The organism is Xanthomonas sp. DAR 35659, from assembly GCF_041242975.1.
Lineage (GTDB): Bacteria > Pseudomonadota > Gammaproteobacteria > Xanthomonadales > Xanthomonadaceae > Xanthomonas_A > Xanthomonas_A medicagonis.
In genome coordinates, this window is sequence record NZ_CP162488.1 from 667,304 (window position 1) to 782,646 (window position 115,343).

The 115,343-nt window shown below is 69.5% G+C and carries 84 protein-coding genes, 1 pseudogene and 2 CRISPR repeat arrays (2 of these 87 running past the window's edge); of the genes and pseudogenes, 51 read left to right on the plus strand and 34 right to left on the minus strand.

Annotation, left to right across the window (positions count from 1 at the left end; genetic code table 11):
- The 16 genes from AB3X07_RS02960 to AB3X07_RS03035 form a co-directional block, all read left to right on the plus strand.
- Nucleotides 1-847, plus strand: the final stretch of a protein-coding gene (locus AB3X07_RS02960) for a TonB-dependent receptor plug domain-containing protein (protein WP_369942600.1). 1,946 nt of this gene lie to the left of the window's left edge; the window shows 847 of its 2,793 coding nt (coding positions 1,947-2,793); its start codon lies beyond the left edge, outside the window; its stop codon occupies nucleotides 845-847.
- Nucleotides 848-873: 26 nt separating this feature from the next.
- Nucleotides 874-2,532 (plus strand): serine hydrolase, encoded by a 1,659-nt coding sequence (locus tag AB3X07_RS02965; protein ID WP_420018522.1) that lies wholly within the window; start codon nucleotides 874-876, stop codon nucleotides 2,530-2,532.
- Nucleotides 2,533-2,652: 120 nt separating this feature from the next.
- Nucleotides 2,653-3,456, plus strand: coding sequence for an N-acetylmuramoyl-L-alanine amidase (locus AB3X07_RS02970; RefSeq protein ID WP_369942601.1), 804 nt, complete (start codon nucleotides 2,653-2,655; stop codon nucleotides 3,454-3,456).
- Nucleotides 3,457-3,587: 131 nt separating this feature from the next.
- Nucleotides 3,588-4,499: a hypothetical protein gene (locus AB3X07_RS02975; protein WP_369942603.1), complete on the plus strand. Its 912-nt coding sequence runs from the start codon at nucleotides 3,588-3,590 to the stop codon at nucleotides 4,497-4,499.
- 402 nt (nucleotides 4,500-4,901) lie between these two features.
- Nucleotides 4,902-5,687: a hypothetical protein gene (locus tag AB3X07_RS02980; protein ID WP_369942605.1), complete on the plus strand. Its 786-nt coding sequence runs from the start codon at nucleotides 4,902-4,904 to the stop codon at nucleotides 5,685-5,687.
- A gap of 166 nt (nucleotides 5,688-5,853) precedes the next feature.
- Nucleotides 5,854-7,809 (plus strand): XVIPCD domain-containing protein, encoded by a 1,956-nt coding sequence (locus AB3X07_RS02985; protein ID WP_369942607.1) that lies wholly within the window; start codon nucleotides 5,854-5,856, stop codon nucleotides 7,807-7,809.
- Between the two features lie 228 nt (nucleotides 7,810-8,037).
- Nucleotides 8,038-8,559: a lysozyme inhibitor LprI family protein gene (locus tag AB3X07_RS02990; protein WP_369942609.1), complete on the plus strand. Its 522-nt coding sequence runs from the start codon at nucleotides 8,038-8,040 to the stop codon at nucleotides 8,557-8,559.
- A gap of 45 nt (nucleotides 8,560-8,604) precedes the next feature.
- Complete coding sequence (locus tag AB3X07_RS02995; protein WP_369942610.1) at nucleotides 8,605-9,990, plus strand: XVIPCD domain-containing protein; 1,386 nt, start codon at nucleotides 8,605-8,607, stop codon at nucleotides 9,988-9,990.
- Nucleotides 9,991-10,557: 567 nt separating this feature from the next.
- A complete protein-coding gene (locus AB3X07_RS03000) occupies nucleotides 10,558-11,331 on the plus strand; it encodes a M15 family metallopeptidase (protein WP_369942612.1) in 774 nt (257 codons plus the stop codon).
- A 30-nt stretch (nucleotides 11,332-11,361) separates the two neighbouring features.
- The gene (locus tag AB3X07_RS03005) at nucleotides 11,362-11,562 is read left to right on the plus strand and encodes a CPXCG motif-containing cysteine-rich protein (protein ID WP_369942614.1); all 201 of its coding nucleotides are present in this window, start codon (nucleotides 11,362-11,364) and stop codon (nucleotides 11,560-11,562) included.
- 157 nt (nucleotides 11,563-11,719) lie between these two features.
- A complete protein-coding gene (locus AB3X07_RS03010) occupies nucleotides 11,720-12,109 on the plus strand; it encodes a hypothetical protein (protein ID WP_369942616.1) in 390 nt (129 codons plus the stop codon).
- Nucleotides 12,110-12,334: 225 nt separating this feature from the next.
- Complete coding sequence (locus AB3X07_RS03015; protein ID WP_369942618.1) at nucleotides 12,335-12,700, plus strand: EF-hand domain-containing protein; 366 nt, start codon at nucleotides 12,335-12,337, stop codon at nucleotides 12,698-12,700.
- A gap of 256 nt (nucleotides 12,701-12,956) precedes the next feature.
- Nucleotides 12,957-13,370, plus strand: a complete 414-nt coding sequence (locus tag AB3X07_RS03020; protein WP_369942620.1) for an EF-hand domain-containing protein — start codon at nucleotides 12,957-12,959, stop codon at nucleotides 13,368-13,370.
- 22 nt (nucleotides 13,371-13,392) lie between these two features.
- Nucleotides 13,393-14,145, plus strand: a complete 753-nt coding sequence (locus AB3X07_RS03025) for an HAD family hydrolase (RefSeq protein WP_369942621.1) — start codon at nucleotides 13,393-13,395, stop codon at nucleotides 14,143-14,145.
- A gap of 300 nt (nucleotides 14,146-14,445) precedes the next feature.
- Nucleotides 14,446-14,985: a hypothetical protein gene (locus AB3X07_RS03030; RefSeq protein WP_369942622.1), complete on the plus strand. Its 540-nt coding sequence runs from the start codon at nucleotides 14,446-14,448 to the stop codon at nucleotides 14,983-14,985.
- A gap of 544 nt (nucleotides 14,986-15,529) precedes the next feature.
- Entirely contained in the window at nucleotides 15,530-16,891 is a 1,362-nt protein-coding gene (locus AB3X07_RS03035; RefSeq protein ID WP_369942624.1) for a VOC family protein, read from the plus strand.
- 458 nt (nucleotides 16,892-17,349) lie between these two features.
- Here the strand turns inward: AB3X07_RS03035 and AB3X07_RS03040 are convergent, their stop codons facing one another.
- The 3 genes from AB3X07_RS03040 to AB3X07_RS03050 all read right to left on the minus strand — a co-directional run bounded on the left by AB3X07_RS03040 (nucleotide 17,350) and on the right by AB3X07_RS03050 (nucleotide 25,245).
- Complete coding sequence (locus tag AB3X07_RS03040; protein WP_369942626.1) at nucleotides 17,350-20,487, minus strand: efflux RND transporter permease subunit; 3,138 nt, start codon at nucleotides 20,485-20,487, stop codon at nucleotides 17,350-17,352.
- Nucleotides 20,488-20,635: 148 nt separating this feature from the next.
- On the minus strand, nucleotides 20,636-23,869 hold the full coding sequence (locus tag AB3X07_RS03045; protein ID WP_369942628.1) for an efflux RND transporter permease subunit: 3,234 nt from the start codon (nucleotides 23,867-23,869) through the stop codon (nucleotides 20,636-20,638).
- Nucleotides 23,870-24,000: 131 nt separating this feature from the next.
- The gene (locus AB3X07_RS03050) at nucleotides 24,001-25,245 is read right to left on the minus strand and encodes an efflux RND transporter periplasmic adaptor subunit (RefSeq protein WP_369942630.1); all 1,245 of its coding nucleotides are present in this window, start codon (nucleotides 25,243-25,245) and stop codon (nucleotides 24,001-24,003) included.
- A gap of 288 nt (nucleotides 25,246-25,533) precedes the next feature.
- Here AB3X07_RS03050 and AB3X07_RS03055 point away from each other — a divergent pair, with 288 nt between their 5' ends.
- The 5 genes from AB3X07_RS03055 (at nucleotide 25,534) to AB3X07_RS03075 (ending at nucleotide 32,560) form a co-directional block, all read left to right on the plus strand.
- Nucleotides 25,534-26,844 carry a M20 family metallopeptidase gene (locus tag AB3X07_RS03055; RefSeq protein WP_369942632.1) on the plus strand — a complete coding sequence of 437 codons (1,311 nt, stop codon included), beginning with the start codon at nucleotides 25,534-25,536 and terminating at the stop codon, nucleotides 26,842-26,844.
- 198 nt (nucleotides 26,845-27,042) lie between these two features.
- Nucleotides 27,043-27,861, plus strand: coding sequence for an NADPH-dependent 7-cyano-7-deazaguanine reductase QueF (gene queF, locus AB3X07_RS03060; RefSeq protein WP_369942634.1), 819 nt, complete (start codon nucleotides 27,043-27,045; stop codon nucleotides 27,859-27,861).
- A 101-nt stretch (nucleotides 27,862-27,962) separates the two neighbouring features.
- Nucleotides 27,963-28,256 carry a LysM peptidoglycan-binding domain-containing protein gene (locus AB3X07_RS03065; protein ID WP_369942636.1) on the plus strand — a complete coding sequence of 98 codons (294 nt, stop codon included), beginning with the start codon at nucleotides 27,963-27,965 and terminating at the stop codon, nucleotides 28,254-28,256.
- A 58-nt stretch (nucleotides 28,257-28,314) separates the two neighbouring features.
- Nucleotides 28,315-28,833: a hypothetical protein gene (locus tag AB3X07_RS03070; RefSeq protein WP_369942638.1), complete on the plus strand. Its 519-nt coding sequence runs from the start codon at nucleotides 28,315-28,317 to the stop codon at nucleotides 28,831-28,833.
- 190 nt (nucleotides 28,834-29,023) lie between these two features.
- A CRISPR array of direct repeats spans nucleotides 29,024-31,682; the repeat unit is 31 nt; unit sequence GTTTCAATCCACGCGCCCGTGAGGGCGCGAC.
- A gap of 81 nt (nucleotides 31,683-31,763) precedes the next feature.
- A protein-coding gene (locus tag AB3X07_RS03075; protein ID WP_369942639.1) for an IS5 family transposase occupies nucleotides 31,764-32,560 on the plus strand; the annotation gives its coding sequence in 2 pieces (ribosomal slippage) (nucleotides 31,764-32,094 and nucleotides 32,094-32,560; 798 coding nt in all).
- A 25-nt stretch (nucleotides 32,561-32,585) separates the two neighbouring features.
- Nucleotides 32,586-34,706: a CRISPR direct-repeat array (repeat unit 31 nt; unit sequence GTTTCAATCCACGCGCCCGTGAGGGCGCGAC).
- A 189-nt stretch (nucleotides 34,707-34,895) separates the two neighbouring features.
- On the opposite strand, the gene cas2 is transcribed toward AB3X07_RS03075, so the two are convergent.
- From cas2 to AB3X07_RS03115, 8 genes are all read right to left on the minus strand, one after another.
- Nucleotides 34,896-35,186, minus strand: coding sequence for a CRISPR-associated endonuclease Cas2 (gene cas2, locus AB3X07_RS03080; RefSeq protein WP_369942641.1), 291 nt, complete (start codon nucleotides 35,184-35,186; stop codon nucleotides 34,896-34,898).
- A gap of 15 nt (nucleotides 35,187-35,201) precedes the next feature.
- Nucleotides 35,202-36,236 (minus strand): type I-C CRISPR-associated endonuclease Cas1c, encoded by a 1,035-nt coding sequence (gene cas1c, locus AB3X07_RS03085; RefSeq protein WP_369942643.1) that lies wholly within the window; start codon nucleotides 36,234-36,236, stop codon nucleotides 35,202-35,204.
- Nucleotides 36,237-36,238: 2 nt separating this feature from the next.
- Nucleotides 36,239-36,871 (minus strand): CRISPR-associated protein Cas4, encoded by a 633-nt coding sequence (cas4, locus tag AB3X07_RS03090; protein WP_369942645.1) that lies wholly within the window; start codon nucleotides 36,869-36,871, stop codon nucleotides 36,239-36,241.
- Between the two features lie 19 nt (nucleotides 36,872-36,890).
- Nucleotides 36,891-37,757 carry a type I-C CRISPR-associated protein Cas7/Csd2 gene (gene cas7c, locus AB3X07_RS03095; protein ID WP_369942647.1) on the minus strand — a complete coding sequence of 289 codons (867 nt, stop codon included), beginning with the start codon at nucleotides 37,755-37,757 and terminating at the stop codon, nucleotides 36,891-36,893.
- A complete protein-coding gene (cas8c, locus tag AB3X07_RS03100) occupies nucleotides 37,754-39,595 on the minus strand; it encodes a type I-C CRISPR-associated protein Cas8c/Csd1 (protein WP_369942649.1) in 1,842 nt (613 codons plus the stop codon). The genes cas7c and cas8c overlap by 4 nt, the downstream gene beginning before the upstream one ends.
- Nucleotides 39,592-40,266 (minus strand): type I-C CRISPR-associated protein Cas5c, encoded by a 675-nt coding sequence (gene cas5c, locus AB3X07_RS03105; RefSeq protein WP_369942651.1) that lies wholly within the window; start codon nucleotides 40,264-40,266, stop codon nucleotides 39,592-39,594. Before cas5c ends, cas8c begins: the two co-directional genes overlap by 4 nt.
- Before the next feature lie 481 nt (nucleotides 40,267-40,747).
- The gene (locus AB3X07_RS03110) at nucleotides 40,748-43,039 is read right to left on the minus strand and encodes a CRISPR-associated endonuclease Cas3'' (protein ID WP_369942652.1); all 2,292 of its coding nucleotides are present in this window, start codon (nucleotides 43,037-43,039) and stop codon (nucleotides 40,748-40,750) included.
- Between the two features lie 178 nt (nucleotides 43,040-43,217).
- Entirely contained in the window at nucleotides 43,218-44,918 is a 1,701-nt protein-coding gene (locus AB3X07_RS03115; protein WP_369942654.1) for an SWIM zinc finger family protein, read from the minus strand.
- 185 nt (nucleotides 44,919-45,103) lie between these two features.
- Here AB3X07_RS03115 and AB3X07_RS03120 point away from each other — a divergent pair, with 185 nt between their 5' ends.
- The 3 genes from AB3X07_RS03120 to AB3X07_RS03130 all read left to right on the plus strand — a co-directional run bounded on the left by AB3X07_RS03120 (nucleotide 45,104) and on the right by AB3X07_RS03130 (nucleotide 50,115).
- Nucleotides 45,104-47,335: an NADP-dependent isocitrate dehydrogenase gene (locus tag AB3X07_RS03120; protein WP_369942656.1), complete on the plus strand. Its 2,232-nt coding sequence runs from the start codon at nucleotides 45,104-45,106 to the stop codon at nucleotides 47,333-47,335.
- Between the two features lie 87 nt (nucleotides 47,336-47,422).
- A complete protein-coding gene (gene aceK / locus AB3X07_RS03125) occupies nucleotides 47,423-49,165 on the plus strand; it encodes a bifunctional isocitrate dehydrogenase kinase/phosphatase (protein ID WP_369942658.1) in 1,743 nt (580 codons plus the stop codon).
- Between the two features lie 59 nt (nucleotides 49,166-49,224).
- Nucleotides 49,225-50,115: an energy transducer TonB gene (locus tag AB3X07_RS03130; RefSeq protein ID WP_369942660.1), complete on the plus strand. Its 891-nt coding sequence runs from the start codon at nucleotides 49,225-49,227 to the stop codon at nucleotides 50,113-50,115.
- Between the two features lie 79 nt (nucleotides 50,116-50,194).
- Here AB3X07_RS03130 and AB3X07_RS03135 read toward each other — a convergent pair whose 3' ends face one another.
- The 3 genes and pseudogenes from AB3X07_RS03135 to trxA form a co-directional block, all read right to left on the minus strand.
- On the minus strand, nucleotides 50,195-50,992 hold the full coding sequence (locus AB3X07_RS03135; RefSeq protein WP_369942662.1) for a hypothetical protein: 798 nt from the start codon (nucleotides 50,990-50,992) through the stop codon (nucleotides 50,195-50,197).
- 128 nt (nucleotides 50,993-51,120) lie between these two features.
- A pseudogene (rho, locus tag AB3X07_RS03140) lies at nucleotides 51,121-52,605 on the minus strand (transcription termination factor Rho); the annotation flags it as partial.
- 591 nt (nucleotides 52,606-53,196) lie between these two features.
- Entirely contained in the window at nucleotides 53,197-53,538 is a 342-nt protein-coding gene (gene trxA, locus AB3X07_RS03145; RefSeq protein WP_263112168.1) for a thioredoxin TrxA, read from the minus strand.
- Between the two features lie 199 nt (nucleotides 53,539-53,737).
- Between trxA and rhlB the strand changes: the two genes are divergently transcribed.
- The 6 genes from rhlB to rpoH all read left to right on the plus strand — a co-directional run bounded on the left by rhlB (nucleotide 53,738) and on the right by rpoH (nucleotide 59,929).
- On the plus strand, nucleotides 53,738-55,531 hold the full coding sequence (rhlB, locus tag AB3X07_RS03150) for an ATP-dependent RNA helicase RhlB (RefSeq protein ID WP_369942664.1): 1,794 nt from the start codon (nucleotides 53,738-53,740) through the stop codon (nucleotides 55,529-55,531).
- A 73-nt stretch (nucleotides 55,532-55,604) separates the two neighbouring features.
- The gene (ftsE, locus tag AB3X07_RS03155; protein ID WP_369942666.1) at nucleotides 55,605-56,291 is read left to right on the plus strand and encodes a cell division ATP-binding protein FtsE; all 687 of its coding nucleotides are present in this window, start codon (nucleotides 55,605-55,607) and stop codon (nucleotides 56,289-56,291) included.
- Nucleotides 56,288-57,229, plus strand: coding sequence for a permease-like cell division protein FtsX (ftsX, locus tag AB3X07_RS03160; RefSeq protein WP_369942668.1), 942 nt, complete (start codon nucleotides 56,288-56,290; stop codon nucleotides 57,227-57,229). The genes ftsE and ftsX overlap by 4 nt, the downstream gene beginning before the upstream one ends.
- A 7-nt stretch (nucleotides 57,230-57,236) precedes the next feature.
- Complete coding sequence (locus tag AB3X07_RS03165) at nucleotides 57,237-58,079, plus strand: response regulator (RefSeq protein ID WP_369942670.1); 843 nt, start codon at nucleotides 57,237-57,239, stop codon at nucleotides 58,077-58,079.
- Between the two features lie 22 nt (nucleotides 58,080-58,101).
- Complete coding sequence (gene ung, locus AB3X07_RS03170) at nucleotides 58,102-58,830, plus strand: uracil-DNA glycosylase (protein WP_369942672.1); 729 nt, start codon at nucleotides 58,102-58,104, stop codon at nucleotides 58,828-58,830.
- Nucleotides 58,831-59,050: 220 nt separating this feature from the next.
- Entirely contained in the window at nucleotides 59,051-59,929 is an 879-nt protein-coding gene (gene rpoH, locus AB3X07_RS03175; protein ID WP_369942674.1) for an RNA polymerase sigma factor RpoH, read from the plus strand.
- A gap of 120 nt (nucleotides 59,930-60,049) precedes the next feature.
- Here rpoH and AB3X07_RS03180 read toward each other — a convergent pair whose 3' ends face one another.
- Nucleotides 60,050-60,667 (minus strand): trimeric intracellular cation channel family protein, encoded by a 618-nt coding sequence (locus AB3X07_RS03180; RefSeq protein WP_369942676.1) that lies wholly within the window; start codon nucleotides 60,665-60,667, stop codon nucleotides 60,050-60,052.
- Nucleotides 60,668-60,724: 57 nt separating this feature from the next.
- Complete coding sequence (locus AB3X07_RS03185) at nucleotides 60,725-62,029, minus strand: NAD(P)/FAD-dependent oxidoreductase (protein ID WP_369942678.1); 1,305 nt, start codon at nucleotides 62,027-62,029, stop codon at nucleotides 60,725-60,727.
- A 214-nt stretch (nucleotides 62,030-62,243) separates the two neighbouring features.
- On the opposite strand from AB3X07_RS03185, the gene AB3X07_RS03190 reads away from it, so the two are divergent.
- Together AB3X07_RS03190 and AB3X07_RS03195 are read left to right on the plus strand one after the other, a co-directional pair.
- On the plus strand, nucleotides 62,244-63,950 hold the full coding sequence (locus AB3X07_RS03190; RefSeq protein ID WP_369942680.1) for a VanW family protein: 1,707 nt from the start codon (nucleotides 62,244-62,246) through the stop codon (nucleotides 63,948-63,950).
- Nucleotides 63,951-64,297: 347 nt separating this feature from the next.
- Nucleotides 64,298-65,221: an IS110 family transposase gene (locus AB3X07_RS03195; protein WP_369941182.1), complete on the plus strand. Its 924-nt coding sequence runs from the start codon at nucleotides 64,298-64,300 to the stop codon at nucleotides 65,219-65,221.
- A gap of 308 nt (nucleotides 65,222-65,529) precedes the next feature.
- Here AB3X07_RS03195 and AB3X07_RS03200 read toward each other — a convergent pair whose 3' ends face one another.
- Nucleotides 65,530-67,719, minus strand: a complete 2,190-nt coding sequence (locus tag AB3X07_RS03200; RefSeq protein ID WP_369942682.1) for a primosomal protein N' — start codon at nucleotides 67,717-67,719, stop codon at nucleotides 65,530-65,532.
- Between the two features lie 463 nt (nucleotides 67,720-68,182).
- On the opposite strand from AB3X07_RS03200, the gene AB3X07_RS03205 reads away from it, so the two are divergent.
- The 3 genes from AB3X07_RS03205 to sppA all read left to right on the plus strand — a co-directional run bounded on the left by AB3X07_RS03205 (nucleotide 68,183) and on the right by sppA (nucleotide 73,203).
- Nucleotides 68,183-69,634: a hypothetical protein gene (locus tag AB3X07_RS03205; RefSeq protein ID WP_420018523.1), complete on the plus strand. Its 1,452-nt coding sequence runs from the start codon at nucleotides 68,183-68,185 to the stop codon at nucleotides 69,632-69,634.
- A 227-nt stretch (nucleotides 69,635-69,861) separates the two neighbouring features.
- A complete protein-coding gene (locus AB3X07_RS03210; protein ID WP_369942684.1) occupies nucleotides 69,862-71,229 on the plus strand; it encodes an MATE family efflux transporter in 1,368 nt (455 codons plus the stop codon).
- A 75-nt stretch (nucleotides 71,230-71,304) separates the two neighbouring features.
- Entirely contained in the window at nucleotides 71,305-73,203 is a 1,899-nt protein-coding gene (sppA, locus tag AB3X07_RS03215) for a signal peptide peptidase SppA (protein ID WP_369942686.1), read from the plus strand.
- Between the two features lie 85 nt (nucleotides 73,204-73,288).
- Here the strand turns inward: sppA and AB3X07_RS03220 are convergent, their stop codons facing one another.
- A complete protein-coding gene (locus AB3X07_RS03220) occupies nucleotides 73,289-73,516 on the minus strand; it encodes a hypothetical protein (protein WP_369942688.1) in 228 nt (75 codons plus the stop codon).
- A gap of 63 nt (nucleotides 73,517-73,579) precedes the next feature.
- Between AB3X07_RS03220 and AB3X07_RS03225 the strand changes: the two genes are divergently transcribed.
- Nucleotides 73,580-74,353, plus strand: a complete 774-nt coding sequence (locus tag AB3X07_RS03225; protein ID WP_369942690.1) for an SDR family oxidoreductase — start codon at nucleotides 73,580-73,582, stop codon at nucleotides 74,351-74,353.
- 127 nt (nucleotides 74,354-74,480) lie between these two features.
- Here AB3X07_RS03225 and AB3X07_RS03230 read toward each other — a convergent pair whose 3' ends face one another.
- The 9 genes from AB3X07_RS03230 to AB3X07_RS03270 all read right to left on the minus strand — a co-directional run bounded on the left by AB3X07_RS03230 (nucleotide 74,481) and on the right by AB3X07_RS03270 (nucleotide 84,240).
- On the minus strand, nucleotides 74,481-75,206 hold the full coding sequence (locus tag AB3X07_RS03230) for a DUF4124 domain-containing protein (protein ID WP_369942692.1): 726 nt from the start codon (nucleotides 75,204-75,206) through the stop codon (nucleotides 74,481-74,483).
- Between the two features lie 17 nt (nucleotides 75,207-75,223).
- Complete coding sequence (locus AB3X07_RS03235) at nucleotides 75,224-75,934, minus strand: DUF4124 domain-containing protein (protein ID WP_369942693.1); 711 nt, start codon at nucleotides 75,932-75,934, stop codon at nucleotides 75,224-75,226.
- 65 nt (nucleotides 75,935-75,999) lie between these two features.
- Complete coding sequence (locus AB3X07_RS03240) at nucleotides 76,000-76,560, minus strand: Sua5/YciO/YrdC/YwlC family protein (RefSeq protein WP_369942695.1); 561 nt, start codon at nucleotides 76,558-76,560, stop codon at nucleotides 76,000-76,002.
- 286 nt (nucleotides 76,561-76,846) lie between these two features.
- A complete protein-coding gene (locus AB3X07_RS03245) occupies nucleotides 76,847-79,333 on the minus strand; it encodes a DNA topoisomerase I (protein WP_369942697.1) in 2,487 nt (828 codons plus the stop codon).
- Between the two features lie 256 nt (nucleotides 79,334-79,589).
- The gene (locus tag AB3X07_RS03250) at nucleotides 79,590-80,531 is read right to left on the minus strand and encodes an RDD family protein (protein WP_369942699.1); all 942 of its coding nucleotides are present in this window, start codon (nucleotides 80,529-80,531) and stop codon (nucleotides 79,590-79,592) included.
- Nucleotides 80,532-80,568: 37 nt separating this feature from the next.
- A complete protein-coding gene (locus AB3X07_RS03255) occupies nucleotides 80,569-81,279 on the minus strand; it encodes a GYF domain-containing protein (protein WP_369942701.1) in 711 nt (236 codons plus the stop codon).
- A 53-nt stretch (nucleotides 81,280-81,332) separates the two neighbouring features.
- Nucleotides 81,333-81,806, minus strand: coding sequence for a DUF494 family protein (locus tag AB3X07_RS03260; protein WP_010340686.1), 474 nt, complete (start codon nucleotides 81,804-81,806; stop codon nucleotides 81,333-81,335).
- Between the two features lie 43 nt (nucleotides 81,807-81,849).
- The gene (gene dprA, locus AB3X07_RS03265; protein ID WP_369942703.1) at nucleotides 81,850-83,004 is read right to left on the minus strand and encodes a DNA-processing protein DprA; all 1,155 of its coding nucleotides are present in this window, start codon (nucleotides 83,002-83,004) and stop codon (nucleotides 81,850-81,852) included.
- Between the two features lie 102 nt (nucleotides 83,005-83,106).
- Complete coding sequence (locus AB3X07_RS03270) at nucleotides 83,107-84,240, minus strand: LysM peptidoglycan-binding domain-containing protein (RefSeq protein WP_369942705.1); 1,134 nt, start codon at nucleotides 84,238-84,240, stop codon at nucleotides 83,107-83,109.
- A 136-nt stretch (nucleotides 84,241-84,376) separates the two neighbouring features.
- Here AB3X07_RS03270 and def point away from each other — a divergent pair, with 136 nt between their 5' ends.
- The 8 genes from def (at nucleotide 84,377) to AB3X07_RS03310 (ending at nucleotide 93,400) form a co-directional block, all read left to right on the plus strand.
- On the plus strand, nucleotides 84,377-84,889 hold the full coding sequence (def, locus tag AB3X07_RS03275; RefSeq protein WP_369942707.1) for a peptide deformylase: 513 nt from the start codon (nucleotides 84,377-84,379) through the stop codon (nucleotides 84,887-84,889).
- A 112-nt stretch (nucleotides 84,890-85,001) separates the two neighbouring features.
- Nucleotides 85,002-85,925, plus strand: a complete 924-nt coding sequence (gene fmt, locus AB3X07_RS03280) for a methionyl-tRNA formyltransferase (protein ID WP_369942709.1) — start codon at nucleotides 85,002-85,004, stop codon at nucleotides 85,923-85,925.
- A 16-nt stretch (nucleotides 85,926-85,941) separates the two neighbouring features.
- Entirely contained in the window at nucleotides 85,942-87,261 is a 1,320-nt protein-coding gene (gene rsmB / locus AB3X07_RS03285) for a 16S rRNA (cytosine(967)-C(5))-methyltransferase RsmB (protein ID WP_369942711.1), read from the plus strand.
- 25 nt (nucleotides 87,262-87,286) lie between these two features.
- On the plus strand, nucleotides 87,287-89,002 hold the full coding sequence (locus tag AB3X07_RS03290) for an ArnT family glycosyltransferase (protein ID WP_369942713.1): 1,716 nt from the start codon (nucleotides 87,287-87,289) through the stop codon (nucleotides 89,000-89,002).
- A gap of 55 nt (nucleotides 89,003-89,057) precedes the next feature.
- Nucleotides 89,058-90,095, plus strand: coding sequence for a glycosyltransferase (locus tag AB3X07_RS03295; protein ID WP_369942714.1), 1,038 nt, complete (start codon nucleotides 89,058-89,060; stop codon nucleotides 90,093-90,095).
- Between the two features lie 53 nt (nucleotides 90,096-90,148).
- Entirely contained in the window at nucleotides 90,149-91,447 is a 1,299-nt protein-coding gene (locus AB3X07_RS03300) for an O-antigen ligase family protein (protein WP_369942716.1), read from the plus strand.
- Nucleotides 91,448-91,529: 82 nt separating this feature from the next.
- Nucleotides 91,530-92,363 carry a glycosyltransferase family 2 protein gene (locus AB3X07_RS03305; RefSeq protein ID WP_369942718.1) on the plus strand — a complete coding sequence of 278 codons (834 nt, stop codon included), beginning with the start codon at nucleotides 91,530-91,532 and terminating at the stop codon, nucleotides 92,361-92,363.
- On the plus strand, nucleotides 92,363-93,400 hold the full coding sequence (locus AB3X07_RS03310; RefSeq protein ID WP_369942720.1) for a CDP-glycerol glycerophosphotransferase family protein: 1,038 nt from the start codon (nucleotides 92,363-92,365) through the stop codon (nucleotides 93,398-93,400). The genes AB3X07_RS03305 and AB3X07_RS03310 overlap by 1 nt, the downstream gene beginning before the upstream one ends.
- 22 nt (nucleotides 93,401-93,422) lie before the next feature.
- Here AB3X07_RS03310 and AB3X07_RS03315 read toward each other — a convergent pair whose 3' ends face one another.
- From AB3X07_RS03315 to ribA, 3 genes are all read right to left on the minus strand, one after another.
- Complete coding sequence (locus AB3X07_RS03315; RefSeq protein WP_369942722.1) at nucleotides 93,423-94,943, minus strand: PH domain-containing protein; 1,521 nt, start codon at nucleotides 94,941-94,943, stop codon at nucleotides 93,423-93,425.
- Nucleotides 94,944-94,948: 5 nt separating this feature from the next.
- Nucleotides 94,949-95,485, minus strand: a complete 537-nt coding sequence (locus tag AB3X07_RS03320; RefSeq protein ID WP_369942724.1) for a PH domain-containing protein — start codon at nucleotides 95,483-95,485, stop codon at nucleotides 94,949-94,951.
- 148 nt (nucleotides 95,486-95,633) lie between these two features.
- Complete coding sequence (gene ribA, locus AB3X07_RS03325; RefSeq protein WP_369942726.1) at nucleotides 95,634-96,758, minus strand: GTP cyclohydrolase II RibA; 1,125 nt, start codon at nucleotides 96,756-96,758, stop codon at nucleotides 95,634-95,636.
- Nucleotides 96,759-97,034: 276 nt separating this feature from the next.
- Here ribA and AB3X07_RS03330 point away from each other — a divergent pair, with 276 nt between their 5' ends.
- On the plus strand, nucleotides 97,035-97,556 hold the full coding sequence (locus AB3X07_RS03330) for a GNAT family N-acetyltransferase (protein ID WP_369942728.1): 522 nt from the start codon (nucleotides 97,035-97,037) through the stop codon (nucleotides 97,554-97,556).
- A 19-nt stretch (nucleotides 97,557-97,575) separates the two neighbouring features.
- Here the strand turns inward: AB3X07_RS03330 and AB3X07_RS03335 are convergent, their stop codons facing one another.
- Nucleotides 97,576-98,490: a lauroyl acyltransferase gene (locus AB3X07_RS03335; protein ID WP_369942730.1), complete on the minus strand. Its 915-nt coding sequence runs from the start codon at nucleotides 98,488-98,490 to the stop codon at nucleotides 97,576-97,578.
- Between the two features lie 213 nt (nucleotides 98,491-98,703).
- Here AB3X07_RS03335 and dtd point away from each other — a divergent pair, with 213 nt between their 5' ends.
- Both dtd and rpoD read left to right on the plus strand, forming a co-directional pair.
- Entirely contained in the window at nucleotides 98,704-99,144 is a 441-nt protein-coding gene (gene dtd / locus AB3X07_RS03340; protein WP_369942732.1) for a D-aminoacyl-tRNA deacylase, read from the plus strand.
- Nucleotides 99,145-99,259: 115 nt separating this feature from the next.
- Nucleotides 99,260-101,119 (plus strand): RNA polymerase sigma factor RpoD, encoded by a 1,860-nt coding sequence (rpoD, locus tag AB3X07_RS03345; RefSeq protein WP_369942734.1) that lies wholly within the window; start codon nucleotides 99,260-99,262, stop codon nucleotides 101,117-101,119.
- A gap of 329 nt (nucleotides 101,120-101,448) precedes the next feature.
- Here rpoD and AB3X07_RS03350 read toward each other — a convergent pair whose 3' ends face one another.
- The 3 genes from AB3X07_RS03350 to AB3X07_RS03360 form a co-directional block, all read right to left on the minus strand.
- Nucleotides 101,449-102,735 (minus strand): AGE family epimerase/isomerase, encoded by a 1,287-nt coding sequence (locus AB3X07_RS03350; protein ID WP_369942736.1) that lies wholly within the window; start codon nucleotides 102,733-102,735, stop codon nucleotides 101,449-101,451.
- Nucleotides 102,736-102,818: 83 nt separating this feature from the next.
- A complete protein-coding gene (locus tag AB3X07_RS03355; RefSeq protein WP_369942738.1) occupies nucleotides 102,819-104,144 on the minus strand; it encodes a sugar MFS transporter in 1,326 nt (441 codons plus the stop codon).
- Nucleotides 104,141-105,190 carry a LacI family DNA-binding transcriptional regulator gene (locus tag AB3X07_RS03360; protein ID WP_369942740.1) on the minus strand — a complete coding sequence of 350 codons (1,050 nt, stop codon included), beginning with the start codon at nucleotides 105,188-105,190 and terminating at the stop codon, nucleotides 104,141-104,143. The genes AB3X07_RS03355 and AB3X07_RS03360 overlap by 4 nt, the downstream gene beginning before the upstream one ends.
- 130 nt (nucleotides 105,191-105,320) lie before the next feature.
- On the opposite strand from AB3X07_RS03360, the gene AB3X07_RS03365 reads away from it, so the two are divergent.
- From AB3X07_RS03365 to glgB, 4 genes are all read left to right on the plus strand, one after another.
- A complete protein-coding gene (locus tag AB3X07_RS03365; protein ID WP_369942742.1) occupies nucleotides 105,321-107,702 on the plus strand; it encodes a GH92 family glycosyl hydrolase in 2,382 nt (793 codons plus the stop codon).
- A gap of 702 nt (nucleotides 107,703-108,404) precedes the next feature.
- Nucleotides 108,405-111,533 (plus strand): maltotransferase domain-containing protein, encoded by a 3,129-nt coding sequence (locus tag AB3X07_RS03370; RefSeq protein ID WP_369942744.1) that lies wholly within the window; start codon nucleotides 108,405-108,407, stop codon nucleotides 111,531-111,533.
- Nucleotides 111,530-114,889: a maltose alpha-D-glucosyltransferase gene (gene treS / locus AB3X07_RS03375; RefSeq protein WP_369942746.1), complete on the plus strand. Its 3,360-nt coding sequence runs from the start codon at nucleotides 111,530-111,532 to the stop codon at nucleotides 114,887-114,889. Before AB3X07_RS03370 ends, treS begins: the two co-directional genes overlap by 4 nt.
- Nucleotides 114,886-115,343: the 5' end (the start) of a 1,4-alpha-glucan branching protein GlgB gene (gene glgB, locus AB3X07_RS03380; protein ID WP_369942748.1), read on the plus strand. It continues 1,729 nt past the right edge of the window; the window shows 458 of its 2,187 coding nt (coding positions 1-458); the start codon lies at nucleotides 114,886-114,888; its stop codon lies off the right edge, out of view. Before treS ends, glgB begins: the two co-directional genes overlap by 4 nt.

Consider the following 115,343-nt stretch of genomic DNA (forward strand, 5'->3'; position numbering starts at 1 on the left):
GGATCCGCTGTCGGTGGCCTGTTCCAGCGCGCACGAGTACCAGACCTTCTCCACCCAGTCGTCCAATCCGCTATTGGAGGAGGAGAAGGGCAAGTCGACCACGCTGGGCTTCGTCTGGGACGTGCTGCCGGCGCTGTCGCTGAGCGCGGACTACTACCGGATCGAGCTGAAAGGCCGGGTCGAATCGATCTCCAGCGAGACGCTGCTGGAGAACAACGCCAACTGCCTGCTCGGCCGCGATCGCGCCGGCAATGCGGTCGATACCGCTTCGGCGGCCTGCCAGTTCTACATCCAGTCGGTGACCCGCAGCCCCGGCACCGACCTCACCGCCGAAGGCCAGATCACCGCGTTCGAGACCTTCCCGATCAACCAGTCGTTGATGCGCACCGACGGCGTGGACGCGAACCTGCGCTACAGCTTCGACCTCGGCGACTGGGGCGCGTTCGGGCTGCAGGCCGGCTATACCCGCGTCCTGAAGATGGAAGTGGCGCAGTTCGCCGGGGCCAAGCCGGTGGACGTGATGAACGACGTCGACTACCTGGCGTTTCGAACCCGCACCAACTGGCGTGCGAACTGGAGTGTCGGCGACTGGTCGACCAGCCTGTACGGCTATCGCTACGGCTCGCGTCCCAACTACGCCGAGAGCGGACGCGTGGCGCCATACGTGATCTGGAACGTGGACATCGCCAAGCGGATCACCGACAAGGCCACGCTCGGCATCAGCGTGCTCAACGTGTTCGACAAGATCCATCCGCGCGACGATACCTACACCGCCTGGCCGTACTTCCCGCGCGTGTACAGCGCGATCGGGCGGCAGCTGTACGCCAACTTCACCTACACCTTCTGAGCGTACCGGTGCGCGACGAGGCGATCATGCGAGGCGCGCGGCCAGGGCACGCGGCGTGGCGCGCCCGGGCTGCCGGGCGCGTGCGCACCTGCGTGCTCGCGCTCTGCCTGGCGTGGCCCGCGCTCGCCGCCGCCGAGCCGGATGTGGCCACGCCCCCGCCGCGCGCCGATCTCGATCGCCTGTTCGAGCAGGCCATGGCGCGCTACCGGCTGCCCGGGCTGGCGGTGGGCGTGATCGAGAACGGCGAGGTGGTGTATGCGCGCACTGCCGGCGAGTTGCGCGCCGGCAGCGGCGCGCGCGTCGACGGGCGGACGCTGTTCAAGATCGCCTCCAACAGCAAGGCGATGACCACCGCGCTGCTGGCGCGGCTGGTCGATGCCGGCAAGCTGCGCTGGGACGATCCGGTGACCCGCTACCTGCCCGAGTTCCGCATGTACGACCCCTGGGTCACGCGCAACATCCAGGTGCGCGATCTGCTGATCCACAACAGCGGGCTGGGCCTGGGCGCCGGCGACCTGATGCTGTGGCCGGAGCCCAATGCGTTCACCCGCGCCGACATCGTCGCCGGGCTGGCCTATCTCAAGCCCACCCACAGCTTCCGCGCGCACTACGCCTACGACAACCTGTTGTACGTGGTCGCCGGCGAGGTGGCCGCGCGCGCCGGCGGCAAGCCGTACGCGCAGTTGTTGCGCGACGAGGTGTTCGCGCCGCTGGGCATGCGCCGCTGCCAGGTCGGTGCGTGGGAGCGCGATGCGGTCGGCAATGTCGCCCAGCCGCATATGCGCCAGGGCGAGGCCAACGTGGTTGTGCGTGCCGACGCGGCGCGGATCCCGGATACGCCGTCGATGGCGGCCGGCGGCGTGCGCTGCAGCCTCGACGACATGCTGGCGTGGATGCGCGCATGGCTGGCGCCCGATGCCGCCACCGCGGCCTGGCTGTCGCCGGCGCAGCGGCAGGCGCTGTGGACGCTGCATACGCCGATGCCGATCCCGGCGCAGATGCGCGACCGGGACGGCACGCGCCTGTACGGCTATGGCTACGGCTGGCGCCTGGCCGACGTGGACGGGCAGTGGCAGGTCGCGCATACCGGCACGCTGATGGGCATGTACTCGGCGCTGGTGCTGTTGCCGGACCGGCGCAGCGGCTTCGTCATCCTCAGCAATGGCGACGGCGGCGAGATGCGCACGGTGCTGGGCGAGGCGTTGCTCAAGCGCTTCACCCGTCCGGACGCGCCTGCGTTGGATGTCCTGCACTACGCTGGTCTGCTGGAGCAGGCGCGCGTGCAGGCCGGCCCCGCCGCGCGCACGGTCGACGCCACCGCTACGCGCGTGCCGGTGGACGCCGCCGCGTCGCACCCGCAGCAAGGCATTTGGCGCGATCCTTGGTTCGGCGAGGTGGCGCTGTGCCCGCAACAGGGCGCGCTGCGTTTCCAGGCGCGCAAGTCGCCGCTGCTGCGCGGCCGGGTCATGCAGGTGGGCACGCGCTGGCTGGTGGACTGGGACGAGGCCAGCGTCGATGCCGAGCCATGGTTGACGTTCGCCACCGCCGCCGATGGCACGCAACGCATGCATCTGGCGCATGTCGATCCGAATGCGGATTTCAGCTACGACTATGCCGATCTCGATTTCGTGCGGGTGGCACCTTGCCCAGATCTTGTGGAGGAGACTTCAGTCCCGACGCGCTGAGGGTAGATCCCGTCGGGACGGAAGCCCCTCCCACGACATCCATCTCCTTCACCATGTTTCTAGATACTGCTGTTGCGGGTGCTCGTCGCTCGCTGTCAGATCCCCCCGGAATCCTTGCCCATGACCCGACCATTCCCCACACCCGTATCGCCCCGCATGCGCTGGCTGGCGCCGCTGGCGCTGGTCGCGCTGCTCGGCGCGTGCGCGCATGCGCCGCAGCGCAATCCGCTGGCCGAATGGGTGCCGTCGCCCAACCACGACCAGCGCCGGCCGATCCTGATCGTGATCCACTACACCGACCAGGACTCGGTGCAGCGCAGCCTGGACACGCTGCGCTCGCACAACAGCAAGGGCAAGGTCAGCGCGCATTACCTGATCGGCCGCGACGGCAAGCGCTACCAGCTGGTCAGCGACGACCGCCGCGCCTGGCATGCCGGCGCTGGACGCTGGGGCACGATCACCGACGTCAATTCCGCGTCGATCGGCATCGAACTGGACAACGACGGCAAGACCCCGTTCGCGCCGGCGCAGATCGACAGCCTGCTGCTGTTGCTGGAGGACCTGTGCACGCGGTTGCGCATCCCGCGCACGCAGGTGGTCGGGCACCAGGACTTCGCGCCCACCCGCAAGGTCGACCCCGGCCCGCTGTTCCCGTGGAAGCGCCTGGCCGAGGCCGGCTTCGGCCGCTGGCCCGCCGCGGACACGCCGCCAGCACCGCCCGGCTTCGATCCGTGGCAGGCGCTGGCGCTGATCGGCTACCCGATCGACGATCGCGCGGCCACGTTGCGCGCCTTTCACCACCATTACCGCGGCAACGATGCCACCGCGCTCGATGCCGAGGACCTACGCATCCTCTACGCGCTGGCCCAGCCGGCGCTGGCGCGCCCGCAACCCGCCGCGGCGGCGGAGCCGGACGTGCCATGAGTGCGTGCCGCAGTCCGGTCGGCGTCCGCCCCAATGGCGTGCCGGCCGCCCCGGCCGCGCGCGGCCGGCACTGGGATCGCCTGCATTCTTGGTAGCATGCGCGTGCCAAGGACTCCGAAGGACGCAGTGTTATGAGGCTCGCAAAGACAGCCCTGTGGGCGGCTACCTTGCTGTTGGTCGGCGGGTGCACGGACAAGGCCGCCAGCCCCGCGCCGGATGGCGCGCAGGCCACGCCCGCCGCGACCGCCGCCGCCGCGCCCGCGCAGGCGGCCGCGCAACCCGAGCCGGTCGCGGTGCCGGTGCCGGCGCCGGGCCAGGTGCTCGCCGATATCTATGGCATGAAGGGCGACGGCTCGGCCTCCTACGTCATCGACAACAACGCACTGGCCAGCTTCTGGTACGGCTACCGCTTCGACCTCGGCGGCAAGCACTACTACACCGGCTTCGCCAACGCCGGTCCGGGGAAGTACGGCAACCCGGAGGAAGAGACGCCGGATCCGTCGGTGGGCGTGAGCATCAGCCAGGCCACCTATGTGCTCGACGACGCCGACGGCAAGCCGGTATGGGCCCTGTTCCACGCCCAGCAATGGGCGGGCGATTTCGGCAGCGACGAGAAGCCCGACACGCTCGATCAGAAGCGCAAGCCGCAGAGCACCGAAACCAAGAACGGCCACTTGCTGCTGGCGCTGCCGACCACTCGTTTCGCCGACGGCATCACCAGCTCGGGCTTCGCCGTGTTCACCTTCGACCCGAACAAGAACGATCTGGGCGACTACAAGGGCTGGGTCTACCTGGGCACCGTGGCGACCGGCGAAGACAACGGCGCGGCCTGCGACGACCAGGGCACCATGAAGTGCGCGTCCAGCACCGGCACGCTGAGCTTCGAGGCGCCCAAGAGCGGCCCGGTGCCGTCCCTGCGCGTGACCAGGAGCGGTACCGTCGTCGCCGGCCCCGGCAAGGTCCGGACCCTGGGCGCCGCGGACGCGGTCACCTATACCTTCGATCCGGCCACCGGCAAGTACGTCCCGCCGCTGGATCGCTGAACCGTCGCCGACCGGCCCGCCGCAGGGCCGGTCCGACCCAGGGCGGGAGCGGGGCCGCAGGCTAGTCGCGGCCGATCGAACTGGTTAAGATGCGCCCACGGGGCCTGATGATCAGGCGAGTCATTCGCGAGCGGCAATGGATGCTGCACTCGCCCGAAATGCCGGAGTGGATCGCCGGCGTGCGGTTCGCCATGCGCGACCGTCATCACCGCCCCTGCTTGGGGCCGGATTGCAATCCACCGTTCTCTGTCCGAAGCCATGCCTGCGAGGAGCTGTCGTCCACGCGGGGCGTGCCGTGTCCGCGATGCGCGAAATGGCGACATTCTGGACACCGCGGCGTGGCGTGTCGGGATTGGCGGGTGTGTTTTCCGGCTTCTTCAACGAATACAGGATGTTCTGCACATGTCCAATGACAACAAGCTTGCCGTCGCCAACGAAGCGCCGCCCTATCCGGGCAGCGTGCTGTACCTGATCTACGGGATCGACGGGGACGGCGCGCGCTCCTACGAGATCGACAACGGGGCCGTGGCCAGTTTCTGGTGCGGCCAGCATTTCGATCTCGGCGGCAAGCACTACTACACCGGCTTCGCCTATGCCACGCCGAACAAGTACGGCAGCGACGACAACGAAACCATCCCGAATCCGGGCGAGGGCGTGTCGATCAGCCAGGCCACCTTCCGGCTGATCGCGCCGGGTACCGAGCGGCCTTGGATGCTGCTGCACGCGCAACAGTTCGTTGGCTCGTTCGGTGCCTATGAGCGCGCCGACGCGGTGGACGAAACGCGCAAGCCGCAACAGCACGTCCTGGACAACGGCCATCTGCTGCTGGCGGTGCCGACCTCCAGCTTCGACAACGGCGTCACCAGCCTGGGTTTCGCGCTGTTCACCTTCGACCCGGACAAGCACGACCTGGGCGGCTACCAGGGCTGGGTGTATCGCGGCACGGTCGCCGCTGGCGAGGACAACGAGGCCAGCAGCGACGCCGACGGCGTCGTGCCGCATGTGTCCAGCGTGGGCACGCTGCAGTTCTCCCGGGTGCCGGGCGCGGCCTTGCCGGACGTGCGCGTCGCGCTGCGCGGCACCGCAATCGCCGGCCCCAGCCGCGCGCGCCTGCTCGATGCATCCGACACGGTGGTCTACGCGTACGACCAAGCGAGCGAACAGTACCTGCCCAAGCCCACCGCATGACCCGCTGGTGCGCACCGCTGTACGTGGTACGCGCCGGCAATCGCAACACCGCAGTCCCCGCAGTCCCGAACCGTTTTGTTGACCGCGCACTAACAAGCTCACGGACGAGCTCGGTTGACCTTGTCGGCGCTCGGCGCCGTATATCAACCTCAAGGAGTAACACGAGATGGCACGCGATTACACGAAAGCCGAAAACCTCGACATCATCGAGCGAGAGGCCAGGGAACGCCATATTCCGGTCGACGACTTCATGCGTTTCGCCTACATCGAAACCGGCGGCAGGTTCGACGAGCAGGCCAGCCGCGGCCCGAACAGCGCCAAGGGCCTGTTCCAGTTCACGCCCGGCACCGCGCAGGCCTACGGCATCCGCGGCCGCGAGCTGGATGCGGTCGCCAACACCGACGCGGCGGCGCGCCTGTACCTGGACAACCAGCGCTCGCTGACCCGGCAGCACGACCGCGACGACCGCCCGTACCTGTCCGGCAAGCCGCAGCCCGACGGGCTGGACATGTACATGGCGCACCAGCAGGGCGCCGGCGGCTACCGCTCGATCCAGGCCGCGCTCGCCACCGGCAACTTCGCCCGCGACGATACGCGCGCGAACATCCTCAACAACGTGCCGCGCGAACGCGATCCGGCCGGCGCCAAGCAGTTCGAGGCCTATACCGGGACGTCGCTGGCCGACTTCAAGAAGATGTCCGACCAGGACATGGCCAAGACCTTCCTGAAGTACTGGGACACCAAGTTCGACCATATCGCGATCCCGGAAAAGGGCATCAAGCCGGTGGTCGATGGCCAGGCTCAGCAGGCGGCCGCGCCCGCGCCCGCGCGTGCGCAGCCGCAGCCGACAGCGCCCTCCACCGCGGCCAAGCAGGAAGGGCATGGCGGCATCCAGCTCACCGCCGCGCATGCGATGGGCATCAAGTACGACGACGTGCAGTACGCGATCAACATCAAGGGCCACAAGCTCTATCACCCGGGCGCGGACGGCAAGCACCTGGAGCAGGGCTACATCGATTGCTCCGGCTGGGTGTCCGAGTTGCAGAACGCCACGATGCGCGAGATCAACGATAAGGCCGGGCGCACCGTGTTCGGTCGCCAGGACATGCTCGGGCAAGGCATGAACGGCTCGGGCGAAATCGTCAGGAAGGCGTTCCAGAGCTCGGGCGTGCTGCTGCAGGGCCAGGACGTGTTCAAGCCCGGCGCGCTGAAGGAAGGCATGGTGATCGGCGTGGATGCCGGCAACACCAAGCATGAGCACTGGAAGGGCATCGACCACATCCTGATGGTGGTGCGTGATCCCAAGAGCGGCGAGTTGCTGGTCAGCCAGTCCAGCGGCAGCAAGGGCGTCAACACCATGCCGCTGGACGACTACCTGGCCAGCCACAAGAACGCCAAGTTGTTCGTGTCCGATCCGCTGGCCAAGGCGCGCGACCTGCTGCAGGACAAGCAGCAGACGCAGTCGCAGGAGCAGGGCAAGAGCCACGACGCGCGCGCCGGGCTGAAGCCGGGCGAGCAGGGGGCGGAGGTCAAGGCGATGCAGCAGCGTCTGATCGAACTGGGCATCAAGGACGGCAGCGGCAAGCTGCTGACCGGCACCGGCTACTACGGCGACAAGACCAAGGACGCGGTGGCCAACCTGCAGCGCGAGAAGGGCATCGAACCGACCGGCATCGCCGACAAGGCCACGCTCGATGCGTTGAGCAAGGCGCAGGCCAAGGCGGCGCCGGCCGCGGCGCAGCGTGCCGACGATCCGCTGTTCGTGCAGGCCATGGAGAAACTGCAGAAACACGGGCCGAATGGCGGTTTCGCCAGCCGCGAGGAAATGCAGCGCGCGGCCGGGCAGGTGGCGTTCGAAGCCAGGGTGGGCGGCATGTCGCGCATCGACGACGTGTTGCCCAGCACCGACGGCAAGGGCCTGATCGCGGTGGAGCGCAATCCGAACAACCCGCACGACGTGAACCGCGCCTACGTGGACAAGCAGCATGCCGCGACCGTGCCGCTGGAGCAGAGCCAGCAGCAGTTGGCGGCCGAGAACCAGCGCCAGGCGCAGGAGCGGCAGACGCAGGATCAGCGCACCCAGGCGCAAGCGGCGCAGTCCACGCCACCCGCGGCGCGTTGATGCGCTGTTCGCTTCGGCCGCCGCCGGCAGCAAGGCCGGCGGAGGCCGAGTGCGGCGCATCGTGCGCCCATGTCCAGCGCCGTGGCCGCGCGTGTCGCGCCGCATGCGTGTGCATGCGCGCGCCGGCAGTGCGTCGCCAACGCGGCATCGACAACGCGTGGACAGCGCCCGTGCAATCCTTTAGAACTGCGCTCCCGCGTTCGCCCCACCACAAGGCAACTTCAGACAATGGCCATCGCCAAGGTTCTTCCTGTGTCCTGCCTGCTGGCGCTGTGCGCAGTGACGGCGGCGTGCAACGGCGGCGCATCCACGCCGGCATCGACCGCCGCCACCACTGCGCCCGCACCGTCCGCCGCTGCGACGGCATCCACCCCGCCTGCACCGCCGCAAGCCACCCCGGCGCCGGCCACCACCGCGCCATCTCCCACGCCAAGAGCCACTCCCGCCATGCGACCGTCCTATGACGCCTGCATCAGCGCCGCCGCAGGCGCGACACCCGCCATGCAGGATTGCATGGACAGCGAATACCAATACCAGGACGGCCGCCTGAACGACGCCTACAAGGCCGCCATGGCGAAGCTGGGCGAGGCGCAGAAGAACGCGCTGCGCGACCAGCAGCGCAAATGGGTCGCCGATCGCGACGAGAAATGTTTCTACGATCCGGACAGCGGACAGGCCGGGCGCCTGGATGCGGCCGAGTGCCGCCTGGAGATGACCGCCAAGCGCGCGGACGAACTGGCAGGGCACTGAGTCACGCCTTTTTTGCGATACGACATTTAGACAAGGAGATGCACGATGAGCGACAAGGATTGGGAACTGGGGCAGACCTCCAAGCATTACGAGACCGGCGGACGCGGCGCCAGCACGGTGTCCTCCGGCATCGACGATCCGGGTGGCGTGTCCTACGGCTCCTACCAGATGACCTCGCAGGTCAAGACCAAGGAAGGCACGATCATCGTCGGCGGCACCGTCGCCGCGTTCGTCAAGGACAGCAAGTACAGCGACGACTTCGCCGGCCTGAAGCCGGGCTCGCCCGAGTTCAGCGCGAAGTGGAAGGAACTGGCCAGGACCGACGATACCTTCGCGCAGGAACAGCACGACTACATCAAGCGCACGCATTACGACAAGCTGGTGGACCGGCTCAAGGACAAGGGCATGGACCTGTCCGACCGCGGCCCGGCTGTGCAGGATGCGCTGTGGAGCACCGCGGTGCAGTACGGCCCTGGCAGCGACAAGAAGCCGGGCGGCTCGGGCGTGTTCCTGAAGGGCATCGAGGCCAAGTTCGGCAAGGACTACGACCTGTCCAAGCTTTCCGACAAGGACATCGTCGGCGCGGTGCAGGACTACAAGGCCGAGCACGTCAAGGAACTGTTTCCGCGGGTGGAGAAGCAGAAGACTCTCGATTCGCTGAAGAACCGCGCCGAGAACGAGAAGGCGGACCTGCTGAAGCTGACGGACCGGGACAAGACTGTCAGCCACGACGGCGAGCAACCGGCCAAGCATGAGCGCAAGCCGCACGCCGACGCGCCCCATCGCGGTGCTGGCGCGCACGCCGAGAACGGCGACGGCGTGCTCAAGCGCAACGAGCAGGGTGCGGCGGTGAAGGGCATGCAGGAGAAGCTGGCCCAGCTCGGCTACCTGGACGCGAAGGATGCCATCGGCGTTTACGGTCCCAAGACCGAAGCGGCGGTGGAGAAGTTCCAGCGCGAACAGCAGCTCAAGGGCGTGGACGGCAAGGCCGGCCCGGAGACGCTGGCGGCGATCGACAAGCACCTGCAACAGCAGCAGGGCGTGGAGCGCTTGCGTCGCGACAACCCGATGTTCGACCAGGCCGTCGCGAAACTGGAAAAGCAGGGCCCGAACGGCGGGTTCGGCAGCCGCGAGGAGATGCATCGCGCGGCCGGGCAGGCGGCGTTCGAGGCCAAGCTCAGCGGCATGTCGCGGATCGACGATCTGGTGCCCAGCACCGACGGCAAGGGCATGATCGCGGTGGAGCGCAACCCGAACAATCCGCTCGACGTGAACCGCGCCTACGTGGACCGGCAGCAGGCCGCGGCCGTGCCGCTGGAGCAGAGCCAGCAGCAGTTCGCGGCCGAAAGCCAGCGGCAGGTACAGGCGCAGGCGCAGGCGCAGGACCAGCAGCGCGCGCAGACCCAGGCGCAGCCCTCGCACGCGCGCTGACCGCAGCGGCGCCGCCGGCCGGCGCCATGTGGCCCGGCAGGCGCCGGTCCGGTCCGCCGGGCTGGTGCCTTGTCCTCGCGCATGTAAGAGGTGGTTGCCACGGGCTGCATTCGCCCTTGGCGCATGCGTCTTTCGATTCCCGCGTGTCTGTCGCGCCGCGCCGGGTGCCGTATCCCGGATGCGAGGCCATTGCCGCCGCGTCGTGCGGCCAACTGACGAAGGCAGGATGCGTGCAACGCGCCGGCCTTGGAATGCGCCTCGCGCACCGCGGTATCTGCGACCACCGCCGTGCCGCCGGCCGAGTACCGCGAGGCGCAGCGGCGGATGCGCGGACACGGCGTTCCGCTTTGCGTTGGGCAGCAAGCCCATCGTCGCGATGGCGGTGCTGGTGCGGGTTGCGCACAACCGCGTAGGTCTGGATGCGCTGATCGCCAAAGCCAGAACTCAGTCGCATCGCGTACCCGGCGCTTGGCCTAGCGAAGGTGCAGTGCAGGCTACGCGCCGCGATGGGCGGGCCTGTGGCGCATGCGCGGCCGTCCTGCCGCTGCGATGGCCTATGCTGCACCCATGTCACAGGATGCCACCGCCGCTTCGCTCCCCTCCCCGTGCGGACGTGGGGCATCGCGCACGCGCTGGATCGTGCTCGCGCTGAGTGCCGCCATTGGCGGCCCCGGGAGCGCGCCGTGTGCGGCTGCGGCCACCCCGCTCCTGTCGTCGGCTACCACGCCTGCGCAAGCCGGGCTGGTCGACGTGCGCACGGTGGCACCGGATATCGCACTGGATATCCGCTATGCCGGCCACGACAACTTCACCGGCCGGCCGGTACCCGGCTACGACGCGCCGACGTGCTACCTGCTGGCCCCGGTCGCGCAGGCCTTGGCGCGGGTGCAGCAGGCGCTGCATGCCGATGGCTACCGCCTGCAGGTGTTCGATTGCTACCGCCCGCAGCGCGCGGTCCGCGCCTTCGTGGCCTGGGCCGGCGATCTCGACGACCAGGTCGCCAAGGCACGCTACTACCCGCATCTGGACAAGCGCGTGCTGCTCGGCGACTACATCGCCGAAACCTCCGGCCACAGCCGCGGCGCCACCGTCGACCTGGGTCTGCTCGACTGCCGCGGCGGCCAGTGCACGCCGCTGGACATGGGTACCGGCTTCGATTTCTTCGACCCGGCGGCGCATACCGATGCGAAGGACGTCGGCGCCGCGCAGCGCGCGAACCGCCAGCGCCTGCTACAGGCGATGGCGGCGCAGGGTTTCGTCAACTACCCGCTGGAATGGTGGCACTACACGTTGCACCCCGAGCCTGACCCCGGCACCGCCTATGACGTGCCGATCCGCTAGGCTTCACACTTGCATCGACAGGCGCAGACCATGAGCGATATCCACAGCTTTGCTTCCGTGCAGTGTCCTTACTGCGGCGAGTGGAACGAACTGGCGGTGGATCCGTCGGTGGAGACCCAGCAATACGTGGAGGATTGCCATATCTGCTGCCGCCCCATGCTGTTGACGGTGGGGTGGGACGAGGACGATGGGGAGCCGGTCGTGAGCGCCCGCAGCGAGAACGACGGCTGAGCCGTTCCCGCGCCGCGCCGGCGGGTCGCGGCCAGCGCCGGCCGGCAAGCGCGCGCGGGTCCGCACGCCCACACGCCCCACGCGACAGCCCGACACGGCATGCGCGCACAGCGCCCGCACCCCCTAGACTGCACGCCTCGCCACCAGGACGTACCGAATGAATCTGTCGCTGCACTTCGGCCTGCTGGGCTCGCTCGAAGCCGGGCTGATCGCGCTCGCGGTCGGGTTCCTGATCTACGCGGTGTGGCACCGGCTGTGTCGCGGATTGCAATGGTCCGACGGCCACGCGCTGGGCTGGGCTTGTCTGATCGCGGTCGCCGTCTCGGCCGGCATCGACTGCTGGAACCTGTTCTACACCAGCATCGTGCGTCTGGAGTCGCCGCTGTACGCGCGCCTGGCGCTGGCCAGCATCCACGATCCGAACGAACTGGGGACGCGCGTGGTGCTGGAAGTGGCCGGCGCGCTGGCCGGCGTGGCGATAGGTTGGGTGGTGTTCAGTTCGCGTTCAAGTGAAAAATCCGGCGAAGGCGACAGCGGAATCGGCTGAAACACACGCTTTTTTTCCGAGCTGCGAACATCTCGAACGACTGGCTTACCGCATGCTCACCAAGCGCTAACCAAGCGGGTAGCGCGTCCTTTCCTCGCCGTGGTTAACGAAGCGTTTTGCGCGATTTTTCGCGGGGGAATGGATTCAGTCTGGAATTGGCACGGTGTAGCCATGCACCGGATCGGACCGGGCATGCCACAACCGAGAGAGCAAAGGAGACCACCCATGAACATTCGCAACCGCACGCCGCTGATCGGGACCGCCGCCATTCTCGCCGCCGCACTGGCCATGCCGGCCTTCGCCCAGGACGCGCAGAGCGACGCGGCCACCCCGGCGCAGTCGCCCACCAGCGCGACCGGCGCGACCGCTTCCCAGCCGGCCAAATCCGGTGGTGGCCAGACCTGGGCCGATGTCGACACCGATAGCGACGGCGCCATCAGCCAGCAGGAAGCGCAGGTCAACGCCGGCCTGAGCCAGATCTTTTCCCAGGCCGACGCGGACCACAACGGCAAGCTGACGCCGGACGAGTACAAGGCCTATGTCGCCAAGCAGCAGGGCGGCGCGGCAGGGAGCAGCAGCAACGGGCAGTAATGCGATCGCGCCGCATCTCCCCGGCACGCGCGACGTGCGCGTGCCGACACGGCGCCGTCTTTGCTGACGGCCTCCTGCAGGCTTCGCGATGCTCACTTGCTGTAGCAGTGTGACTCCCAGTAGGGCATGACGCGGAAAAAAGACACGGAAGGGCGGCCTTGTGCCGCCCTTTCTGCGCTCCGAGTTCTACAGGTGTATGACGCAGTCCCACCGCGCTACGGTGTAGGGTGGCGATCCGTCGTTCGCAGAGGCTGACATGGCCCGATCCCAGCGCTTGCATTGTCTGTGGCGCGCGTTGCCGCTTTGGGTGGGAGTTGCGGTCGCCGGCGTGGCCGCGGCGCAACAGGAGCCGGTCGCACCGGTCCTGCCGCCGCCGGTGACGCCCGCACCGACGCCGTCCCCCGCGCCGTTGCCGCCGCTGCCCTCACCGCCCGCACCCTCCGCGCCGGTGCCTGCCGCCCCGGCCACCGATGCCGGCGCCAGCGTGGGCGCCCGCAGTTTCGCGGCGCTGGACCTGGATCGCGATGGGCGCATCGACCGCACCGAGGCCGCCGCCGATCCGGTGTTGCGCGAGGTCTTCGGTACCCTCGATGCCGACGCCGACGGCGCCTTGTCGCGCGAGGAGTACGCGCGCTACCAACCCGGCCCGGGCGACCCTGCGCCGCAGTGAAGCGCGCTGCTATGCTTGGGCGATGCCTACGCCTACTGCCCTGCGTTCCTCCGCCATCGCCCTGGTCGGTTTCGACGGCGACGACACCCTCTGGAAAAGCGAGGACTACTACCGCGACGCCGAGGCCGCGTTCGAGGCGATCCTCGGCCACTATCTGGATCTGCGCGACGCCGGCACCCTGCAGCATCTGCTGGCGGTGGAACGGCGCAATCTGAAAGTGTTCGGCTACGGCGCCAAGGGCATGACCCTGTCGATGATCGAGGCGGCGATCGAACTGACCGAGGCGCGCATCGCCGCGCGCGACCTGCAACGCATCGTCGAGATCGGCCGCGCGACGCTGCAGCACCCGGTGGAGGTCATCGCCGGCGTGCGCGAGGCTGTGGCCGCCATCGCCGCCGAGTTCGAAGTGGTGCTGATCACCAAGGGCGACCTGTTCCACCAGGAGGCCAAGATCGCGCAGTCCGGGCTCGACGCGCTGTTCCCGCGCATCGAGATCGTCTCGGAGAAGGATCCGAAGACCTATGCCAAGGTCCTGAACGAATTCGGCATCGGCGCCGAGCGCTTCGTGATGATCGGCAATTCGCTGCGCTCGGACGTGGAGCCGGTGATCGCGCTCGGCGGCTGGGGCATCCATACGCCGTACACCACCACCTGGGCGCACGAGGCCGAGCATGGACTGTCCGCCGACGAGCCGCGCCTGCGCGAGGTGGCCGCGGCCGCGGACTGGCCGCAGGCGGTGGCCGACCTGAACCGCTATGCGGCGGCGCAGACGTGAGTGCCTTCCGCGACTGCGTTTCCGGGTGATGGGGCGTCGCGTCGGCGGCGGTGTCCGGCATGCCCGGGCGACGCGCTCGCGGTATGAGGATTGGTCGCGATGGCGCCGCATACGCTCGCTGCGGCTTTCGCGCCGCGGAAATGGTGCGAGTCGCGATCGGCTTCGCCGTCGCAGCGACTGCGCGCGCGTCCGCGCCGGTCGCTTCCCTCGACGCAAAGCCGCGTGGCTCCGGCAACGTCTGGGGCGCCGTGGCGGAGCCGGCAACCTGACAGTGCCGCCGGCATCCGGCAGAATCGGCGCATGCCGCCCTGCCTGCGCTCCGTCTGCCTGATCCTGCCGCTGGCGCTGTGCGTGGCGGGCGAAGCTGTAGCGCAGGACGCCCCATCGCCAGCCGCCGCCGCGCCTTTGGAAACTCCCGGCAGCGGCGATGCCTGGATCGATCGGCAATTGCTGGACATCGACCGCTATGCGGCGCGCTATCCGGACAGTTTCCTCGACGAAGTGGCGCGCTATGCGCAAGTACCGCGCGGCTACGCCGAAGCGCTGCTGCGCGAACGCCGCTGGCCGCCGCGCGACATCTATTTCGCCTGTTTCCTGGCCAAGGCCGCGGGCGTGTCGTACCGCGAGGTGGTGCGCGCGCGCGTGGCGGCCGGCGCGACGGCGAGTTGGGCCGACGTGGCGACCGCCTTGAACGCCGAGCCAGGCTCGCTGACCTATCGCGCGCTGCGCCACGCCATCGTCGCCAGCTACGACCACTGGGACCGACCGATCACGCTGGACGCCCTGTTGCGCCGCCAACTCGGCGATCGCGCGCAGCGCGACCAGGCCGCGGCGCAATAGACCTGGTCGGTGCACGCTGGTGATGAAGACCAGCCTCGAACCGGACGCCAAGCTAGCCGGTCCCCGCGATGCTCATGTAGGAGCGCCTTCAGTCGCGACGAACGCAGCAGCGATGCCTGCGGGTCTGCGATATCGATGTTCCCTCGGCGCATCCGCGGCGAGACCCGCGCGTCTCGATTGATGCGCACCTCCCAAACCCCCGATTTCAAGAGTTGCGCATCAGGCAGAGCAGCTATATGCCAAAGGCTTGAGTCGATTCCGGGGGGCTGTTAGCGATGTCCTGCAGTCGATCCCAAAGGGGCTGCGGCTAGACCACCGCAGCTCGGCTGGCGCCATGGCCCCGATACCGCTTCCGTCCCGACTTGCAGCTCGGCCCATCCATCCGCAGCCATGATGGCCGCGGCCATTGCATCCCCATCGCGGCCATCCAGGACGCCTGCCATGGCGACGATCCTCCCACCGACTGGCCGCGCCGCCGCCGCGGCGCGAGAATAGGCGTTCTGCCGGGCCTGTCGCCCGGCGCCACCGTCGCTCCGGACCACCGATGACCACTGCCTTCGTTTCGCCCGATGCCATCCGCAGCCTGTTTGCGCAGGCCATGTCCGACATGTACCGCAACGAGGTGCCGCTGTACGGCACGCTGATGGAACTGGTGGCGCAGGTCAACGCGGCGACCCTGGCCGCCGATCCGGCGCTGGAGGCGCAGTTGCAGCGCAACGACGAACGCGCGCGGCTGGACCAGGAGCGCCATGGCGCGATCCGGGTCGGCAGCGCCGAAGAACTGGCCACGCTGCGCCGGCTGTTCGCGGTGATGGGCATGCATCCGGTCGGCTACTACGACCTGTCGGTGGCCGGCGTGCCGGTGCATTCCACCGCGTTCCGTCCGCTCGACGCGGCGGCGCTGGCGCGCAATCCGTTCCGCGTGTTCACCTCGCTGCTGCGGCTGGAACTGATCGAGGATCCGGCGCTGCGCGCGCAGGCGGCGCAGATCCTGGCGCAGCGGCGCATCTTCACCGACGCGGCGCTGCAACTGATCGAGCGCTGCGAGCGCGACGGCGGCCTGGGCGAGGACGACGCGCAGCGCTTCGTCGCCGAGGCGCTGGAGACCTTCCGCTGGCACAGCGACGCGACCGTGCCGCTGCCGACCTATCGCGCGTTGAGCGATGCGCACAAGCTGATCGCCGACGTGGTCAGTTTCCATGGCCCGCACATCAACCACCTGACCCCGCGCACGCTGGACATCGATGCGGCGCAGGCGGAAATGCTGCGCCGGGGCATCGACGCCAAGGCGGTGATCGAAGGCCCGCCGCGCCGGCGCTGCCCGATCCTGCTGCGCCAGACCAGCTTCAAGGCGCTGGAGGAAACCGTGCGCTTCCCGGCCGGCGACGGCGCCGCCGAGGCCGGCACCCACACCGCGCGCTTCGGCGAGATCGAGCAGCGCGGGCTGGCCCTGACGCCGAAGGGCCGCGCGCTGTACGACGCCTTGCTGGAGCGCGCCCGCGCCGCCGACGGCAGCGCCGGCGGCGATTACGGTGCACGGCTGCAGGCCGCGTTCGCCGATTTCCCCGACGACTACGCGACGCTGCGTCGCGAAGGCCTGGGGTACTTCCGCTACGCGCCGACCGAGGCTGGTCGCGCCGCCGGCGCCGCGGCATTGGCGGACAAGCCCGCAGAAGCGCTGATCGCCGATGGCCTGGCCAGCGCCGATCCGATCGTCTACGAGGACTTCCTGCCGGTCAGCGCGGCCGGCATCTTCCAGTCGAACCTGGGCGGCGGCGAACAGCGCGCCTATGCCGCGCATGCCAACCGCGCGGCCTTCGAGCAGGCGCTGGGCGCGACGGTGTACGACGAGTTCGCGATCTACGCCGACATCGAGCGCACCTCGCTGGACGCGCTGAAGGGCTGACTGAAAGCCCCTCTCCCATCGGGAGAGGGGTGAGGGTCCGGCGCGAAAGCGACTCGCGGAGTTCGGGTGCGCGAGGCTCCGCCCGTACCCTCATCCGCCCCTGCGGGGCACGTTCTCCCGAGGGGAGAAGGAACCGCGTTAGCCCCTCTCCCATCGGGAGAGGGGTTGGGGTGAGGGTCCGGCGCGAAGCGACTCGCGGAGTTTGGGTGCACGAGGCTCCGCCCGTACCCTCATCCGCCCCTGCGGGGCACCTTCTCCCGAGGGGAGAAGGAAGAGCCTAGCCCCTCTCCCATCGGGAGAGGGGTTGGGGTGAGGGTCCGGCGCGAAGCGACTCACGGAGTTGAGTGCACGAGGTTTCGCCCGTCCCCTCATCTGCACTTCGGGGCCACCTTCTCCCTAAACGGAGTCATGGCCCCGATAAGAGAAAGGCGTCGACTTCGGTGAAGCGACTTGGGCGGCTACCGCGGCAACGCCGCCGGCCGCTGCGGCGCTCGGCGCGCCTGCCGTCGCTCGCGCGCCCGTGCCCGGCGCGCGCGCCAGCGCTCGCGCAGGCACGAGAAGATCACATACAGCGCCGGCGTGCTGAGCAGGGTCAGGCTCTGCGAGATCAACAGGCCGCCGATCATCGCGATGCCCAGCGGTCGCCGCAGTTCCGAGCCTTCGCCCAAGCCCACCGCCAGCGGCACCGCGGCCAGGATCGCCACCATGGTGGTCATCATGATCGGTCTGAAGCGCACCACGCAGGCTTCGCGTACCGCCTCCAGCGGCGACTTGCCGTGTTCGCGCTCGGCGACCACGGCGAAGTCGATCATCATGATCGCGTTCTTCTTGACGATGCCGATCAGCAACACCAGCGCGATCATCGAGATCACCGACAACTCGGTGTTGGTCACCCACAGCGCCAGCAGCGCGCCCATGCCGGCGGCCGGCAGCGTGGACAGGATCGTCACCGGATGCACCAGGCTCTCGTAGAGCATGCCCAGCACGATGTACACCACCACGATCGCCGCCAGCACCAGCACCAGCATCGAGTTCGGCTGCAAGGCCACGCCGAAGCCGCCGCCGTCGGCGATGCGGATGTCGCCGGGCATGCGCAGGCCGTCGACGGTGGCCTGGATGATCGCGTCGCCTTCGCCGGTGCTGACTCCCGGCGCCAGGTTGTAGCTCAGATCCATCGTCGTGTACTGGTTCTGGTGGGTGATCTGCGGCGGCGCCAGGCCCGGGACCTGGCGCGCCACCGCGGTCAGCGGCACCATCGTGCCGCCGCGCGCGGGCACGTAGATGCGGTCCAGCGCCGCCGGCGTGGCGGTCTGCTCGGGCAGCGCATTGACCACCACGCTGTACTGGTTGAGGTCGGAATAGATCGTGGAGATCTGGCGCTGGCCGAACGCGCCGTACAGCGCGCCGTCGATGGCGCCGATCGACACGCCCAGGCGCGCGGCCAGGGCGCGGTCGATGACGATGTTCTGGCGCAGGCCGGCGGTGTCCACGTCGGTGCCGACGTCGCGCAGCTTCGGGTTCTTCTTCAGCGCCGCCTGCAGCTTGGGTAGCCATTCCTGCAGTTGCGCGGTGTCGTTGCCCTGCAGCGAGACGCGGTACTGCGCGCCCTGGCTGCTGCCGCCGCCGCCGTCGCTGGGCAGGTCCTGGATCGCGCGCAGGCGCAATTGCAGGTCCGGATAGCGGTCGGCCTTGGCGCTGAGCCGCGACAGCACTTCCGCGGTGGTCTCGGTGCGGCCTTCGTCGCGGCGCTTGAGTTCGATGTTGAAGCTGGCGCTGGAGCCCTGGCGGCTGCTGCCCAGGCGCGCGCCGACGATCTTCACCGCGGGATCGGACATCAGCATGTCGGTGATGCGGCGCTGGCGGTTGACCATGTCGGCGAAGGACACGGTGGCGCTGGAACTGGCGCGGCCCCAGATCAGGCCGGTGTCCTGCGCGGGGAACGAGCCCTTCTTGACCGCGCCGGCCAGGAATACGGTGGCGACAATCAGCAGCAGCGGGGTCAGCGCCAGCAGCAGCGCGTGGCGCAGCGAGAAGTCCAGCGCCACGGTGTACACGCGCAACATGCGCCCGTGCATGCGCTCCAGCCACGCGCCGAAGCGGCCCGGCTTCTCCGGTTCGGCGTGCGCGGACAGGAAGCGGCTGCACAGCGCCGGGGTCAGGGTCAGCGAGACCACCGCCGAGACGCAGATCGCCGCGACCAGGGTGACCGTGAATTCGCGAAAGAACGCGCCGATCATGCCGCTGGCGAACAGGATCGGAATGAACACCGCGACCAGCGAGGCGGTGATCGAGACGATGGTGAAGCCGATCTCGCGCGCGCCGGCCAGTGCCGCGTCCAGCCGCGACATGCCTTCGTCGAGGTGGCGCATGATGTTCTCGATGACCACGATCGCATCGTCGACGACGAAGCCGATCGCGATCACCAGGGCCAGCAGGCTCAGGTTGTTCAGGGTGAAACCCATCACGTACATCGCCAGCGCGGCGCCGGCCAGCGACAGCGGCACGGTGGCCGCGGCGATCAGCGTCGGCGCCAGGCGGCGCAGGAACAGCGCCATGGTCAGCACCACCATCGCCAGGCTGATCAACAGCGTGGCCTGCACTTCGTTGAGCGAGGCGCGAATGGTCGGCGTGCGGTCGAAATACGCCGACATGGTGGTGCCCGGCTGCAGGTAGCCGCGCAGCATCGGGATCTGCGCCTTGACCCGGTCCACGGTCTCCACGATGTTGGCGCCGGCACGGGTGAACACGTACATCACCACTGCCGGCTTGCCGCCGAACCAGGCCGCCTGGTAGGCGTCCTGCTGGCCGTCGTAGACGTTGGCCACGTCGCGCAGGCGCACGGTGCGGCCCTGCTGCTGGGCGATCACCAACTGGCCGAAATCGGCGGCCTTGGCCACCGAGTCGTTGGCGACGATGGCGGTGGTGGAGGTGCCGTCGCTGAGGAAGCCGGTGGGCGAAGTGACGTTGGCCGCGCGCACCGCGTTGCGCAGGTCGTCCGGGGTCAGCCCCATCGCGTTGAGCGCGCGCAGGTTCACGTCCACGCGCACCGCCGGCGTCGAGGCGCCGCCGATGTCGACCGAGGCCACGCCGCTGATCTGGCGCAGGCGCTGCGCCAGCAGCGAGTCGGCGACGTTGTACAGCTCGTCGGCCGATTGCGTGTCCGAGGTCAGCGCGATGGCGATGACCGGATCGTCGTTGGGATTGGCCTTCTGGTAGCGCGGCGTGGACAGGCCCGAGGGCAGATCCGCCTGCGCGGCGTTGATCGCGGTCTGCACGTCCTGCGCGGCCGAATCGATGTTGCGATCGCTCTGGAAGATCATGAACACCTGGCTGTTGCCCTCCGAACTGGAGGACCGCATGGTGTCGATGCCCGGCAACTGGCCCAGGTGCCGCTCCAGCGGCGCGGTGACCGTGGCGGCCATGGTCGAGGCGTCGGCGCCGGCCTGGCTGGCCTGCACGAAGATCACCGGAATCGAGATGTTCGGCAGCGCCGCCACGCCCAGGCGCAGATAGCACATCATGCCGATCACGAACAGGCCGATGGCCAGCAGCGCGGTGCCGATGGGGCGGCGGATGAAGGGCGCGGAGATGTTCATGGGGCCGGGAATCGGGAATGGGGAATGGGGAATGGGAAAGCGGCCTGTCCGCGCGCCGCCGGTTCATTCACTCCATATGGGATGCCCTGAAACCTGATGCCGCACGCGCACCACGATTCCCCATTCCCCATTCCCCGTTCCCGGCCTTTCATGCCCGCCCCTCCGCCACCGCCGCGTGCCGCGCGGCGCGACGCGCGCGCCATGCGCGCACGCGCTCGGAGGCGCGTTCCATGTACAGGTAGATCACCGGCGTCGTGTACAGGGTGACCAGCTGCGACAGCAGCAGGCCGCCGACGATGGCGATGCCCAGCGGCCGGCGCAGTTCCGAGCCGATGCCGTCGCCCAGCGCCAGCGGCAGCGCGCCCAGCATCGCCGCGGCGGTGGTCATCATGATCGGGCGGAAGCGCAGCAGGCAGGCGCGGCGGATCGCATCGTGGGCGTTGGCGCCCTCGCGTCGCGCGTCGATCGCGAAGTCGATCATCATGATCGCGTTCTTCTTGACGATGCCGATCAGCAGCACGATGCCGACGATGCCGTCCACCGACAGGCTCAGTCCGCACAGCATCAGCGCCAGCAGCGCGCCGACGCCGGCCGGCGGCAGCGTGGAGATGATCGTCAGCGGGTGGATGTAGCTCTCGTAGAGCACGCCCAGCACGATGTAGATCAGCACAACCGAGGCCAGCAGCAGCCACACCACGTCGGTCTGGCTGCCGGTGAACTCGGCGGCCTTGCCGATGAACTCGGCATGCACCTGCGGCGGCAGTTGCAGCTGTTCGCGGGTCTGTTCGATCGCCGCCACCGCCTGCGACAGCGAATAGCCCGGCGCCAGGTTGAACGACACCGTGATCGCCGGCAGCTGCTGCTGGTGGCTGACCACCAGCGGCGTGGTCGACAGCTTGGCCTCGGCCACCGCCGCCAGCGGTACCGTGCCGCCGCTGCCGACGGTGATGCCGGTGTTCTGCGCGCCGATGCCGGTGGCGGTGGAGGAGTTGCTGGACGTGGTCTGGCCGAAGCTGGTGGCGTTGCTGGCGGTCAGCGCGCCGCTGCCGTTGCTCGCCACCGCCAGCTGGTTCAGCAGCGCGGTGCTGGTGCGGAACTGCGGCGCCACTTCCAGCACCACGCGGTACTGGTTGAGCTGGGTGAAGATGGTGGAGATCTGGCGCTGGCCGAACGCGTCGTACAGCGTGTCGTCGATGGTCTGCATCGGCACGCCGAGCGCGCTGGCCTTGTCGCGGTCCACGCTCAGCTCCAGCGCGCGGCCCTGGTTGGCCAGGTTGTTGTCCACGTCGGCCAGTTCCGGGCGTTTTCTCAAGGCCTCGGTCAGGCGCGCGGCCTGGGTCGCCAACTCGGCGCTGTCCACGTCCGACAGCGAGTACTGGTATTCGGTCGCGGCCACGCGCGTGTCCAGGGTCACGTCCTGCACCGGCTTCAGGTACAGCGCCACGCCCGGTAGCCCTGCCACCACCTTCTGCAGCCGCGGCAGCACCTCATCCAGGCCCTCGCGGTCGCCGCGCGGCTTCAGCACGATGCTGAGCTGGCCCTGGTTGAGGGTGGGGTTCATCGAGCCGGCGCCGATGAAGGCGGCCACGCCGGTCACCGCCGGGTCGCGGCGCAGCGCCTCGGCCACCGCCTGGGTGCGCTGCTCCATCTGCGGGAACGCCACGTTCTGGTCGGCCTGGACCACGCCGGTGATCAGCCCGGTGTCCTGCTCGGGCAGCAGGCCCTTGGGAATCACCACGTACAGCAGCACGGTCAGCACCATGGTCGCCAGCGCCACCAGCAAGGTCAGCTTCTGGTGGCCCAGCACCCAGTCCAGGCTGCGCTCGTACAGCGCCACGGTGCGCGACCACAGCGTGGTCTTGCCGGCCGCCGCCGCGCGCTCGTGCGCGTCCTCGCCCTCGGGCAGGGCGTCGGGCTTGAGCAGGTAGGCGCACATCATCGGCGTCAGCGTCAGCGACACCAGCATCGAGATCACCACCGCGATGCTCAGCACCCAGGCGAACTCGTGGAACAGGCGGCCGGTGACGCCGGGCATCAGGATCAGCGGCAGGAACACCGCCACCAGCGACACGGTCAGCGACAGCACGGTGAAGCCGATCTGGCGCGCGCCGATCTCCGCCGCCTCGCGCCCGCTCTTGCCCTGCTCGATGTAGCGCACGATGTTCTCGATCATCACGATCGCATCGTCGACCACGAAGCCGGTGGCCACCACCAGCGCCATCAGCGACAGGTTGTCCAGCGACATGCCGGCGAAGGCCATCACCGCGAAGGTGCCGGCCAGCGACAGCGGCACCGCCACCGACGGGATCACCGTGGCCCACAGCCGGCGCAGGAACACGAAGATCACCGCCACCACCAGGACGATGGTCAGGATCAGGGTGAACTTCACTTCGTGCACGGAGGCGCGGATGGTCTCGGTGCGGTCGGAGAACACGTCCAGGTGCACGCCGGTCGGCAGCACGCCCTGCAGTTGCGGCAGGATCGCGCGGATCTGCTCCACCGTCTGCACGATGTTGGCGCCGGGCTGGCGGCGGATTTCCAGCAGCACCGCCGGCTTGCCGTCGGCCCAGGCGGCGAGCTGGTCGTTCTCCACCCCGTCCACCACCTGCGCCACGTCCGACAGCCGCACCGGCGCGCCGTTCTTGTAGCTGATGATGGTGTCGCGGTACTCGGCGGCGCTGGTCAGCTGGTCGTTGGTGCCAATGCTGTAGGACTGGGTCTTGCCGTTGAGCGAGCCCTTCGGCGCATTGACGTTGGTCTGGGTCAGCGCACTACGCAGCGACTCCATGGTCAGGCTCATGTTCGACAGCTGCGCCGGGTTGACCTGGATACGCACCGCCGGGCGCACATTGCCGGCGATCGACACCAGGCCCACGCCCGGCACCTGCGACAGGCGCTGCGCCAGGATCGAGTCGGCGTAGTTGTTGACCTCGCGCAGCGGCAGCGTGTCGGAGCTGAGCTTGAGGGTGAGGATCGCCGCGTCGGCCGGGTTCACCCGGTTGTAGACCGGCTGGTAGGGCAGCGACGAGGGCAGGGTGGACTGGCGGATCGCCGCCTGCACGTCCTGCGCGGCGATGTCGATGTCGCGGTCCATCGCGAACTGCAGGATGATCGTGGACAGGCCCGCCGACGAGTCGGATGTCATCATCTGCAGGCCGGAGATCTGCCCCAGTTGCCGCTCCAGCGGCGTGGTGACCAGCGAGGCCATGGTGCTGGCGTTGGCGCCGGGGTACTGGGTGGTCACCACCAGGCTGGGCGCGTCGATCTCCGGCAGCGCCGACACCGGCAGTTGCCGGTAGCCGAGGATGCCGAGCAGCAGCACGCCGGCCATCAGCAAGGTGGTCGCGATCGGGCGGCGGATGAAGATCGTCGAAAAGCCCACGGGGGTGTCCTTGCTCGGAAGTCGGGAGGAAGCGGGTCGATCGGTGGCCGCGGTGCGCGCGGCCTGTCGCGCGTTGCCGGTCGCGGCGTGCCCGCGCAACGGCGGCGGGGCACCAGGCCCCGCGTCGTCGCTCAGCGCGGTCCGCCGCCGCGACGGCCGCCGCCGCCGTCCTTGCGCTGCTGCTTGTGTTCGGCCGCCTTCAACTCGGCCTCGGTCGGCTGCGGCGGCGCTTCGCCCGGTTTCAGCGGGGTGACCTTGCTGCCCGGCTTGAGCCGGAACTGGCCTTCGGTGACCACCCGTTCGCCGGCCTTCAGGCCCTGCACCAGCTGCACCTGGCTGTCGCCCACTTCCACGCCCTGCTGCACCGTCTGCATCTTGACCGTGTTGTCGCCCTGCACCACGTACACGTAGTCGCCGTCGGGGCCGCGCTGCACGGCCTGGGTCGGCACCACCACGCCGTTGGGCAGGGTGCGCAGGGTCAGCCGCACGTTGACGAACTGGCCCGGCCACAGCGTGCCGTCGGGATTGGGGAACACGGCGCGGACCTTGAAGGTGCCGCTGTCGGCGCTGATCTGGTTGTCGACCACATCGACCTTGCCGTCGCCGGCGATCACGTGCGCGTCGGTCCGGTCCAGCGCCGCCACCGTCAGCGGGCCGGCCGCCTGCGCCTCGCGCAGGCCCTGCAGCTCGCGCTCGGCCAGGGGGAAGGTCACGTAGATCGGGTGGATCTGGGTGATGGTGACGATGTTGCTGCTGGTGCTGACGATATTGCCCACGTCCACGCCGCGGATGCCGGTGATGCCGTCGATCGGGGCGAGGATGCGGGTGTACTGTAACTGCACCTGCGCCGCGCGCATCTGCGCGTCGTTGGCGGCCACCGCCGCCTCGTATTGCGCCACCTGGTTGCGCTGGGTGTCCAGGTCGGTCTTGGCCACGTACTGGCGGTAGGCCGGCGAATCGGAGCGCTGGAAGGTGGAGCGCGCGGTGGCCAGCAGCGCCTGGTTCTGGCGCTTGCTGGCCGCGGCCTGGTCGTAGCTGGCCTGCAGCGAACGCGGATCGATCTGCGCCAGCAGCTCGCCCTTCTTCACTTCCTGCCCTTCGCGGAAGTTCAGGCTCATCAACTGGCCGCCCACCTGCGGATTGACGGTGACCGTGTTGAGCGCGGTCACCGTGCCATTGGCGGTGGCGTAGATCGGCACCGCCTGGCTGCTGGCGGCGACCACGGTGACCGGGACCGGCGTGGTGTCGTCGGCATCGCCCGCCATGCCGGGGCCGCCGCGGTCATGGCCCTTGCCGCCGCGCAGGAAGTGCGCCCCCACGACCAGCACCAGCACCGCTGCGAGGATCAGCAGCGCAATCTTCCAGAAACGCGACATCCGGGGGAACTCCTGTGGCGAAGCGGGGTGGGCGACCCTCCCGCGGTGGCTGGTGCGACACGCGATGAAGCATATCGCCAGCGCCCTGCGATTGGACCATGACTGACGGGACAGGGCGTGCCTGTCGGTGGCAGCGCGTGGCGGCAACGGCAACGCACCGGTGGCGCATCGGTTGACACGGATTCGCAAGGGTTTTTCCGCCGCGGCCGGGGCACGGCCCGGTGCCGGGCTGGCGCGAATGCACTACATTGACTGAACGCCCTGCGAGCCACCCACCGGAGATCGTCCATGCCGCGCCTGTCCCGCCTGCTGTCCGCGATGCTGTTCGCCGTCCCCGCCCTGGCTTGGGCGCAATCCGCCGAACGCCCCGAGGTGACGGCCGCGGCGGCCAAGCTGCAGCCCAAGGTGGTGGAGTGGCGGCGCGACTTCCACCAGCACCCGGAACTGTCCAACCGCGAGGCGCGCACCGCCGCCAAGGTCGCCGAGCGGCTGCGCGCGCTGGGCCTGAAGCCGCAGACCGGCATCGCCCACCATGGCGTGGTGGCGATCGTCAAAGGCGCGCTGCCGGGGCCGAAGATCGCCCTGCGCGCGGACATGGACGCGCTGCCGGTGACCGAGCAGACCGGCCTGCCGTTCGCATCCAAGGCCACCGCCGAGTACCGCGGCGAGACTGTGGGGGTGATGCACGCCTGCGGCCACGATGCGCACACCGCGATCCTGCTCGGCGTGGCCGAGGCGCTGGTGGCGATGCGCGCGCAATTGCCGGGCGAGGTGATGCTGGTGTTCCAGCCGTCGGAGGAGGGCGCGCCGGGCAACGAGGAAGGCGGCGCGTCGCTGATGCTCAAGGAAGGCCTGTTCCGCGACTTCAAGCCCGAGGCGATGTTCGGCCTGCACGTGTTCTCCAGCGTGCAGGCGGGCAAGATCGCGGTGCGTGGCGGCCCGCTGATGGCCGCCTCCGACCGCTTCAGCATCAAGGTGATCGGCCGCCAGACCCACGGCTCGGCGCCGTGGAACGGCATCGACCCGATCGTCGCCAGCGCCGACCTGATCGGTGCGGCGCAGACCGTGGTCAGCCGTCGCGCCAACATCTCCCGGCAGCCGGCGGTGCTCAGCTTCGGCGCGATCAAGGGCGGCATCCGCTACAACATCATTCCCGACGACGTGGAGATGGTCGGCACCATCCGCACCTTCGACGAGGGCATGCGCCAGCAGATCTTCGCCGACCTCAAGACCGTGGCCGAGCACACCGCCGCCGCGCACGGCGCCAAGGCGGAGGCGCACGTGCCCGACCAGGACGGCAACCCGGCCACGATCAACGACCCGGCGCTGACCGCGAAGATGCTGCCCAGCCTGCAGGCGGTGGTCGGCGCCGGCAACGTCTACGAACCGCCGCTGCAGATGGGCGCGGAGGACTTCTCGTTCTATGCGCAGCAGGTGCCGTCGCTGTTCTTCTTCGTCGGCGCCACCGGCCCCGGCATCGACCCGGCGACCGCGCCGAGCAACCACTCGCCGCAGTTCCTGCTCGACGAATCGGCGCTGGACGTCGGCCTGCGCGCGATGCTGCAGGTGTCCCTGGACTATCTGTCCATGAAGCGGTGATTGGGGATTCGGGATTGGGGATTCGTCAAAGCGGTTGGCGGGGGCGGAGATAGCGCCGCACCGCCTGGCGTTTCTGGATCCGGAGGGGTGGGGCAAACCGTCGCGCGCGCGGTATGCCTTTGCCAATCCCGAATCCCAACTCCCCAATCCAGGCCCCATACACCTGCCAGCCAGACCGCCCCCGCTAAACTGGCCGCCATGAACACCCCCCAGGATTCCAGTCTCGGCCGCGAGGTCGCCTATCCGTCGCAGTACGACCCCGCGCTGCTGTTCCCGATTGCCCGCGCCGGCGGCCGCGCCGAGATCGGGCTGGACGCCGCGTCGCTGCCGTTCTTCGGCCTGGACCGCTGGCATGCCTACGAACTGGGCTGGCTGGACGCGCACGGCAAGCCCTGCGTCGCCACCGCCACCTTGCAGGTGCCGTGCACCTCGCCGCACCTGATCGAATCCAAGTCGCTCAAGCTCTACCTCAACTCGCTCAACGCGATGCGCTTCAACAGCGCAGAAGCGCTGCGCGCCTGCATCGTCACCGACCTGTCGGCGCGCGCCGGCGCCGACGTGAGCATGGAGTTCGGCCTGCCGCCGGTGGACCCGCTCGGCGACGGCGAGTCGCTGGACGCGCTGGACATCGCCATCGACTGCTACGGCCCGCCGCGCCCGCAGTTCCTGATCGCCGCGGCCGACGACCTCGTCGAGGAAACCCTGAGCAGCGACCTGCTCAAGTCCAACTGCCCGGTCACCGGCCAGCCGGACTGGGCGACGTTGAGCGTGCGCTATCGCGGCGGCCGCATCGACCGCGAGGGCCTGCTGCGCTACATCGTCAGCTATCGCGAGCACGCCGGCTTCCACGAACAGTGCGTGGAGCAGATCTTCCACGACCTGATGACGCGTTGCCGCCCGCACTCCCTGCAGGTCGAGGCGCGTTACACCCGCCGCGGCGGCCTGGACATCAATCCCTGGCGCGCCACGCCCGACGTGGCCACCCCGATCGCCTTCCACCGCGATCCGCGCCAGTAGCGCCGGCTGAATCGCGGCGGCGTCATTCACGCTTGCGCGATCCCCTTTTAACAAATCGTGTGCAACCGTGGCAGCGTCATCCACGCATGGAGTCACACGCGATGAACAGCGACAAGCGCGCCGATTTTTCGGCGGTCACCGCCAAGGTGGACACCACCGCGGAGGTCGTGCCCAAGGCGGATTTTTCCGCCGTGCAGGCGAGCGTGGACACCACCGCCGAGCAGGTGCAGCAGGTCTACGTGGTCAAGTCGGGCGATTCGTTGTCCAAGATCGCCAAGCTGCACTACGGCGACGGCAACGCCTGGACCCGCATCTTCGAAGCCAACCGCGACGTGCTCGACGACCCGGACAAGATCTATCCGGGGCAGACGCTCAAGCTGCCCGCACGCGCATAGTCAATCCCGCGGCTGGACCTTCTCGCTTTCGATATTCCCTTCAAGGAGCGCTACCTGCATGAAGACCTATTCCAAGACGTTGACCTCGCCGCTGCTGTTGGCCCTGGTCGGCACGCTGGCATTGGCCGGTTGCAAGAAGCAGGAACAGAGCCAGACCACCACGCCCGATCCCACCTCGTCCGCACCGACCGAAACGATGCCGGGCCCGGCCGACACCGGCCAGGCCGCGCCCGCCGCGGCCAATGCGGGTGAGGTGACGGTCGCGTCCGTCGCGGTGGGCAACACCGCCGGCGCGGACAAGACGGTGGCACCACTAACCACGCTGGCCAGCAAGGACACCATCATCGTCTCGGTGAAGACCGAGGGCTCCTCCACCAATACCAGCGTGGGCGCCAAGCTGCTGTTCCAGGACGGCCAGACCGCCGGCGAGCAGAGCGCGACGCTGACCACCGCCGGCGCGGAAACCACCAATATCTCCTTCACCAACCCCAAGGGCTGGCCGGCCGGCAAGTACAAGGCCGAAGTTACCGTGAACGGCAAGCCGGCCGGGACGGTGCAGGAATTCGAGGTCAAGTGACGCCTCCGCATCGCCTAGGGCGATGCAACAGTCACGCACCGCGCCTGCCGTCTCTCTCCCGGCCGGCGCGGTACGCTGGGCGCAGCCGTGAGGCTGCGCCTTTTTTTACGCTGTGGAGGTTGTAGGTCAAGAACGCCACGATTGTGTGGATGCGGCCTCCCCCGCATAGCGGGATGCCGTAAATCTCCAGATTTCAATCCTCACGCCCTTGAGGGCGCGACCTTGTGCTTTAAACATCCGATATCGTGGGATTCGGTGGTTTCAACCCACGCGCCCGTTAGGGCGCGACAGCATCGCCCTAACGGAGCGCCTGACGCAACTGGAGTTGCAATCCACGCGCCCGTGAGAGCGCGACCATCCCCGGGATGTCGGCGCCATACAGCTCATCGAGGTTTCAATCCACGCGCCCGTGAGGGCGCGACCGTACAGGTCGGCCAGCTTCTCCCCGGCCTTGGTCATGTTTCAATCCACGCGCCCGTGAGGGCGCGACAACAGGACGAGTTCACCGCCCCCGACCTGGCGTGGTTTCAATCCACGCGCCCGTGAGGGCGCGACATCGGCGGTTCAGTCATCCGCGAGCGAATCCACGTTTCAATCCACGCGCCCGTGAGGGCGCGACGCCCCCGGCACCACCAGGTTCGGCGCCTGCCTTTCCGGTTTCAATCCACGCGCCCGTGAGGGCGCGACCCCCTTGGGGTTGATGTTGATCGTCGCCAACTCGATGTTTCAATCCACGCGCCCGTGAGGGCGCGACTCGACGAGCTGGAAGGCAAGATCGGCATGGCGCTGTTTCAATCCAAGCGCACGTGAGGGCGCGACGGCCTTCTACCAGGAGGAGCTGGACCGCCAGGAGTGGTTTCAATCCACGCGCCCGTGAGGGCGCGACCGCGCGCACTGGCATCCAGGACTATCTGGGTAGCGTTTCAATCCACGCGCCCGTGAGGGCGCGACCCCCAGCCGTTAGGTTACGCCTTGCGGCCGATGCAGTTTCAATCCACGCGCCCGTGAGGGCGCGACACGAACGCATCCACAGCAGCGCCAAGTCGCAGAAGTTTCAATCCACGCGCCCGTGAGGGCGCGACGTAGGCGGGCAGGTCGGCTGCCTTGCAGGCACGCTTGTTTCAATCCACGCGCCCGTGAGGGCGCGACTCGCCGTTCTTCTTGCCGACGCCCTCGCGCTGATTGTTTCAATCCACGCGCCCGTGAGGGCGCGACTCAACCAAGCACTGATCGGCACCGGCTGGATCACGTTTCAATCCACGCGCCCGTGAGGGCGCGACCCGTGTCGATCGCCAACTGGCCGGCCGTCAAGAAGTTTCAATCCACGCGCCCGTGAGGGCGCGACGACATCCGGGTCGTTTCCGAGGTTGCCGATAAGCTGTTTCAATCCACGCGCCCGTGAGGGCGCGACATGAGGCTGTTGCACTGAGAGTAGTCCTGCGCATGTTTCAATCCACGCGCCCGTGAGGGCGCGACGCGGCGCTGCATCGCCATGGCGCCGTCGTGATCGTGTTTCAATCCACGCGCCCGTGAGGGCGCGACCATGCGGCGTACATCAAGGCGCCGTATCCGGCGCTGTTTCAATCCACGCGCCCGTGAGGGCGCGACCACATGCAAATCACCATCGCCCATTCGGAATTGAGTTTCAATCCACGCGCCCGTGAGGGCGCGACGTAGGACTTCCCCGAGCGCGGCACGCCCTCATTGTTTCAATCCACGCGCCCGTGAGTGCGCGACGTGACTGGCGAGAGCTGCTGGGCCGCATGCGCTTGAGTTTCAATCCACGCGCCCGTGAGGGCGCGACCTTCCAGGGTCACCTCGGCCTCCGCTGCCGCGGTGTTTCAATCCACGCGCCCGTGAGGGCGCGACCGAGGGCGTCAGGTCGTCGGCGCGCTGATTGCCGGTTTCAATCCACGCGCCCGTGAGGGCGCGACGTGGACAGCGGCCAACGTTGGCGCTGCAGGGTGGTTTCAATCCACGCGCCCGTGAGGGCGCGACCGGGTAGCGCGATGGCATGCGCGTCCCGTTCCTGTTTCAATCCACGCGCCCGTGAGGGCGCGACCAGTCGTACCTGGATAAACTGGCGGTGGATAGCTGGTTTCAATCCACGCGCCCGTGAGGGCGCGACCGCAAGGCAATTGCTTGCGCCAAGACTTCGCCTGGTTTCAATCCACGCGCCCGTGAGGGCGCGACAAGCGCATGGCGACGCCGCTGCCCGAGCAGAATGAGTTTCAATCCACGCGCCCGTGAGGGCGCGACCGCTGTGGAGCGACGTGCAAGCGGAGTGGATGCAGTTTCAATCCACGCGCCCGTGAGGGCGCGACAGGGCGTTCCGGGTTGGGGCCGCGCAATCGTCGAGTTTCAATCCACGCGCCCGTGAGGGCGCGACCGGCGCTTGGGCAGCGACAGCGGCGCCGGCAGCGTGTTTCAATCCACGCGCCCGTGAGGGCGCGACAAGGCGTAACCGGTGCCGATGGGCCGCCGGGACCGGTTTCAATCCACGCGCCCGTGAGGGCGCGACAAAGCCGCAACAACAGCTTCTAACCACCACTTAGGTTTCAATCCACGCGCCCGTGAGGGCGCGACTCGCCAACCCATACGTAACGAAACACTTGACCTTGGTTTCAATCCACGCGCCCGTGAGGGCGCGACATGCCACGGATTTACGTGACGCGGCACGAAATCGGTTTCAATCCACGCGCCCGTGAGGGCGCGACAGCGGTAATCTTCGTGGATCTGACCCGCTGCAACGTTTCAATCCACGCGCCCGTGAGGGCGCGACTGACCTGTTCCGCCAGTTTTTCGGGGGCGGCGCGTGTTTCAATCCACGCGCCCGTGAGGGCGCGACTGAAAAGACAGATGCGGCTATGCCTAAGAGTCGCTAACAAAACGTAGTTGAACGCAGATTCGCATGTGGCAAAATTAGCGACATGGCCCGTCGCAAAGAAATCCCCGCCGCGCTGTGGAAGCGCATCGAACCGCTGATCCCATCAGTAAAGCCCTCCCCCAAAGGAGGGCGGCCTCGCGTCAGCGATCAGCAAGCCCTCAACGGCATCGTCTATGTCCTGCGGACCGGCATTCCATGGGAAGAACTGCCCCTGGAATTGGGCTACGGCAGCGGCATGACCTGTTGGCGCCGGTTGCGCGACTGGCAGGCCGCCGGCGTCTGGCATCGCCTGCATCAGGTTCTGCTGGCCGAATTGCGGCGAGCCGACAAGCTGGACCTGAGCCGAGCCAGCCTGGACGCGGCCAGTGTGGCCTCCCCCCGGGGGGCGCGTACACCGGACCGAACCCGACCGATCGCGGCAAACTCGGCAGCAAGCGGCATCTGATCGTCGACCGCAATGGCGTTCCCTTGGCGTTCTGCGTGACCGGAGCCAACCGGCACGACTCGGCGATCTTCGAGGAACTGGTCGATGCCTTGCCGCCGATCACCGGCAAGCCAGGGCGCCCACGACGTTGGCCAGGCAAACTGCACGCTGACAAGGCCTACGACATCGATCGTTGCCGCCATCACCTCAAGAAGCGGGGCATCACGCCACGCATCGCTCGCAAGGGGATCGAGCGCAACGACCGGCTGGGGCGCCATCGCTGGGTCGTGGAACGCACTCACGCGTGGTTCGCAGGCATGGGCAAGCTACGCATCCGATTCGAACGTCGCATCGATATCCATCTGGCGTGGCTCTCGATTGCCAGTTCGATCATCTGCCTACGGATCCTTCCTTAGTTTTGTTAGCGACTCTAAGGGCCAAGTTTCAATCCACGCGCCCGTGAGGGCGCGACATCGTGCCCAAGTCCGTCGCGGATCAGCTTGCGGGTTTCAATCCACGCGCCCGTGAGGGCGCGACCTACACCGCCGTCAGGGTGCGTGTCGTGCGCGAGTTTCAATCCACGCGCCCGTGAGGGCGCGACCCGCGCCATCCGGCAAGAAATTAGGCCAGTCTCGGTTTCAATCCACGCGCCCGTGAGGGCGCGACTTGCCTACGACGTGGAGTGGCGAAGGGACGATCTGGTTTCAATCCACGCGCCCGTGAGGGCGCGACCATGCGCGATCTGGATAGTTCAGTTCGTTGGGCGCGTTTCAATCCACGCGCCCGTGAGGGCGCGACAGCAGCATCAACCGCGAAATCTACGGTCCCAAATGGTTTCAATCCACGCGCCCGTGAGGGCGCGACGGTCCAGGCGGTAATAAATACCCGCTTGCTGAAATGTTTCAATCCACGCGCCCGTGAGGGCGCGACCCGCCGCCCATTCCGTGCTGCATGCGGTATGCGCGTTTCAATCCACGCGCCCGTGAGGGCGCGACTCGATGCGTCTGATTCGTCTCGCTTCATCGCCGCGTTTCAATCCACGCGCCCGTGAGGGCGCGACCAGGTCATTCATGACCCGCGGTTTGATGGCACCGGTTTCAATCCACGCGCCCGTGAGGGCGCGACCATTGCGGCGGGACCGGCGATATGGATGTGCAGATGTTTCAATCCACGCGCCCGTGAGGGCGCGACGTGTACCAGGATGCGCACACCGCCCCGGCGAACCTGTTTCAATCCACGCGCCCGTGAGGGCGCGACTCCACTTTCTTGCCGGTCTCGGTCGGACTCCAGCAGTTTCAATCCACGCGCCCGTGAGGGCGCGACGCCACCTGCTGCGCGGGAACGCGGCAAATCTGGTTTCAATCCACGCGCCCGTGAGGGCGCGACGCGTGCAGATGCCACAGACTTACGTGACGCAGCACGTTTCAATCCACGCGCCCGTGAGGGCGCGACTTCCGCTTGCGGAGGAACAGACGCTCAGTGCCCTTGTTTCAATCCACGCGCCCGTGAGGGCGCGACTGCCAACCCTGCGAATCACGCGACCCTCGGAACATGTTTCAATCCACGCGCCCGTGAGGGCGCGACGCCGCGTAAGACCTTCGTTGAAGTCCTCGTCGTGGTTTCAATCCACGCGCCCGTGAGGGCGCGACGTGTGGCGCACCTTTCGCGCAGAGCCCGAATACGTGTTTCAATCCACGCGCCCGTGAGGGCGCGACATGTACACCTTCCTGCGGGTGCGATAGAAGCAGGTTTCAATCCACGCGCCCGTGAGGGCGCGACGGTATCACCAATCATGCGTCCCGAGCCTCATTCGTTTCAATCCACGCGCCCGTGAGGGCGCGACCACGCGACCGCGAAGATCGGGGATGCGGAATTGCGTTTCAATCCACGCGCCCGTGAGGGCGCGACTGGAAGGCGAACACCACCATCGGCTCGCTGGTGAAGTTTCAATCCACGCGCCCGTGAGGGCGCGACATACGGGTCATCGAATATGCAGCGAACGGGCTGGGTTTCAATCCACGCGCCCGTGAGGGCGCGACCGGTCGTCGATTGCTTCCGGCACATCGCTACGCTGTTTCAATCCACGCGCCCGTGAGGGCGCGACCCATCTGCGCCATACCCTGCGCAATCGAGAGAAAGTTTCAATCCACGCGCCCGTGAGGGCGCGACCTGCCGATCACAGCAGGGCGTACAGGCAGCGCCGTGTTTCAATCCACGCGCCCGTGAGGGCGCGACCAGGGCACGCCGTTTAGTTCCGAGACGGGCGGCGTGTTTCAATCCACGCGCCCGTGAGGGCGCGACGTCCTCAGGGTGCAGCTCGTGTCCCTCTGGGGTGTTTCAATCCACGCGCCCGTGAGGGCGCGACTGCGCATGGCTGAGGCCATCAGCAAGCTGGTAGAGTTTCAATCCACGCGCCCGTGAGGGCGCGACTGGTACGCCGTCTACCGCGACACCATGTTCGCGACGTTTCAATCCACGCGCCCGTGAGGGCGCGACCCGAACGCACCGACCATGCCGACGGCGCGGTTGCGGTTTCAATCCACGCGCCCGTGAGGGCGCGACCTCGTAAGCATAAGTCTTGACGGTCAGTAGAGAAAAAGCCGGATTTGCGCGAAGCCGCCGCGGCTGGTGTCGAGTGGCGTGGGCGACGTTGGGCTGATCGCCGTTGCGGCGCGAAGATTTATATGGATATCAATAGCTTGCATCGCCCCGGGAACCTCCCGGGATTTACCAGGTCGCTTGTGGTTCGCATCAGAAGATCAACGGCCCCTTGAGGTCCAGGCTGGGCTTGGCGCCGACATGTTCGACACGGGCTTCCCACTTGGCACCAAGGTGGTAGAAGCGCAGGCTGTCCATGCTGGGGTCGATCAAGTCGCACAGGCGCTGCCGCAGCTCGGCCCACTGCGCTGGGTCCACTTCGATCTCGAATACCGAGAACTGGACGCGCTGTCCGCGGTCCCTGCAGGCTTTGGCGATCTTGCGCAGGCGCTTTTCGCCGCCTGGGGAACTGGTACTGACATCGTAGCTGACCAGGATCATCATGCGGCGCAGGTCCTGCTATTTCCAAAAGAACGCGGGATAGCCGTCCAGGTCGCCGCGCAGGTGCCGCGCCAGTAGTTGGGCCTGGACGAACGGCAGCAAGCCGATGTCGACCTTCTCGCCGAGGAAGGCGTGCTGCAGTTGCTCGCGCTTGCGCTCCTGGTAGGCGACCAGCACGGTCTTGCGGGCATCGTCCTTGAGCAGGACGGCGCCGTTGTCGAAGACCTGGAAGTCGCGTTCATTCAATTGCCGGCGGTTGATCAGCGACAGCGCCAGGCGTTCGCCGAGCAGGGGGCGGAATTCTTCGGCCAGATCCAGGGCAAGGCTCGGACGTCCGGGCCGGTCGCGATGAAGAAAACCCACGGCCGGATCCAATCCGACGGACTCCAAGGCGGAGCGGCAGTCGTGGGTGAGCAGGGTATAGAGGAAGGAAAGTAGGGCGTTGAAGGCGTCGCGGGGCGGACGGCGATTGCGTCCGCCGAAGCGCAGCAGTGGCGCGTCGGCACGCACCAGTTGGCCGAACACCCCGAAGTAGGATTGCGCCGCCTCGCCTTCGAGGCCGCGCAGGATGTCCACATCGGTCTCGATCAGGATGCGCTGCGGGATGCGCTTAAGCCGCTTCAATGCGTGCTGGAACGCGGCTACGTCGGTGAGGCGGTCGCCGTGGTCGCGCCAGCCGCGCGCCAGGACCGCGCGTTGGTTGTGGATCTTGCCGGCCAGCAGGTGGCGGACGATGGAGGCACAACCCAATGGATCGTCGCTGCGCCGGTATTGCGCGCGCCGTAGCAGTACGTTGCCTGACACGGGGCCTTCGACCCGTGCCAGGAAGCGACCCTGTGGCGTCAGATAGCAGATGCTGATGCCTTGTTCGCTGCAGAAACCGAGCAGCTGCGGCGATACCGCGACGCGACCGATGCAGACCAGGCTTTCGAGCATGTGCACCGGCAGGCGGGCGCGTTCCTGGCGCTCCACCTCCATGACGATGTTCGCGCCGTCCTTGCGCAGCCAGGCGCCGTCGGTGGTGGCATACAGTGTGTTGAGTTGGCGGCGCATCCTCAGTCCTCGTCGGCGTCGAGTTGGCGGCGCACCCACTGGTCGACGCTGCCGCGATCGAGCAGGCGCGGCTGGCACAAGTCGATCAGGGAGCAGGCATCGCAGCGCTTGGCCTCGTAGCGCGCGGCGGGTGTGGCGCCGTCGTGCAGCATGGCGCGCGTGTCGGCGATGGTGTTCAGGGTGAGCGCACGCAATGCCGCATCGAAGGCAACCTCCTTGCGACGGCGGGTCTGTCCGTAGAACAGCGCGCCGGTGGGTACGGCACGTCTCATCATATGTTCCAGGCATAGCGCCTGCGCGCACAACTGGACCTCGTCGGCACGGTGCGCTTTTGGGCGCCCGCGCTTGTACTCCACCGGGAAGGCCACCTCGCCGTCGCCATCGCGATGGAACTCCACCACGTCGGCCTTGCCGGTGATGCCCAACTCCAGCGCCAGCAGTGGCATCGCGGTAACGGTACGCACGCCGCGCCGGCGCTCGGCCTGCGGCGCATCGGCGCGCTGATGCAGCAAGCGCCCTTCGGCGGTCTGTCGGTTCTCCGCCCACTGCTGCTCCACATGGATCAGCGCGCACTGGCGCGGGCAATACAGGTAGTGCTGCAGGGCGGAGAGCGGGATCAGGTCGGCGTCGTCCATGTCCCGCTCTCCGCATCCTTCAGAACAGTTCTTCGACGCTGACGCCCGCCGGCAGGGCGCGATCGATCGCGACCCGGTAGTCGGCGAAGCTGCGTGCCGGCCCGGCGTCCGCCTCGGCGACGCGCTCGACCGTCACCTTGTCGAACAACACGTGCGCCGGGGCATTGCCCATCGGGTGCTCGTGCTTGAACACGATCAGCTTGCGCGCCGACATCTCGCCGCGTGCGGCGGAACGGTCGTGCTCGAAGAGGTTGGTCAAGGCGCGCCACAGCAGTTGCAGGTCGTCCTCGGAGAAGCCCGTGCGTTCGGCCAGCTTGGCGGAGATGAAGCCGTGTGCGCGATACAGGCCGTAGGGCAGGATGTGCTTGCGGCCCATGGTGCGCTCTTTCTCAAGGTCCTTCTCGTTGGTGACCGCCACGCGGGTGATCGACACTTCCAGCGGCAGTACCGGCTCCACCGAACTGGCGAAGGCCAGTTGCACGGGGCCACGGACCTGGCCGGAGTTGACTTCGGTGGTCATCACCGCGCCGAAGGTGCGCACGTCGAAGAAGTTCTTGCACATCCACGACGTCAATTCGCGTGCCTTGGCTTCGTCCTTGGGCAGCTTCTTGGCCTCGTGTTCGATGCCCAGCGCGGCATAGGCCTGCTTGTGCTGGTTGTTCAACACCGACTTCTCCTGCATGTAGATCGCGTAGCCAGGTTGGCCCTCCTGCTCCAGTGCCACGTAGTTGCGGATCTTGCGCTTGAGCGCCACGTCGGTGACCAGGCCGCGGTTGGTTTCCGGATCCAGGCGCGGCAGGTTGCCGGCGTCGGGGTCGCCGTTGGGATTGCCGTTGGTGACGTCGAACAGGTAGACGAACTCGTAGCGGTTGGCGATGGCGCTCATGCGGTCTCTCCTTCGGAAACGGTGTCGGGGGCGTCCTGGCCGTCGTTGCGGGCGAAGCGCGCCTGGGTCTGGTGGTAGTAGCCGATCGCGAAGCGGCCTTGCTCCTGGATCGGCAGGCTGCGTGGGAAGCTGGGCGGTAAGGCATCGACGATCTGGCCGATCTCCTTTTCCAGGTTCACCGCCAGGCCGACCTTCTCTTTACGCAGCTTGCCGAAATGGTTTTGCGCGCTGCGTAGCAGCACAGGGAAGATGCTGGCCGGCGTCGCCGAGGCGGCGCCGTAGTAGCGGTCGCGGATGGTGGCGTTGATGCGGTCGCCGAGCGCGGCGCGTTGCAGATTCTCCAGCGACGCGAACAGCCGTCCCAGCAGATAGCCGGGATCGGTATTGCCTGTATCGAGACTCATGGGTGGTTCCTTTGGGTCGGTGGACAGTCCTTGTTGCCTGCGCAAGCGCGCGTCGCGTGCCAGGACCGCCCGGCACAGCGCGATGCGTAATGGGGTGAGTTGCCCGTCGGCGCGGAAGCGTATGACGATGCTGCCGAGCAGGCTTTGTGGATAGCGGATGCCGGTGAGGATCGCCCTTGTCATTTCACCGGCGAGCAAGGGCGAAACGTCTTCGGCCTTGGGCTTGCCATGCTCGCCGTAGACGTGAGCGGTCTGCAGCGCAAGGTAGGCGGGCGTCGGTGGGCGCTTCCACGCCGGCGGTTCCAACGCGAGGTCGTCGTAGTGATCGGCCAGGCGTTTGGCGAAGCCAGCCAGCGACTGTGTCTCCCAGAAGCGGATGGACAGGCGCGAGGCGTTCGGCGCTAATCCGAGCACGAAGATGCGGGCGTCGTCGTCCAGCGAGTCATCCAGATCGCGCAACGGCCGCGCCTGGCGGACCTGCTTCATGACCAGTTCCAGCCGCCGGGTGGCTTGACCGTCGGCGATTGCGGGGTCGTCGGCGTCGCTGCCGCGCATGAAATCAGCGAAGATGTCCTCGGCATTCTGCGCCTGCATTGCCGTCCCGGCCTGTGCCCAGAACACCACGGTGGTATCGCCGATCTGCACGCGCTGGCGGTTGTGAGGGTCGCGCCGCAGCAGATGGTTGAGGGCGGTGCTGTAGGCGAATGCCGCTTGTTCGGAAACGGGAGCGTTCTCGCCTTGCTGCTTGCCGTAGGAGGTGAAGGCATCGAGATTGAAGGAGACGATGGAGGCGCCGGAACTCTGCGCACCGTTCACGCCCTTGATCGCCGGATGCAGCCGCGCCAGCGGTGCTATCGTGCCGCTGACCAGACACAGGCCGCTGACGCCATCGGCACCCTGGCCTTGTTGCCGGTCCCAGGCCGCGCGTGCAGCGGGACGCTCGTGTAGAGGTCCCGGGTCGCTCTCCAGCTTGAAGGCCAGGTTGGTATCCAGTAGCGCCTCACCGTGCGGGGCGAACGCAGGATGAGCGGCGTATTGCTCAGGCGACCATGTCGCCAGGAACGCCAGCAGCGCCAGCAGCCCGGGATCGCCGCTGCCGGCCAGGGCCTGCTGGTGCATCGCCTTGAACGCGGCATGTTCCTGCTCGCTGCGCTTGCTGCTGGCGCTGACGCCCAGGACGTAGCTGGTCTTGTCCCACAGGAAGTTGGACTTGATACCAGCGGTGCGCTTTTCCGGCTGCGGGACGCGCATGGCCTTGGCGAGGCGCTTCTTGCCCTCGACGCGATGCTCGTCGTGGACGGAAACGATGCTGCCGTCGGCGGCCAGTACCACGGTGTAGCCGATGTTCTGCTGGCTGTAGCCTGGTGCGGCGATGCCGGACTCTGGATCGTCCAGCAGCCGTTGGTAATAGTCGGCGAGGGCGGACAGGATCATGCGCGCACCCCGCCGTCCTGCGGCGGCGGCACCTCGACCAGCCCATCGACCATGTGCGCGCGAAAGAAGCGCGGGGTCATGCCGTCGACGAAGTCGATGTCGTGCATCATCCAGCCCAGGTCGCGTTCGCCGGACAAGGCCGGGTCGCTGGCTGGTGGCGTGTCGTCGTCGCCGAGCAGGGCGAAGCTGGCGGGAAACTCCCGGGTGCCAAGGCATGGTGCCTGGAAGCACTGCCCGCGCCGTGCGCGGCGGTTGAAGATGTCCAGGTGCTTGCCGACGTTGTCGTCGGGGCCAGCTTTGTCGGTCAACTCGAAATGCGCGGCGATGACGTAACCGACCTCGCGCAGCACGGTGGCGGCACGCTGTTGCCGATCCTCATCGACATAATTGACCAGTTCGTCGGTACGTCCGGCCTTGATCGCCTTGCCGATACTGGCGGCAGACAGCTTGCTGCCGACTTCGTTGCGGCGGATCGACTCGAAGCGGATCGGCTTGAGCACCTGGATGCTGTCCACCACCCAGCGGATCGCCGGCTTCCAGTGGATCGCTTCGAGGATGCCGCGCGCGGCCGATGGCGTGATGATGTCGTAGGACACCCGCTCCACCTTCATTTCCGGACGCGTGAACAGCGCCCGCTCGCCCCAGATATGGAGCCTGACTCCGTAACTCATCCTTGTTCCTCTGTCAGACGCGATTGACTGAATCTCTGCTCTCAACGTGTCAATCGATGACACCTGGTTGTAATGCTCCCTTGCCGAATAGACCGGCAAGGGAGCGGCTGCAGAGCCCTGCGGGTTGGTTTGTCAGTATTTCAATCCACACTTCTTTAATCAGAGAAGCGACTTTGAGTTGCCGAAACCTGCAACTGTCGTTAGCGTGTTCCGGCACTCGGGGGCGCAAACCACCCCGCGAGTGCCAGAACAATCAAGCTCTTCTGATCAAATGGTGGCTAACCATCATTGCCTCCTGCCGATTCCGGCATTGGGCCTATCCCGCGAAGGAGAGGTTCTGGTTGCTGACAACGGCCGCCGCTGCTACGGCGGCCGTTGTTTTTTTTTACGCTCCTCTCAGATGGATTGCAAGACATCAGAATACCCTTCGGGTTGGTTTTTCAGTAAAGTTAAAATTTCCTGGCATAATTTATGAATGAATTCATGTTACTAGTTCATTGGATGCTATGAACTGCGGATCCTCCCAATGCAATCCGAACCGAGCGTCGTACAGCCTCGAGTTGCGCAGACAGACAAACTGCTCGCCATAGCGCTCAGGCGCAATCGGCGCAATCGCGGACGCCTGCCATAGCGCTCTGTAAGCCTGCTCGGGCACCTGTACCAGCCACGGTTGCAGGTGACGCGCGGCACCTGCTACGCCGACCCGGTCCGCGTGTTCCAGTTGGCGCAGCACTTCGTTCACGTCCGCTACTTCCCGCTCCGCACCATTTCGGTCGGTCGCATAGGGCGCATACGGCACGATCAGCGGGCGCATGGTCGTCTGGATCATCCGGAACTTCTGAGCCAGTGTGTCGAATGGCAGGTCGTCCAGATCGGCGGTGCGCAGTTGCGTCAAGATCGCTTCGTCGTCCAACAGGTTGTCGCCCAAGCGCCGGTACAGTCTCTGGAAATAGGCGTGGACGGCCTCCATCGCCAGTAGGTCGTCGCCGTGCATGCGCTCGACCTCGCGGAAGACTTCGGTGAAGACTTTCAGTTCCTGTGGCGGCTGCCAGTTCACGGGGGCGAACACCAGCACGTCGCTGGTATCCGTCGGACGCAGACCTTCGCGATTGCACCGCCCTGCCGCTTGCGCCACCGAGTCCAGACCGGCTTCCGCGCGCAGGACGGTCGGGAAGTCCACGTCCACGCCGGCTTCAATCAAGCTGGTTGCGACCAGTCGGCATGGCCTGGCCGCTTTCAGGTCTTCGCGTATCTGCGCCAACGCCGCACCGCGGTGTCGGGCGTGCATCAACGTGGTCAGGTGGCGCGCGCCGGGTTGTTCGGCGATGGCGTCGAACAGGGCGCGGGCGTGTCGGCGGTTGTTGACGATGCACAGCACTTGTGCGCGCCGCCGCAGTTCCTCCGCCAGCGCGTCGTCCTCCAGCGCGCCGGCATGGCGCACCCGCACGCGACGCAGTTGCGCATACAGCGCATCCGGCTCCGTCATCAGTTCCTCGACGTGTTCCAGGCCGCCAGGGAAGCCTTGGTCCTGGCGTAGCGCGGGCTGGGTGGCGGTACACAGCACCGGGCTGACCCGATAGTTGCGCGCCAGTTCGTCCAGCAATGCCACGCAGGGACGCAGCAGCGTCTGCGGCAGGGTCTGCGCCTCGTCCAGGATCACCACGCTGCCGGCGATGTTGTGCAGCTTTCGGCAGCGCGACGGGCGGTCGGCGAACAGGCTTTCGAAGAACTGTACCGACGTGGTGACCACGATCGGCGCGTCCCAGTTTTCCATCGCCAGCTTGCGCTTGTCGATCGACTGCGGTGCCTTGGCCGGATCGTCGAAGAACGCGCTGTGGTGTTCCAGCACGACGTCGTCGCGGTCCTGAATGCGGAGGGCATGGCGGAACACCGCGGCGGTCTGATCGACGATGCTGGTGAACGGGATCACGTAGATCACCCGCCGCAAGCCGTGCGCGATGGCGTGGTCCAGCGCGAACGCCAGCGAGGCCAGGGTCTTGCCGCCGCCGGTGGGCACGGTGAACGAGAACAGGCCGGTACGCGCGTGCGCCTTGGCCCGCGCTTGGCGCAGGATGGTCGCGCGGATCGGATTGATGCCGCCATCGCTGGGCAGGCCGGACAGATGGGTGTCGAGCCGTTCGCGCAGTTCTTCCAATGTCGGCCGTGTGCCGGCCTGCTCCGCGCGTGTCCCGCGTCCTTCCACGCGCCGGTAGAAGTCGTCTGTATCGACGAAATCCGCATCGACCAGGCAGGAGAACAGCATGCGTGCCAGAACCGTCATCTGGAAGGCCCGGCGCTCGGTGCGCGGGTGGCCGCTGAATCCCGTCGGGAGTTCCAGCTTGGCGGGCAGCAGGATCTCCCGTTCCCAGGCCGGCAGCAAGGGCGGCAGAACCTGCGCGCGGTAGTCCTCCGACAGCCGCTCCTGCAAAGAGGAGCGTGATGTCAGATCATCGCGGCGTCCGTCGGCCAGCCCCGCGTGGTGCCCTGCGATGCCATAGGCCAGCAGCGTTCCGCCACTGCCATACAGTTCGCGGGCTTTCCGCGCACCCCAGGTCGCATGGTCCACCCTGGTCGGGTCGCCATCCAGGCGTGCCTGGAAGTTCTGGGTGTACTTGCCCAGATCGTGCAACTGCCCAGCCACGCGCGCCATCACCTGGCCGCCGAACGCCTGGGCATGGATCGCGGCCCGTTCGCCGACGCCATTCAGATGCTCGGCCAGCCGCTGCCAATCGCCACGATCCCGACGTTCGGTCGAGTGCGCGTAGAAGTCCACGTTGTCCCCCTGTTCCATTCCTTATGGAAAGCGCGCCGGCGCTGCCAGCGGCGCGGCCGAGCATACGCTGCTCGCGCGCCGGATGTGGAGACAAATCGCGGCAGGCAGCCTGGCGTTGCGTATCGCCGTATTCAAGTCCCTGGCGGCGCTGCCACGAGCCCGCAGTGATGGCCGGATCTCAGCGGCGACGCGGCTTTGCCGCGGTGGCCAACCGCGCATCCAGCAGTTCGATGAAGTTTCGCTTGCGCTGGTAGCGCTTGCGCAATTGATCGATGTAGGCGGCGAATCCGCCCGGATCGCCCAACGTCGCATACAGCCGTTGTCGTACCGGCAACAGGTCAACGGCTTCCAGATAGCCACGGCGATTCGTGCGCGCGATGGCGACGTCGATCAAGCGGTCGCAGATAGTCGCGGCGGCCGCAGGGTCGAGCGCCTCCGCTGGCGCCAGCAAGCGCTCGAGGGTCTCGACGGCGAGCGTGTGCAGGTGGCCTTGCGCCATGTCCAGGGCGCGCTGTGCCTGTTCTTCGGCAAGCAACAGGCGGATGCGCAGGTCGCGCGCGTGGGCGGGCTTGCGTGAGGCGCCGCCGTCCAGGGAGTCCAGCGCGCGTTCGCGCCAGGACTCCCAGCTCCCGAGCGCCAGCGCCGCTTCGCGCAGCGCCAGGTAGGTGTCTTCCAGCGGCTCCAGGGCGTAGACGTTCCAGCGCAATTGCAGCGCGTCCTCGGGAAAGCCGTCGCGCGCATAGGCCTCGGCGAGCGCCGCCTGCAGGCGCGTTTCGCGCGGATGCGCTTTGCGACCGCGCTCCAGCCACTCGATGGCTTGCCGTTCGCGGCCGTGCTCGGCGCAGCGCCGCGCCATCTCCAGGTGGTCCCAGGCGCTGTCGCAGTGGCTGGCGAACCACTCCAGCATGCTCTCCACGTTGCCGCCGCCGCGGCCGGCCTCTTCGAGCAGCGTTTCGGCGGCAAGGCGCTGGCCGTGGTCGCGGGTGCCATGGAGCGCGTGCAATGCGAGATGCTCCAGGGTGGCGATGGCGGATGCGCTCAGCAGTTCGCCATAGTCGCGCAGGGGCGGCAGCAGGTCCCATTCGTCCTGCATGCGCAGATCGAACACGCGCTTGGCGAGATTGGAAGGAGCGGCGCTGCGTGCGAACGTCGGGTGCAGCCTCGCCAGCCGACGCAAGCGCTCCCCGATGTGGCCGCCGGAGTCGTCGCAGTCCGCGTAGATCGCCAGCAGCCGCGCGAAGGCGTATTCGTACAGGTCGAGGGCAGCGGCGGGATCGCGCTGCCGTGCCTGGTCGAGCAGGGCATCGAGCGGCCGCAAGCGCTTGGCGTAGGCGATGCTGTCGCTGTGGTCCATGAAGCGCTTGCGTCCCAGCAGCGCCGATACCGCCTTGCGCCAGTCCTGCGGCGGCGCACTGGCCAGTTGCGCCTGGCTCAGCAGCCGTTGGCGCAGCGCCGGATCGTCCTCGGCGGCTTCCATCAGCAAGGCCTGCAGGATCTCGGCTGGCTGCCCGGCCAACCATTGCCGCAACACACTGTTCGAAGTCGGCACGCGCTTCGTGTCGCGGTCGCTGCGTTGGCCATCGCCGGCGCTGGCCGCGGCCTGTGCCCAGACCAGGGCGGTCGCCACCTGATGCTTGCAGAACGCGTTCTCCATGCCGATCGGGCAATCGCATGTGCCATGAAGGCTGCCGTCGCGCCATTCAAGGCGCACGCCATAGTTCTGGCTCCCGGCCACGTCCGCGTCCGCCGACCGCGCATCCATCGCCAGCAAGGTCACGCGATCCTCCTCGGCGTATGCGAGGCCGCGCTGGTAGTAGCTGTCGGAGGTGATTTCCAGCAGCAGGGCGCTGTCAATCTGCGTTGGAGAGAAGGTCGTCATCGGCGCATTTTACGGCGCCACCCTGTGGATGCGACCCCGCGCTTTGCCCGCAGCCGGCAGACACGCGACAATGGACGGCCGATGGCGCGCGGTTGGCGACCATCGCGAAAAATAGACCAAAAAACATACGCAGCCGTACTGTCGATGCTGCCCTTTTCTCCCTCCCAGAGGTCATCCGTCGCGTCATGTCGAACACGCCCAAGATCCTGTACACGCTCACCGATGAAGCCCCGTACCTGGCGACGCAGTCACTGCTGCCGATCGTCGCCGCGTTCGCCGGTACCGCCGGCATCGCCGTGGAAACCCGCGACATCTCGCTGGCCGGCCGCCTGATCTCGCAGTTCCCCGAATACCTGCGCGAGGACCAGCGCATCGCCGACGACCTGGCCGAACTGGGCCAGCTGGCGACCACGCCGGACGCCAACATCATCAAGCTGCCCAACATCAGCGCCTCGGTGCCGCAGCTCAAGGCCGCGATCAAGGAACTGCAGCAGCAAGGCTACGCGCTGCCGGACTACGTGGACGAGCCCAAGGACGACAAGCAGAAGGAGGCCAAGGCACGCTACGACAAGGTCAAGGGCAGCGCGGTCAACCCGGTGCTGCGCGAGGGCAATTCCGACCGCCGCGCGCCGGCCTCGGTGAAGCACTACGCACGCAAGCATCCGCATCGCATGGGCGCATGGAGCGCCGAGTCCAAGTCGCACGTGGCGCACATGGACGCCGGCGATTTCTACGGCAGCGAGCGTTCGGCGCTGATCGAACAGGCCGGTAGCGTGAAGATCGAACTGGTCGGCAAGGACGGCACGGTCTCGGTGCTGAAGGAGAAGACCGCAGTGCAGGCCGGCGAGATCATCGACGCGGCGGTGATGAGCAAGCGCGCGCTGGCCAGCTTCGTGCAGGCGCAGATCGCCGATGCCAGGCAGCAGGGCGTGCTGTTCTCGCTGCACCTGAAGGCGACCATGATGAAGGTCTCCGATCCGATCATGTTCGGCGTGGTGGTCGGCGCGTTCTACCAGGATGTGCTGGACAAGCATGCCGACACCCTGAAGCAGGTCGGCTTCGATCCGAACAACGGTATCGGCGACCTGTACGCGCGCATCGCCACGCTGCCCGAGGCGCAGCGCGCGCAGATCGAGGCCGATCTGCAGGCCGTGTACGCGCAGCGTCCGGCGCTGGCGATGGTCAATTCGGACAAGGGCATCACCAACCTGCACGTGCCCAGCGACGTGATCGTCGATGCGTCGATGCCGGCGATGATCCGCGACTCGGGCAAGATGTGGAATGCCGAGGGCAAGCTGCAGGACACCAAGGCGCTGATTCCGGACCGCTGCTACGCCGGCGTGTACCAGGCGGTGATCGAGGACTGCAAGCGGCATGGCGCGTTCGATCCGGCGACGATGGGCAGCGTGCCCAACGTCGGCCTGATGGCGCAGAAGGCCGAGGAATACGGCTCGCACGACAAGACCTTCCAGATCGCCAGCGACGGCGTCGTGCGCGTCACCGATGCCGGCGGCAAGGTGCTGCTGGAGCATGCGGTGGAAGCGGGCGACATCTGGCGCATGTGCCAGACCAAGGACGCGCCGATCCAGGACTGGGTCAAGCTGGCGGTCGAGCGCGCGCGCCTGAGCGCCACCCCGGCGGTGTTCTGGCTGGATCCGCAGCGCGCGCACGATGCGCTGATGATCCAGAAGGTGGAGCGCTACCTGCAGGATCACGACACCCAGGGCCTGGACATCCGCATCCTGACGCCGGTGGAGGCCACCGCGTTCTCGCTCGAGCGCATCCGCAAGGGCCAGGACACCATCTCGGTCACCGGCAACGTACTGCGCGACTACCTCACCGACCTGTTCCCGATCATGGAGCTGGGCACCAGCGCCAAGATGCTGTCGATCGTGCCGCTGATGGCCGGCGGCGGCCTGTTCGAGACCGGTGCCGGCGGCTCGGCGCCCAAGCACGTGCAGCAGTTCGTGGAGGAGAACTACCTGCGCTGGGATTCGCTGGGCGAGTTCCTGGCCCTGGCCGCGTCGCTGGAGCATCTGGGCCAGCGCGAAGACAGCGCCAGCATCGGCGTGTTGGCCAGGACCCTGGACCAGGCCAACGGCACGTTCCTGGACAACGACAAGTCGCCTTCGCGCAAGGTCGGCGAGCTCGACAACCGCGGCAGCCATTTCTACCTGGCGCTGTACTGGGCGCGGGCGCTGGCCACGCAGAACGAGGACGCCGCATTGCAGGCGCGCTTCGCGCCGCTGGCCAAGCAGCTGACCGAGCACGAGGCCACGATCGTCGCCGAGCTCAACGGCGTGCAAGGCAAGCCGGTCGACATCCAGGGCTACTACCGTCCGAATCTGGAGCTTGTCACCCAGGCGATGCGGCCGAGCGCCACGTTCAACGCCGCGCTGGCGACGCTGTCGGCCTGATCCGGCGTCGGCGGGGCGGGCCGGCATGGCCTGCCCCGCTGGCGGCGTCCGCAGGGCGTCGCCGCACGGGCGGGTAGACTGGGATCCATGACGACCGATCTGGCTCCGCCCGCGCCCATCGAACCCCGCGCCGTCGCCGTGGCGCGGACCATCCGCGACGCGTTCGAGGACTACCACGCGCGCTTCGCGCAGATCAGCCGCCGCGCCCGCCGCCGCTTCGAGACCCGCGACTGGAACGCTGCGCGCAACGACGCGGTCGAGCGCATCGCGCTGTACGACCAGTGCATCGGCGAGTGCATGCTGCGCCTGCGCGGGTTGCTGCTCGGCCAGGCCGCCGATCGCGTGCTGTGGGCGCAGGTCCGCGACGCTTTCGCCGCGCAACTGCACGGGCTGATCGACCAGGAGCTGTACAAGACCTTCTACAACACCCTGACCCGGCGCTTCTTCCGCACCCAGGGCGTGGATACGCGGATCGAGTTCGTGGCGCTGGACATCGAGCCGACCGACGCGATCACCCATCCGGTGGCGCGGCACAATTACGCGGTCTCCGAGACGCGGCCGGTGGACGCGTTCATGCGCGTGTTGGGCGACTATCCGTTCGACGTGCCCTACACGCACCGCACGCGCTGCGCCGCGGCCATCGCGGTACGTCTGCAGGACGACCTGGCGCACTGGGGCGAGAACCCGGTGCGCGGCATCGAACTGCTGGAGACGGTGTTCTACCGCGAGCGCCGCGCCTACCTGGTCGGCCGCGTGTTCGGCGAACACCGCTTCTCGCCGTGCGTGATCGCGCTGGTCAACGACGCGCAGGGGCTGCGTGCCGAGGCGGTGCTGACCAAGCGCAACGACGTGGCGCAGTTGTTCGGCATCTCGCGCAGCTACTTCCAGGCCGACCTGCCCACCGTCGGCGATGCGGTGGTGTTCCTGCGCAGTCTGCTGCCGCATAAGCCGATCGACGAGCTGTACACCATGCTCGGCCGCGCCAAGCAGGGCAAGACCGAACGCTTCCGCACCTTCTTCCGCCATTTCCAGGCGCAGCCCAACGAGCAGTTGGTGCACGCCGAGGGCACGCCGGGCATGGTCATGGCGGTGTTCACCCTGCCCAGCTATCCGCTGGTGTTCAAGCTGATCCGCGACCGCTTCGCCTATCCGAAGACGATGAGCCGCGAGCAGGTCGAGGACAAGTACGCGCTGGTGTTCAACCTGGACCGCGTCGGCCGCCTGCTCGACGCGCAGCCGTACCGGTCGTTGCGCTTCCCGCGCGCGCGGTTCGCCCCGGCCCTGCTCGACGAACTGTTGCAGGGCTGCGCGCACAGCCTGCGCGTGGATGGCGACGATCTGATCTTCGAGCTGTGCTACGTGCAGCGGCGGCTGCGCCCGCTGAATTTGTACTTGCGCGAGCAGCCGGCCGAGGCGGCGCGCGAGGCGGCGCTGGACTACGCGCAGGCGATCAAGGACATGGCGCGCAACAACATCTTCCCCGGCGACATGCTGCTCAAGAACTTCGGCGTGTCGCGACAGGGCCGCGCGGTGTTCTACGACTACGACGAGCTGTGCCTGGTCACCGACTGCACCTTCCGCGACTGGCCGCAGCCGCGCAACGACGAAGAGGCGATGTCCGCCGAGCCGTGGTTCCATGTCGACGCGCGCGACGTGTTCCCGGAGCGCTTCGGGATGTTCATGGGCCTGCCCGCCGCCTCGCTGGAGGCGGTCAGGCGTGCCCATGGCGAACTGTTCGATCCGCAGTGGTGGCGCGACCTGCAGGCGCGGCTGCGCGAGGACGATTATCCGGATGCGCCGCCGTACCCGGAGTCGCTGCGCCTGGCCTGACTTGCTTGCATCCGCCGGCTGCGCTGTAATCGGCGCCTCATCACTTGCAAGGAAGCGCGATGCATCGCAGATCAGGGATGTCGCCGTGGGCGTGGTCCGGCCTGTTGCTGTTGTTGCTGGCCGCCAGCGCCTTCGCCACCGGCACCGGGCCCGGCGCGGTGCGCAAGCAGGCCGAAAGCAGCATGCTGGTGACCGGCAAGATCGATATCGAGCCCGATGGCGCGGTCTCGGCGCTGGCCATCGATCAGGAGGCCGAGCTGCCCACGGGGGTGGTCGCTTTCGTGCGCAATACGGCGATGCAATGGAAGTTCGAGCCGGCGTTGCGCGAGGGCAAGGCGGTGCCGGCGCGCACGCCGATGACGCTGCGCATCGTGGCCAAGCGCCTGCAGGACGACGCCTACCAGGTGGAGATCCGCCATGCCAGCTTCACCACCTACGATCCCAGCGATCGACACGCGGTGACCTCGCTGCGGCTGTCGCCGCCGCCCTACCCGGAAGCGGCGTATCGCGCCGGCGTCGCAGGCTCTGTGTATCTGGTGCTGAAAGTGGCGCGCGACGGTACCGTCGCCGACGCGGCGGTCGAACAGGTCAATCTGCGCATCGTGGCCTCCGAGAGCGAGATGAAGAAGCTGCGCACCCTGCTCGGCAACAGCGCATTGGCGGCGGCGCGCAAGTGGACGTTCCGTCCGCCGAGCGAAGGCAAGGACGTGGCGGCGCCATTCTGGTCGGTCCGCGTGCCGGTGAACTTTTCGCTCCGCGGCCAGCCGAACGAAGGCACGCCCGACAGTTACGGCCACTGGATCAGCTACATCCCCGGCCCGCGCGAGCGGGCGCCGTGGGTCAGCGGCGACGACGCGGCGGGATTTTCGCCCGACGCGTTGCCGGCCAACGGCGTGTACATGGTCGACAACGGCCCGCGCCTGCTGACGCCGCTGCAGCAGGGCGGCTGAGCGCCGCTGGGCGCGCCGGTGCCGGTGCCGGTGCCGGCGGCGGTCTGCGTCGTGGCGCGTTGTCCTGCCGCGTCGCGGCTCAGCCGTTCGTCGCGTCGATCGCGCGAGGACGGGTGCTGGCATACAGCACCGCGACCAGGATGCCGGCCAACACCAGCGAGGCGCCGACGGTACCCAGGTCCAGTCCGCCCTTCGCGGTCGGCTTGGTCAACAGATCGCCGAGCGTGGCACCGAACGGGCGGGTCAGCACGAACGCGGCCCAGAACAGCGCCGTGCGCGAGACGCGGGTGAACGCATAGGCGAGGGCGATCGCCGCCAGCAGCGCCGCGATCAGCAGCGCGCCGCCGGCGAAGCCCAGTCCCGAACTGTCGGCCAGGTAGTCGCCCAGCGCGGTGCCCAGCGTGTTGGAGACCAGGATCGCCAGCCAGTAGAAGGCCTCGGCGCGGCCGCTGCCGATCCGCGCGGCCGACAGGCTGCGTTCGCATCGCCACCAGGTCGCCAGCACGGCGGCCAGCAGGCTGCCGAGCAGCAGCGCCCCCTGCGCGTAGCCCAGGCCCAGGCTGCGGTCCATGTAGTCCGACAGTGTGGTGCCGGCGGTGCTGGTGGTCAGGATCACCCACCAGTAGCGCCACGGCTGGAAGTTGCGCGAGCGCAACTGCGCCCACAGCGAGACCACGAACACCCCGAGCAGCAGCGCGCTGCTCAGCGCATAGCCGATGTCCAGGGTCATCGACAGCAGGTCGCCGCCGGTTTCGCCCAGGGTGGTGGCGCAGATCTTCATCACCCAGAAGCCGAGGGTGATCGGGGCGACCTTGCTGACGGTGGAGCTGACGGTGGCGGACATGGCGGCGGATGCGATGGGGCGAATGGCGCCCATCTGACCCTCGGCCACGTCGAAAGACCGTCGGACCTTCCGGCGGTACGGCACCGGGCCGCGCAATGCCGCCGCCGCAAACGCGAACGCCCCGCCGAAGCGGGGCGTTCGTGGGTCGAGCCGGCGCTGGGTCAGCGCTTCATCGAACCGAAGAACTCGTCGTTGGACTTGGTGTTCTTCATCTTGTCCAGCAGGAATTCCATTGCCGCGATCTCGTCCATCGGATGCAGCAGCTTGCGCAGGATCCAGATCTTCTGCAGCAGTTCCGGCTCGATCAGCAGGTCCTCGCGGCGGGTGCCGGAGCGGTTGATGTCGATGGCCGGGTACACGCGCTTCTCGGCGATACGGCGGTTCAGGTGCACTTCGCTGTTGCCGGTGCCCTTGAACTCTTCGTAGATCACCTCGTCCATCTTGCTGCCGGTCTCCACCAGCGCGGTGGCGATGATGGTCAGCGAGCCGCCTTCCTCGACGTTGCGCGCCGCGCCGAAGAAGCGCTTCGGGCGGTGCAGGGCGTTGGCGTCGACGCCGCCGCTGAGCACCTTGCCGGAGGACGGCACCACGTTGTTGTAGGCGCGGGCCAGGCGGGTGATCGAGTCGAGCAGGATCACCACGTCCTTCTTGTGTTCGACCAGGCGCTTGGCGCGCTCGATCACCATCTCGGCGACCTGCACGTGGCGCGCGGCCGGCTCGTCGAAGGTCGAGGAGATGACCTCGCCGCGCACGGTACGCTGCATTTCGGTCACTTCTTCCGGGCGCTCGTCGATCAGCAGCACGATCAGGTGCACGTCCGGATGGTTGGTGGTGATCGCGGTGGCGACCTGCTGCATCAGCATGGTCTTGCCGGCCTTGGGCGGGGACACGATCAGCGCGCGCTGGCCCTTGCCCTGCGGCGCCATCAGGTCGAGGATGCGGCCGGAGATGTCTTCCGAGGAGCCGTTACCGCGCTCCAGGGTGAAGCGCTTGCGCGGGAACAGCGCGGTCAGGTTCTCGAACAGGACCTTGTTCTTGCTCGCTTCCAGCGGCTCGCCGTTGATGGTGTCGACGATCGACAGCGCGAAGTAGCGCTCGCCGTCCTTCGGGAAGCGGATGCGGCCGGACAGGTGGTCGCCGGTGCGCAGGTTGAAGCGGCGGATCTGGCTGGGCGAGATGTAGGTGTCGTCCGGGCCGGCCAGATAGCTGGCCTCGGCCGCGCGCAGGAAGCCGAAGCCGTCCGGCAGGATTTCCAGCACGCCGTCGGCGGCGACGCCTTCGCCGTGGCGGGTCAGCACCTTCAGCAGGGCGAAGATCACGTCCTGCTTGCGCGCGCGGGCCACGCCGTCCTGGATGTTGAGCTGCTCGGCGATGTCCAGCAGCTTCTGCGCCGGCATCCGCTTCAGGTCGCTCAGCGAGTAGATCGGGAACCCTTCCGGCACGTTGGCATGCGGGCGCGGCACGAACACTTCGTTGGCGCCGTTGTCGCTGGGCAGGCCGTTGTCCTGGAACCGATCGCGGCCGCCGCCGCCGTTGCCGCCACCACCACCGCGGTCGCGGTCGCGGCGATTGCGGAAGCGGTCGCGGCGATTGCCCTGCTGGTTGTTCTGGTTCTGGTTGTTCTGGTTTTGCGGATTCTGGTTGTTGAAGCGCGGATTGCCGCCTTCGCGCGGCTCGCGCGCTTCGCCGCCGTCGTTCTGGTTGCCGCCGCCCTGGCCCTGGGCATCGCCGCCGGAAGCAGGAGCGGACTGGGGCTGCTGCTGCGACGCGGACGCGGCGGGTTCCTGCGGCGCGGGGCGTTCCTGCTGCGGCGCGGCCCGCGGCGCTTCGGCCTGGGCGGGGGACGGCGCCGGATTCAGGGGCAGGTTCGGCTGTGCCGGCGCGCCGTGCTCGGCGCCGCCTTCAGCGCCGCTGGCGGCCTTGCTGACGCGCGGCTTGCGCACGCGCTTCTCGGCGGGGGCGTCGACGCTCCCGGGTTCGATGATGGTGTTATCGGACAAGTGGTGATTCCTCGCTATGAGTGCGAGCGCCCAGCGTGGGGGCAAACGGGTTGGGAAGGGGTCTAGAAGAGAATCTTCCAGAGGGGGTGCGGTGCGCGAATGCCACCGGATGCGCCGACACTATCATCGCCGCGCAACCACGGCAAGCTGGCGTTACCGGGCGATTCAGCCGGCCGGCGGGGGCGCCGCGGGCCGGTCAAACGCTGGCCGCCCCGCGGCGGGGCGGCGACAGCGGACTCAGGCGGCCGCGCCGCCCAGGGTCTTGTCGATCATCTGGGTGAGCTGGCCCTTGCCGACCGCGCCGATCTGGGTGGCCTGGACCTGGCCGTCCTTGAACAGCAGCAGCATCGGGATCGAACGCACGTGGTACTTGATCGCGGTGGCGCGGTTCTCGTCGACGTTGACCTTGGCCACCTTGAGCTTGCCGTCGTAGGTGTCGGCCAGGTCGTCCAGCACCGGGGCGATCATCTTGCACGGCCCGCACCATTCCGCCCAGAAGTCCACCAGGACCGGCTCGCCGGATTGCAGCACGGCGGTATCGAAATCGGCGTCGCCGACGTGTAGGACCTTGTCGCTCACTTGGTATCTCCTGGGCCAATGCGACCGGCCGGACCGGGTGGCCGCCGCATTGCGGTAAACTGGGGCATTGCGCGGCGAAATCAAGGGATTCCCCCTGTCGCGCGACCCGGCATGGAAGACGCCAGTGTGCGACGCTGCCGGGGCCGATGCAAGCCGCGACCTTACGCTTCGGGCGGGGTGGCCTCACGAAGATGGAATGATGAGCGACAAACCGCTGACCGATGTGACTTTTTCCGCGTTCGAACTGCAACCGGCGCTGCTGGCCGGGCTCGAAGGCGCCGGTTTCACCCGCTGCACCCCGATCCAGGCGCTGACCCTGCCGGTGGCCCTGCCGGGCCGCGACGTGGCCGGCCAGGCCCAGACCGGCACCGGCAAGACCCTGGCGTTCCTGGTGACGGTGATGAACCGCCTGCTCAGCCGCCCGGCGCTGGCCGACCGCAAGCCGGAGGATCCGCGCGCGCTGATCCTGGCCCCGACCCGCGAACTGGCGATCCAGATCCACAAGGACGCGGTGAAGTTCGGTGCCGACCTCGGCCTGCGCTTCGCGCTGGTCTACGGCGGCGTGGACTACGACAAGCAGCGCGAACTGCTGCAGCAGGGCGTGGACGTGATCATCGCCACCCCCGGCCGCCTGATCGACTACGTCAAGCAGCACAAGGTGGTGTCGCTGCACGCCTGCGAGATCTGCGTGCTCGACGAAGCCGACCGCATGTTCGACCTGGGCTTCATCAAGGACATCCGCTTCCTGCTGCGGCGCATGCCCGAGCGCGGCACCCGGCAGACCCTGCTGTTCTCGGCCACCCTCAGCCACCGCGTGCTGGAGCTGGCCTACGAACATATGAACGAGCCGGAAAAGCTCGTGGTCGAGACCGAGAGCATCACCGCCGCGCGCGTGCGCCAGCGCATCTACTTCCCCTCCGACGAGGAGAAGCTGACCCTGCTGCTGGGCCTGCTGTCGCGCAGCGAGGGCGCGCGCACCATGGTGTTCGTCAATACCAAGGCGTTCGTCGAGCGCGTGGCGCGCTCGCTGGAGCGCAACGGCTACCGGGTCGGCGTGCTGTCCGGCGACGTGCCGCAGAAGAAGCGCGAGACCCTGCTCAACCGCTTCCAGAAGGGGCAGCTGGAGATCCTGGTGGCCACCGACGTGGCCGCGCGCGGCCTGCACATCGACGGGGTCAAGTACGTCTACAACTACGACCTGCCGTTCGACGCCGAGGACTACGTGCACCGTATCGGCCGTACCGCGCGGTTGGGCGAGGAGGGCGACGCGATCAGCTTCGCCTGCGAGCGCTACGCGATGAGCCTGCCGGACATCGAGGCCTACATCGAACAGAAGATCCCGGTCGAGCCGGTCACCGCCGAGTTGCTGGTGGCGTTGCCGCGCACCCCGCGTGCGGTGGTCGAAGGCGAGGCGGCCGAGGCCGACGCGGACGGCGACGAGAGCATCGGCGACATCTTCCGCGAGGCGCGTGCGCAGCGCGAAGCCGACGAGCAGCGCCGCGGCGGCGGCAGCGGTCGCGGCAAGCCCGGTGGCGGCCGCAGCGGGCCTGGCGGCCGCGGCGAGGCGCGCGGTGCCGACGGCAAGCCGCGGCGTCCGCGCACGCCGCGTCCGGCCGAGGCCGGTGCAACGGCAGGTGCGGTGGCGGAGACGGCGGCGGCCGGTTCGGTCGCCAACGAGACGGTGGCCGCGGCAGCGGTCGCGGCGCCCAAGCCGAGGCCGCCGCGTCCGGCCGCCGACGGCGCGCCGGCGGTGGAAGGCGAGCGTCCGCCGCGCAAGCGCCGGCGTCGTCGTGGTGGCCGCCCGCTGGAAGGCGCGGAGGGCGCTGCCGCGTCGGTGCCGACCGAGGCGCCGGCCAAGCCGGTGCAGGTCGTGGCCACGCCGGTCAAGGCTGCGCGCCAGGGCGACCGCGCCGCGGCACCGGCCGCGGCCGCCAACGATTCGTTCCTGACCCGGCTCGGCCGCAAGCTGCGCTCGCTGGTCTCCAGCTCCTGATGCGCCGGCGCTCCACCGTTCGCGGCGTGCGCACGGTGGACGAACACCCGGGCCGCTCCGGCATAATCGCTGGATGAGCGTCCTGCGGTTCGACAATGTCAGCAAACAGTACGCCGGCGGCCACGCGGCGCTGGTGGATGTCAGCTTCCAGGTGGAGGAGGGCGAGATGCTGTTCGTCACCGGCCATTCCGGGGCGGGCAAGAGCACCTTGCTCAAGTTGATCCACCTCAGCGAGCGTCCGTCGCGCGGCGCGGTGCTGTTCGGCGAGCGCAACCTGCTGAAGGTGCGCGGGCGGCGCGTGCCGCTGCACCGGCGCGAGGTCGGCGCGGTGTACCAGGATCACCGCCTGCTGATGGATCGCAGCATCGCCGAGAACGTGGCGCTGCCGCTGATCCTGCGCGGCACCCGCCGCGCCGAGATCGGCAAGCGCGTGCGCTCGGTGCTCGAACGCATGGGCCTGGGCCATCGCGAGAAGGCGCTGCCCTCGCAACTGTCGGCCGGCGAGCAGCAGCGCGTCGGCATCGCCCGGGCGATGGTCGCCGAACCGCGGCTGCTGGTCGCCGACGAGCCGACCGGCAACCTCGACCCGACCCTGGCCGCGGAGATCATGCAACTGTTCGCCGAATTGCCGGCGCGCGGCACCAGCGTGCTGGTGGTCAGCCACGACCTGGCGCTGCTCAAGCAGATGCGCAAGCGCGTGCTGATCCTGGACCACGGCCGCCTCATCGACGACATCTCGCCGCAGGACCTGGCCGAATGAGCGCACGCAATACCGCCGCGGCGCCCTCGCGCCTGGGCGTGTGGTGGGACCACCACCTGCACAGCATCGTCTACAGCCTCGGCCGCGCCATGCGCAAACCGTGGGCGACGCTGCTGACCATGGCGGTGATGGCGCTGGCCCTGGCCCTGCCGCTGGGGCTGTCGATCGCGCTGGACAACCTCAAGCACTTCGCCGGCAGCGTGCAGCAGTCGCGCGACATCAACGTGTTCCTCAAGACCGGCGTCGACGCGACCGCGGCGAATGCGCTGGCGACGACGCTGCGCGGGCGCGCCGACGTGGCCGCGGTGGCGCTGCGCACGCCCGAGCAGGGCATGGCCGAGCTGCGCGACAGCGCGGGGCTGGGCGAGGCGTTGGACGCGCTCGACGACAATCCGTTGCCGACGCTGCTGATCGTGACCCCGGCGGTGGCCGACGACGCGCCGTTGGCGGCCTCGCTGAGCGCATTGCCGCAGGCCGACCTGGTGCAGCACGACGCGCTGTGGCGCAAGCGCCTGGACGGCTGGCTGCGGTTCGGCGAGCGCCTGGTGCAGGTCCTGTCGTTGCTGCTCGGCGCCGGCGCGGTGCTGGTGGTCGGCAACACCGTGCGCCTGGACATCCAGTCGCGGCGCGAGGAGATCGGCGTGCTGCAGCTGCTCGGCGCCAGCGATGGCTTCATCCGCCGCCCATTCCTGTACCTGGGCGCGTGGTACGGCTTCGGTGCCGGCGCGCTGGCGCTGGGCCTGATCGCCGCCTCCGGGCTGGCGCTGGGGCCGCCGCTGGCGGAGCTGGCCGACAGCTACGGCAGTCATTTCGCGCTGCACGGCCTGGACGCCTTGCACTCGGGGTTCGTGTTGCTCGGCACCCTGCTGCTGGGCTGGCTCGGCGCGTGGCTGGTGACCGGCCACTTCCTGCGCCAGACGCGTCCCACCGACACCTGAGGCGCGCATGTCCCGGCACGAGCTCAAGCACCTGATCAGCGACGCCCCGCGGGTGATGGTGGTCGATGGCTCCAAGCTGGTGCGCAAGTTGATCGCCGATGTGCTGCACCGCGAACTGCCGGACGTGGAAGTGGTCGGCTGCGCCAACATCGCCGAGGCGCGCGCGGCGCTGGAGGCCGGCCCGGTCGATCTGGTCACCACCTCGCTGGCGCTGCCCGACGGCGACGGCCTGGCCCTGGCGCGCAGCGTGCGCGAGGCGGCGGGGCAGGCCTACGTGCCGGTGATCGTGGTGTCCGGCGACGCCCAGCAGCACCTGGTCGAGCGCCGCTTCACCGAATACGTCACCGACTATTTCGACAAGGCGCTGGGCCACGAGGCGCTGGCGACCTTCATCCGCGGCTACGTGCAGCCGCAGCCGGTGGCCGGCGCCACCGTGCTCTACGTCGAGGACAGCCGCGTGGTCGCCGAGGCGACCAAGCGCATGCTCGAACGCCAGGAACTGCGCGTGGTGCACGTGCTCACCGCCGAAGACGCGTTCGCGCTGCTCACCGCCGAGTCGTTGGGCCGCACCACGCGCCGCATCGACCTGGTGCTGACCGACGTCACCCTCAAGGGCGAACTCAACGGCCGCGACGTGGTGCAGCGCATCCGCATCGATTTCGCCTACGGCAAGCGGCGCATGCCGGTGCTGGTGATGACCGGCGACAGCAATCCGCACAACCAGTCCGAGCTGCTGCGCGCCGGCGCCAACGACCTGGTGCAGAAGCCGATCGAGGAGCGCCTGCTGGTCACCAAGGTGCTGTTCCAGCTGCGCTTGGCCAAGCTCAACGACACCGCCGTGACCTTCTGACCGAGCGACCCGCCGAACCCGCATGAGCAACGAAGACGACACCCGGATCCAACTGGAACCCTCGTGGAAGGCGCAGGTCGGCGACTGGCTGCTGCGCCCGGAGATGCGCGCGCTGGCCGACTTCCTGCGCCAGCGCAAGGCGGCCGGCGCGCGGATCTTCCCGCCAGGGCGGCAGATCTTCGCCGCGTTCGAGGCGACCCCGTTCGACAAGGTCGAGGTGGTGATCCTCGGCCAGGATCCGTACCACGGCTACGGGCAGGCGCACGGGCTGTGCTTCTCGGTGCTGCCCGGGGTGCCGGTGCCGCCGTCGCTGCTGAACATCTACAAGGAGATCGAGGACGACCTGGGCATCCGCCGTCCCGACCATGGCTGCCTGCTGCCGTGGGCGCAGCGCGGCGTGCTGCTGCTCAATGCGGTGCTGACGGTGGAGGAAGGCCGCGCCGGCGCGCACCAGGGCAAGGGCTGGGAGGGTTTTACCGACCACGTCGTGGAGACCCTCAACCGCGAGCGCGAGGGCCTGGTGTTCCTGCTCTGGGGCAGCTACGCCCAGGCCAAGGGCAAGGTCATCGACACCCGCCGCCACCGCGTGCTGAAGGCCCCGCACCCCTCGCCGCTGTCGGCGCACCGCGGCTTCCTGGGCTGCAAGCATTTCTCGGCGGCCAACGAGTACCTGCGCCGCCGCGGCGCGCCGCCGATCGACTGGAGCCTGCCGCCGCGCGCGGCGCTGGACGCGACAGCCGACGGCGGCTGAACGGCGGTTCGACGGCCGCCTCCGAGCGGCGCCGGATGTACGCAAATTTCGCGGGCCGGGTGCTAGTTTTGCCCGGGTAATCGGTTACGCACCTCCCGCCGCAGCGTTCCAGTGGTCTCCGTCACAGTCCCATTCCTGATGCGAATGTTCCAGCAGTGGAACGCAGGAACTTTTTACTGTACCCAGCAGTCCAAATAGTTGACTGCTAAGATGAGCCCCTATGAGCCAGACCATTCCCGCCACCGCGATGGTGGCCAACAACCTCCCGATTCCCAGTCCGCTCGGTTCGCTGGATGCCTACATCGGCGCCGTGCACCAGATCCCGGTGCTGACGTCCGACGAGGAACGTGCGCTGGCGGTGCGTTACCGTGACCAGGAAGACCTGGATGCGGCGCGCGAACTGGTCCATTCCCACCTGCGCTTCGTGGTCCACGTGGCCCGCGGCTACAACGGCTACGGCCTGCCGCTGGGCGACCTGATCCAGGAAGGCAACATCGGCCTGATGAAGGCGGTCAAGCGCTTCGACCCGGACATGGGCGTGCGCCTGGTCAGCTTCGCGGTGCACTGGATCCGTGCCGAGATGCACGAGTACATCCTGAAGAACTGGCGCATCGTCAAGGTCGCCACGACCAAGGCGCAGCGCAAGCTGTTCTTCAACCTGCGCAAGTCCAAGACCCGCCTGGGCTGGATGAACGCGGCGGAAGTCACCGCGGTCGCCAAGGACCTCAACGTGTCCGAGCGCGAGGTGATGGAGATGGAGTCGCGCCTGTCCGGTCGCGACATCGGCTTCGATGCGCCGTCCGACGAGGACGACGATCACGCGCCGCCGTCGCCGGCCGCGTATCTGATGGCCAACGAGGAAGATCCCTCGCAGGCCTACGAACGCGCCGACAGCGAGGACAACCAGCTGCAGCTGCTGCGCGAAGGCCTGGCGGAACTGGATGCGCGTTCGCGCGACATCATCAAGCGCCGCTGGCTGGATGCCGACAGCAAGATCACCCTGCAGGAGCTGGCCGACGAGTACGGCGTGTCGGCCGAGCGCATCCGCCAGATCGAGGCGAACGCGCTGAAGAAGATGAAGGCGCTGTTCGTCGCCTGAGTCGCCTGCGGCGATCGGTTGCAACATGCGAAAGGCCCGGCACCGCCGGGCCTTTTCTTTTGTCCTCGGCGATGCGCCTAGTGCGGTAACTTCGAATGTCGGGCGCCCCGTGCGACTCCGTTACGATTCCGGCGGACGCGCCACCGGCAGGTGCCAGCCGTAGCGGATCGCCATGAAGCGCAGGCCGAAACACAGCACCGCGCCGACCGCCAGACCCCAGGGCTGCGGCAGGTGCAGCACCTGCGCCGCGGCGACCACGCCGCCGCCGAGCAGCGCCGCCACCGCGTACAGCTCGGCCTGCAGTACCACCGGCGTGCGCGCCACCAGCAGGTCGCGGACGATGCCGCCGCCGATGCCGCTGAGCATGCCCAGCAAGGTGGCGCTGAGCGGGCCCAGGCCGAACGCCAGCGCCTTGCTGGTGCCGTACACCGCGAACAGCGCCAGGCCCATCGCATCGAAGATCTGCACCGGATTGCGCAGGCGCTCGACCGTGTGGTGGCGGTAGAAGGCCAGCAGCCCGGCCAGGCAGGCGACGCCGAGATAGCGCACGTCGGCCAGCGCTGCCGGCGGGGTGGCGCCGATCAGCACGTCGCGGGCAATGCCGCCGGACACCGCGGCCGCGCACGACAGCACCAGCACGCCGAACAGGTCCAGGCGATGGCGCACGCCGACGGTGGCGCCGCTGATCGCGAACACGAAGGTGCCGAGCAGGTCGAGCAGGAACAGGAGGGTCGCCAAGACGGGGACTGCGGCGCGGCAAACGGCCGGCTAGGATCGCAGCCCGGTCGGGCGGTGTCACCTCTCCAAGGGTGTCGGGGCCTGCTCCTGCGTTTCCTCCGCCGCCGGCGGATCGCCGAGGATGATGCGCGCGGCGCGCTGGTAGCTCCAGTACGCCCAGGCCCAGTTGAGCAGCACCACGACGCGGTTGCGGAAGCCGATCAGGAAGAACACGTGCGCGGCCAGCCAGAACCACCAGGCCACCACGCCGGAGAACTGCAGTCGGCCCAGGTGCACGATCGCGGCCATGCGCCCGATGGTGGCCAGGTTGCCGTAGTCGGCGTAGCGGAACGGCGCGCTGGCGGTGTCGCCGCGCAGCCGCCGGCGCAGGGTGTCGGCGACGTGCCGGCCCATCTGCTTGGCCGCCGGCGCCACGCCGGGCACCGGGCGGCCGTCGGCCTGTTGCAGCGCGGCCAGATCGCCGGCCACGAACAACTCCGGATGGCCGGGGATGCTCAGGTCCGGCTGCACTTGCACGCGTCCGCTGCGGTCCAGCGGCGCGTCCAGCGTGCGCGCCAGCGGCGAGGCCGCCACGCCGGCGGCCCAGACCACGGTGCGCGCGGGCACGAAGGTGCTGCCCAGCCGATAGCCGCTGGCGTCGATGTCGGCCACCGGCACGCCGGTCAGCACTTCCACGCCCAGTTTTTCCAGTTGCTTCTGCGCCTTCGCCGACAGCGGTTCCGGGAACGAGGACAGCACCCGCGGGCCGGCCTCGATCAGCCGCACCTTGGCTTCGGACGGGTCGATGCGGCGGAACTCGTGCTTGAGGGTGTGCCGCGCGATCTCGGCCAGGGTGCCGGCCAATTCGACGCCGGTGGGGCCGCCGCCGACGATGGCGAAGCTGAGCCAGGCCGCGCGCGCGGCGGGGTCGGTTTCCGCCTCGGCGCGCTCGAACGCCAGCAGCAGGTGGCGGCGCAGGTGCAGCGCGTCGTCCAGGGTTTTCAGGCCCGGCGCGTGCGCCGCCCAGGCGTCGTGGCCGAAATAGGCGTGGGTGGCGCCGGTGGCGACCAGCAGGTAGTCGTAGGCCAACGTCTGGCCATCGCTCAGGCGCACCTGCCGCGCCTGCTTGTCGATGTGCACCACTTCGCCCAGGCGCACCTCGACGTTGTCCTGGTGGCGCAGGATCTGCCGCAGCGGCGCGGCGATGTCCGGCGCCGACAGCCCGGCGGTGGCGACCTGGTACAGCAGCGGCTGGAACAGGTGGTGGTTGCGGCGGTCGATCAGGGTGATGCGCAGCGGCGTCTTGGCCAGCGCGCGGGTGGCCCACAGGCCGGCGAAACCGCCGCCGACCACGATCAGGTGCGGCACGGGCGCGCTAGACATCGGGCAGTCCAGGCAGGCATGGGGAGAGCCGCTGGCCGCCGTTGCCGAGCCTGCCGCGTTGCGCGGCGGATGGTCGGCGATCGGCCGCCCGTCGGCGCGGCATGCAAGGACTGGGGGAGTGGAATTGCATGCGCTTATAGTAGCGCGAGGACAGGCGCAGGCAGGGATGCGGGGGGAGCGCATGGTGATGCGAACGACGACAACGGAGCGGCCCATGGCATCGCCCGTCGCGACGATGCCGTCGCGCTGGGGCAGCGTGCGGTTCCTGCTGAAGACCCGGCTGCTGCAGCTGCGCCGCGCGCTGCGCGACGCGCGCGGCGGGCCGCGCCGGCACCGCCGCGACACCGGGCTGCCGGTCGAGGCGGGCACGCTGTCCGAATCGGTCACCGCGCTGTGGCCGCTGTCGGAAGAAACCGCGCCGCTGCTGGTCGCCGGCAAGATCCACAACCTGCGCGTGGCCGCGCGCCTGCTGCACGGCATCGAGGTGCCGGCCGGTGCGACCTTCAGCTTCTGGCGGCAACTCGGTCGGGCCACGCGCCGGCGCGGTTTCGTCGCCGGCCGCGAACTGCGCGAAGGCTGCCTGGTGCCGTCGATCGGCGGCGGTCTGTGCCAGTTGTCCAACGCGATCTACGACGCCGCGTTGCGGCAGGGGCTGGAGATCGTCGAGCGGCACCGGCATACGCAGGTGATTCCCGGTTCGCTGGCCGAGCGCGACCGCGACGCGGTGGTGTTCTGGAACTATGTCGACCTGCGCCTGCGCGCGCCATCGGCATGGCGGCTGGAGGTGTGGCTGGATGGCGAGGCGCTGCACGTGCGCATCGTGGGCGGCGCGCCCGGCGTCGCCGCGTTGCCGCTGCCGTTGTCGCCGCCGCGCCGCGCCGCGGCGGCGGATGCCGCGGCCAACGATTGCACGCGTTGCGGTCGCGAGAGTTGCCATCGGCATGTGCCGACGGGCATGGACGGCCTCCGCCGCACCTGGCTGGTCGACGAGGACTGGCCGGAGTTCGCCGCCGACCGCGCGCGCCGGCGGCAGCCCGGCGATCGCGTGCTGGCGCTGCGTCGGGCCAGCATCGCGGTGTGGCACGCGGCGCTGTTGCAACGCTGGTGGCTGCGTCGCGGCGTGCCGCTGCCGCAGGCGCGGCAACGCGCGCAGCGGATCCGCCTGCGCGCGCTGCTGCGGCGGTTGGGGCCGCGCGACGTCGACCTGGTGGTGCCGCAGGGCCTGTTGCCGGAATTGTGGCTGGCCGGCGAACTGCAGGGCCGGCGCTGGGACGTGTGCATGACCGCCTTGCCGATGCAGTTGCTGCAAGCGCGCCTGGACGCCGCCGCGCAGCGGCATCCCGGCAGCCCCACGTTGCGCGACTTCCGCGCCGATCCGCGGCTGGTCGAGGCCGAGCGCGCGGCGCTGGCGCAGGCGCGGCACTGGATCACGCCGCATCGCCAGTTGCTGGCGTTGGCCGGCGATCGCGGCATCGCGCTGGCGTGGCAGCGGCCGCCGCTGCCTGATCCCTCGCTGCCGGCCACTGTGCGGTCCGGCGACGGCACGATGGATGTGTTGTTGGCGTCCTCCGCGCTGGCGCGCAAGGGCGCGCTCGAAGTGCGCGAGGCGCTGCGCGGCCTGCCGGTGCGCTTGTTGTTGCCGCCGGGCGCGCAGGAAACGCCGGGGTTCTGGAGTGGCGTGGAGGTGTGTCGCGTCGGATCGATGGCGGAGGGCGTGCAGGCCGCCGCGGTGGTGGTGTTGCCGGCGTGGATCGAGCAACAGCCGCGCGGCCTGTTGCTGGCGTTGGCGCTGGGCAAGCCGGTGATCGCCACCGCCGCTTGTGGTCTGGATGCGGCCGAGGGAGCGTGGCGCTGCGTGGAGGCCGGCGACAGTGCGGCGTTGCGGGTGCAGTTGGTCGCCGTGTTGGGGCTGGCGGGCTGAGAACACGCGGCTTGCTTTGTCCCGGCGAGTGCGTGCAGCGGCTTGCTGGGTGCGTTGTGAGAGGGATTTCGGCGCCGACCGGGTCCGATGCCGGAGGGTTGGCGGCGTCCTTCGTCGCGGCTGAAGCCGCTTGTGTCAAAAGAGGGTCTATCGTTGAAGGTGAGAGCGGGGTGCGGCAGGCCGTTAAGCCGCAGTGCCAAGCGAGCACGAGTAGGAGTCAGCGCCGCCGCACCCCGGTTCTCCTGCCTGACAAGCCCGAACAGTTGCCTGAGCCGGGAGCTCGAACATCACAAGCCTGGGCATTGGCAGGAGCGCTCTCGACCCTAAGTCTACTGCGGAGAAAGTCTATGCGGCGCTTTGTCGGGATCGATGTTGCCAAGGCCGAACTGGTCATTCATGTGCTGCCGGACGCACTGGCCTGGACCCAGCCCAACACGCCGCAAGGGCGCGTTGAGCTGGTCCAGCGTCTGGCGAGGCTGGAGTGCGAACGGATCGTGCTGGAAGCCAGCGGTGGCTACGAACATGAGGTGCTGCGGACGTTGCGCCAGGCCGACTTGCCGGCGGTGCGGATGTGCGCGCAGCGCCCGCGGGCGCTGGCCAAGGCGCTGGGCATCAAGGCCAGGACCGATGCCCTGGACGCGCGCCTGTTGGCGGTTGCCGCCCAAGCCATTGCGGCCACCCCGACGGACGTGTTGCCCGAGCACCTGCAGCACCTGCGCGAACTGCTGGATCTGCGCAACGCCCTGGTCGGCCAGCACGACGCCCTCCGGCGGCGTTTGGAGCACATCACCAGCCCGGAGGTGCGGCGCCACTGCCAGGAAGCGATCGACCTGCTGAAGCGGCAGAGCGATGCGCTGAAGCGAGACCTCCAGCAGCAGGCCGACGCGTGTTCGACCCTGCCCAAAGTGCCGGGGCTGGGGCCGATCCTGCGCGCCACCCTGGCCGCAGGTCTGCCGGAACTGGGAACGCTGCCGCCGCGCAAGCTGGCTGCCCTGGTCGGGCTGGCACCGTTCAATCACGACAGCGGCCGCTGGCAAGGCCAGCGCCGCATCAAAGGCGGGCGCAGCGACGTGCGCCGCGCGCTGTACATGGCCACCTGGGCCAGCATCCGCGCCAAATCCCCCTTGGCCCAGACCTATGCGCGCCTGCAAGCGGCCGGCAAACCGGCCAAGGTCGCCATCGTCGCCTGCATGCACAAGTACCTACGCTGGCTCAACGCCATCGCACGCGATCAGGCCTCTTACGCGCCTCCCGTCATCGCTGCTGCATGACAGTTGACTCCTACAGCAGGGCGTGTGCGGCCGGCTTGCAGCGTGCACTGGGGGCTTCGGTTCCAACTGTGTCCGGTGTCGGTGGGTTGGGTGGCTTCGTTTGTCGCGGCTGAAGCCGCTCCTACAGCACAGCGTGTGCCGTCGGCTTGCACAGTGCGCTGTGGGAGGGGCTTCAGTCCCGACTGTGTCCGCTGTCGGATGGTTGGGTGGCTTCGCTCGTCGCCGCTGAAGCCGTTCCTACAGACGAGCGGCTGCGGTCGAGGCGGTGTCGATCCCTCAGGGCACGCGGCGCGGGCGCCGCGCCCGGGTCAGTAGAGGTCCTGCGGATCCACGTCCAGCGACCAGCGTACCCGGCGCGCCTGCGGCAATGCGTAGATCGCCGGCATCGCCGCATCCAGCAGCGCATGCAGCGCGCGCCGGGTGTTGGCCGATAGCAGCAACTGGGTGCGCTGGAAGCCCGCCCGGCGCGGCATCGGGGCCGGCATCGGCCCGAAGCGCTGCACGGCGTCGTCGTCCGGCAGCAGCGCGCGCGCCGCGGCCAGGAAGGCGTTGGCGTGCTCGACCTGCTTGGCCTCGGCGCGCAGCAGCGCCAGGTGCGCGAACGGCGGGAAGCCGGCGGCCTCGCGCTGCGCCAGTTCGGCCTCGGCGAAGGCGTGGTAGCCGCCGTGTACCAAGGTCTCCAGCAGCGCATGCCCGGGATGGTGGGTCTGCAGCCACACCTCGCCGGGACGCGCGGCGCGTCCGGCGCGTCCGGCGACCTGGATCAACTGCTGCGCCAGTTTCTCGCTGGCGCGGAAATCGGCCGAGAACAGGCCTTCGTCGATGCCGACCACCACTACCCGGCTCAGCTGCGGCAGGTCGTGGCCCTTGGCCAGGATCTGGGTGCCGACCAGGATGCCGGGCGCGCTGCCGAGCGTGGCCAGTTGCGTCTCCAGCGCGTCGCGGCGCTGGGTGGTGCCGCGGTCGATGCGCACCACCGGCACGTCGGGGAAGGCCTGCAGCAGGCGTTCCTCCAGGCGTTCGGTGCCGATGCCCTGCGGCTGCAGCGCCAGGCTGCCGCAATCCGGGCAGGCCAGCGGCGCCGGCTGGCGCGCGCCGCAGTGATGGCATTGCAGGCGCCGGCCGCCGGCGTGCACGGTCATCGGCGTGGCGTGCAGCGGCGTGCTGCAGCGCTGGCACGGCGCGGTCCAGCCGCAGTCGTGGCACAGCAGCACCGGCGCGTAGCCGCGGCGGTTCTTGAACACCAGCACCTGGCCGCCCTCGGCCAGCGCGCTGCCGATCCCGGCCAGCACCTCCGGCGACAGGCCGTCCTGCAGCGGCCGCTTGCGCACGTCGAGCACGCGCACCGTCGGCGGCCGCGCCTCGCCGGCGCGGCGGGTCAGGCGCAGGTGCGCGTAGCGGCCCGACGCGGCGTTGTGCAGGCTCTCCAGCGATGGCGTGGCGCTGCCCAGCAGCACCGGCACATCCAGCGCCTTGCCGCGCACCAGGGCGAAGTCGCGGGCCTGGTAGCGGATGCCGTCCTGCTGCTTGTAGCTGCCGTCGTGTTCCTCGTCGACCACGATCAGCCCGGCCTGCGGCAGCGGCACGAACACCGCCGAGCGGGTGCCGACCACGACCCGCGCCTCGCCGCGCCAGGCGGCGGTCCAGACCCGCGCGCGCTCGTTGTCGGTGAGGCCGGAATGCAGCGCGTGCACCGGCACGCCCAGGCGCGCGCGGAACCGCGCCAGGGTCTGCGGGGTCAGGCCGATCTCCGGCACCAGCACCAGCGCCTGGCCGCCGCGCGCCAGGCAGGCGGCGATGGCCTGCAGGTAGACCTCGGTCTTGCCGCTGCCGGTGACGCCGTCGAGCAGGAACGGGGCGAAGCCCGGCGCGGCGACGATGGCGTCGATCGCGGCCTGCTGCTCGTCGTTCGGGGTGGGGCCGGGCTGCGGCCGCGGCGCCGCGGCACTGGCCGGCACCGCGATGCGTTCGGCGAAGCCGCGCTTGGCCAGGCTGCGCGCGGCGCTGCGCCAGTCGTCCATCGCCTGGTCCAGCCGGTCCTCGTCCAGCGGCCCGGCGCGCAGCAACTCGGCGAAGCGGTGCGGGCGGGTGCCGGCACGGGCGCGGTGGCTGGCGCCGGCTTCGGTCAGGCGCCAGGCCCAGGCGTGGGTGTCCGGCAAGGCCTCGCCGCGGCGCAGGGTCACCGGCAGCGCGGTCGCCAGCACCTCGCCCAGCGGCGCGTGGCTGTAGCGCGCCAGCCAGTGCAGGGAGTCGGCCAGTTCGCCGTGCAGCAGCGGCACCGGGTCGAGCCAGGCCAGCGCCGCGCGCAGGCCGTCGCCGTCCTCGACCTGGCCCAGGGCGGCGACCACCCCGCTCAACTCGCGGTTGCCGAAGGGCACCTTCAGGCGGCGGCCGAGATCGTCCGCCGCGGCGGCGCTGCCGGGCGGCGGCAGGTAGTCGAACAACTGCGGCAACGGCAGCGGCAGGGCGACGCGAAGGGTGGCGAGGGGGGGCGGCATCGGCCGTAGTCTAGCGGCCGGGCGCGGGTGCCTCGCGCTCGCCGTGCGCGGTGGCGGGACTGAGCCAGTTGCGGGCGATTGCTCCCGCCAAAGTGATAAACAAGTCGTAAATCGTTGCCGCGCCTGGGGAATCGAGTTTATCCACACGCGCTGTGGATAAAGCTGTGTACGACGCCCATGCTCCACGCCGTGAAGACGGATTCACAAGCCTCTGCCACAAGTTGGACAAAAAAGCGCCAATCGAATATATGTCTTGAATAACAACAACTTGGCCGTGAAACATGGCTGCAACATGATTTCGCGAGGGGCTTGACAGGGGCGCCCCCAGCCGCTTCGGCGTGCTGTGCACAACCCGCCCCGGCGATGGGCCCGGCTGGCGCCTGAAGCGGCTGATCGGCAGGCGTTTGTCAAGCGCGCGGCGCGGCGGCGGCCTCGCTATCATCGCGCCGATGATGGAGTTCCGATGACCGCCGCGCCCCCCTCCGATGGCGCGGTCGCCGCGCCCGCCCTGGCCGCCTTCCTGCGTGGCGTCGAACGCCGTGCCGCGGTGCTGGCCGACCTGCAGAGCGGCAGCGCCGCGCGCGGGATGCCGGCGCTGGCCGCGGCCATGCGCGCCTTCCGCAGCCACGCCGCGGCCCTGCCGATGTCCGACTGGCCATTGCGCTTCTGGAAGCTGTTCGCCGCGGTGCCGACGCTGCGCCAGGCCGCCCCCGCCGCCGGCAGCGCGTGGCCGGCGCCGCTGGCGCACCTGGGCCAACTGACGGCGGCGGACCGTCTGGCGCTGCTGCTGCGGATCGTGGCCGGGCTGGACGAGCCGACCGCGGCGCAGGTCCTGGACCAGTCCACCGAGGCGTACCAGCAGGCCTTGGCGCGGGCCTGCCCGCGCGATGCCGACGGTCGTCCGGACGCGGCCGGCTGGCGCGCGCTCGCCGATGCCGCCCAGCAGCACCTGCGTGCGTTGCCGCCGGCGCGGCTGGATGCTCTGGCCCAGTTGCGCGATGCGGCCATCGCCGCCGCCGTGCCCGCCGCTGCGTCGGCGGCGGCGTCCTCGGCGCCGGAGCGCGCGCCCGCGCCACGCCGGACGCAGGCACGCAGCCCGGTCCGGGCACGCCTGGCGGGCGCGGTGATCGTGCTCGTCGTGCTCGCCCTGGTCGGCACCTGGTGGTGGGATCGTGCGCCGTCGCGGCGCGCCATCGCCGACGCCGACGCCGGGACGAGCCTGGCGCTGGGCGATACCGGGCCGGTGCAGGTCGAGGAACTGCCGGCGGAGCCCGATGCGTCCACCGCGCCGCCGCTGCCGGCCGCGCCGCCGGCGCCGCTGCCGGAGCCGGCGGTCTACGACCTGGATTTCTTCGCCTGGTACGCGGCCGGAGCGCCGCCGGCGCGGATCGAGCGCAACCCGCCGACGGCCGAGGAAGCCGCCGCCACGGCGGCGCCCACCACCGCCGCCGCTGCAACGCCGGGACCAACCACGCCCGCCGCCGCCGACGTGCCACCAGCGCTGACCCCGGCGCAGTTGCGCGAACGCCAGGCCGCCTGGGACGCGCTGGATGCCGCGACCCAGGCGCGCTTGCGCCAGGTGGCCAGCGCCTTCGCGGGCCTGCCGGTGGAGCAGCAGCACACGCTGCGCGCGCAGTTCGCCGCGCTGGATACGCTGGAACGCCATGGCTGGCTGCTGGGCCCGGAACTGGGCGGCGAGTACTGGGCGCTGCAGCCGTTGTTCGGCTATGTGCCGGACGCGCAGCGCTCGGCCCTGCTGGGCTTGCTGCGGACCTTGCCGGCCGAACAGCGCGAGCACCTGGCGCTGTTGTCGCAGCGCACCCCGCCGCAGGAGCGCGCGGCCCTGCGCCGCGACCTGCTGGCGCAAGGCGCGGACACGCGCGCGGCCTGGTTGCGCCAGCGCGCCGCACGCTGAGCGCTGTATCGGCGGCTCTGGATTCTTCGCGCTCGACTCCGCGAGTCGCTTTCGCGCCGGACCCTCACCCCAACCCCTCTCCCGAGGGGAGAGGGGCTAGAAGCGCTTCGCTTCCGCCTTCCCGAATCTGCGGCAAACGATCGCACAGGTTAAACTGCCGCCCCTTCGCCACCCGGCGCCGGCGCTTTCCGCGCGGCCGCAGTCGGCGGAATCGCCAGAGTCTTGCAATGTCTTCGTCCTCCACCCCGGCCTCGGTCCGGGGCCGCGAACTGCGCAGTACCGCGCAGCTCGCCCTGCCGCTGGTCCTGGGACACGTCTCCGCCGGCCTGATCAGCTTCGTCGACAACGTGATCGCCGGGCACCACGGCACCCGCACGCTGGCCTCGGTGACGGTCGGCACCGCGCTGCTGTGGCTGCCGATGATGATTCCGATCGGCACCCTGATCGCCCTGACGGCGTCGGTCTCGCAGCTCGACGGCGGCAAGCGCCATGCGCAGATCGGGCCGATGTTCCGCCAGGCGCTGTGGCTGTCGCTGGGCCTGGGCGTGCTGATGTTCGCGTTTCTCAGCCTGGCCCCGCTGGCGCTGCCGCGGATGGGCATCGCGTCGGAGATCGTGCCCGGCGCGCGCGATTTCCTGCACGCGATCCGCTGGGGCGTGCCGGCGATGGTGCTGTACTTCTGCATGCGCTATCTCAGCGAGGGCATGCACTGGACGCTGCCGACCATGTTGCTCGGCTTCGGCGGCCTGCTGGTGCTGGCGCCGCTGGGCTACGTGCTGACCTTCGGCCTGTTCGGGCTGCGCGAGCGCGGCGCCGGCGGGTTGGGCATGGCCTCGGCGATCATGATGTGGCTGCAGGCGCTGTGTTTCGCGATCTATCTGGCGCGCTCCAAGCGCTTCGCGCCGCTGCGCCTGTTCGCCACCTTCGAGGCGCCGGACCTGCGCGCCATCGCCGGGCTGCTCAAGACCGGCTTGCCGATCGGCGTCACCATCCTGATGGAAGGCGGCCTGTTCATCGTCACCGCGCTGCTGATCGCGCGGCTGGGCGAGGTGCCGGCGGCCGCGCACCAGATCGCGATCAACGTCGCGCAGCTGTGCTTCATGGTGCCGATGGGCGTGGGCGAGGCGACCACGGTGCGGGTCGGCCGCGCCGCCGGCGCCGGCGATGCGGTGGGCGTGCGCGGGGCGGCGTGGGCTGGCTATGCGATCGTACTCGGCACCCAGGCGCTGTCGGCGCTGGTTCTGCTGTTCGGCCACGACGCCATCGTCGGCGTCTATACCCGCGACATCGCGGTGGCCGGCCTGGCGTCCACGTTGCTGCTGTACGCGGCCACGTTCCAGTTCCCGGACGGGGTGCAGGTGCTGTCGGCCGGCGCGCTGCGCGGCCTCAAGGACACCCGCGTGCCGATGTTGCTTGCCCTGTGCTCCTACTGGGGCCTGGGCATGCCGCTGGGCGCCGGGCTCGGCCTGTGGCTGGGCTGGGGGCCGCAGGGCATGTGGATCGGGCTGATCCTGGGCCTGACCGCGGCCGCGGTGATGATGGCCGCGCGCTTCCGGCTCAGCAGCGGGCGCCTGCTGGCCGCCGCGACCCCCTGACTTCAGGCGCATGTGCGGTGCCGGCGCAGCCGGTATGCTGCGCACGCGCAAGACGCTTTCCTTCCGGAGCTTTCCATGAACCAACCCGTGCGTCGCAGTCCCCTCGCCAGCTTCTTCGTTGGCCTGTGGGATGTGATGAACTTCACCCGCCGGCTGATCTTCAACCTGGTGTTCTTCGGCTTCCTGCTGGTGGTCCTGCTGGCGATGGTGTTCGCGATGGGGCGCGGCGACGGCGCCAAGACGCTGCGCGAGCGCACCACCTTGCTGATCGCGCCGGAAGGCAAAGTGGTCGAGCAGTTCAGCGCCGACCCGGTCAGCCGCGCGCTGGCCAAGGCGATGGGCGACAAGGACGCGCAGGAGATCCAGTTGCGCGACCTGATCCGCGCGCTGGAAGCGGCCAAGACCGATCCCAAGATCGAGCGCGTGGCGCTGCGCCTGGACAAGCTGCAGCCGGGCGGCTTCGCCTCGGTGCGCGAAGTGGCCGCGGCGCTGCAGGACCTGCGCGCCTCCGGCAAGCAGGTGGTGGCCTACAGCGACAGCCTGAGCCAGTGGCAGTACCTGCTGGCCGCGCAGGCCAACGAGGTCTACCTGGACCCGATGGGCTCGGTGGTGCTGGAAGGCCTGGGCCGCTATCGCCAGTATTTCCGCACCGGCCTGCAGGACAAGCTCGGCGTGGACGTGCACCTGTTCAAGGTCGGCGAATACAAGTCCGCTGCCGAGCCGTACGTGCTCGACGCGGCCTCGCCGGCGGCCAAGGAAGCCGACCTGTTCTGGATGAACGACGTGTGGCAGCGCTATCTGGCCGATGTCGGCAAGGCGCGCAAGCTGGCGCCCGCGCAACTCGCCGCGGGCATCGACACCATGCCCGAGGGAATCGCCGCGGCCGGTGGCGACATGGCCAAGTTCGCCCTGCAGCAGAAGCTGGTGGACGGGCTGAAGACCCGCGAGGACGTCGAGCAACTGCTGACCAAGCGCGGCGTGGCCGACGACGATGCCGACACCGGCTATCGCAACGTCAACCTGGACGCCTATCTGCAGCAGCTCGATCTGCGCCGCTCGCCGGTGGATTCGCGGCCGCAGGTGGCGGTGGTGGTCGCGGCGGGCGAGATCAGCGGCGGCGAGCAGCCGGCTGGGCGCATCGGCGGCGAATCGACCGCGGCGCTGCTGCGCCAGGCGCGCGACGACGACGGGGTCAAGGCGGTGGTGCTGCGTGTGGATTCGCCGGGCGGCGAAGTGTTCGCCTCCGAGCAGATCCGCCGCGAGGTGGTGGCGCTGAAGGCCGCCGGCAAGCCGGTGGTGGTGTCGATGGGCGATCTGGCCGCGTCCGGTGGATATTGGATCAGCATGAACGCCGATCGCATCTACGCCGACCCGTCGACGATCACCGGCTCGATCGGCATCTTCGGCATGATCCCCAACCTGACCCGCACCTTGGACAAGATCGGCGTGCATACCGACGGTGTCGGCACCACCCGCTTCGCCGGCGCCTTCGACGTCACCCGGCCGATGGACCCGGCGGTGGGGCAGATGATCCAGTCGGTGATCAACAAGGGCTATGCCGATTTCACCGGCCGTGTCGCGCAGGCGCGCAACAAGCCGGTCGAGGCGATCGACCAGGTCGCGCGCGGCCGCGTGTGGAGCGGCGCGCAGGCCAAGGAACGCGGGCTGGTGGACGCGTTCGGCGGGTTCAAGGACGCGGTGGCCGACGCGGCGGCGCGCGCCAAGCTGGGCGACAAGGACAAGTACCGGGTGCGTTACATCGAGAAGCCGGCCTCGCCGTTCGCGCAGTTCGTCAGCGGCTTCGCCGGCAGCCGCATGGGCGCGTGGATGCTGGGCGATTCGGCGATGGCGCACGCGCTGCTGGCGCGGCAGCTGCCGGAGCTGGATACCCAGTTGCGTTTCGTCCAGGACGCGACCGACAAGCGCGACGGCGCGCCGGTCAAGGCGCTGGCCTATTGCTTCTGCGGCCTGTGATCCGGGCCTGACGGCGTTCCGCGTTCGCCGATCGGCGGACGCGGCGCAAGTCACATCACACGACGCCGGCGCAAGCCGGCGTTTTTTATTGTCCGGTGGCCGCGTCGATCGCCGCGTTCTGCGCGGCGGCGGCCTGCGCGGTCGCGGCCTGCGCCTGCTTGGCCCGGTCCAGCGGCTGCGCGATCGCCGCGCGCAGCGCGGTCGCCTGCGGCTCGGGCGGCTTGTCCGCCGGTTTCGGCGGCGCCGGCTTGCACGCCGCCAGCGCGGCCAGCAGCGGGAGTGCCAACGTCGTCAAGCGCAATGAAGCGTGCATAGGGGCGACCTCGTCGAGCGTGACGGGTATCCTACGCCCACCCCGGCGCAGACAGGCAAGACGATGCAGCACCGTTGGCGGCTGGACGGACAGACCGCATTGATCACCGGCGCCAGTGCCGGCATCGGCCTGGCGATCGCGCGCGAATTGCTCGGCTTCGGCGCGGACCTGCTGTTGGTGGCGCGCGATATCGACGCGCTGGAAGCGGCGCGCGACGAGTTGCTCGACGCCTTTCCCGAGCGCCGGGTCCTGGCGCTGGCCGCCGATGTCGCCGACGACGAGGACCGCCGCGAGATCCTGGACTGGGTCGAGGACCATGCCGACGGCCTGCACCTGCTGATCAACAACGCCGGCGGCAACGTCAGCAAGGCCGCGGTGGACTACACCGAGGACGAGTGGCGCGGCATCTTCGAGACCAACCTGTTCTCGGCCTTCGAGCTGTCGCGCTATGCGCATCCGCTGCTGGCGCGGCACGCGGCCGCGGCGATCGTCAACGTCGGCAGCGTGTCCGGGCTGACCCATGTGCGCAGCGGCGCGCCCTACGGCATGACCAAGGCCGCGCTGCACCAGTTGACCCGCAACCTCGCCGCCGAGTGGGCCGAGGACGGCATCCGGGTCAATGCGGTGGCGCCGTGGTACATCCGCACCCGCCGCACCTCCGGGCCGCTGTCGGATCCGGACTACTACGAGCAGGTGATCGAGCGCACGCCGATGCGGCGGATCGGCGAGCCGGAGGAAGTGGCCGCGGCGGTCGGCTTCCTGTGCCTGCCGGCGGCCAGCTACATCACCGGCGAGTGCATCGCGGTGGATGGCGGGTTCCTGCGTTACGGGTTCTAGAGCAGGCTTTGCTGGCAACGGTGGGCGTATCTCCATCTCGTCGCGGTCGTGCACGACGCCCTTGTAGGAGCGGCTTTAGCCGCGACCGAACGTTCTCGGTAGAGCCCGGTCGCGGCTAAAGCCGCTCCTACAGGGGATGCGTCGCGTTGGGGTCCGGCGCGTTGCAACTGCTCGCGTCGAGCAATTGCTGGCGACGCAGGAATTCCTGCCGCAGCGGTTCGGCATGTTCGGACACGGCGAAGCGCCAGTGCGTCTCGGCTTCGGCCACGTAGCTCTTCCAGGCATCGCAGACGTCGGCCGCGGGCAGCGCGTCGCAGTGATCGCGCAGTACTTCGCAGGCGCTGCCGCCGGTCCGGTCGGGGCTGCCGTCCAGGCCGACGGTGCGCAAGGGGACGCAGCGCGGCTCCGGCTCGGCGACTTCGCCGACATAGCGTTGCTGCTCGCGGGTAACGCAGGCGTACAGCGGAGGCGGCGGCAGGCGTGGCGCGGCCTCCACGGCAGCGGATGGCGAGGGCGAATCGGACGGGGTGGCGGCCGTCGTCGCGGATGCATTCGCCGGCGTGGAGGCAGATGCAGGATCGGAGCCCGGCGCAGAACCAGACGCTGCAGCGGCGGCAGGCGCGGCAACACCTGCTGCTGCAGGCGTCGCCGCCGGTACTGCGACCGACGCCGCGGCGGGTGCGTACGTAGGCGCGCGCCCGACGCCCTGCATGCGCTTCTTTTCCTGGCGCATGCCCTTGGGGCAGGGCTGGTTCTGCAGGAGCAATCCGCCCTGCGCGTCGGTGCAGCGGTAGAACACCACTTCTTCGGCCTGCGCGGCACCGCCGCAGGCGCAGGCGAGTAACGCGAGCAACAACGCACGCCAGTGCATCAGGTGCCGCCGCAATCGCGGTCCAGGCGCGCGTCGATGCCGCGCTGTTCGAGTTCCAGCGCGCGGCGCTCGCTCTGCAGCGCGCTGTTGTAGCGCCGGATCAGTTCCCAGCGGCGGTCGCTCAGGCGCGCGCACACTTCCTGCGGCGGCAGGGCGTTGCAGGTATCTCGGACCAGGGTGCTGCCGGCCGGCACCACCACGCTGCCGCCGACGGGATACTCGGGCCGCGGCGGCCGTGGGCCGCCGCCGTGATGCGGGCCGTAGCCGTAGCCGTAGCCGCCGACATGGCCGACCGCCCACAGCGGCACCCAGCGCGGATTGCCCTCGTTGTTGTCGCTGGTGTAGCGCTCGCCTTCGCTGGTGACGCATTCGTACATCGGCTGCGGCGGCTGCACGGTGACGATGCGGATCTCGCGTTGCGGCAGCGGCGCCGGCGCAGCGGCCGCCTGCGCCGGGTCGGTGCTGAGCGTGGTGGTCGGGCGCGGCGGCGGATCGCGCGGGCGCTGCATGTCCCGCACCTGCTGCTCGCGCGCGTTCTCGCACGGCGTGTTCTGCAGGCTGACCGCGCCGGTGCCGCCGATGCAGCGGTAGATGCGTACCGCCCCCTGCCCGCCGTCGCTGGCGATGGTCTGGGTGCGCTGCGCCCACGCGGCGCCGGCCAGCGTCAACAGGGCGGACAGCAACAGGACGGGGCGGGCGAGGGCAGGCATGCGCGCATCTTGCGCGCCTTCGCCGGCCAGGGAAAGCCGGCGCGGAGTGGAGCAACCCGCTGCGCTCAGGCGCGCAGGATCTCGCCGCTGGCGGCGTCGCGGATCGGCGTGGGCTGGGCCAGGCCGCCGGTGTCGCCACCGACCACGCCGTCGAGCGCCGCCAACAGGTTCGGATCCAGCTCGGCGCGCTGCCGCGCCGGCGGCTCGCCGCCAAGGTTGGCGCTGGTCGAGACCAGCGCGCCGCCCCAGGCCCGGCACAGCGCCGCCACGACCGGATGCGCGCTGATCCGCACCGCGATGCCGTGGTGCGCGCCGGTGATCCACGGCGGCGCACTCGCGGCGGCGGGCAGGATCCAGGTGTGCGGCCCCGGCCAACTGGCCAGCGCCGCGGCCAGGCGTGCCGGCGGCAGCGCCGACAGGTCGAGCAGCGGGCGCAGGGGGTCCAGTTCGGCGGCGACCACGATCAGCCCCTTGTCCACGGGCCGCTGCTTGATCCGCAGCAGACGGGTGACGGCGGCCTCGTCGTGCGGATCGCAGCCCAGGCCCCACACGGCTTCGGTGGGATAGGCGATCACGCCGCCCTGGCGCAGGACGGCGACGGCTTGGTTCGGCGACAGGTCGGTCATGCGCGCATCATGCGGCACGTCCTCGTCTAAGAACAATGAGGGACGGTTGGGCGGGACTCGGGATGTCGCGAGTTCGCAGTCGTGCCGCTTTTCTGTGGGAGGGGCTTCAGCCCCGACGCATTATCGGCACGGCGTCGGGGCTGAAGCCCCTCCCACGGAAAGCCGCGGTGTCGCGGCTCTTGGTCGCCGAGCGATGTCGTGGGCTCCGCAAAGCGGGCGGCTCGGCGGCCGCGCTTGCGCTATCGGAGGCGGCGGCTCGGCCGCCCCGGGCCATCCGCAGGACGGCTCAGCCGCCCTTGGCCACGGTCTTCTTCGCCGCCTTCTTCACCGCTTTCTTGGCTGTCTTCTTCGCGGCTTTCTTGACCGCCTTCTTCGCCGCCGGCTTGGCCGGGGCGTCGGCGGCGACCTTCTTCGCCGCGCTCTTCTTCGGCGCGGCTTCCTTCTTGGCGGCGGCCTTCTTGGCGCCGAAGCCCTTGCGCACCGGCTTGCCGGTTTCCTCCAGCAGCTTCTGCACTTCGTCCAGGCTCAGCGTGGCCGGCTCGCGATCCTTGGGGATCTTGCCGTTGAGCTTGCCGTCGCTGATGTACGGGCCGAAGCGGCCGTTGAGCACCTGGATGTCGCTGCCGGGGAATTCCTTGATGATGCGGTTGCGCGCGATCTCTTCCTTCTCCTCGATCAGGAACACCGCGCGGGCCAGATCGATGGTGTAGGGATCGTCTTCCTTCTTCAGCGAGGCGTAAACGCTGCCGCGCTTGGCGAACGGGCCGAAGCGGCCGATGCCGACGCTGACCTCCTCGCCCTTGTCCTGGCCGAGGCTGCGCGGCATCAGGAACAGCTCCAGCGCCTCCTCCAGGGTGATGGTGTGCATGCTCTGGCCGGGACGCAGCGAGGCGAACTTGGGCTTGTCCTCGGCGTCCTCGGCGGTGCTGCCGATCGCCGCGTACGGCCCGAAGCGGCCCAGGCGCACGCTCACCGGCTTGCCGGTCTTGGGGTCGGTGCCGAGCTCGCGCGCACCGCTGGCTTCGGCGCGGTCGACCGATTCCTTCTTGTCCTCGACCAGTTCCTTGAACGGCTCCCAGAAGCGCGACATCAGCGGGATCCAGTCCTCCTCGCCGCGCGAGACCGCGTCGAGCTCGTCCTCGAGCTTGGCGGTGAAGTCGTAATCGACGTAGCGGGTGAAGTGGCTGGACAGGAACTTGGACACCGCGCGGCCGACGTCGGACGGGCGGAAGCTGCGGCCTTCCATCTCCACGTACTTGCGGAACAGCAGGGTCTGGATGATCGAGGCGTAGGTCGAGGGGCGGCCGATGCCGTACTCTTCCAGCGCCTTCACCAGCGCCGCTTCGGTGAAGCGCGGCGGCGGCTGGGTGAAGTGCTGCTCGGCCAGGATGCGTTCCAGCGGCACGCGGTCGCCGGGCTTCATCGCCGGCAGCTTGCGGCCTTCGTCCTCGTCCTCGGCGCTCTTGTTGTCCTTGCCTTCCTCGTACACGGCCAGGAAGCCGGCCACGACCACGGTGGTGCCGCTGGCGCGGAACACGTGCTCGCTGCCGGCCGACAGGTCGACGCTGACGGTGTTGAGCGTGGCCGGGATCATCTGGCAGGCCACCGCGCGCTTCCAGATCAGCTCGTACAGCTTGCGTTCGTCGTCGGTCAGGAAGCGCGCCACCTGCGACGGAGTGCGCAGCGCCGAGGTCGGGCGCACCGCTTCGTGCGCTTCCTGGGCGTTCTTGGACTTGGTCTGGTAGGTGTTGGGCTGGTCCGGCAGCGAGGCGATGCCGAAATCGCGGGCGATCACGTCGCGGATCTCGGCCAGCGCCTCCTGCGACAGGTTGACCGAGTCGGTACGCATGTACGAGATCAGGCCGACCGTGCCCTCGTCGCCGATCGCCACGCCTTCGTACAGCTTCTGCGCCACCTGCATGGTCTTGCGGGTGGTGAAGCCGAGCTTGCGCGAGGCTTCCTGCTGCAGGGTGGAGGTGGTGAACGGCGGCGCCGGACGGCGCTTGCGCTCCTTGCTGGCCACGTCGGTGACGTGCAGCGCGCCCTGCGCGGCCTGCTGGATGCGCAGGCGCGCGGCCTCGGCGGTGTCGCCATCGGTGATGGTGAACTGCTCGAACTTCTGCCCGTCGAGCTTGATCAGCTTGGCGTTGAAGTGCTGCGAGGGGTGCGCGCAGTCGGCGGCGATGGACCAGTACTCGCGGGCGATGAAGGCTTCGATCTCCTCCTCGCGCTCGACGATCATGCGCAGCGCCGGCGACTGCACGCGGCCGGCGGACAGGCCGCGCTGCACCTTGCGCCACAGCACCGGCGACAGGTTGAAGCCGACCAGGTAGTCCAGCGCGCGGCGCGCCTGCTGCGCATCGACCAGGTCGCCGGCGATCTGCCGCGGCTGCGCCATCGCTTCCTTGATCGCGCGCGGGGTGATCTCGGTGAACACCACCCGGTGCAGCGGCTTGCCCTTGAGCAGCCCGCGCTCCTGCAGGATCTCGGCGATGTGCCAGCTGATCGCCTCGCCCTCGCGGTCCGGGTCGGTCGCCAGATAGATGTCTTCGGCCGCCTTGGCCGCCTTGGCGATGGCCTCCACGTGCTTCTCGTTCTTGTCGATCAGCGCGTAGCGCATCGCGAAGCCGTCGTCCGGATCCACCGCGCCTTCCTTGGGGATCAGGTCGCGCACGTGCCCATACGAGGCCAGGACGTGGAAGTCCTGGCCGAGGTATTTGTTGATCGTCTTGGCCTTGGCGGGCGATTCGACGATGAGCAGGTGCTTGGACATGGCGGGTCGGGCTTCGATGGGCGGGGCGGGCGCCCTGGGGGCGGTAGGGTGGCGCAATTGCTCCGGTTAGTGAAGCGTTGCGGTACTTCAGAGCGGCCGACGCCCGGGGTTGGTACCCCGGGCGTTCAGCTGCGTCCCTCTTTTATTAGTGGGCATGTCTGGCGGTGGCTGTCAAGCGCCCTGGGGGCGCGCCTGCTGGCACGAGGGCGCCGCCGCCTTGGCCGCCGTCGCGTTCCGGGACGTGCGTCCCGGCGCGTCAGTGCCAGTTGCCGCTGGCGGCCACGCCGATCAGCAGCGCCAGCACCAGCACGACGCCGGCGATCAGCACGCCGAACAGCGACAGGATCACCACGGTGACCGTGCCGAGCTTGCGCTGCTGCCATTCCGGGTGGTCGGTGTAGGCCCACTTGTCCACCACCAGGGTGTCGCACATCATGTCGTGCAAGGCCTGCTTGCGCTCGGTGAAGGCCGCCATCAGGAAGCCGATGCACAGGGTCAGGCTGCTCACCAGGAAGCCGAAGTAGCGGCCGATGCCGCGGCCGAGGCTGATGCGACGGCCGTCGCTGCGTACCACCTTGATGCCGACCGCCATCTTGCCCAGGGTGGCCTGCTTGGCCGAGGCGTGGAACATGCCGAAGTACAGCGCCGTCATCGCCAGCGGCAGCAGGTACACCATCACCAGCATGATGATGCCGCCCGGGTTGTTGAAGTCGGGGCTGCCGCTGCCCAGGGCGCTGAAGCCGAAGAAGCCGATCAGCAGCACCATCTGGACCATCTGCGACACGATGCCGACCAGCGTGCCGTCGATCAGGTAGGCGGCGGTGCGCTTCCAGAATCCGGCCTGCACCACCTCGCCGCCGGCGACGAACTGCGGCTCCGCGGCCAGTGTGGCGGCCGGGGCGGCATACGGCGAGTGCGGCTCCGTGCCGGCCTCGGTCGCGGATGAGGCCCAGGCCGCCGGCGCGGCTGGCGCGGCGGGAGGGAGTTCGGCCGTTGCGCTCGGCGGCAGCGCCGCCGGCGCCTGGGTCAGGCCCAGTTCGTCGACGAAATCGGCCAACGGATGCCATTCGCTCAGACCGTCGCGCCAGACCAGCGTGGTCAGGTCCACCTCGCCGCGCTGGAAGCGCTGCTGCAGGTCGTCGGCCGGCATCGGTCCATGGCGCTGCTTGGCAGCGTCTGCGTAGTACCACTCAGTCATTCCGGTTCCCCAGGTTGCGATCGAAATCCATTTCCGCTCATCCGCCGCGGCAACGCGCGGGCAGGTAGCGGTCGTCCAGCTCGGAACTGCAGTTCCAGGCCGCGGACTGCGCATCGTAATCCAGCCACAGCGCCTTGCCATCCAGCTTGTCGTTGCCGGGCGCGTGCAGGGTGGCTTCCAGGCCGCAGTGGCCGTTGTCGAAGCGGCCGATGCGGATCCGCGAGATCAGCTTGTCGGCATAGCGCTCGGCCTCGCCGAAGCCGGGATCGCCGTTGACCGGGCAGCGCCCTTGCTGCCGGGCGAAGTCGACGATGCGGGCCTGCAGCGTGATGGTGCTGTCGAGTATCAGCGCCGCCTTGGCACGCAGGGTGTAGTCCCGGTACGCCGGAAAGACGATGGCGGCGATGATGCCGAGCAGCGCGATCAGCAACAGGCCGCCCACCGCCACCACGATCGCGCCGACGCAGCCGCCGGACAGGCCTGGCCGCGGCGGCGTGGCGGCCGGCGCGAGCGACGGAGGGCTAGGAGGGGATGTGGGCGGCGCAGGCGGCAGTGGTGGTGGCATGGCTGCCGCGGGCAACCCTAGTTCCGCGGTGAGCGCATGCAGCGGTCGCCACTCCGGCATACCCTCGCGCCATAACAGGGTGGCGCGGTCCAGCAGCCCTTCGCGCACCCGTTCGCGCAGCGTCTCCGCGTCCAGCGGGCCATGCCGCTCGCGCGCGGCGTCGATGTAATACCACGCGTCCAAGGCGGGGCCCTCCTGCATCCGTGCGTGCTGCCGTTCGTCGGCGGCTCAGTGCCTCAGTGCACCGGCTCCGGCTCGTCGACGAACATCTGCGTTTCCATCCAGGCGTAGGCCGCCTCGGCGCCGGGCTGGTTGAACAGCACCATCAGCACCACCCACTTCAGGTCGTCCAGGTCCAGTTCGTCCTGATCCAGGGCCATGGCCCGGTCCAGCACCAGTTCGCGCTGGTCGCTGTCGAGGATGCCGTGCTGTTCCAGGAACAGCAGGAAGCCGCGGCATTCCACGTCGAGCTTGTCCAGCTCCGGGCCGTGGTAGATGCGGATCGGGCCATCGATGCGCGGCTGCGCCACGGCCGGGCGCTGGTCGGCCAGCGCATCCAGCCAATCGAACGCCTTGCTGATTTCGGTGGGGCTGAAGCCGGCCTGGATCAGGCCATTCTGGAGGGAGTCGCGATCGCGGACCGGGTCCGCATCCTCGCTGAAATAGTGTTCGAACAGGTACAGCAGGACATCCAGAATGCTCTCTTTCATTGCCCCTCGGCCTGCGTCGCGAGACGCTGTGGAGGTGAAGAAACTAGGGTTTGCGGGTGTAACGACCGCGTTCGACCGCCACGTAGCCATCCAGTTCCATGGCCAGCAGCATGGAGGACGCCGCCGCGGCCGTCAATCCGGTGCGCGCGATCAATGAATCCATACAGGTGGGGTCGTGACCCAGCGCTTGCCACAAGCGCTGGTAGTCGGGATCGGAGAAGGGCGGGGCGACGCGGTGATCGTCGGTGCTCCCCTCAGTGGGGGCGGCCAGGCGGCCGCGCAAGGCGTCGGCCAGTTCGGCGGCCAACGGGGCGACCCCGGCCAGCACTTCCTCGGCCGATTCCACCAGACCGGCACCGTCGCGGATCAGGCGATGGCAGCCGCGCGCCATCGGGTTGTGGATCGACCCGGGCAGTGCGAACACCTCGCGCCCGGCCTCCGCGGCCAGGCGCGCGGTGATCAGCGCGCCGGAGCGGGCGGCGGCCTCGATCACCAGGGTCGCCAGGCTCAGCCCGGCGATGATGCGGTTGCGCGCCGGGAAGTGGCCGGGGCGTGGCGGGGTCCCCGGCGGATGCTCGCTGACCACGGCGCCCCGTGCGGCGATGCGCTCGCGCAAGGCCGCATGCTGGTGCGGATAGGCCAGATCCACGCCGGTGCCGACCACCGCCACGGTGCGTCCGTCCTGGCGCGACAGCGCGGCCGCATGCGCGGCGGCATCGACCCCGGCGGCCATGCCGCTGGTCACCGTCAGCCCGGCCGCGGCCAGCGCCAGGGCGAAACGCGCCGCGTTGTCGCGACCGCCGGCACTGGGCGCGCGGCTGCCGACCACCGCCACCGCCGGATGCCAGAGCGCCGCCGGGTCGCCTTCCAGGTAGAGCGCCAGCGGCGGGTTGGGGGCGCGCAGCAGCAGTGCCGGGTAGTCGGGGTCGTGGCAACCGAGCAAATGCCGGCACGGCTGCGCCAGCCAGGCCTGCGCCGCGTCCATGGCCGCGGCGTCGGGGCGGCGCAGTGCCGCGATCTGCGCCGCGTCCAGTCCGGCCGCACGCCAGGCGACGGGGCCGGCGTTCAGTGCGGCGGCGGGACTGCCGCACTGCTCGAGCAGGCGCTTGCGCGGGGCGCTGGCGCCTCCGGCCAGCGACAGGGCCAGCAGCGCCGGATCGGCGCCGGTGCAGGAGGCGGGGCTGGGCAGGGCGGACATGGCGGTTCCCGTGGCGGCGACCGTCCCAGCCTGGGCCGCAGACGCAGACGGCGCCCTCGGGCGCCGTCTGTCGCGGATGTAGGAATTGTCCGCGGGCGCGGGTCAGCGCGCGTCCGGATGCTTGGCGTCGTAGCCGATCCGGACCGGCTTGATCCCGTCCATCACCAGCGCGTAGCTGACCTTGTCGAAGGTGCGGAACACCATCGCGTGCCCGGCGAACTCGTCGGGCAGGGCCACGGTGCCGCGGCCGCCGCTGAAGCCGTCGTCGTCGCGCGAGGTGTTCGGGCGCTGCACGCGGTCGTTGACGTGGGTGCCGTGGCGCCACAGCGAGACCACGGTGCCGTTGTCGATGCCCTCGCGGCGTCCGCCGGAGAGCGCGATCACGTCGTGCGGACCGGCCGCGCTGAACGCATCGGCCACCGCCAGCACCCGCACGCGGGCCTCCAGCGCCTGCGCCGAGGGCGGATGCGGGATGAACTGCAGGTCGTAGGGCTGCGCCTCGACCGCGATCAGGCGATCGCCGGGGCGCACTTCGCGGGCGCTGTCCTGCAGCAGCAGCGCGGTGGCCTGGTTGCCCATGGCGGCGCGGGTGACGGTGCCGACGTTGACCTGGGCCAGTTCGTAGCCGAGCGTCTCGCGGCGCCTGTTGTCCGGCGCCACGAAGGTCCGCCACAGGTTGCCGCTGCCCGGCGTGCTGCGGCCGTCGTTGTTCAGGTCTTCGCTGAGCTTGGGCAGTTCGTAGCGGACCGTCGGCCGCACCACCGCGTAACGCTGCCCGACCTGGGCGGTGTCGAGCCCGGTCGCATAGACCACCTGCCCGCTGGTGGCGCGCAGGCGGTTGTCCTCGGCGCCGACCACGTAGGGCAGGCCGTCGATGCTGTCGGTCACGCGCAGGTTCTTCAGGAACGGTTCCACGTCCGCCAGCGGGATCGCGTCGATCGGCGCGTCCTGGCGCGGGCCGGGCTTGACCGTGGCGCGGGCCACGCGGTCCAGGTAGGCCAGGCTGAGCACGTCGCCGGGGTAGATCAGGTGCGGGTTCTGCACCTGCGGGTTGGCCTGCCAGATTTCCGGCCACAGCCACGGCTTGCCGAGGAAGCGCCCGGCGATGTCCCACAGCGTGTCGCCCTTGCGCACCACGTAGGTGTCAGGGTGTTCGGCCGCCATGCTCGCGGAAGCGGCATAGGTCGCCACGGTAAGCATCGCCACGGCGACGACCGTACGGAGTCGATTGAACATGAGTGCGAAGCCTGATTCCCCAACAGGTCCGCGCACTATAGTCCAGAACCCAGGGCGCGGCGCAAGCGCCGGCGAGAACGCGGTAGAATCGTCCGGTCTTGCCGAATGATCCGGCGCCCCCACCTTGGGTACCGTTATGGCCCTGCTCCCCATCCTCGAATTCCCCGACCCCCGCCTGCGCACCAAGGCGGTGCCGGTGGATCCCGCCGAAGTCGTCTCCCCGGCGTTCCAGCGCCTGCTCGACGACATGTTCGCGACCATGTACGAAGCCCCCGGCATCGGCCTGGCGGCCAGCCAGGTGGACGTGCACAAGCGCTTCATGGTGATCGACGTCAGCGAGGAAAAGAACACCCCGCAGGTGTTCATCAATCCGCAGATCGTGCAGCGCGACGGCGAGCAGGTGTACCAGGAAGGCTGCCTGTCGGTGCCCGGCATCTATGCCGACGTGACCCGCGCCAACGCCATCACCGTGCGCTATCTCGATCGCCAGGGCAAGCCGCAGGAACTGGCGGCCGACGGCCTGCTGGCGGTGTGCGTGCAGCACGAGATGGACCACCTCGACGGCAAGCTGTTCGTCGACTACCTGTCCCCGCTCAAGCGCGAAATGGTGCGCAAGAAACTGGCCAAGGCGCGCAAGCACGTAGCTTGAAGGCCGGGATTCGGGAATGGGGAATCGGGAATCGTAAGCGCGGTGCCCGTGCCATTTCCGGGTCGGCGCGCTTCTTCCATTCCCCATTCCCTATTCCCGGTTCCCAGCCTCCATGAAACTCGTCTTCGCCGGTACGCCGGACTTCGCCGTGCCGTCGTTGCGCGCGGCCGCGCAGCGCCATGAAGTGGTCGCGGTCTATACCCAGCCGGATCGGCCCGCCGGGCGCGGCCGCGGGTTGACGCCGTCGCCGGTCAAGCTGGAGGCGGTGGCGCGCGGCATTCCGGTGCTGCAGCCGGACACCCTGCGTTCGCCGGAGGCGTTGCAGGCCCTGCGCGCGCTGCAGCCGGACCTGATGGTGGTGGTGGCCTACGGCCTGATCCTGCCCAAGGCGGTGCTGGCGATCCCGACCCACGGCTGCTGGAACGTGCACGCCTCGCTGCTGCCGCGCTGGCGCGGCGCCGCGCCGATCCAGCGCGCGATCGAGGCCGGCGACAGCGAGACCGGGGTGTGCCTGATGCAGATGGAAGCGGGGCTGGACACCGGCCCGGTGCTGATGTCGCAGCGCACCCCGATCGGCGACAGCGAGACCGGCGGGCAGTTGCACGACCGCCTGGCCGCGCTCGGCGCGCAGGTGCTGGCCGACGGCCTGGGCCTGCTGCGCGCCGGCATCCGCCCGGTGCCGCAACCGCAGCCCGACGCCGGCGTCACCTACGCGCACAAGCTGGACAAGGCGCAGGCGCGGCTGGACTGGCAGCAGCCGGCGACGCAGCTGGCGTTGCGGGTGCGCGCCTTCAACCCGTGGCCGATCACCGAGGCGGTGCTGGCCGGCGAGCGCGTGCGCGTGCATGGCGCGGTGGCGCTGGACCTGGCCCACGCGCAGCCGCCGGGCACGGTGCTGGCCGCCTCCAAGCAAGGCATCGACATCGCCTGCGGCCAGGGCGCGTTGCGCCTGCGCGTGCTGCAGCGCGAAGGCGGCAAGGCGATCACCGCCGCCGACTATCTCAACGCCCGGCGCGACCTGCCGGTGCTGGCCTGAACCGGCGCAGCCGGCGATGACCGCGCCCGCCGATGCCGTGCTGCCGCCGGGCGTGGCGCCGCGCGTGGCCGCCGCGCGCGTGCTGGTCGCGGTGATCGATCGCGGCCGTTCGCTGAAGGCCGAACTGGCCGCGGCGCTGCCGGCCTTGCCCGATCCGCGCGATCGCGCACTGGTGGAGGCGATCTGCTTCGCGGTGCTGCGCCGGCGTCCCGCCTACGAGGCGGCGCTGCGGCTGTGGCTGCAGAAGCAGTTGCCGCAGCGCGACGCCGAGCTGCGCATGCTGCTGATGGCCGGCTTCGCCCAGCTCGACGTGCTCGGCCTGGCCCCGCACGCGGCGCTGTCGGCGACGGTGGAGGCGGCGCGGGCACTGGACCGGTCGCGCCAGGCGGGGATGGTCAACGCCCTGCTGCGGCGTGCGTTGCGCGAAGGCATGCCGGCGGTCGCCGCCGATGCCGGCTGGCCGTTGTGGCTGCGCGATGCGCTGCGCGCCGACTGGCCCGACCAGGCCGAGGCGATCTTCGCCGCCAGCCAGCAGCCGGCACCGCTGTGGCTGCGGGTGAACCGCCAGCGCATCGCGCGCGACGCCTATCTGCAGCGGCTGGCCGAGGCCGGCATCGCCGCGCGGGCGGCGCCGGACCTGGCCGATGCGCTCCATCTGGCCGAGTCGGTGGCGATGAGCGCCTTGCCCGGCTTCGCCGACGGCTGGGTCTCGGTGCAGGACGGCGCGGCGCAACAGGTCGCCGACGTGCTGGCGCCGGCGCCGGGCGCGCGCGTGCTCGATGCCTGCGCCGCGCCTGGCGGCAAGTCCGCGCACCTGCTCGAACGCGATCCGACGCTGCGCCTGACCGCGCTGGACGTGGACGCGCGCCGCCTGGCGCGGGTGCGCGAGACCTTCGAACGCACCGGCGCCGGCGCGCAGGCGCAGTTGCAGGTGGCCGATGCGGCGCAGCCGGACGGCTGGTGGGACGGGGTGCCGTTCGACGCGGTGCTGCTGGATGCGCCGTGCTCGGCCACCGGCATCGTGCGCCGCCAGCCGGACGTGCTGCTGCACCGCCGGCGCGAGGATGTGGTCGCCCTGCAGGCGCTGCAGGCGCGGCTGCTGGACGCCGGCTGGCGGGTGCTGCGGCCGGGCGGGGTGCTGGTCTATGCGACCTGCTCGCTGCTGCAGGACGAGAATGCGCGCCAGGTGCAGGCGTTCCTGGCGCGGACCGCCGATGCGGCCGTCGAGGACCCCGGCGCCGCCTGCGGCCACCCCGCCGGCGGCGGCCGCCAGCGCCTGCCCGGCGAGCAGGAGCGGGACGGCTTCTTCTATGCGCGGCTGCGCAAGACGGCGTGAAGCCGCCCCGGTATCATCCCGTCCCATGCTGAACACCCGCGCGTCCCGAGAATTCTGGTTGCTGGCCCTCCTTGCGCTGCTGGTGCTCGGCGCCGGCCTTGGTCTGCGCGATCCGCATCCGGCCGACGAGCCGCGTTTCGCGCTGGTCGCCAAGCAGATGGTGGACAGCGGCAACTGGCTGTTCCCGCACCGCGGCACCGAGCTGTACTCGGACAAGCCGCCGATGCTGATGTGGCTGCAGGCCTCGTTCTACACCGTGTTCGGCAACTGGCGGGTGGCGTTCCTGCTGCCGTCGCTGCTGGCCGCGCTGGGCACGCTGGCCTGCGTCTACGACCTGGGCCGGCGCCTGTGGACGCGCCGGGTCGGCATGTACGCGGCGTACGCGCTGCTGTTCGCGTTCCACTTCACCTACCAGGCGAAGAAGGCGCAGATCGATCCGCTGGTGGTGTTCTACATCACCCTGGCCAACTACGGCCTGTTGCGCCACCTGCTGCGTGGGCCCGACTGGCGCATGTGGGCGCTGGGCTGGTTCGCCGCCGGCCTGGGCACGATCACCAAGGGCGTGGGCGCGCTGGCGCTGCTGATGCTGGTGCCGGCCGCGGTGGCGTCGTTGGCGCAGTGGCGCGGGGTGCGGGTCGGCGTGCGCGATCCGCGCTTCTGGTTGGGGCCGCTGGCGTTCCTGGGCGCGGTGTCGATCTGGCTGGTGCCGATGGTGACCACGGCGTTGTCGGCGCACGAGCCGGAGTACCGCGCCTACCTCAACGACATCCTGTTCCGGCAGACCGCCGGGCGCTACACCAAGTCCTGGGACCACCCGCACGGGCCGTTCTACTTCTTCGGGGTGATGCCGAGCATGTGGCTGCCGCTGCTGCTGGCGCTGCCGTGGGCGATTCCGGCCTGGGCGCGGCGGCTGCGCCGGCGCGACCCGCGCTACCTGCTGCCGCTGGCGTGGTGGGCGCTGATCGTGCTGTTCTTCTCGATCCCGACCGGCAAGCGCGACGTCTACATCCTGCCGGCGCTGCCGATGCTGTGCCTGGCGATGGCGCCGCTGATCCCCGGCTTGCTGCGCAGGACCGGGGTCAAGCGGCTGCTGTTGGCCTTCACCGTGGTGCTGACCGTGGCGCTGGGCGGTGTCGGCGCGGCGATCCTGGCCGGGCATGGCTTCCGTGCGCAGATGATGGAGGAGCGCGGGGTCGATCTGCACACGGTGCAGACCCTGGCCTGGATCCTGCTGGCGATCGGCCTGTGGGGCGTGGCCAGCCTGGCGGTGTTCGCGCGGCGGCGTCCGGAGCTGGCCCTGGCATCGACGCTGACCATGCTGTGGGTGCTGGCCGGGCTGCTGGTGTATCCGCTGATCAACATGTCCAGCTCCGCGCGGGGCGTGATGGAAGCGGTCGGGCGCCGCATCGGGCCGGATGCGGAACTGGGGCTGGTGGCATGGAAGGAACAGAACCTGTTGATGGCCGATCGCGCCGCGACCACTTTCGGCTTCGTGGTGCCCTGGGACGAGCAGTTGCGGCGTGGCGTCGCCTGGCAGGCGCAGGCGCCGCAGCGCCGCTGGCTGCTGGTGCAGGAAGCGGCGATGCTCGGCTGCATCGACCGCGGCGCCAGCACCCTGGCCGGCGTCTCCAACCGCCGCAACTGGTGGCTGGTGCCGGCCGCCGCCGTGCACGGTCAATGCGTGGTCACCAATAGCGACCGCGATCGCCTGCGCGAGCAGGACAAGGACCGCTTCGAGTGAGCCGCCGTCGCGCCCGCGCGGATCGCCACCTCGTCGCCGCGCAGGAGGGCGACGCATGCCGACGCGCCTGATCCGGGTCATCAGCCGCGACAACGGCGGCGGCCTGAGCCGCGACCTGCAGGTGGTCGCCGACGTGCTGCGCAGCGGCGGCCGCTATCGGGTGGAGGTGCTCGGCTTCGGCACCGTGCGTTTCGCCAATCACCTGCGCGAACTGCGCCTGGCGCTGCGCAGCCTGCTGCGCGGCCGCGCCGACCTGCAGATCTTCCTGGAGCGGGTCTATCCGCGCTGCCTGGGGGCTGGCCGGCGCAACGCGCTGGTGCCCAATCCGGAATGGTTCCGGCACAAATGGCTGCGCTGGCTGCCGCGTTTCGGGCGCGTGCTGTGCAAGACCCGGCAGGCCGAACGGCGCTTCGCCGCGCTGGGCCCGGCGACCGCGTTCATCGGCTTCTGCAGCGACGATTGCTACCGCCCCGAGATCCCGCGCGAGCGCGCCTGCCTGCACGTGGCCGGGCGCAGTTCGGCCAAGGGCACCGCGGTGCTGCTGCAGACCTGGGCGCGGCACCCGGAATGGCCGCGGCTGACGGTGGTCCAGAGCACCAAGAAGTCGCGCCCGATCCAGGCCGAGAACATCGACTACCTGACCGGCTACCTGGACCAGCACGAACTGCGCCGGCTGCAGAACGCGCATCGCTTCCACCTGTGCCCGTCCGAGGTCGAGGGCTTCGGCCACTACATCATGGAAGCGCTCAGCGTCGGTGCGGTGGTGATCACCACCGATGGCGCGCCGATGAACGAACTGGTGAGCGCCGAGCGCGGCATCCTGATCGCGCCGGTCGGCGAGGGCGAGGACAACTTCGGCGTGCGTTACCGGATCGACGCGGCCGGGATCGAGCGGGCGATGGCGCAGGCGCTGGCGCTGGCGCCGATGCAATGCGACGCGCTGGGCACGGCGGCGCGCGCCTTCTTCGAGGCGCGCCAGCGCGAGTTCGGCGAGCGCCTGCAGGCGGCGGTGGCCGATCTGCTCGGCGATGCGCCGCCGCCGGCCGCCGCGGCGGCGACCGGCGCGGACCGCGTCCAGGTCAGGTCGGGTTAGGGGTCGCGCTTGGATCATCGCCCCCCTCCGTCTTGCCGCGCGCGCTGTCCCCCATGACCGAAGACCTCCCGCCGCACCGCGCTGCGCCGTCGTTGGCCGCGTCCCCGCACCACGCGGCGACCGCGTGGGGCGCCGCGCTCGGCCTGCTGTGCCTGCCGGCTCTGGTGGTCAGCATGCCGGGCGGGTTGCTGCCGTTCGGCGTGCTGTTGCTGGCCACCAGCCTGCTGGCGCTGCGGCGCATGCGCCACGCCGCGGCCGGGCTGCAGCCGTCGCTGCGCTGGCTCACCGTGCTGGCGCTGTTGGTGATCGGGCTGTCGGCGATCTCGCTGTTGCACTTCGACCAGCCGCTGAAGGACATCGACAACCGCACCCGGTTCCTGGTGCTGCCCTGGGCGGCGCTGTGGGCCTACGCGCTGCATCCGCCGCGGCAGTGGCTGTGGTGGGGCGCGCTGCTGGGTATCTTCGCCACCCTGGTGCTGGCGAGCGTGCAGGTGCTGCACGGCGATCCGCGCGCCGAGGGCTGGACCAACGCGATCGTGCTCGCCGACGTGGTGCTGATGCTGATGGTGCTGGCGGTGTTCTGCCGGCCGCCCGGCCGCGGGGCATGGACCCTGGTGGCGCTCGCCGCCGGCTGCGTGACCATCGTGCTCAGCGGCAGCCGCGGCGTGTGGCTGGGCATGCTGGCGCTGCTGGTCGCCACCGCGCTGTGCGCGCGCTGGCGCAGCGGGGCGATGCGGCTGGCGATCCTCGGCGCGATCGCGGCGCTGGCCGCGGTGCTGGTGCTGAGCGTGCCGGCGCTGACCAAGCAGACCCGTCTGGCCGAACTGCACCACGACGTGCAGCGCTACGAGCGCGGCGACAGCGATTCCTCGGCCGGCGCGCGCATCGAGCGCCTGCAGGTGGCGGCCGCCACCTTCGTCGAGCACCCGCTGGCCGGGGTCGGCGTGGGCCGTTTCGACAAGGCGATGCTGCGCCTGCCCGATTGCCGCAGCGTCACCTGGGTGGAGCGCTGCCACCTGGGCCATGCGCACAACGACCTGGCCGAATGGAGCGCGACCCAGGGCGTGCCCGGCACGCTGCTGATCGTGCTGGTCTACGGCCTGCCGCTGTGGCTGCTGCTGCGCCTGTACCGGCGTCGTGCGCAGCCCGGATTCCATGGGCCGGCCGCGGCCGGGATCATGGTGGTGGTGGCCTACATCCTGTGCGGCATGACCCAGTCGATGTTCGCGCACCAGGTCACCACCGGCTTCTACGTATCGCTGGTCGGGGTGTTGATCGGGCTGGCGGCCCGCGCCGCCGCCGCGCCTTCGCCGCGCGATGGCGCCGCTGTAGGGGCTGGCGGAAGCCGGTAGACTGCCGGTCCCGCATCGCCGCACGGCGCCGTCCGCGCCGCGACCGCCGCTTGCACCGCTCCTTATTCGGATACCGCGCGCCATGGCCGACGCCGCCGCCACGACCCTGCCGCTGAGCCTGGTGGTGATGACCTATAACGAGGCCGCCAACATCGCGCGCTGCCTGGACAGCGTGCCGTTCGCCGCCGACAAGCTGGTGGTGGACTGCGGCAGCACCGACGACACCGTGGCGATCGCCCGCGCGCACGGCGCGCGCGTGGTCGAGCAGGCCTGGCTGGGCTTCGGCGCGCAGCGCAACTTCGCCTCCACCCAGGCCGCGCACGACTGGATCCTGGTGCTGGACGCGGACGAATTCCTGTCCGACGCGTTGCGCGCCGAGTGCCTGGCGCGGCTGCCGCAACTGCTCGCCGAGGACCGCGTGGACGCGGTGTGGTTGCGCCGCAGCACCTGGTACATGGGCGCGCCGATGCGCTGGTACAGACCCATGGTCGGCGAGCGCCTGGCGCGGCTGTACCACCGTGGCCGCGCGCGCTGGAGCGATGCGCGGGTGCACGAATCGCTGCGCTTCGACGGCGCCAGCGCCGAGTTAGCGCCGCCGTTCAACCACCTGCACAACCCGACCCTGGTGCACAAGCAATTGAAGGTGCTGCGCTACGCCGAACTCAAGGCGCTCGGCTGGCGCGACAAGCGCAAGCCGGTGAGAATGTGGCAGAGCCCGTTCGTGTTCGCCGGCGCCTTCCTCAAGGACTATCTGCTGCGGCTGGCGTTCCTCGATGGCTGGCGCGGCTTCGTGGTGGCGCAGACCGCGGCCAGCTACGCGCTGTACAAGCGCATGCGCTACTACGAGATGCAGCTCAACCCGGCCTCGGTGGAGCAGGCGCGGGCGCAACTGCAACGGCACGATCTGGAGCACTGATGAGCAAGCACTATCTGCTGTACGGATCCGAACGCTATGCGCTGGCGATCCTGCGCCCGCTGCAGGCGGCGATCCGCGCGCGCGGCGACGCCGCGGCGTGGTTCTTCGACGGCCCCGGCGCCGAGGACCTGAGCGCCGACGAGCGCCACCTGGCCACGGTGGAGGAGGTGCTGGCGTGGAATCCGTATGCGGTGATCACCTCCAGCAACGCGGTGCCGCATTTCTTCCCGGGCGTGAAGGTCGAGACCTTCCACGGCTTCGACGCCGGCAAGCCGCGGCACATCTACGTGCGCGGCTTCTTCGATCTGTACTGCACCACCGGCCCGCGCGATACCGCGGCGTTCGGTGCGCTGGCGCGCAAGCTCGGCCACTTCGCGGTCAAGGAAACCGGCTTCCCCAAGATCGATCCGTTCATGCGCGAGATCGGCGCGGGGCTGGCGCCGGTGCGGCAGCCGCCGGTGATCCTGTACCACTCCACGTTTTCGCCGTCGTGGAGCGCCGCCGGCATCCTCTACGACGAGGTCGCGCGGCTTTCGCGCACTGGCGAATGGCGCTGGATCGTCACCTTCCACCCGAAGATGGACCCGGAGATGGTCGCGCGCTACCGCGCGCTGGAAAGCGAGTACCTGCATTTCGCCGACAACGACAACATACTGGAACTGTTCCCGCAGGTGGACATGATGTGCTCGGATACCTCGTCCGCGCTCAACGAGTTCCTGCTCACCTACAAGCCGGTGGTGACCTTCAAGAACCGCCGTCCGGGGCCGCAGCTGATCGACATCGACGATCCGGCGCAGTTCGAGCCGGCGATCCGCCGCGCGCTGCAGCGGCCGCCGGAACTGATGGCGGCGATCCGCGACTTCGCCGATGGTCTGCATCCCTACCGCGACGGCCAGTCCAGCGAGCGGGTACTGCGCGCGATCGACGACTTCGTCGCCGAGGGCGCGCGCAATCCGCGGCGCAAACCGCTGAACCTGTGGCGCAAGCTGAAGATCCGCCGCCGCATCGGCTATTGGGGTCGCGGCGCGCGCCGCTGAGGCGCGCCGCGACGACCGCCGCTCACCAGCGCAGCTTGCGCTGCGCCAGCGCTTGGCCCAATTGCCGGTACAGCGTCCGTGCCTCGGCGTCCGGCAGCAGCCGCACGCGCAGCGGCGGCTCGCCGTGGCGGGCGCCGGCGGTGTCCAGCCATAGCGTCGCGGTGCCGCACAGGCGGTCCAGCGGCGAACGGCTCAGGTGCAGCGCCTGCAGCTTGTCCAGTTCGGCCAGCCGCCACCAGCGCCGCCACCAGCCGCCGCGCACCGCCACGTAGCGCGCGTCCAGCGCATAGCCCATGCGCTGCGCCTGGCGCCAGGACTTGAACGCCGACCACGGCAGCCACAGCAGGAGCAGCGCGGCCCAGGCGCCGAACGTGCGCCACAGCCCGGCGCAGAGCAGCGGCACCAGCAGCCATGCCGGCAGCGACAGGCGCCACCAGTAGCGCGTGGCGATGCCGTGCCAGTGCGCTGGCGGCCAGGCGATCCGCGGCAGCAGCCGCTGCAGCAACGCATCGCAGGCCGCCGGCGTCGCCAGCGGCGCCAGTTCCTTGAGCGCGTGGTCGTGCGTGTGATGCGACTGGATCACCGCGGTGTCGATGTGCAGGCTGCGCCGCCGCAGCAGGCGCTGCAGGACGCTCTCGTGCAGGGTCCAGGCCTGGATCCGGCGCCGCGCCACGCTGTTGCGCAGCCGCGTCAGCAGGCCGCGCTCCACGGTCAGCCGGCGCTCGCTCTCGCTGAGCCGGAAGCCGTGGTACTGCACCAGCGCCAGCCCCATCGACAGCACGCGCATCAGCAGCAACAGCGTCGCCAGCATCAGCGCGAAGGTCGCCGCGCCGGCCATCCAGCCCAGCTGCAGCTGCGTGGCGTAGCCGAACAGTTGCCGCCCGTAGTGCTCGATCGCATTGGAGATCATGCGCTCGGGAAACAGGTGGTAGGTGGCGCCGAAGGCGGTCAGCACCACCACCATGCCGCGGTTGGAAATCAGCCCCTGGCGCAGCACCTCGGCGGTGGACAGCGCCAGCAGCAGTTCGCTGTCCGGCGCCGCCGGCGCGACGCTGCCATCCATGGCCGCCGCGCCGTCGGTGGTCGGCGCGCGGTGGCGGATCTGCTGTTCCAGCGCCAGCGCCTGGTCCAGCCGCAGCACCCGCATCTGCGCCTCCGGCTTGGTGCCGCCGGCCGACTCCAGGCGTACCTCGGCCACGCCGAACAGGCGATGCAGCAGCGACTGGTGCACCGCCACGTTGTGGATGCGCGCGAACGGGATCTCGCGCAGGCTGCGTTCCAGCCAGCCGCTGCGGATGCTCAGGCTGTCGCGGCCGATGCGGTATTGGTAGGTGAGGTAGCGCAGCAGCGACACCGCGATCAGGGCGCTGCCCACCGCCAGCATCACCAACTGATCGGCATGGTCGTGGCGGCCGTCGCGGCTGCCGAACACCAGCAGCGCCAGCAGCGGCACCAGGAACTGCCGGAGGTGCTGCAGCAGCACGAACAGCCACGACCACGGATGCAGGCGCCGCACCGGCGCCTCGTGCTCGGTGTCGGCCATGCCGCTCACAGCGCGTCGTCGTCGTGATCGAGCTGGCGCGCCAGGCGCTCGCGCAGGCGTTCGGCGTCGGCCTGGTCCAGGCCGGGCACGGCGACGGCGGTGTGGCGGGTACCGGCGGTATGCACCACCAGGGTGGCCAGCCGCACCGCGCGTTCCAGCGGGCCGCGGCGCAGGTCCAGGTGCTGCACGCGCGAGATCGGCACATGCGTCTCGCTCTGCCACAGGCGCCCGCGCAACACGTCCAGGCCCTGGGCATCGAGCCGCCAACGGATGCGCCGGTGGCGCACGAAGCCGATCCAGGCGCCGCACAGGCTGCCCACCGCCGCCGCGGCGGCGCCCAGGGCCAGCGCATGCAGGCTGTGCAGGCTGAGGCCGACGATGGCCGCGCCGACCATCAGGCTGAGCCCGAGCATGCAGCCGCCGCCCAGCGCGGCCAGCCAGGCGCCGCGCAATGGCACCGGCTGCCACTGCGCGGACTGCCACTCCGTGGACGTCTCGGCGGCGGAAACGCCGTGCGCAGGTGCGGCGGAAGGGGCGTCCATGGGCGGCGGTACGGTCACGTCAGGGTCTCGGGGCGAGCAGGCAGGCGCGGTCTGGCCTGCGATCCTAACGCGGGATCACGCGGCGTGCGCCGCGCGTCTCAGCCCGGCGAGCGCTCGCGGGCGGGCGGCACGCGCCGCCGTGTCGGACTCAGCGCGCCGCGCGCAACAGCGCGTCCACGTCCAGCGCGTGGCCGGCGCGGGCCGCCTTGGTGCGCAGATAGCCTTCGTTCTCGGCAGTGATGGTGCCGGTGACCGGAATGCGTTCGACCACCTCGATGCCGGCCGCGCGCAGGCGCTCGGCCTTGGACGGGTTGTTGGTGAGCAGGCGCACGCGGGCGATGCCCAGCCCGCGCAGCATCGCCACCGCGCTGCCGTAGCGGCGCTCGTCGGCGCCGAAGCCCAGTTGCGCGTCGGCGTCGATGGTGTCCAGGCCGTCGTGCTGGTAGCCGTAGGCGCGCATCTTGGTGGCGATGCCGGTGCCGCGGCCTTCCTGGTCCAGGTACAGCAGCACGCCGCCGCCGAGTTCCCTGAGCTTGGCCAGGCCGTGCCGCAACTGGTCGCCGCAGTCGCACTTGAGCGAGCCGAACAGGTCGCCGGTCAGGCACGAGGAATGCACGCGCACCGGGACCGGCGCGGACAGGTCGGGTTGGCCGATCAGGATCGCGACCTGGTCGCGCTGCGCCACGCCGCCGCGGAACACCGCGAACTCGCTGTCGCCCAGATCGCGCAGCGGCACCCGGGTGCGGGTCACCAGCTCGTAGCTGCCGGCCGCTGCCAGCGCACAGCCCTGTTCCAGGTCCTCCAACTGCAGCGACTGGCAGCCCTGGAAGGCGCTGGCCTGCGCGCCCAGCTCCACCGCGATCATCGCCGGCAGCAGCAGGCCCAGGCGCGCGATTTCCACGGCGCCGGCGTCCAGCGCGTCGCCGGCCTCCCAGTGCGCCGGGACCTGGCCGTCGCGCAGGTAGGCCAGGGTGGCCAGGGCGTCGTAGGAACGGTCGGCGAGGGGGATGCGCGCACCCTGCGGCGCGGCCAGGCCCAATACCTGCGCGCGCGGCGGGGTCAGAAACAGGTAGTGCTGTTGCGCCGCCGCCTGGGCGAACGCCAGATAGGACTGCTCGGTGCTGCTGTCGAGAGCCAGCACTGCGCGCGCCTGGCCGGCGCGGGTCTCGACGATCACCGGGCGGCCGGCGCGCAACTCCGACGCGGCGCGCTCGCTGCGGATGGTGGCGGGATCGCCGAACGGGTGCGCGGCAGTGGGGGCGGGGCTGGTCATGCACGACTCCAGATGGGGGAGCGGCCGCTGCGGTTCAAGGCCGCCGCGACGCCCGGGCCGGGCGCCGCGCCGGCGCGCGACACGGATCCGGACCGCCATTGTCGCCGGTTTGGCCGCGGTGCCCGCATCCGTGCGCTGGAACGCACCGTGCGCCGCCTGGCACGTGGCGCATGCAACCTTTCCCGCCGGCGCCTGCCGGATGCGGTTGCGCGGCCAGGCATGTTCAACCGCGACCATTTCATTTCTACTACGCCGGTATCGCTTCCGGGACCCCACATGCACCTCGTCGAATGCACCGAGCAGCGCCATGCCGCCGCGATCCTGGAGATCTTCAACGAGGCTATCGTTCATTCCACCGCCCTGTACGACTACCGCCCGCGCCCGCCGGAGAGCATGGTCGGCTGGTTCGCCGCCAAGCGCGCCGGCGGGTTCCCGGTGATCGGGGTCGAGGACGCGGCCGGCAGCCTGCTCGGCTTCGCCAGCTACGGCACCTTCCGCGCCTGGCCGGCGTTCAAGTACAGCGTCGAGCATTCGGTGTACGTGCACCGCGACCACCGCGGCAAGGGCCTGGGGCGGCGCCTGCTGCTGGCCCTGGTCGAGGCGGCGCGGGAACGCGGCGTGCACGTGCTGGTGGGCGGCATCGACGCCAGCAACGCCGGCAGCATCGCCCTGCACGAGCAACTGGGCTTCGTGCACGCCGGCACCGTGCGCGAGGCCGGCTTCAAGTTCGGGCGCTGGCTGGATCTGGCCTTCTACCAGCGCATCCTGGCCAGCCCGGCCGATCCGCACGACGATTGACGCGGCGCGGCCGCCGCGGCTAATGCGGATGTTTGGCCGTGGCGTAGGGATTGGGCTCGGCCGGATCCGGGCGCAGCGTGTAGCGCTTGTAGGTCCACTGGTACTGCGCCGGGTCGCGGCGCGCCACCGCCTCCACGCCCTCGTTCAGCGCGGTCGCCGCGCGCAGCGGGTCCGGGTCGGCGATCGCCTCCGGCGCCGGCCGCACGTGCAGGGCGAACTCCAGGTCCTCGCCGACGCGCTCGCACCAGGCGAACAGCACGATCGCGCCGGTGCGCTCGGCCAGCCGGTTGACCAGGGTCATGGTCAGCGCCGGCACGCCGAAGAACGGCGCGAACACGCCGTCGCCGGCCTTGGGCTGCTGGTCGGGCAGGATGCCGACCGCGCCGCCGTCCTTGAGCACCTTGAACAGCTGCCGCACCGCCGGCCCCTCGGCGCGCACCTGGCGGATGTTGTCGCCGCTGCGCACCTTCTGCAGGAAGGCGTCGCCGACCGCGGAGTCGGGCGCGCGATAGACGATGGCGATGTCCCCGCGCGAGGCCAGCCACTGGTTGAGCAGTTCCCAGTTGCCGAAGTGCGGCGCGGCCACGATCACCCCGCGGCCGGACGCCAGCGCGGCGTCGTACAGCTCCTGGCCGTGGCGCTGGCGCAGCCGCGCCAGGTTCCGCGCCGGCGGCCGGGTCCACAGCAGCAGCGTCTCGAACGCCTGGCGCGCGGTGGAGCGCAGCACGTCGCGCTGCAGCCTGGCGCGTTCGCCGGGTGGCAGTTCCGGGTAGGCCAGTTCCAGGTTGCGGCGGGTGACCCGGCTTTCGCGCGCGTTCTTGCGCAGCCACAGCCAGGCCAGGCCGTCGGCCAGGCGGCGCAGCCAGGGCCAGGGCAGGCGCGCCACGGCGGCGGCGCAGCGGTACAACAGGGTCGCGAGCGTTGCGGGCTTCATCGCCTCAGTTTATCCGCTGCGCCGATCGCGCCCGACCGCGCGCGGCCGCAGCGCCCGACCGGCGTCACGGATCGGCGCACGCGCAGGCCGGGCAGCCTTCCGCCCGGCGCGTCACCTCGGCGATGATGCGGCGGCATCACCGCGCCGCGAGCGATGCCGCCAATCCCCAATCCCCAATCCCCAATCCCCAATCCCCAATCCCGGCTCCTCGCCATGCTCTCCCTGATCCAACGCGTCATCCAGGCCTCGGTCAGCGTCGACGACCAGGTCGTCGGCCGCATCGGCCCGGGCCTGCTGGCGCTGGTCGCGGTGGAGCCGGGCGACGACGAGGCCACCTTCCAGCGCATGGCCGAGCGCCTGCTCGGCTATCGGGTATTCGGCGATGCCAGCGGGCGCATGAACCGCTCGCTGCGCGACACCGGCGGCGGGCTGCTGCTGGTCAGCCAGTTCACCCTGGCGGCCGACACCCGTTCGGGGATGCGCCCCAGCTTCACCACCGCCGCCGCGCCGGCCGAGGCTGAACGCGGCTTCAACCGATTGCGGGAAATTTGCCGGGAACGTCACCCGCCAGGGGTGGAAAGCGGGCGCTTCGGTGCCCATATGGTCGTCAGCCTGGTCAACGACGGCCCGGTTACCTTCCTGCTCCGGCCATAGGCGACCGGAGCGTTCCTGGCGGAGCCATTCAGACTCCTTGTCCGGCAAGCGGCGGTCCGGGCTGTTATAATGCTAGGTTCACTCATTCATCTACCTGCCGGTGGCGCGAGCACTCATGGCCAACGAACGTCCTGCCCAGCAATCCGACATCAAGCAACTGATCAGCAAGGGCCTGGAACAGGGCTATCTGACCTACGCCGAAGTCAACGACCACCTCCCCGACGATCTGGTCGATCCCGAACAGATCGAAGACATCATCGGCATGATCAACGGCATGGGCATCGATGTCCATGAAGTTGCCCCCGACGCCGAGACCCTGCTGCTCAACGACGGCAACACCGGCAACCGCGAAGTCGACGACACCGCGGCCGAGGAAGCCGCCGCGGCGCTGACCGCGCTCGACACCGAGGGTGGCCGCACCACCGACCCGGTGCGCATGTACATGCGCGAGATGGGCACGGTCGAGCTGCTGACCCGCGAAGGCGAAATCGCCATCGCCAAGCGCATCGAGGAAGGCCTCAGCCAGGTCCAGGCCGCGCTGGGCGCGTTCCCGCTGGCGGTGGAGACCCTGCTCGAGGACTACGAGCAGCACAAGGAGGGCAAGAAGCGCCTGGCCGAGGTCGTGGTCGGCTTCAACGACCTGATCGAGGAGGAGCCGGCGCCGGTGGTGGTCGCCAGCGACGACGACAGCGCCGCCGATGCCGACAGCGACGACGATGACGACGACGTCGAAGCCGCCGAGGAAGAGGCCGGCCCGACCGGTCCGGACCCGGCCGAGGTCGCGCGGCGCATGGAAGTGCTGGCCACCGAGTACGCCAAGTTCAAGAAGGCGCACGCCAAGAACGGCGCCGAGCACAAGCTGGTCACCAAGCTGCGCAACGACATCGCCGAGGTGTTCGTCACCCTGAAGCTGCCGCTGCCGCTGACCGACGTGCTGGTGCGCAAGCTGCGCGACACCATGGCCCAGGTCAAGGACCACGAGCGCCGCGTGCTGCACCTGGCCACCCACGTGGCGCGCATGCCGCGCAAGGACTTCATCCGGTCCTGGGAAGGCAACCAGACCAACGTGGCCTGGGTCGACGACGCCCTGAAGCGCAAGCAGAAGTGGTCCTCGGCGCTGCGCGACGTCAAGGACCAGATCGTCGCCGAGCAGGAAGCCACCGTCGCGGTGGAGCAGGCGACCTACCTGAGCCTGGCCGAGCTGAAGGAAATCAGCCGCGCGATGGCCTATGGCGAAGCCAAGGCGCGCAAGGCCAAGAAGGAAATGGTCGAGGCCAACCTGCGCCTGGTGATCTCCATCGCCAAGAAGTACACCAACCGCGGCCTGCAGTTCCTGGACCTGATCCAGGAAGGCAACATCGGCCTGATGAAGGCGGTGGACAAGTTCGAGTACCGCCGCGGCTACAAGTTCTCCACCTATGCGACCTGGTGGATCCGCCAGGCCATCACCCGCTCGATCGCCGACCAGGCGCGCACCATCCGCATCCCGGTGCACATGATCGAGACGATCAACAAGTTGAACCGCATTTCCCGGCAGATGCTCCAGCAGTACGGCCGCGAGGCCACCCCGGAGGAGCTGGCCAAGGAAATGGACATGCCGGAGGACAAGATCCGCAAGGTGATGAAGATCGCCAAGGAGCCGATCTCGATGGAAACCCCGATCGGCGACGACGAGGATTCGCATCTGGGCGACTTCATCGAGGACACCAACGTGGAGTCCCCGATCGAGAACACCACCAACATCAACCTGTCCGAGACCGTGCGCGACGTGTTGGCCGGGCTCACCCCGCGGGAAGCCAAGGTCCTGCGCATGCGCTTCGGCATCGACATGAACACCGACCACACCCTCGAGGAAGTCGGCAAGCAGTTCGACGTGACCCGCGAGCGCATCCGCCAGATAGAGGCCAAGGCGCTGCGCAAGCTGCGTCACCCCAGCCGCTCGGAGCAGCTGCGTAGCTTCCTCGATATCGACTGATCGAGCACGGTTCGCGGCAACGAAAAAGCCCCGCCATGTGCGGGGCTTTTTTGTGGGCGTGGAGTTGGAGTGTCGTGCATGGCACGGTCATGCGTTGTCATGACCATCGCCAGCCATCCTTTGTGGGAGCCACTGCAGTCGCGACAGGCGTTCCTGGTAAAGCCTCGTCGCGACTGAAGTCGCTCCCACAGGGAGTAAGTCTGGATTCCTTGTGGGAGGGACTTCAGTCCCGACGACGGACGGTGTCAGGTGGCTTTGGGCTTCGCTTGTCGCGACTGAAGCCGCTGCATGCACAAGTTCCTGCACTGGCTCAACGCCATTGTTTTGCTTTACGCGAATGCCTTGCTGCCGCGCATCACCGCCAGCACATCATGGCAGGCGCCCATGGTGTGGTAGTCGGTCTTGCCGGCCGGGCTCTTCTCGTCGCTGTAGCTGCGGTTGTCGCGGCTGAGGATGCGGAACCAGGCGCCGTAGCGGTGGTCGACCAGATGCTCCCACGAGTACGCCCACAGCTTGTCGTAGGCGGCGCGGTAGCTGGCATCGCCGGTGGCGGCCAGCAGCCGCGAGGCGGCGGCGATGGCTTCGGCCTGCACCCAGAAGTACTTGTCGTTGTCGCAGAAGTAGGTGGGCGCCGCGGCCACGTCCGGTACGCCGACCACCGGCGCCTCTTCGGTGCCGGAGGCGAAGCCGTAGACGATGCCGCCATGCTGCGCGTCCCAGCCGTGCGCCAACGCGGTGTCGAACAGGTATCGCGCGGTCGGCAGCAGCCACTCCGGCGCGGTGCCGGCGGCCGTCTGCAGGTGCCCGTGCAGCAGCACCAGCAGCTTCGACCACTCGACCTGGTGGCCGGGCTGGAAGCCCCACGGACGGAACAGGTGCTTGGGGTTGTCGCGGTTGTAGTCCCAGTCCACCTGCCAGTGCGCGTCGTAGTGTTCCCACACCAGGCCGCCGGCCAGTGCCGCCTGGCGGCGCGTGATGTTGTCGGCGAGCAGCAGCGCGCGTTGCAGGTAGCGAGGTTCGGCGCTGGCCTCGTAGGCGGCGATCAGCGCTTCGCACAGGTGCATGTTGGCGTTCTGGCCGCGGTAGCTGGAGAACTGCCATTCGGGCGTAGCCTCGTCGCGGTACAGGCCGGCGGCGGCGTCCCAGTAGCGGGTCTCCAGCAGTTGCCAGGTCTCGTCCATCCACGCGTCGGTGTCCAGGCCGGCCTTCTTCGCGGTGGCATAGGCCAGCAGCACGAAGGCGGCGCCGTAGGCGTGCTGGGTGCGGTCCTCGGCCACGCCGTCGCGCAGGGTCCACACGTAGCCGCCACTGGCGGTATCGCGGTGCGCGTCGCGCAGGTAGCGCAGGCCGTGGCGCGCGGCGTCCAGGTACTCGGCGGCCAGCGCCGAGTCGGCGAACTCGATCGCCGCCATCGCGTAGTTGAAGACGAAGCGGGTGCTGCTGACCAGGTGGCGATGGCCGGCGTCGTACACGCTGCCGTCGTCGCGGAAGTAGTGGAAGAAGCCGCCCGCCGGGTCGATCGCGCGCGGGTGGTAGAAGGCCATGGTGTCGGCGATGTGCGCGCGCAGCACGGCGGCGTCGGCGAAGTCGGGCAGGGGCGTGACAGGCAGGTTCATGCGATCGCTAGGAGCCAGTAGGGGAGGGAGGGAAATGGCCAGGCACCGCGCGGCGGCCGCGTGCCGCCACGCTGTGCCGCGGCTCAATGCGGCGCGCGCCCGGCGGGTGCGGCGGCGGGCGTGGCCGCCGTCAGCGTGGGCGACAAGCGCGAGCCGAACAGGCCATACCAGACGATGTAGGCGTAGCACAGCAATGGAATCACGAAGGCGTGCTGGATGCCGATCACGTCGGCCAGCGCGCCCTGCGCAAGCGGCACGATGGCGCCGCCGACGATGCCCATGATCAGCAGGCTGGAAGCCTTGCTGGTCAGCGGGCCCAGGCGCTCGATGGCCACGGTGAAGATGGTCGGGAACATGATCGAGTTGAACAGGCCGATCGCGATCACGCTCCACATCGCCACATGGCCGGTGCTGACCATGGTGACGATCAGCAGCAGCGACGCCACCCCGGCGAACAGCGCCAGCAGCCTGCGCGCCGGGATCACCTGCAGCAGCGCCGCGCCGGCGAAGCGGCCGATCATCGCGCCGAGCCAGTAGAACGAAAGATAGCGGCTGGCGACGGCTTCGGTCAGGCCGCCGGTGGTCGGGCCGGAGATGTAGTTGATCAGGAAGCTGCCGATCGCCACTTCCGCGCCGACGTACATGAAGATCGCGATCACACCCCAGGCCAGGTGCCAGTGGTTGAGGACGTCGATGTATTCGCCCAGCGAGTCGACCAGGCTGCGCGGCTTGCCGGCGGCCTCCGCGTCGTCCTCGCGCAGCGAGGGAATACGCATCACCAGCACGAACACCGCCAGCAGCAGCAGGCCGCCGGCCAGCATCAGGTAGGGCACTTCCACCGAGCGCGCCTGCTCGACGCGGTAGGCCGCCAATTGGTCCGGGTTCATCGCCGCCAGTTGGTCGGCGCCGAGCACCACGCCGGCCAGAATCAGCGGGCCGATCAACCAAGGAAATACGGTGGTGCCCAGCGAGTTCAATGCCTGCGCGAAGTTCAGCCGGCTCGGCGCGGTGTCCGGGTTGCCGATCAGGCTGATGTAGGGATTGGCCGCCACCTGCAGCAGGGTGATGCCGCTGGCCAGCACGAACAGCGCGGTCAGGAACAGCGGGTAGGACGGCAGGCGCGCGGCCGGATAGAACATCGCCGCGCCGATCGCCGCCACCACCAGGCCGATGACGACGCTGGCCTTGTAACCGACCCGCGACACCACCGCGCCGGCCGGCAGCGACATCAGGAAGTACGCGCCGAAGAAGGTGAACTGGATCAGCATCGACTGCGCGTAGTTCATCTGGAACACGGCTTTCAGATGCGGGATCAGCACATCGTTGAGGCTGGTCAGGCCGCCCCAGGTGAAGAAGATCATGCTGACCACCGCGATGGCGGCGGTGTTGGACAGCGGACGACGGCTCATGCAGCGACTCCGGGGACGGGCGAGAGGACGACCCGGCTGCTGGCGCGCAGGCACAGCCGGGACGGGGCGATGGTAAGCGCAGGCAGCGGCTGCTGCCGGCGCAAGGCGTCCAGCACCAGCTGCGCGGCCTGCATGCCGCGTTCGCGCGGGGCGACGGCGACGGTGGACAGCGGCGGGGTGGCGACCGCGGCTTCGGCGATGTCGTCGAAGCCGATCAATGCGTAGTCGCGGCCGGCGATGCGGCCGCGCTCGGCCAGGCCGCTGGCCAGGCCCAGCGCGACCACGTCGTTGTAGCAGACCAGCGCGGTCGGCAGCGGATCGCGGGCGCACACGGCGCCGGCCTGGCGCGCGGCTTCCAGCCGGGTCGGCGCGCACTCGATCAGCCACGCCGGATCGGCGGCGATGCCAGCGGCGGCCAGCGCCTCGCGGTAGCCGGCGCGGCGCTCGGCGCAGGAGCTGGACTGGCGGTGCCCGCCAAAGAAGGCGATGGCGCGGTGGCCCTGCGCCAGCAGGTGTTCGGTGGCCAGGTGCGCGCCGCGGCGGTTGTCCAGCGCCAGCAGCGGCCAGTCGCCGTCCAGGGCGCGGTTGAACACCAGCACCGGCAGCCGCGTGCCCAGCAACTGGCGCAGCCGCGCCGCGTCGGTGTGCTCGGTCGGCGAGAGGATCAGCGCCGCCGGGTGGTGCTCGATCAGCGAGGCCAGCACGCTGTGCTGGCGCTCCGGCGATTCGCCGGTGCTGCCCATCAGCATCACGTAGCCGGCCTCGGCCAGCACCGCGTCCACGCCGCCGGCGAACTCGGCGAAGAACGGGTTGGCCAGGTCGTTGACCACCAGCGCCACCGCGTTGGACGCGCGCCCGCGCAGGCTGGCCGCGCCGCGGTGGTAGACGTAGCCCTGCCGCGCGATCTCCGCCGCCACCCGCGCGCGCGTGTCCGCGTGCACCAGCGGGCTGTTGCGCAGCACCAGCGACACGGTCGCGCGCGACACGCCGCAGGCGGCGGCGATGTCGGACACGGTGACGCGTTTGTCGGGGGCGGGCGGCGGCACGGCGATTAGACCGGTTCAAAAGGCCGCTCATCCTGCGCCGTCGTGATCCGCGACGCATTTTGCAGTGCAGCAAAGCGCGCGGCGGCTTTTGTGGTATCCGTTTGGACCGATTCGATCCGGGGAGGATGCCATGCGTAGCACCTTGATCAGGCGCGCGGCCGCCGCGCTGCTGCTGACCGCGCTGTGGCCGGCCACGCAGGCGGCCAGCCAGGCCGCCGCCAGTGCGGGCGAGCGCGCGGTCGCCGCGGTGGATCCGTTCATCGGGACCGGCGGCGAGGGCCACACCTATCCCGGCGCCACGGTACCGTTCGGCATGGTCCAGCTGAGCCCGGACACGCGTATCCAGCCGCGCAAGGACGCCTATGGCTGGGCCGCCGGTTACCGCTACGACGACCGTAGCCTGGTCGGCTTCTCGCACACGCATTTCTCCGGCACCGGCCATTCCGACCTGGGCGACGTGCTGCTGATGCCGATCAGCGGCGCGGTGCGTCTGGAACGCGGCGACCCGGACAAACCGGGCAGCGGCTACAGCTCGCGCTTCCGCCACGACGACGAGCGCGCCGAGCCCGGCTACTACGCGGTGACCCTGGACGATTACAAGGTGCGCGCCGAACTCACCGCCAGCGCGCGCGCCGGCGTGCATCGCTACACCTTTCCCAAGGGCCAGCCGGCGCACGTGCTGCTGGACCTGCGCACCAGCATGTACGACTACCCCGGCAAGATCAGTTGGTCGCGGTTGCGCGTGCGCGCCGACGGCACCGTCACCGGCTTCCGCGAGACGCGCGGCTGGGCGCCTGGCCGGCAGTTGTACTTCGCCCTGCGCTTCTCGCAGCCGCTGCGCGGCCATGCCCTGCACAACACCGAACAGGACATCCCGTACAAGGGCTTTCCGCCGCCGGGCGACAAGGACCCCACGCAGCGCGCGCAGATCGAAGGCCGCCAGCTGGTGGCCAGCTTCGACTTCGGCCAGGCCACGCGCGAGCCGCTGCTGGTGAAGGTGTCGATCTCGCCGGTCAACGAGGACAGCGCCATCGCCAACCTCGATGCCGAGGTGCCGGGCTGGGACTTCGACGGCGTGCGCCGCGCCGCCCGCGCGCAGTGGGCGCAGGCGCTGGGTGCGGTGGACGTGGTCGCGTCGCCGCAGCAGCGCACCCAGTTCTACACCGCGCTGTACCACAGCCTGCTCGGTCCCACGCTGTTCATGGACAGCGACGGCCGCTACCGCGGGCCGGACAACGCGGTGCACCAGGCGCAGGGCTACACCAATTACTCGACGTTCTCGCTGTGGGACACCTACCGCGCGCTGCATCCGTTGCTGACCCTGGTGCAGCCGCCGCAACGCACCAACGACATCGTCAACTCGCTGCTCGCGCATCGCCGCGACAGCCCCTACGGCGTGCTGCCGGTATGGTCGTTCCAGGGCCTGGAGACCTGGTGCATGATCGGCTACCACGCTGTGCCGGTGATCGCCGATGCCTATATGAAGGGCATCCGTGGCTACGACACCAACGCCGCGCTCGACGCCATGGTGGCCAGCGCAAACTACGGCCCCTACGACGGCATCGCCCAGTACCGCGAACTGGGCTACGTGCCGATCGACGAGGAAGGCGAGGCGGCGTCCAAGACCCTGGAATACGCCTTCGACGACTGGACCATCGCGCGCATGGCGCAGGCGATGGGCCGCAACAAGGTGGCCGGCGCATTCGAAAAGCGCGCCGGCAACTGGCGCCACGCCTTCGACGCCGAGACCGGCTTCATGCGCGCGCGCAAGCGCGACGGCAGCTTCCGCACCCCGTTCGATCCGGACGCCAGCGGCTACGGCAGCGACTACACCGAAGGCAACGCCTGGCAATACTCCTGGTACGTGCCGCAGGACGTGGCCGGCCTGGCCCGCGCGCATGGCGGCGAGGACAAGCTGCTGGCGCGGCTGGACCAGGTGTTCGACGCCAAGGTCGATCCCAAGGTGTTCGAGCACATGGAGGACATCACCGGATTGATCGGCTGGTACGCGCATGGCAACGAGCCCAGCCATCACGTCGCGTATCTGTATGCCTACGCCGGGCAGCCGTGGCGCACCCAGGCGCGGTTGGCGCAGATCATGCGCAGCCAGTACGCCGCGCGTCCGGACGGCCTGGCCGGCAACGACGACCTGGGGCAGATGTCGGCCTGGTACGTGTTCACCGCGCTGGGCTTCTATCCGGTGGCGCCGGCCAGCAACCAGTACATCATCGGCCGCCCGTTCCTGCCGCGCGCCACCCTGGCGCTGCCCAACGGCAAGCGCTTCACGGTGATCGCCGACGGCCTGGACGACGCGCATCCCTACATCGGCGGCGTCACCCTCAACGGGCGCCCGCTGAACCGCGCGTTCCTGCGCCACGAGGAGATCATGGCCGGCGGCGAGTTGCGCTTCACCCTGCAGGCCGAGCCGAACACGGCCTGGGCCGCGGGCGAGGGCGTGGAACGGCCCTATTCGATGAGCGCAGGCGTGGAGGCTGCGCAACGGAGGGAGTAGTGCATTCGGTCGGGTGGGTTCGTGGGCGGCACAAGCGCGGGGCTCGCCGCACTCACGCTTGCCGGCCCCGCCCCGGTTTTTCCGCGGCATGCACTGTCCGTTGGCTTCGGCGTCGCGGCGCTTGACTCGCAGCGGCGCGTATTGACGCGGAGGCAAAGTGCGGCGGAGGCGCGCCATCGCGATTGCCCATCTTCTGTGTGCAGTCGCTGGACTGCTGGACAGCGTCCGCCGCGGTACGGCTGCCCAGGATTTGGACGATACGTTTTCTCGCGTCCGTTAGCCTTTTCACGAGGCACGCCTGTAGCACTGCCGCAGCGCGACACGTCCAGATCCCGCTCCACTGCGATACGTGAAAATGCCGTGACGTTAACGCGACGACGCCGTTGCGCGTCGCCGCGTGGGTGCAGCGCAACGCCCCGGATGGCGGTGTTTTGCGCCGCGTCCGTGTCGTGGCGCCGGAGCCGTACGCCAGTGTCAGCGTTTGCGGCTGCTTAATGGCATGAACACATTTCATTGGCATGCCCTGTGGTCTCGTTGCGCCGTCGCATCGCTTCGAGCGGCATCGGCACCGAATCCGATCGTGGATGCGGCACAGCGTGCGGATGCGTTCCGTCTCCGTCCTGCGACGGCCGATCCGGCTGCCGATGACGCGTCGTGGCGGTCCGGATCGTGCACTCCCCATTACGCGAACGGGATCTTCGAATGCATGTCTGCCTGCTGTCCCCATCGACCCCCCAAGACGCGGATGCGCTCGACGCCGCCATGGCCGCGGCGCACGCCAACGGCTGCGACCACGTGGTGCTGCCCAGCCCGTTCGCGCAGGATCCGCAAGGCCGGCTGACCGATCCGGCGGCCGACGATGCGGCCGGCGACGCGCGGCTGCAGCAGTGGCTGGCGCTGGCGCAGAAGCACGGTTTGAAGCTGCTGGTGGATCTGCGCATCGACGAAATCGGCGGCGGCAGCCGCTTGCTGCAGGAACATCCGCACTGGTTCCGCGCACGCACCTCGGCGCTGCCCGATCCGCGCGCGCAACGCGGCGCGCCGGAAATCGCGCAGGGCCGCTTCGCCTACGCCGAGGAAGGCGCCGGGCTTGCGCAGTGGTGGAGCGAACGCCTGCGCGACTGGTTGCGCGGCGGGCTGGCCGGTTTTCGCGTGCTGCAGCCGCAACGCGTGCCGGCATCGCTATGGCGCGGCCTGATCGCCGGCGTGCATGCGCACCTGCCCTCGACCACCTTCCTGGCCTGGACCCCGGGCCTGGGCCTGGAGGCGCTGCGTGGACTGCGCGGCGCCGGCTTCGACGCGGCGTTTTCCTCGCTGGCCTGGTGGGACGGCCGTGGCGATTGGTTCTTCGACGAGGACGTGGCGTTGCGCGGCCTGGCGCGCCGCGTCGTCGCCACCATCGATCCGGAGACCGCGACCGAGGCGCCGCTGCCGCGCACGCAACGCGCGCGGCTGGCTGCCGCGTTCGGCGACGCTTCGGCGATCGCCGGTTCAGCCGCGCTGGCGGCGCCGGCCGACGATGCCGTGGCGCCGCCTTTCCTGGCGCCGCCCGAGGCCATGGCCGAGTTGCGCCTGCGCCCGCTGCTGCGCGACGGCGCCCTGACCGCCGTCGCGGTCGAGCCGCGTGGCGCCGCGCCTTGGCTGGTCTTGCTCAACAGCGACCGCGACCACCTGCTGCCGGTGCCCGGCGCGGCGTTGCTGCGCCTGCTCGGCGACAGCGAAGCCCTTGTCAGCGACCAGGGCGAGCCGATCCAGGGCGACCAGGGCGGCACCCTGGAAGCGGGCGAGGTGCGCGTCTACCGCAGCGTGCCGGCGCGGCCGGTGCTGGCGTCGGCGCGCGCACGCACGCCGGCCGATGTCGCCGCCGGCGCGGCGCGCGTCTGCATCGAAGCGGTGACGCCGTCGGTCGACGACGGCCGCTTCCCGGTCAAGCGCACCGTCGGCGATCGCATCTGCGTGGAGGCCGACGCCTTCTGCGATGGCCACGACCGCATCGCGGTGGCGCTGCTGTGGCGCGCCGCCGACGCGCGCAGCTGGTCCAGCGCGCCGATGCGCGCGCTGGGCAACGACCGCTGGCGCGGCGAATTCCCGCTGGAGCGGCTGGGCCGCTACGAGTTCCGCGTCGAGGCCTGGCGCGACCTTTTCGCCACGACCCACGCCGACCTGGAAAAGAAGCGCGCCGCCGGCACCCTGCTGCCGGTGGACGTGCAGGAAGCGCTGGCCCAGGTCGAGGCCGCGCGCGCGCGCAGCCGCGGCGCACTGGCGGCGCGGCTGAAGGCCATCGTGGCGCGCGCCACCCGTGCCGACGATCCCGCCGCCCGCGCCGAGATCCTGCTGGAGCCGGGCACCGCCGAGGCGATGGCGCGTGCCGACGACAAGCCGTTCCGCACCGAATACCCGATGACCTTCCGGGTCGAGGCCGAGCGCCGCGGCGCGCACTTCTCCAGTTGGTACGAACTGTTCCCGCGCTCGCAGAGCGGCGACCCCGCCCGCCACGGCACCTTCGACGACGTCGTCGCCCGGCTGCCGCACATCCGCGCGATGGGCTTCGACGTGCTGTACATGCCGCCGATCCATCCCATCGGCGAGAAGAACCGCAAGGGCCGCAATAACTCGGTGACCGCGCAACCTGGCGAACCCGGCAGCCCGTACGCGATCGGCTCGGCCGAAGGCGGACACACTGAGGTGCACGCCGAACTCGGCGGACTGGAAGGCTTCCGCCGGCTGCGCGCCGCCGCCGCCGAGCAGGGCCTGGAACTGGCGCTGGACTTCGCCATCCAGTGCGCGCCGGACCATCCCTGGCTGCGCGAGCATCCGGACTGGTTCACCTGGCGCGCCGACGGCTCGATCCCGTACGCGGAGAATCCGCCGAAGAAATACCAGGACATCGTCAACGTCGATTTCTACGCCAGCGGCGCGGTGCCGGAGCTGTGGAATGCGTTGCGCGATGCGGTGCTGTTCTGGGTCAACGAGGGCGTCCACCTGTTCCGCGTCGACAACCCGCACACCAAGCCGTTCCCGTTCTGGGAATGGTTGATCGCCGAGGTGCGCGGCCGCCATCCGCAGGTGGTGTTCCTGTCCGAAGCCTTCACCCGGCCCAAGCCGATGTACCGGCTGGCCAAGGTCGGCTTCTCGCAGTCCTACACCTATTTCACCTGGCGCCAGCACAAGGCCGAACTGCAGGCCTACATCGAGGAACTCAACAGCGGCATTCCGCGCGAATGCTTCCGCCCGCATTTCTTCGTCAACACGCCGGACATCAACCCGGTGTTCCTGCAGCGCAGCGGCCGCGCCGGCCACCTGATCCGCGCCGCGCTCGCCACCACGCTGTCCGGCCTGTGGGGCATGTACCAGGGTTTCGAACTGTGCGAAGCCACGCCCCTGGCGCCGGGCAAGGAGGAATACCTGGACTCGGAGAAGTACCAGCTGCGCGCCTGGCCCGAGCGCGCGCCCGGCGACATCGTCGACGAGATCACCCGCCTCAACCTGCTGCGCCGCCAGCATCCGGAACTGCAGTCGCACCTGGGCACGCGCTTCTACGTGGCGCACAACGACCAGGTGCTGTACTTCGGCAAGTTCCTCGACGAGGCGCACCTGGCGCGCAGCCGCAGCCTGGTGCTGGTGGCGGTCAGCCTGGATCCGCATGCCGCGCAGGAGGCGCAGATCGAAGTGCCGCTGTGGGAACTGGGCCTGCCCGATCACGCCAGCGTCGCCGCGCAGGACCTGTGGGACGGCCATGCCTTCGCCTGGCACGGCAAGCAACAGACCATTCGCCTCGATCCGTCGCGGCCGTTTTCCCTGTGGCGCATCCGCGCCGGAGCCAGTGCATGAACCTCGAAGTCGCAGTGTCCGCCGACAGCCAGGCGCGCCCGCTCGTGCGCGATGCGCTCTGGTACAAGGACGCGATCATCTACCAGGTGCACGTCAAGTCGTTCTTCGACTCCAACGACGATGGCATCGGCGATTTCCCCGGCCTGATCTCCAAGCTCGACTACATCGCCGACCTGGGCGTGGACACGATCTGGCTGCTGCCGTTCTATCCCAGCCCGCGCCGCGATGACGGCTACGACATCGCCGAGTACATGGCGGTGCACCCGGACTACGGCAGCATCGGCGACTTCGAGCGTTTCGTCGCCGAAGCGCACGCGCGCGGCATTCGCATCGTCACCGAGCTGGTCATCAACCACACCTCCGACCAGCACCCCTGGTTCCAGCGCGCACGCAACGCGCCGGCCGGCTCGCCGGAGCGCGACTTCTACGTGTGGTCCGACAGCGACCAGGACTACGCCGGCACCCGCATCATCTTCTGCGACACCGAGAACTCCAACTGGACCTGGGACCCGGTCGCCGGCCAATACTTCTGGCACCGCTTCTACTCGCACCAGCCGGATCTGAACTTCGACAACCCCGCGGTCATGGAGGCGGTGCTGGAGGTGATGCGCTTCTGGCTGAACCTGGGCGTGGACGGGCTGCGCCTGGACGCGGTGCCGTACCTGATCGAGCGCGAGGGCACCTCCAACGAGAACCTGCCGGAGACCCACGCCATCCTGCGCCGCATCCGCGCCACGCTGGATGCCGAATATCCCGACCGCATGCTGCTGGCCGAGGCCAACATGTGGCCGGAAGACACCCAGCAGTACTTCGGCGAGAACGCCGACGAATGCCACATGGCGTTCCACTTCCCGCTGATGCCGCGCATGTACATGGCCATCGCGCGCGAAGACCGTTTCCCGATCACCGACATCATGCGCCAGACCCCGGCGATCCCGGAGAGCTGCCAGTGGGCGATCTTCCTGCGCAACCACGACGAGTTGACCCTGGAGATGGTCACCGATTCGGAGCGCGACTACCTGTGGCAGACCTACGCCGCCGACCGCCGCGCGCGCATCAACCTCGGCATCCGCCGGCGCCTGGCGCCGCTGCTGGAACGCGACCGTCGCCGCATCGAACTGATGACCTCGCTGCTGCTGACCATGCCGGGCACGCCGGTGCTGTATTACGGCGACGAGATCGGCATGGGCGACAACATCCATCTCGGCGACCGCGACGGCGTGCGCACCCCGATGCAGTGGTCGATCGACCGCAACGGCGGCTTTTCGCGCGCCGATCCGGCGGCGCTGGTGCTGCCGCCGATCATGGATCCGCTGTACGGCTTCCAGGCGGTCAACGTCGAGGCGCAGCAGCGCGATCAGCATTCGCTGCTGACCTGGACCCGGCGCATCCTGTCCGTGCGCAAGCGCTATCGCGCCTTCGGCCGCGGCCAGTTGCGGTTCCTGTATCCGGGCAACCGCCGCCTGCTCGCCTACCTGCGCTGCCACGAGGACGAGACCGTGCTGTGCGTGGCCAACCTCTCGCATACGCTGCAGGCGGTGGAGCTGGACCTGTCCGAATTCGAGGGCAGGGTGCCGGTGGACATCATCGGCGGCGGCAGCTTCCCGCCGATCGGGCGCCTGACCTACCTGCTCACCGTCCCCGCGTTCGGTTTCTACGCGTTCCAGTTGGTCGGCAACGCCACCCTGCCGGACTGGCACGTGCCCGCACCGATGCCCATGCCGGATTACCAGACCCTGGTGCTGCGCGGCCAGGTCGATGCCGACGCGTTGCTGCCGCACCTGCCCACCCTGGAGCGCGACATCCTGCCGACCTGGCTGGCCACGCGGCGCTGGTTCGCGGCCAAGGACCGCGCGTTGCGCGGCGTGCGCATCGCCCGGCGCACGCCCTTGCCCGGTCCGGATGGCCTGACCCTGCTGGAGATCGAGGCGGAACTGGAGCAGGGCGAGCACGAGCGCTACATCCTGCCGCTGGGCATCGTCTGGGATCGCGAGCAACCCAGCGTGCTGGCCGAGCAACTGGCGCTGGCGCGGGTGCGGCACGGCCGCGAAGTCGGCTACCTCACCGACGGCTTCGCGCTGAAGTCGCTGACCCGCACCATGCTCGCCGCGCTGCGCGACGGCAGCGTGCTGTCGATCGACGGCGAGAGCCATGCCGGCGCCGATGCCGCGCCCGAGCGCATCCGCTTCTGCGCCACGCCGGCGCTGGCCGCGGTGGACATCGCCGAGGACGCCGAAATCCGCTGGCTGTCGGCCGAGCAGAGCAACAGCTCGCTGATCGTCGGCGACAAGGCGGTGTTCAAGCTGCTGCGCCGCGTCGCCGCCGGCATCAACCCGGAAATCGAGATCGGCGAACGCCTGACCGCCATCGGCTACGCCAACGCCGCGCCGTTGCTCGGCCACGTCACCCGCATCGATGCGCTGGGCGCGGAAACCACGCTGGCCTTGCTGCAGGGCTTCGTGCGCAACCAGGGCGATGCCTGGCGCTGGACCCTCGACCACCTGGCACGCGGCGCCGAGGAGTACGCCGCGGCGCAGGACGACGCCGCGCGCGAGGAAAGCGTCTCCGGCTACGACGCCTTCGCCGCCGTGGTCGGCCGGCGCCTGGCCGAACTGCACGACGTGCTGGCCCGTCCCACCGACGCGCCCGCGTTCGCGCCGCAGCCGGTGGATGCGGCCGCGGCGCAGCACGTGGTCGCCGGCGTGCAGCACGAAGTGCAGGCGATGTGGGACACCCTGGCCGCGCACCGCGACGTCGGCGACGACGCCAGCGAACGCGCCGCCATCGACGCGCTGCTGGCCCAGCGCCCGCGCCTGGACGCCTGGTTGCAGCAGGCGCCGGCCCTGCTCAACGACGCGCTGCTGACCCGCGTGCACGGCGATTTCCATCTCGGCCAGATCCTGGTCGCGTTCGACGACGTGGTGCTGATCGATTTCGAAGGCGAGCCGGCCAAGTCGCTGGACGAGCGCCGCGCCAAGGCCAGCCCCTTGCACGACGTCGCCGGCTTCCTGCGCTCGCTGGATTACGCCAGCGAAGTCTCCGCGCGCGGCGAAGAGGGCACCGCCGCGCGCGTCGGCGTCGGCCTGGACAGCGCGCTGGACGCCTTCCTGTCCGCGTTCCGCAGCCGCGCCAGCGCCACCTTCCTGGCCGCCTACCGCCAGGTGCTCGACGCCAGCCCGCACCCGTGGGTGGCGCCGGCTGCCTTCGAGGCCACCACCTTGCTGTTCCTGATCGAAAAGGCCTGCTATGAAATTCGCTACGAGGCCGCCAACCGCCCCGCCTGGATCATGGTGCCCATACAGGGACTGTTACGCATACTCGAGCGCTTTCCCGCGCCCCAGGAGTCGATTCGATGAGTGATGCCGTCCACGTCTGGGACGACGCGACGCTGCGCGCCCTCGCCACTGCGCGCCACGGCGACCCGTTCGCCGTGCTCGGCGCGCACCGCATCGGCGACGCCCGCGTGCTGCGCAGCTACCTGCCCGGCGCCGACGCGGTGGTGGCGGTGCTCGACGATGGCCGCGAGGTGCCGTTGCAGGAAGGCCCGAATCCCGGCTTCTTCGCCGCGCCGTTGCCGGACGACGGCCGCTACCGGCTACGCATCCGCTGGCCTGGTGGCGAGCAGGAGACCGAGGACGCCTACGCCTTCGGCCCGCAACTCAGCGATTTCGACCTGCACCTGATCGCCGAAGGCCACCACCTGCACCTGGCCGACGCGCTGGGCGCCAACGTGGTCGAGGTGGACGGCGTGCGCGGCACCCGCTTCGCGGTGTGGGCACCCAACGCCTCGCGCGTGGCGGTGATCGGCGA

Bases quoted from the DNA above. Each gene is read 5' to 3' on its own strand.
- AB3X07_RS02965 (WP_420018522.1), top strand. From the start codon at position 874: ATGCGAGGCGCGCGGCCAGGGCACGCGGCGTGGCGCGCCCGGGCTGCC.
- AB3X07_RS02970 (WP_369942601.1), top strand. From the start codon at position 2,653: ATGACCCGACCATTCCCCACACCCGTATCGCCCCGCATGCGCTGGCTG.
- AB3X07_RS02975 (WP_369942603.1), top strand. From the start codon at position 3,588: ATGAGGCTCGCAAAGACAGCCCTGTGGGCGGCTACCTTGCTGTTGGTC.
- AB3X07_RS02980 (WP_369942605.1), top strand. From the start codon at position 4,902: ATGTCCAATGACAACAAGCTTGCCGTCGCCAACGAAGCGCCGCCCTAT.
- AB3X07_RS02985 (WP_369942607.1), top strand. From the start codon at position 5,854: ATGGCACGCGATTACACGAAAGCCGAAAACCTCGACATCATCGAGCGA.
- AB3X07_RS02990 (WP_369942609.1), top strand. From the start codon at position 8,038: ATGGCCATCGCCAAGGTTCTTCCTGTGTCCTGCCTGCTGGCGCTGTGC.
- AB3X07_RS02995 (WP_369942610.1), top strand. From the start codon at position 8,605: ATGAGCGACAAGGATTGGGAACTGGGGCAGACCTCCAAGCATTACGAG.
- AB3X07_RS03000 (WP_369942612.1), top strand. From the start codon at position 10,558: ATGTCACAGGATGCCACCGCCGCTTCGCTCCCCTCCCCGTGCGGACGT.
- AB3X07_RS03005 (WP_369942614.1), top strand. From the start codon at position 11,362: ATGAGCGATATCCACAGCTTTGCTTCCGTGCAGTGTCCTTACTGCGGC.
- AB3X07_RS03010 (WP_369942616.1), top strand. From the start codon at position 11,720: ATGAATCTGTCGCTGCACTTCGGCCTGCTGGGCTCGCTCGAAGCCGGG.
- AB3X07_RS03015 (WP_369942618.1), top strand. From the start codon at position 12,335: ATGAACATTCGCAACCGCACGCCGCTGATCGGGACCGCCGCCATTCTC.
- AB3X07_RS03020 (WP_369942620.1), top strand. From the start codon at position 12,957: ATGGCCCGATCCCAGCGCTTGCATTGTCTGTGGCGCGCGTTGCCGCTT.
- AB3X07_RS03025 (WP_369942621.1), top strand. From the start codon at position 13,393: ATGCCTACGCCTACTGCCCTGCGTTCCTCCGCCATCGCCCTGGTCGGT.
- AB3X07_RS03030 (WP_369942622.1), top strand. From the start codon at position 14,446: ATGCCGCCCTGCCTGCGCTCCGTCTGCCTGATCCTGCCGCTGGCGCTG.
- AB3X07_RS03035 (WP_369942624.1), top strand. From the start codon at position 15,530: ATGACCACTGCCTTCGTTTCGCCCGATGCCATCCGCAGCCTGTTTGCG.
- AB3X07_RS03040 (WP_369942626.1), bottom strand. From the start codon at position 20,487: ATGAACATCTCCGCGCCCTTCATCCGCCGCCCCATCGGCACCGCGCTG.
- AB3X07_RS03050 (WP_369942630.1), bottom strand. From the start codon at position 25,245: ATGTCGCGTTTCTGGAAGATTGCGCTGCTGATCCTCGCAGCGGTGCTG.
- AB3X07_RS03055 (WP_369942632.1), top strand. From the start codon at position 25,534: ATGCCGCGCCTGTCCCGCCTGCTGTCCGCGATGCTGTTCGCCGTCCCC.
- queF (WP_369942634.1), top strand. From the start codon at position 27,043: ATGAACACCCCCCAGGATTCCAGTCTCGGCCGCGAGGTCGCCTATCCG.
- AB3X07_RS03065 (WP_369942636.1), top strand. From the start codon at position 27,963: ATGAACAGCGACAAGCGCGCCGATTTTTCGGCGGTCACCGCCAAGGTG.
- AB3X07_RS03070 (WP_369942638.1), top strand. From the start codon at position 28,315: ATGAAGACCTATTCCAAGACGTTGACCTCGCCGCTGCTGTTGGCCCTG.
- cas2 (WP_369942641.1), bottom strand. From the start codon at position 35,186: ATGATGATCCTGGTCAGCTACGATGTCAGTACCAGTTCCCCAGGCGGC.
- cas1c (WP_369942643.1), bottom strand. From the start codon at position 36,236: ATGCGCCGCCAACTCAACACACTGTATGCCACCACCGACGGCGCCTGG.
- cas4 (WP_369942645.1), bottom strand. From the start codon at position 36,871: ATGGACGACGCCGACCTGATCCCGCTCTCCGCCCTGCAGCACTACCTG.
- cas7c (WP_369942647.1), bottom strand. From the start codon at position 37,757: ATGAGCGCCATCGCCAACCGCTACGAGTTCGTCTACCTGTTCGACGTC.
- cas8c (WP_369942649.1), bottom strand. From the start codon at position 39,595: ATGATCCTGTCCGCCCTCGCCGACTATTACCAACGGCTGCTGGACGAT.
- cas5c (WP_369942651.1), bottom strand. From the start codon at position 40,266: ATGAGTTACGGAGTCAGGCTCCATATCTGGGGCGAGCGGGCGCTGTTC.
- AB3X07_RS03115 (WP_369942654.1), bottom strand. From the start codon at position 44,918: ATGACGACCTTCTCTCCAACGCAGATTGACAGCGCCCTGCTGCTGGAA.
- AB3X07_RS03120 (WP_369942656.1), top strand. From the start codon at position 45,104: ATGTCGAACACGCCCAAGATCCTGTACACGCTCACCGATGAAGCCCCG.
- aceK (WP_369942658.1), top strand. From the start codon at position 47,423: ATGACGACCGATCTGGCTCCGCCCGCGCCCATCGAACCCCGCGCCGTC.
- AB3X07_RS03130 (WP_369942660.1), top strand. From the start codon at position 49,225: ATGCATCGCAGATCAGGGATGTCGCCGTGGGCGTGGTCCGGCCTGTTG.
- AB3X07_RS03135 (WP_369942662.1), bottom strand. From the start codon at position 50,992: ATGGGCGCCATTCGCCCCATCGCATCCGCCGCCATGTCCGCCACCGTC.
- rhlB (WP_369942664.1), top strand. From the start codon at position 53,738: ATGAGCGACAAACCGCTGACCGATGTGACTTTTTCCGCGTTCGAACTG.
- ftsE (WP_369942666.1), top strand. From the start codon at position 55,605: ATGAGCGTCCTGCGGTTCGACAATGTCAGCAAACAGTACGCCGGCGGC.
- ftsX (WP_369942668.1), top strand. From the start codon at position 56,288: ATGAGCGCACGCAATACCGCCGCGGCGCCCTCGCGCCTGGGCGTGTGG.
- AB3X07_RS03165 (WP_369942670.1), top strand. From the start codon at position 57,237: ATGTCCCGGCACGAGCTCAAGCACCTGATCAGCGACGCCCCGCGGGTG.
- ung (WP_369942672.1), top strand. From the start codon at position 58,102: ATGAGCAACGAAGACGACACCCGGATCCAACTGGAACCCTCGTGGAAG.
- rpoH (WP_369942674.1), top strand. From the start codon at position 59,051: ATGAGCCAGACCATTCCCGCCACCGCGATGGTGGCCAACAACCTCCCG.
- AB3X07_RS03185 (WP_369942678.1), bottom strand. From the start codon at position 62,029: ATGTCTAGCGCGCCCGTGCCGCACCTGATCGTGGTCGGCGGCGGTTTC.
- AB3X07_RS03190 (WP_369942680.1), top strand. From the start codon at position 62,244: ATGGCATCGCCCGTCGCGACGATGCCGTCGCGCTGGGGCAGCGTGCGG.
- AB3X07_RS03195 (WP_369941182.1), top strand. From the start codon at position 64,298: ATGCGGCGCTTTGTCGGGATCGATGTTGCCAAGGCCGAACTGGTCATT.
- AB3X07_RS03200 (WP_369942682.1), bottom strand. From the start codon at position 67,719: ATGCCGCCCCCCCTCGCCACCCTTCGCGTCGCCCTGCCGCTGCCGTTG.
- AB3X07_RS03205 (WP_420018523.1), top strand. From the start codon at position 68,183: ATGACCGCCGCGCCCCCCTCCGATGGCGCGGTCGCCGCGCCCGCCCTG.
- AB3X07_RS03210 (WP_369942684.1), top strand. From the start codon at position 69,862: ATGTCTTCGTCCTCCACCCCGGCCTCGGTCCGGGGCCGCGAACTGCGC.
- sppA (WP_369942686.1), top strand. From the start codon at position 71,305: ATGAACCAACCCGTGCGTCGCAGTCCCCTCGCCAGCTTCTTCGTTGGC.
- AB3X07_RS03220 (WP_369942688.1), bottom strand. From the start codon at position 73,516: ATGCACGCTTCATTGCGCTTGACGACGTTGGCACTCCCGCTGCTGGCC.
- AB3X07_RS03225 (WP_369942690.1), top strand. From the start codon at position 73,580: ATGCAGCACCGTTGGCGGCTGGACGGACAGACCGCATTGATCACCGGC.
- AB3X07_RS03235 (WP_369942693.1), bottom strand. From the start codon at position 75,934: ATGCCTGCCCTCGCCCGCCCCGTCCTGTTGCTGTCCGCCCTGTTGACG.
- AB3X07_RS03240 (WP_369942695.1), bottom strand. From the start codon at position 76,560: ATGACCGACCTGTCGCCGAACCAAGCCGTCGCCGTCCTGCGCCAGGGC.
- AB3X07_RS03245 (WP_369942697.1), bottom strand. From the start codon at position 79,333: ATGTCCAAGCACCTGCTCATCGTCGAATCGCCCGCCAAGGCCAAGACG.
- AB3X07_RS03250 (WP_369942699.1), bottom strand. From the start codon at position 80,531: ATGACTGAGTGGTACTACGCAGACGCTGCCAAGCAGCGCCATGGACCG.
- AB3X07_RS03260 (WP_010340686.1), bottom strand. From the start codon at position 81,806: ATGAAAGAGAGCATTCTGGATGTCCTGCTGTACCTGTTCGAACACTAT.
- dprA (WP_369942703.1), bottom strand. From the start codon at position 83,004: ATGTCCGCCCTGCCCAGCCCCGCCTCCTGCACCGGCGCCGATCCGGCG.
- AB3X07_RS03270 (WP_369942705.1), bottom strand. From the start codon at position 84,240: ATGTTCAATCGACTCCGTACGGTCGTCGCCGTGGCGATGCTTACCGTG.
- def (WP_369942707.1), top strand. From the start codon at position 84,377: ATGGCCCTGCTCCCCATCCTCGAATTCCCCGACCCCCGCCTGCGCACC.
- fmt (WP_369942709.1), top strand. From the start codon at position 85,002: ATGAAACTCGTCTTCGCCGGTACGCCGGACTTCGCCGTGCCGTCGTTG.
- rsmB (WP_369942711.1), top strand. From the start codon at position 85,942: ATGACCGCGCCCGCCGATGCCGTGCTGCCGCCGGGCGTGGCGCCGCGC.
- AB3X07_RS03290 (WP_369942713.1), top strand. From the start codon at position 87,287: ATGCTGAACACCCGCGCGTCCCGAGAATTCTGGTTGCTGGCCCTCCTT.
- AB3X07_RS03295 (WP_369942714.1), top strand. From the start codon at position 89,058: ATGCCGACGCGCCTGATCCGGGTCATCAGCCGCGACAACGGCGGCGGC.
- AB3X07_RS03300 (WP_369942716.1), top strand. From the start codon at position 90,149: ATGACCGAAGACCTCCCGCCGCACCGCGCTGCGCCGTCGTTGGCCGCG.
- AB3X07_RS03305 (WP_369942718.1), top strand. From the start codon at position 91,530: ATGGCCGACGCCGCCGCCACGACCCTGCCGCTGAGCCTGGTGGTGATG.
- AB3X07_RS03310 (WP_369942720.1), top strand. From the start codon at position 92,363: ATGAGCAAGCACTATCTGCTGTACGGATCCGAACGCTATGCGCTGGCG.
- AB3X07_RS03315 (WP_369942722.1), bottom strand. From the start codon at position 94,943: ATGGCCGACACCGAGCACGAGGCGCCGGTGCGGCGCCTGCATCCGTGG.
- AB3X07_RS03320 (WP_369942724.1), bottom strand. From the start codon at position 95,485: ATGGACGCCCCTTCCGCCGCACCTGCGCACGGCGTTTCCGCCGCCGAG.
- ribA (WP_369942726.1), bottom strand. From the start codon at position 96,758: ATGACCAGCCCCGCCCCCACTGCCGCGCACCCGTTCGGCGATCCCGCC.
- AB3X07_RS03330 (WP_369942728.1), top strand. From the start codon at position 97,035: ATGCACCTCGTCGAATGCACCGAGCAGCGCCATGCCGCCGCGATCCTG.
- AB3X07_RS03335 (WP_369942730.1), bottom strand. From the start codon at position 98,490: ATGAAGCCCGCAACGCTCGCGACCCTGTTGTACCGCTGCGCCGCCGCC.
- dtd (WP_369942732.1), top strand. From the start codon at position 98,704: ATGCTCTCCCTGATCCAACGCGTCATCCAGGCCTCGGTCAGCGTCGAC.
- rpoD (WP_369942734.1), top strand. From the start codon at position 99,260: ATGGCCAACGAACGTCCTGCCCAGCAATCCGACATCAAGCAACTGATC.
- AB3X07_RS03350 (WP_369942736.1), bottom strand. From the start codon at position 102,735: ATGAACCTGCCTGTCACGCCCCTGCCCGACTTCGCCGACGCCGCCGTG.
- AB3X07_RS03355 (WP_369942738.1), bottom strand. From the start codon at position 104,144: ATGAGCCGTCGTCCGCTGTCCAACACCGCCGCCATCGCGGTGGTCAGC.
- AB3X07_RS03365 (WP_369942742.1), top strand. From the start codon at position 105,321: ATGCGTAGCACCTTGATCAGGCGCGCGGCCGCCGCGCTGCTGCTGACC.
- AB3X07_RS03370 (WP_369942744.1), top strand. From the start codon at position 108,405: ATGCATGTCTGCCTGCTGTCCCCATCGACCCCCCAAGACGCGGATGCG.
- treS (WP_369942746.1), top strand. From the start codon at position 111,530: ATGAACCTCGAAGTCGCAGTGTCCGCCGACAGCCAGGCGCGCCCGCTC.